The sequence below is a fragment of the Neorhizobium lilium genome (assembly GCF_004053875.1).
Classification (GTDB): Bacteria; Pseudomonadota; Alphaproteobacteria; order Rhizobiales; family Rhizobiaceae; genus Neorhizobium; species Neorhizobium lilii.
In genome coordinates this window covers 56,819-172,161 of record NZ_SBIP01000007.1, presented here as the reverse complement: position 1 = coordinate 172,161, position 115,343 = coordinate 56,819, and the positions used below count along the sequence as shown (strand labels likewise).

107 protein-coding genes, 1 tRNA gene and 2 pseudogenes (2 of these 110 running past the window's edge) are annotated in these 115,343 nt (G+C 59.0%); 61 read left to right on the top strand and 49 right to left on the bottom strand.

The window, feature by feature from the left end; all coding sequences use genetic code 11:
* From hrpB to EPK99_RS24480, 3 genes are all read left to right on the top strand, one after another.
* Nucleotides 1-1,462, top strand: partial view of an ATP-dependent helicase HrpB gene (gene hrpB / locus EPK99_RS24490; protein ID WP_128445714.1) — the 3' portion only. The gene continues 1,022 nt to the left of window position 1, outside the view; only the last 1,462 of its 2,484 coding nucleotides appear in the window; the start codon falls outside the window, past its left edge; it ends in the stop codon at nt 1,460-1,462.
* Nucleotides 1,463-1,551: 89 nt separating this feature from the next.
* Nucleotides 1,552-2,877, top strand: coding sequence for an ActS/PrrB/RegB family redox-sensitive histidine kinase (locus EPK99_RS24485; protein ID WP_164901888.1), 1,326 nt, complete (start codon nt 1,552-1,554; stop codon nt 2,875-2,877).
* Nucleotides 2,878-2,948: 71 nt separating this feature from the next.
* Entirely contained in the window at nt 2,949-3,524 is a 576-nt protein-coding gene (locus EPK99_RS24480; protein WP_128445712.1) for an ActR/PrrA/RegA family redox response regulator transcription factor, read from the top strand.
* Between the two features lies 1 nt (nt 3,525).
* On the opposite strand, the gene EPK99_RS24475 is transcribed toward EPK99_RS24480, so the two are convergent.
* Entirely contained in the window at nt 3,526-4,014 is a 489-nt protein-coding gene (locus EPK99_RS24475) for an MmcB family DNA repair protein (protein ID WP_128445711.1), read from the bottom strand.
* 176 nt (nt 4,015-4,190) lie between these two features.
* Here EPK99_RS24475 and EPK99_RS24470 point away from each other — a divergent pair, with 176 nt between their 5' ends.
* Nucleotides 4,191-4,871: a L,D-transpeptidase gene (locus EPK99_RS24470; protein WP_128445710.1), complete on the top strand. Its 681-nt coding sequence runs from the start codon at nt 4,191-4,193 to the stop codon at nt 4,869-4,871.
* Nucleotides 4,872-4,940: 69 nt separating this feature from the next.
* Here the strand turns inward: EPK99_RS24470 and EPK99_RS24465 are convergent, their stop codons facing one another.
* The 6 genes and pseudogenes from EPK99_RS24465 to hslV all read right to left on the bottom strand — a co-directional run bounded on the left by EPK99_RS24465 (nt 4,941) and on the right by hslV (nt 13,791).
* The gene (locus tag EPK99_RS24465) at nt 4,941-7,121 is read right to left on the bottom strand and encodes a malate synthase G (RefSeq protein ID WP_128445709.1); all 2,181 of its coding nucleotides are present in this window, start codon (nt 7,119-7,121) and stop codon (nt 4,941-4,943) included.
* A gap of 86 nt (nt 7,122-7,207) precedes the next feature.
* The gene (locus tag EPK99_RS24460; RefSeq protein ID WP_128445708.1) at nt 7,208-9,217 is read right to left on the bottom strand and encodes a hydantoinase/oxoprolinase N-terminal domain-containing protein; all 2,010 of its coding nucleotides are present in this window, start codon (nt 9,215-9,217) and stop codon (nt 7,208-7,210) included.
* 49 nt (nt 9,218-9,266) lie between these two features.
* Nucleotides 9,267-10,684, bottom strand: a pseudogene (locus EPK99_RS24455) (cytochrome P450).
* Between the two features lie 39 nt (nt 10,685-10,723).
* Complete coding sequence (locus EPK99_RS24450) at nt 10,724-11,668, bottom strand: DUF1402 family protein (protein WP_128445707.1); 945 nt, start codon at nt 11,666-11,668, stop codon at nt 10,724-10,726.
* Nucleotides 11,669-11,884: 216 nt separating this feature from the next.
* Nucleotides 11,885-13,195: an ATP-dependent protease ATPase subunit HslU gene (hslU, locus tag EPK99_RS24445; protein WP_128445706.1), complete on the bottom strand. Its 1,311-nt coding sequence runs from the start codon at nt 13,193-13,195 to the stop codon at nt 11,885-11,887.
* Nucleotides 13,196-13,266: 71 nt separating this feature from the next.
* Nucleotides 13,267-13,791, bottom strand: coding sequence for an ATP-dependent protease subunit HslV (gene hslV / locus EPK99_RS24440; protein WP_128445705.1), 525 nt, complete (start codon nt 13,789-13,791; stop codon nt 13,267-13,269).
* A gap of 195 nt (nt 13,792-13,986) precedes the next feature.
* Between hslV and hisB the strand changes: the two genes are divergently transcribed.
* From hisB to coaA, 7 genes are read left to right on the top strand one after another with little or no spacing between them, the layout of a single operon-like run.
* On the top strand, nt 13,987-14,592 hold the full coding sequence (gene hisB / locus EPK99_RS24435) for an imidazoleglycerol-phosphate dehydratase HisB (protein ID WP_128445704.1): 606 nt from the start codon (nt 13,987-13,989) through the stop codon (nt 14,590-14,592).
* Between the two features lie 18 nt (nt 14,593-14,610).
* On the top strand, nt 14,611-15,090 hold the full coding sequence (locus EPK99_RS24430; RefSeq protein WP_164901884.1) for a DUF2628 domain-containing protein: 480 nt from the start codon (nt 14,611-14,613) through the stop codon (nt 15,088-15,090).
* On the top strand, nt 15,090-15,740 hold the full coding sequence (hisH, locus tag EPK99_RS24425) for an imidazole glycerol phosphate synthase subunit HisH (protein ID WP_128445702.1): 651 nt from the start codon (nt 15,090-15,092) through the stop codon (nt 15,738-15,740). The genes EPK99_RS24430 and hisH overlap by 1 nt, the downstream gene beginning before the upstream one ends.
* Before the next feature lies 1 nt (nt 15,741).
* Entirely contained in the window at nt 15,742-16,485 is a 744-nt protein-coding gene (gene hisA, locus EPK99_RS24420; protein ID WP_128445701.1) for a 1-(5-phosphoribosyl)-5-[(5-phosphoribosylamino)methylideneamino]imidazole-4-carboxamide isomerase, read from the top strand.
* A complete protein-coding gene (hisF, locus tag EPK99_RS24415; RefSeq protein WP_128445700.1) occupies nt 16,482-17,258 on the top strand; it encodes an imidazole glycerol phosphate synthase subunit HisF in 777 nt (258 codons plus the stop codon). Before hisA ends, hisF begins: the two co-directional genes overlap by 4 nt.
* A 15-nt stretch (nt 17,259-17,273) precedes the next feature.
* Nucleotides 17,274-17,597 (top strand): phosphoribosyl-ATP diphosphatase, encoded by a 324-nt coding sequence (locus EPK99_RS24410; RefSeq protein WP_128445699.1) that lies wholly within the window; start codon nt 17,274-17,276, stop codon nt 17,595-17,597.
* Complete coding sequence (gene coaA, locus EPK99_RS24405; RefSeq protein WP_128445698.1) at nt 17,594-18,583, top strand: type I pantothenate kinase; 990 nt, start codon at nt 17,594-17,596, stop codon at nt 18,581-18,583. Before EPK99_RS24410 ends, coaA begins: the two co-directional genes overlap by 4 nt.
* Before the next feature lie 22 nt (nt 18,584-18,605).
* Here the strand turns inward: coaA and EPK99_RS24400 are convergent, their stop codons facing one another.
* From EPK99_RS24400 to EPK99_RS24390, 3 genes are all read right to left on the bottom strand, one after another.
* A complete protein-coding gene (locus tag EPK99_RS24400; protein ID WP_128445697.1) occupies nt 18,606-19,217 on the bottom strand; it encodes an alpha-ketoglutarate-dependent dioxygenase AlkB family protein in 612 nt (203 codons plus the stop codon).
* 6 nt (nt 19,218-19,223) lie between these two features.
* Nucleotides 19,224-19,658, bottom strand: a complete 435-nt coding sequence (gene arfB / locus EPK99_RS24395; RefSeq protein WP_128445696.1) for an alternative ribosome rescue aminoacyl-tRNA hydrolase ArfB — start codon at nt 19,656-19,658, stop codon at nt 19,224-19,226.
* A gap of 99 nt (nt 19,659-19,757) precedes the next feature.
* The gene (locus EPK99_RS24390; RefSeq protein WP_128445695.1) at nt 19,758-21,368 is read right to left on the bottom strand and encodes a phosphoenolpyruvate carboxykinase; all 1,611 of its coding nucleotides are present in this window, start codon (nt 21,366-21,368) and stop codon (nt 19,758-19,760) included.
* A gap of 320 nt (nt 21,369-21,688) precedes the next feature.
* On the opposite strand from EPK99_RS24390, the gene EPK99_RS24385 reads away from it, so the two are divergent.
* From EPK99_RS24385 to trxA, 12 genes are all read left to right on the top strand, one after another.
* Entirely contained in the window at nt 21,689-22,405 is a 717-nt protein-coding gene (locus tag EPK99_RS24385) for a response regulator transcription factor (protein WP_128445724.1), read from the top strand.
* A gap of 216 nt (nt 22,406-22,621) precedes the next feature.
* Nucleotides 22,622-24,382: a sensor histidine kinase gene (locus tag EPK99_RS24380; protein ID WP_128445723.1), complete on the top strand. Its 1,761-nt coding sequence runs from the start codon at nt 22,622-22,624 to the stop codon at nt 24,380-24,382.
* Nucleotides 24,379-24,870, top strand: coding sequence for an HPr kinase/phosphorylase (locus EPK99_RS24375; RefSeq protein ID WP_128445694.1), 492 nt, complete (start codon nt 24,379-24,381; stop codon nt 24,868-24,870). Before EPK99_RS24380 ends, EPK99_RS24375 begins: the two co-directional genes overlap by 4 nt.
* Nucleotides 24,871-24,967: 97 nt before the next feature.
* Nucleotides 24,968-25,369 carry a PTS sugar transporter subunit IIA gene (locus tag EPK99_RS24370; protein ID WP_128445693.1) on the top strand — a complete coding sequence of 134 codons (402 nt, stop codon included), beginning with the start codon at nt 24,968-24,970 and terminating at the stop codon, nt 25,367-25,369.
* 11 nt (nt 25,370-25,380) lie between these two features.
* On the top strand, nt 25,381-25,659 hold the full coding sequence (locus EPK99_RS24365; protein ID WP_128445692.1) for an HPr family phosphocarrier protein: 279 nt from the start codon (nt 25,381-25,383) through the stop codon (nt 25,657-25,659).
* Nucleotides 25,660-25,800: 141 nt separating this feature from the next.
* The gene (gene ahcY / locus EPK99_RS24360) at nt 25,801-27,201 is read left to right on the top strand and encodes an adenosylhomocysteinase (RefSeq protein WP_128445691.1); all 1,401 of its coding nucleotides are present in this window, start codon (nt 25,801-25,803) and stop codon (nt 27,199-27,201) included.
* A 251-nt stretch (nt 27,202-27,452) separates the two neighbouring features.
* Nucleotides 27,453-29,975 (top strand): PAS domain-containing sensor histidine kinase, encoded by a 2,523-nt coding sequence (locus EPK99_RS24355; protein WP_425374243.1) that lies wholly within the window; start codon nt 27,453-27,455, stop codon nt 29,973-29,975.
* Nucleotides 29,972-31,486: a tRNA (adenosine(37)-N6)-threonylcarbamoyltransferase complex ATPase subunit type 1 TsaE gene (gene tsaE, locus EPK99_RS24350; RefSeq protein WP_128445689.1), complete on the top strand. Its 1,515-nt coding sequence runs from the start codon at nt 29,972-29,974 to the stop codon at nt 31,484-31,486. Before EPK99_RS24355 ends, tsaE begins: the two co-directional genes overlap by 4 nt.
* A gap of 15 nt (nt 31,487-31,501) precedes the next feature.
* A complete protein-coding gene (locus EPK99_RS24345; RefSeq protein ID WP_128445688.1) occupies nt 31,502-32,230 on the top strand; it encodes a nucleotidyltransferase family protein in 729 nt (242 codons plus the stop codon).
* 3 nt (nt 32,231-32,233) lie between these two features.
* Entirely contained in the window at nt 32,234-35,434 is a 3,201-nt protein-coding gene (addB, locus tag EPK99_RS24340; protein WP_128445687.1) for a double-strand break repair protein AddB, read from the top strand.
* Nucleotides 35,427-38,969, top strand: coding sequence for a double-strand break repair helicase AddA (addA, locus tag EPK99_RS24335; protein WP_128445686.1), 3,543 nt, complete (start codon nt 35,427-35,429; stop codon nt 38,967-38,969). Before addB ends, addA begins: the two co-directional genes overlap by 8 nt.
* 72 nt (nt 38,970-39,041) lie before the next feature.
* A complete protein-coding gene (trxA, locus tag EPK99_RS24330; protein ID WP_128445685.1) occupies nt 39,042-39,362 on the top strand; it encodes a thioredoxin in 321 nt (106 codons plus the stop codon).
* 83 nt (nt 39,363-39,445) lie between these two features.
* Here trxA and EPK99_RS24325 read toward each other — a convergent pair whose 3' ends face one another.
* Genes EPK99_RS24325 through EPK99_RS24300 form a run of 6 tightly spaced genes read right to left on the bottom strand, consistent with a single transcriptional unit; the run spans nt 39,446 to nt 44,864 of the window.
* Nucleotides 39,446-40,789: a bifunctional folylpolyglutamate synthase/dihydrofolate synthase gene (locus EPK99_RS24325; protein WP_245582559.1), complete on the bottom strand. Its 1,344-nt coding sequence runs from the start codon at nt 40,787-40,789 to the stop codon at nt 39,446-39,448.
* A 27-nt stretch (nt 40,790-40,816) separates the two neighbouring features.
* Entirely contained in the window at nt 40,817-41,707 is an 891-nt protein-coding gene (gene accD / locus EPK99_RS24320; protein ID WP_128445683.1) for an acetyl-CoA carboxylase, carboxyltransferase subunit beta, read from the bottom strand.
* Between the two features lie 39 nt (nt 41,708-41,746).
* The gene (gene trpA / locus EPK99_RS24315; protein WP_128445682.1) at nt 41,747-42,586 is read right to left on the bottom strand and encodes a tryptophan synthase subunit alpha; all 840 of its coding nucleotides are present in this window, start codon (nt 42,584-42,586) and stop codon (nt 41,747-41,749) included.
* A gap of 1 nt (nt 42,587) precedes the next feature.
* Entirely contained in the window at nt 42,588-43,808 is a 1,221-nt protein-coding gene (trpB, locus tag EPK99_RS24310; protein ID WP_128445681.1) for a tryptophan synthase subunit beta, read from the bottom strand.
* Nucleotides 43,809-43,820: 12 nt separating this feature from the next.
* Complete coding sequence (locus EPK99_RS24305) at nt 43,821-44,477, bottom strand: phosphoribosylanthranilate isomerase (protein ID WP_128445680.1); 657 nt, start codon at nt 44,475-44,477, stop codon at nt 43,821-43,823.
* A 57-nt stretch (nt 44,478-44,534) separates the two neighbouring features.
* Complete coding sequence (locus tag EPK99_RS24300) at nt 44,535-44,864, bottom strand: hypothetical protein (protein WP_128445679.1); 330 nt, start codon at nt 44,862-44,864, stop codon at nt 44,535-44,537.
* A gap of 139 nt (nt 44,865-45,003) precedes the next feature.
* On the opposite strand from EPK99_RS24300, the gene EPK99_RS26120 reads away from it, so the two are divergent.
* The gene (locus EPK99_RS26120) at nt 45,004-45,861 is read left to right on the top strand and encodes a cell wall hydrolase (protein ID WP_425374242.1); all 858 of its coding nucleotides are present in this window, start codon (nt 45,004-45,006) and stop codon (nt 45,859-45,861) included.
* A gap of 56 nt (nt 45,862-45,917) precedes the next feature.
* On the opposite strand, the gene EPK99_RS24290 is transcribed toward EPK99_RS26120, so the two are convergent.
* The 8 genes from EPK99_RS24290 to EPK99_RS24255 all read right to left on the bottom strand — a co-directional run bounded on the left by EPK99_RS24290 (nt 45,918) and on the right by EPK99_RS24255 (nt 54,211).
* Nucleotides 45,918-46,679 (bottom strand): M48 family metallopeptidase, encoded by a 762-nt coding sequence (locus EPK99_RS24290; protein WP_128445677.1) that lies wholly within the window; start codon nt 46,677-46,679, stop codon nt 45,918-45,920.
* Between the two features lie 76 nt (nt 46,680-46,755).
* Nucleotides 46,756-47,178, bottom strand: coding sequence for a DUF2852 domain-containing protein (locus EPK99_RS24285; RefSeq protein WP_128445676.1), 423 nt, complete (start codon nt 47,176-47,178; stop codon nt 46,756-46,758).
* 139 nt (nt 47,179-47,317) lie between these two features.
* Nucleotides 47,318-48,583 (bottom strand): polyhydroxyalkanoate depolymerase, encoded by a 1,266-nt coding sequence (locus EPK99_RS24280; protein WP_128445675.1) that lies wholly within the window; start codon nt 48,581-48,583, stop codon nt 47,318-47,320.
* Nucleotides 48,584-48,897: 314 nt separating this feature from the next.
* Complete coding sequence (gene gyrB, locus EPK99_RS24275) at nt 48,898-51,333, bottom strand: DNA topoisomerase (ATP-hydrolyzing) subunit B (protein WP_128445674.1); 2,436 nt, start codon at nt 51,331-51,333, stop codon at nt 48,898-48,900.
* Between the two features lie 136 nt (nt 51,334-51,469).
* Nucleotides 51,470-51,835 carry a helix-turn-helix domain-containing protein gene (locus EPK99_RS24270; RefSeq protein WP_128445673.1) on the bottom strand — a complete coding sequence of 122 codons (366 nt, stop codon included), beginning with the start codon at nt 51,833-51,835 and terminating at the stop codon, nt 51,470-51,472.
* Nucleotides 51,832-52,401 (bottom strand): Smr/MutS family protein, encoded by a 570-nt coding sequence (locus EPK99_RS24265; protein WP_128445672.1) that lies wholly within the window; start codon nt 52,399-52,401, stop codon nt 51,832-51,834. Before EPK99_RS24265 ends, EPK99_RS24270 begins: the two co-directional genes overlap by 4 nt.
* Nucleotides 52,398-53,516 (bottom strand): murein transglycosylase A, encoded by a 1,119-nt coding sequence (gene mltA / locus EPK99_RS24260; RefSeq protein ID WP_128445671.1) that lies wholly within the window; start codon nt 53,514-53,516, stop codon nt 52,398-52,400. The genes EPK99_RS24265 and mltA overlap by 4 nt, the downstream gene beginning before the upstream one ends.
* Complete coding sequence (locus EPK99_RS24255; RefSeq protein WP_128445670.1) at nt 53,513-54,211, bottom strand: Tim44/TimA family putative adaptor protein; 699 nt, start codon at nt 54,209-54,211, stop codon at nt 53,513-53,515. Before EPK99_RS24255 ends, mltA begins: the two co-directional genes overlap by 4 nt.
* Before the next feature lie 117 nt (nt 54,212-54,328).
* Between EPK99_RS24255 and EPK99_RS24250 the strand changes: the two genes are divergently transcribed.
* Nucleotides 54,329-54,817, top strand: coding sequence for an FxsA family protein (locus EPK99_RS24250; protein ID WP_128445669.1), 489 nt, complete (start codon nt 54,329-54,331; stop codon nt 54,815-54,817).
* Between the two features lie 105 nt (nt 54,818-54,922).
* Nucleotides 54,923-55,399, top strand: coding sequence for a protein-export chaperone SecB (gene secB / locus EPK99_RS24245; RefSeq protein WP_128445668.1), 477 nt, complete (start codon nt 54,923-54,925; stop codon nt 55,397-55,399).
* Between the two features lie 55 nt (nt 55,400-55,454).
* Here secB and dnaQ read toward each other — a convergent pair whose 3' ends face one another.
* The 5 genes from dnaQ to EPK99_RS24220 form a co-directional block, all read right to left on the bottom strand.
* The gene (dnaQ, locus tag EPK99_RS24240; RefSeq protein ID WP_128445667.1) at nt 55,455-56,162 is read right to left on the bottom strand and encodes a DNA polymerase III subunit epsilon; all 708 of its coding nucleotides are present in this window, start codon (nt 56,160-56,162) and stop codon (nt 55,455-55,457) included.
* A complete protein-coding gene (gene coaE, locus EPK99_RS24235) occupies nt 56,155-56,760 on the bottom strand; it encodes a dephospho-CoA kinase (protein ID WP_128445666.1) in 606 nt (201 codons plus the stop codon). The genes dnaQ and coaE overlap by 8 nt, the downstream gene beginning before the upstream one ends.
* Entirely contained in the window at nt 56,757-57,614 is an 858-nt protein-coding gene (locus EPK99_RS24230; protein ID WP_128445722.1) for a shikimate dehydrogenase, read from the bottom strand. The genes coaE and EPK99_RS24230 overlap by 4 nt, the downstream gene beginning before the upstream one ends.
* Complete coding sequence (locus tag EPK99_RS24225; protein ID WP_128445665.1) at nt 57,607-58,200, bottom strand: Maf-like protein; 594 nt, start codon at nt 58,198-58,200, stop codon at nt 57,607-57,609. The genes EPK99_RS24230 and EPK99_RS24225 overlap by 8 nt, the downstream gene beginning before the upstream one ends.
* 294 nt (nt 58,201-58,494) lie before the next feature.
* Nucleotides 58,495-59,316 (bottom strand): pyruvate, water dikinase regulatory protein, encoded by an 822-nt coding sequence (locus EPK99_RS24220; protein WP_128445664.1) that lies wholly within the window; start codon nt 59,314-59,316, stop codon nt 58,495-58,497.
* A 401-nt stretch (nt 59,317-59,717) separates the two neighbouring features.
* Between EPK99_RS24220 and hemE the strand changes: the two genes are divergently transcribed.
* The 8 genes from hemE (at nt 59,718) to EPK99_RS24180 (ending at nt 68,352) form a co-directional block, all read left to right on the top strand.
* Nucleotides 59,718-60,752: a uroporphyrinogen decarboxylase gene (gene hemE / locus EPK99_RS24215; protein ID WP_128445663.1), complete on the top strand. Its 1,035-nt coding sequence runs from the start codon at nt 59,718-59,720 to the stop codon at nt 60,750-60,752.
* Nucleotides 60,749-61,294, top strand: coding sequence for a protoporphyrinogen oxidase HemJ (hemJ, locus tag EPK99_RS24210; RefSeq protein WP_128445662.1), 546 nt, complete (start codon nt 60,749-60,751; stop codon nt 61,292-61,294). The genes hemE and hemJ overlap by 4 nt, the downstream gene beginning before the upstream one ends.
* Nucleotides 61,295-61,470: 176 nt before the next feature.
* Nucleotides 61,471-62,736, top strand: coding sequence for a transcription termination factor Rho (gene rho, locus EPK99_RS24205; protein WP_128445661.1), 1,266 nt, complete (start codon nt 61,471-61,473; stop codon nt 62,734-62,736).
* Nucleotides 62,737-62,813: 77 nt separating this feature from the next.
* Nucleotides 62,814-64,118 carry a tRNA uridine-5-carboxymethylaminomethyl(34) synthesis GTPase MnmE gene (mnmE, locus tag EPK99_RS24200; protein ID WP_128445660.1) on the top strand — a complete coding sequence of 435 codons (1,305 nt, stop codon included), beginning with the start codon at nt 62,814-62,816 and terminating at the stop codon, nt 64,116-64,118.
* Nucleotides 64,119-64,158: 40 nt separating this feature from the next.
* A complete protein-coding gene (gene mnmG / locus EPK99_RS24195) occupies nt 64,159-66,030 on the top strand; it encodes a tRNA uridine-5-carboxymethylaminomethyl(34) synthesis enzyme MnmG (RefSeq protein ID WP_128445659.1) in 1,872 nt (623 codons plus the stop codon).
* Nucleotides 66,030-66,653, top strand: coding sequence for a 16S rRNA (guanine(527)-N(7))-methyltransferase RsmG (rsmG, locus tag EPK99_RS24190; protein ID WP_128445658.1), 624 nt, complete (start codon nt 66,030-66,032; stop codon nt 66,651-66,653). Before mnmG ends, rsmG begins: the two co-directional genes overlap by 1 nt.
* A gap of 7 nt (nt 66,654-66,660) precedes the next feature.
* Nucleotides 66,661-67,449: a ParA family protein gene (locus EPK99_RS24185; protein ID WP_128445657.1), complete on the top strand. Its 789-nt coding sequence runs from the start codon at nt 66,661-66,663 to the stop codon at nt 67,447-67,449.
* 24 nt (nt 67,450-67,473) lie between these two features.
* Entirely contained in the window at nt 67,474-68,352 is an 879-nt protein-coding gene (locus tag EPK99_RS24180) for a ParB/RepB/Spo0J family partition protein (protein WP_128445656.1), read from the top strand.
* 1 nt (nt 68,353) lies between these two features.
* On the opposite strand, the gene holA is transcribed toward EPK99_RS24180, so the two are convergent.
* The 3 genes from holA to leuS are packed head-to-tail and all read right to left on the bottom strand — an operon-like array spanning nt 68,354 to nt 72,571.
* Nucleotides 68,354-69,391, bottom strand: coding sequence for a DNA polymerase III subunit delta (gene holA / locus EPK99_RS24175; protein ID WP_128445655.1), 1,038 nt, complete (start codon nt 69,389-69,391; stop codon nt 68,354-68,356).
* A complete protein-coding gene (locus EPK99_RS24170) occupies nt 69,379-69,951 on the bottom strand; it encodes a hypothetical protein (RefSeq protein ID WP_128445654.1) in 573 nt (190 codons plus the stop codon). The genes holA and EPK99_RS24170 overlap by 13 nt, the downstream gene beginning before the upstream one ends.
* Nucleotides 69,941-72,571, bottom strand: coding sequence for a leucine--tRNA ligase (leuS, locus tag EPK99_RS24165; RefSeq protein WP_128445653.1), 2,631 nt, complete (start codon nt 72,569-72,571; stop codon nt 69,941-69,943). Before leuS ends, EPK99_RS24170 begins: the two co-directional genes overlap by 11 nt.
* Before the next feature lie 178 nt (nt 72,572-72,749).
* Between leuS and EPK99_RS24160 the strand changes: the two genes are divergently transcribed.
* Complete coding sequence (locus EPK99_RS24160) at nt 72,750-73,409, top strand: YggS family pyridoxal phosphate-dependent enzyme (RefSeq protein WP_128445721.1); 660 nt, start codon at nt 72,750-72,752, stop codon at nt 73,407-73,409.
* 37 nt (nt 73,410-73,446) lie between these two features.
* Nucleotides 73,447-73,709, top strand: a pseudogene (locus EPK99_RS25430) (AMP-binding enzyme); the annotation flags it as partial.
* Here EPK99_RS25430 and EPK99_RS24155 read toward each other — a convergent pair.
* Both EPK99_RS24155 and EPK99_RS24150 read right to left on the bottom strand, forming a co-directional pair.
* Nucleotides 73,706-73,939, bottom strand: a complete 234-nt coding sequence (locus EPK99_RS24155) for a BrnA antitoxin family protein (protein WP_128445652.1) — start codon at nt 73,937-73,939, stop codon at nt 73,706-73,708. The pseudogene EPK99_RS25430 and the gene EPK99_RS24155 sit on opposite strands and share 4 nt — an antisense overlap.
* A 37-nt stretch (nt 73,940-73,976) precedes the next feature.
* Nucleotides 73,977-74,684 carry a DUF1013 domain-containing protein gene (locus EPK99_RS24150; protein WP_128445651.1) on the bottom strand — a complete coding sequence of 236 codons (708 nt, stop codon included), beginning with the start codon at nt 74,682-74,684 and terminating at the stop codon, nt 73,977-73,979.
* Nucleotides 74,685-74,904: 220 nt separating this feature from the next.
* Here EPK99_RS24150 and acs point away from each other — a divergent pair, with 220 nt between their 5' ends.
* Nucleotides 74,905-76,857 (top strand): acetate--CoA ligase, encoded by a 1,953-nt coding sequence (gene acs / locus EPK99_RS24145; protein ID WP_128445650.1) that lies wholly within the window; start codon nt 74,905-74,907, stop codon nt 76,855-76,857.
* 31 nt (nt 76,858-76,888) lie between these two features.
* Here the strand turns inward: acs and EPK99_RS24140 are convergent, their stop codons facing one another.
* The gene (locus tag EPK99_RS24140; RefSeq protein WP_128445649.1) at nt 76,889-77,335 is read right to left on the bottom strand and encodes a thermonuclease family protein; all 447 of its coding nucleotides are present in this window, start codon (nt 77,333-77,335) and stop codon (nt 76,889-76,891) included.
* Between the two features lie 48 nt (nt 77,336-77,383).
* Nucleotides 77,384-77,602, bottom strand: coding sequence for a DUF1674 domain-containing protein (locus EPK99_RS24135; RefSeq protein WP_128445648.1), 219 nt, complete (start codon nt 77,600-77,602; stop codon nt 77,384-77,386).
* A 131-nt stretch (nt 77,603-77,733) separates the two neighbouring features.
* Here EPK99_RS24135 and htpX point away from each other — a divergent pair, with 131 nt between their 5' ends.
* The 4 genes from htpX (at nt 77,734) to purH (ending at nt 83,576) form a co-directional block, all read left to right on the top strand.
* Nucleotides 77,734-78,699, top strand: a complete 966-nt coding sequence (gene htpX, locus EPK99_RS24130) for a zinc metalloprotease HtpX (RefSeq protein WP_128445647.1) — start codon at nt 77,734-77,736, stop codon at nt 78,697-78,699.
* Nucleotides 78,690-80,093: an RsmB/NOP family class I SAM-dependent RNA methyltransferase gene (locus tag EPK99_RS24125; protein WP_425374244.1), complete on the top strand. Its 1,404-nt coding sequence runs from the start codon at nt 78,690-78,692 to the stop codon at nt 80,091-80,093. The genes htpX and EPK99_RS24125 overlap by 10 nt, the downstream gene beginning before the upstream one ends.
* Nucleotides 80,094-80,190: 97 nt before the next feature.
* Nucleotides 80,191-81,879 (top strand): heparinase II/III family protein, encoded by a 1,689-nt coding sequence (locus EPK99_RS24120; protein ID WP_425374241.1) that lies wholly within the window; start codon nt 80,191-80,193, stop codon nt 81,877-81,879.
* An 80-nt stretch (nt 81,880-81,959) separates the two neighbouring features.
* Nucleotides 81,960-83,576, top strand: coding sequence for a bifunctional phosphoribosylaminoimidazolecarboxamide formyltransferase/IMP cyclohydrolase (gene purH / locus EPK99_RS24115; protein ID WP_128445645.1), 1,617 nt, complete (start codon nt 81,960-81,962; stop codon nt 83,574-83,576).
* Here the strand turns inward: purH and EPK99_RS24110 are convergent, their stop codons facing one another.
* Nucleotides 83,577-84,953 carry an MFS transporter gene (locus EPK99_RS24110; protein WP_128445644.1) on the bottom strand — a complete coding sequence of 459 codons (1,377 nt, stop codon included), beginning with the start codon at nt 84,951-84,953 and terminating at the stop codon, nt 83,577-83,579. It lies immediately after the preceding gene.
* 34 nt (nt 84,954-84,987) lie between these two features.
* Complete coding sequence (locus tag EPK99_RS24105) at nt 84,988-89,748, bottom strand: NAD-glutamate dehydrogenase (RefSeq protein ID WP_128445643.1); 4,761 nt, start codon at nt 89,746-89,748, stop codon at nt 84,988-84,990.
* Between the two features lie 148 nt (nt 89,749-89,896).
* Here EPK99_RS24105 and pdxY point away from each other — a divergent pair, with 148 nt between their 5' ends.
* Together pdxY and EPK99_RS24095 are read left to right on the top strand one after the other, a co-directional pair.
* Nucleotides 89,897-90,769: a pyridoxal kinase PdxY gene (pdxY, locus tag EPK99_RS24100; protein ID WP_128445642.1), complete on the top strand. Its 873-nt coding sequence runs from the start codon at nt 89,897-89,899 to the stop codon at nt 90,767-90,769.
* Nucleotides 90,770-90,829: 60 nt separating this feature from the next.
* Nucleotides 90,830-91,504: a carbonic anhydrase gene (locus EPK99_RS24095; protein WP_128445641.1), complete on the top strand. Its 675-nt coding sequence runs from the start codon at nt 90,830-90,832 to the stop codon at nt 91,502-91,504.
* Between the two features lie 16 nt (nt 91,505-91,520).
* Here EPK99_RS24095 and EPK99_RS24090 read toward each other — a convergent pair whose 3' ends face one another.
* Both EPK99_RS24090 and EPK99_RS24085 read right to left on the bottom strand, forming a co-directional pair.
* Complete coding sequence (locus EPK99_RS24090; protein WP_128445640.1) at nt 91,521-92,333, bottom strand: lytic murein transglycosylase; 813 nt, start codon at nt 92,331-92,333, stop codon at nt 91,521-91,523.
* A 172-nt stretch (nt 92,334-92,505) separates the two neighbouring features.
* Nucleotides 92,506-93,540: an aspartate-semialdehyde dehydrogenase gene (locus EPK99_RS24085; RefSeq protein WP_128445639.1), complete on the bottom strand. Its 1,035-nt coding sequence runs from the start codon at nt 93,538-93,540 to the stop codon at nt 92,506-92,508.
* Nucleotides 93,541-94,016: 476 nt separating this feature from the next.
* Between EPK99_RS24085 and EPK99_RS24080 the strand changes: the two genes are divergently transcribed.
* Nucleotides 94,017-95,900 (top strand): MFS transporter, encoded by a 1,884-nt coding sequence (locus EPK99_RS24080; protein WP_128445638.1) that lies wholly within the window; start codon nt 94,017-94,019, stop codon nt 95,898-95,900.
* 53 nt (nt 95,901-95,953) lie between these two features.
* Here the strand turns inward: EPK99_RS24080 and EPK99_RS24075 are convergent, their stop codons facing one another.
* From EPK99_RS24075 to EPK99_RS24055, 5 genes are all read right to left on the bottom strand, one after another.
* A complete protein-coding gene (locus EPK99_RS24075) occupies nt 95,954-96,772 on the bottom strand; it encodes a phosphatase PAP2 family protein (RefSeq protein WP_164901881.1) in 819 nt (272 codons plus the stop codon).
* A gap of 110 nt (nt 96,773-96,882) precedes the next feature.
* Nucleotides 96,883-97,995, bottom strand: coding sequence for a 3-isopropylmalate dehydrogenase (leuB, locus tag EPK99_RS24070; protein ID WP_128445636.1), 1,113 nt, complete (start codon nt 97,993-97,995; stop codon nt 96,883-96,885).
* A 104-nt stretch (nt 97,996-98,099) separates the two neighbouring features.
* Nucleotides 98,100-98,489 carry a RidA family protein gene (locus EPK99_RS24065; protein WP_128445635.1) on the bottom strand — a complete coding sequence of 130 codons (390 nt, stop codon included), beginning with the start codon at nt 98,487-98,489 and terminating at the stop codon, nt 98,100-98,102.
* A 13-nt stretch (nt 98,490-98,502) separates the two neighbouring features.
* The gene (leuD, locus tag EPK99_RS24060; RefSeq protein ID WP_128445634.1) at nt 98,503-99,108 is read right to left on the bottom strand and encodes a 3-isopropylmalate dehydratase small subunit; all 606 of its coding nucleotides are present in this window, start codon (nt 99,106-99,108) and stop codon (nt 98,503-98,505) included.
* Between the two features lie 137 nt (nt 99,109-99,245).
* Complete coding sequence (locus tag EPK99_RS24055; RefSeq protein ID WP_128445633.1) at nt 99,246-99,473, bottom strand: hypothetical protein; 228 nt, start codon at nt 99,471-99,473, stop codon at nt 99,246-99,248.
* 109 nt (nt 99,474-99,582) lie between these two features.
* Here EPK99_RS24055 and EPK99_RS24050 point away from each other — a divergent pair, with 109 nt between their 5' ends.
* A complete protein-coding gene (locus EPK99_RS24050) occupies nt 99,583-100,488 on the top strand; it encodes an HpcH/HpaI aldolase/citrate lyase family protein (protein ID WP_128445632.1) in 906 nt (301 codons plus the stop codon).
* Nucleotides 100,485-100,691 (top strand): DUF1737 domain-containing protein, encoded by a 207-nt coding sequence (locus EPK99_RS24045; protein WP_128445631.1) that lies wholly within the window; start codon nt 100,485-100,487, stop codon nt 100,689-100,691. The genes EPK99_RS24050 and EPK99_RS24045 overlap by 4 nt, the downstream gene beginning before the upstream one ends.
* A gap of 7 nt (nt 100,692-100,698) precedes the next feature.
* Here the strand turns inward: EPK99_RS24045 and EPK99_RS24040 are convergent, their stop codons facing one another.
* Nucleotides 100,699-101,136 carry a metallopeptidase family protein gene (locus tag EPK99_RS24040; protein ID WP_128445630.1) on the bottom strand — a complete coding sequence of 146 codons (438 nt, stop codon included), beginning with the start codon at nt 101,134-101,136 and terminating at the stop codon, nt 100,699-100,701.
* A 291-nt stretch (nt 101,137-101,427) separates the two neighbouring features.
* Nucleotides 101,428-101,517, bottom strand: a tRNA-Ser gene (locus EPK99_RS24035).
* Between the two features lie 316 nt (nt 101,518-101,833).
* Between EPK99_RS24035 and rplU the strand changes: the two genes are divergently transcribed.
* The 14 genes from rplU to EPK99_RS23965 all read left to right on the top strand — a co-directional run bounded on the left by rplU (nt 101,834) and on the right by EPK99_RS23965 (nt 113,911).
* Nucleotides 101,834-102,145, top strand: coding sequence for a 50S ribosomal protein L21 (rplU, locus tag EPK99_RS24030; protein WP_128445629.1), 312 nt, complete (start codon nt 101,834-101,836; stop codon nt 102,143-102,145).
* 31 nt (nt 102,146-102,176) lie between these two features.
* On the top strand, nt 102,177-102,446 hold the full coding sequence (gene rpmA, locus EPK99_RS24025) for a 50S ribosomal protein L27 (protein ID WP_128445628.1): 270 nt from the start codon (nt 102,177-102,179) through the stop codon (nt 102,444-102,446).
* Nucleotides 102,447-102,578: 132 nt separating this feature from the next.
* Nucleotides 102,579-103,214, top strand: a complete 636-nt coding sequence (locus EPK99_RS24020; protein ID WP_128445719.1) for a GNAT family N-acetyltransferase — start codon at nt 102,579-102,581, stop codon at nt 103,212-103,214.
* Nucleotides 103,211-103,798: a GNAT family N-acetyltransferase gene (locus EPK99_RS24015; protein WP_128445627.1), complete on the top strand. Its 588-nt coding sequence runs from the start codon at nt 103,211-103,213 to the stop codon at nt 103,796-103,798. The genes EPK99_RS24020 and EPK99_RS24015 overlap by 4 nt, the downstream gene beginning before the upstream one ends.
* A 166-nt stretch (nt 103,799-103,964) precedes the next feature.
* Nucleotides 103,965-105,023 (top strand): GTPase ObgE, encoded by a 1,059-nt coding sequence (gene obgE / locus EPK99_RS24010; RefSeq protein WP_128445626.1) that lies wholly within the window; start codon nt 103,965-103,967, stop codon nt 105,021-105,023.
* On the top strand, nt 105,020-106,189 hold the full coding sequence (gene proB / locus EPK99_RS24005) for a glutamate 5-kinase (RefSeq protein WP_128445625.1): 1,170 nt from the start codon (nt 105,020-105,022) through the stop codon (nt 106,187-106,189). The genes obgE and proB overlap by 4 nt, the downstream gene beginning before the upstream one ends.
* A complete protein-coding gene (locus EPK99_RS24000; protein ID WP_128445624.1) occupies nt 106,182-107,465 on the top strand; it encodes a glutamate-5-semialdehyde dehydrogenase in 1,284 nt (427 codons plus the stop codon). The genes proB and EPK99_RS24000 overlap by 8 nt, the downstream gene beginning before the upstream one ends.
* Before the next feature lie 42 nt (nt 107,466-107,507).
* A complete protein-coding gene (locus EPK99_RS23995) occupies nt 107,508-108,101 on the top strand; it encodes a nicotinate-nucleotide adenylyltransferase (protein ID WP_128445718.1) in 594 nt (197 codons plus the stop codon).
* Nucleotides 108,102-108,210: 109 nt separating this feature from the next.
* Nucleotides 108,211-108,660 carry a ribosome silencing factor gene (gene rsfS, locus EPK99_RS23990; protein WP_128445623.1) on the top strand — a complete coding sequence of 150 codons (450 nt, stop codon included), beginning with the start codon at nt 108,211-108,213 and terminating at the stop codon, nt 108,658-108,660.
* 108 nt (nt 108,661-108,768) lie between these two features.
* Entirely contained in the window at nt 108,769-109,251 is a 483-nt protein-coding gene (gene rlmH, locus EPK99_RS23985; protein WP_128445622.1) for a 23S rRNA (pseudouridine(1915)-N(3))-methyltransferase RlmH, read from the top strand.
* A gap of 94 nt (nt 109,252-109,345) precedes the next feature.
* Nucleotides 109,346-110,755, top strand: coding sequence for a murein hydrolase activator EnvC family protein (locus tag EPK99_RS23980; RefSeq protein WP_128445621.1), 1,410 nt, complete (start codon nt 109,346-109,348; stop codon nt 110,753-110,755).
* Complete coding sequence (locus EPK99_RS23975; protein ID WP_128445620.1) at nt 110,745-112,079, top strand: S41 family peptidase; 1,335 nt, start codon at nt 110,745-110,747, stop codon at nt 112,077-112,079. Before EPK99_RS23980 ends, EPK99_RS23975 begins: the two co-directional genes overlap by 11 nt.
* Nucleotides 112,080-112,154: 75 nt before the next feature.
* Nucleotides 112,155-113,378: a divergent polysaccharide deacetylase family protein gene (locus EPK99_RS23970; RefSeq protein ID WP_128445619.1), complete on the top strand. Its 1,224-nt coding sequence runs from the start codon at nt 112,155-112,157 to the stop codon at nt 113,376-113,378.
* Nucleotides 113,375-113,911, top strand: coding sequence for an RNA pyrophosphohydrolase (locus EPK99_RS23965; protein WP_128445618.1), 537 nt, complete (start codon nt 113,375-113,377; stop codon nt 113,909-113,911). Before EPK99_RS23970 ends, EPK99_RS23965 begins: the two co-directional genes overlap by 4 nt.
* 65 nt (nt 113,912-113,976) lie before the next feature.
* Here the strand turns inward: EPK99_RS23965 and bfr are convergent, their stop codons facing one another.
* Nucleotides 113,977-114,462, bottom strand: a complete 486-nt coding sequence (bfr, locus tag EPK99_RS23960; protein ID WP_128445717.1) for a bacterioferritin — start codon at nt 114,460-114,462, stop codon at nt 113,977-113,979.
* Entirely contained in the window at nt 114,428-114,739 is a 312-nt protein-coding gene (locus tag EPK99_RS25840) for a (2Fe-2S)-binding protein (RefSeq protein WP_128445617.1), read from the bottom strand. The genes bfr and EPK99_RS25840 overlap by 35 nt, the downstream gene beginning before the upstream one ends.
* 272 nt (nt 114,740-115,011) lie before the next feature.
* On the opposite strand from EPK99_RS25840, the gene EPK99_RS23950 reads away from it, so the two are divergent.
* A protein-coding gene (locus tag EPK99_RS23950; protein ID WP_128445616.1) for an alpha/beta hydrolase crosses the window boundary here: on the top strand, nt 115,012-115,343 show its start. 589 nt of this gene lie beyond the right edge of the window; 332 of the gene's 921 nt are visible here — the first part of the coding sequence; it begins with the start codon at nt 115,012-115,014; its stop codon lies beyond the right edge, outside the window.

Below are 115,343 nucleotides of genomic sequence, written 5' to 3'. Positions count from 1 at the left end.
CGGAATCGCAGTGCGGCTGTGGCATTCGGGGCAGACCGCAGCGCTGACGCCCTTCAGCCCGCCGCAAATTCTCGCCAGCGACCTCTCCGGCCTGGTTCTGGATCTGGCGCATTGGGGCGTGCAGGATCCGTCGGCACTGACCTTTCTGGATCCGCCTCCGAAGGCTGCGTTCCTGGAGGCGAAGGCCTTGCTGACCGAGCTTGGCGCATTGGGCGTGTCAGGCAGCACGACCGAGAAGGGTAAGCTGATGCGCGAGCTTGCCCTTCCGCCGCGGCTTGCTGCCATGGCAACTTCAGCTGCAGAGGAAGGCTCGGGGCGCGATGCCTGCCTGCTGGCGGTGCTCATGACGGAACAAGGCCTGGGCGGCAGCGATGTCGATCTGGACGAGCGGCTGCGTCGGTTTCGAGGCGAAAGGGGCGAGCGCGCCGAAAGCGCCCGCAAGCTCGCGGAGCGGATTTTCTCGCAGCTGCCAAAGAAAGCCACTTCCGCCGGACCCGTTTCCTGCGGGCGCTTGCTCCTGCATGCCTATCCGGATCGGATAGCCCTGCAGCGCGGTGGCCGGGGACGTTTCGTGCTCGCCAACGGGCGCGGCGCCGAACTGGAGCAGACGGAACGGCTGGCCGGCGCCGCCATGCTCGTTGTTGCGGATCTGACGGGACGGGCGGCCCAAGCGCGCATCTTATCCGCCGCGGAAATCAGCCGGGTAGAGGTGGAGGCCGAACTCCCGCAGGCCATTGTAGAACGGGAGGAATTTTTCTTCGACCGCGCCAGCCGGCAGGTCCGCGCACGAAAAGTCACGCGGCTCGGGGCGATCGTGCTCGACGAGACGCCGCTACCCCGGCCACGAGGCGACGTGGCCGCGAGAGCATTGGCGGAAGGCGTGCGGGAGCTCGGTATTCGTGTGCTGCCGTTTTCAAAGGATGGCGCGCAGCTGCGCGAGCGCATCGGCTTTCTGCATCGCTCGATTGGCGACCCATGGCCCGACCTTGGTGACGAGACCTTGCTCGATAGGCTGGAGGAATGGTTTGTGCCTTTCCAGGGAGGCGCCTCCGGGCTCGACGCCATTCAACCGGGCAGCCTGACGGAGGGACTGCGGTCGCTTGTGCCGCAGGGCATCCTGCAGGATCTCAACCGGCTGGCGCCGACGCACTTCCAGGCGCCTACCGGCGAGCGGCATCCCATCCGCTACGATGGAGAGGAACCGGTACTGACCATTCGCGTGCAGGAGTTGTTTGGGCTGAAGTCACACCCTTCTATCGCGGGCGGGCGGCTTCCGCTGCTGCTCGAGCTGACCTCGCCGGCACATCGTCCGATCCAGACCACTCGCGATCTGCCCGGTTTCTGGGCCGGCTCCTGGAAGGATGTGCGGGCAGAGATGCGCGGGCGCTATCTGAAGCATCCGTGGCCGGAGGATCCCGCGAACGCCATGCCGACGACGCGGGCCAAACCCCGCGGCACGTGACACAATGCCGCTCCGGGGCAGGACCTCTTCTGACCGACAATGGTTGGGGTTAAGAAGAGCCTACGGCGGAAGGGATGCAGGCAGGAACAATGGTGGCAACGGAAGACAGAGGAGCTTTGCTCCGGCACGCCCAGTTCGGCAGCTCCAGTCGACATATGAGGTTGCAAACCCTGGTTCGGCTGCGCTGGCTTGCTGTCGCCGGCCAGACGGCGACAGTGGTGATCGTCGCCTTTCTCTTGCGATTTCCCCTGCCGCTGATGGAAGCCGCTATCCTCATCGCAGCACTGGCGGCGGCCAATCTCATGCTGTCTACGTGGTTTCCGACGACCCATCGGCTTGGCCCGCACTCTGCTGCGGCTCTGCTTGGCTTTGATCTTCTTCAGATGGCGTCCCTACTTTTCATCACAGGTGGGCTGGCCAATCCGTTTGCGCCGCTGATCTGCGTGCCCGTCATCATTTCCTTCGCGTCGCAGCCGATTCGCCATTCGGTGCTGCTGATCCTGTTCGCCCTGATCTGCACGACCGTGCTCGCCCTCTCTCCTTATGATGTGCCTTGGTATCCTGGTGAGATGTTGCGTATCCAGCCGGTCATGCAGCTCGGCGTGTGGTGCTCCATCGCGTCTATGATGAGTTTTGCGGCCTTCTACGCCTACAAAGTCTCTCACGAGGCGACCTTGCTCGCTGACGCGCTCGCGGCGACGGAACTGGTACTGGAGCGGGAGAAGCATCTGTCGCAGCTGGACGGACTGGCGGCAGCGGCAGCGCACGAACTGGGCACGCCGCTCGCCACGATCAGTGTTGTTGCCAAGGAAATGGAGCGGGAGCTGCGGGGTGACGACCGGTTTCGCGAGGACGTGCAACTTCTTCGCAGCCAGAGTGAACGTTGCCGGGATATTCTGCGCCGCCTCACCTCCCTTTCCACCGACAGCGAAGAGCACTTGAGCCGGCTGCCGCTCTCCTCGCTGATCGAGGAAGTGATAGCCCCGCACCGGGAGTTTGGGATCGAAATCGAGGTGGTGGAGCTTGGCGAGCGTGGATCGGAACCGATCGGCAATCGCAATGCCGGCGTGCTCTACGGGCTCGGCAACCTGATCGAGAACGCGGTAGATTATGCAAAGGACAAGGTCACGGTCACGGTGGCTCATGGTCCGGCTCGCGTTGGAATCACGATCGAGGACGACGGGCCGGGATATGCGCCCGATATTCTTTCGAGGATCGGCGAACCCTATATGACGACGAGACCCAGCGAGTCCGAGCGCGCTGGCGGCCTTGGGCTCGGGCTGTTCATCGCCAAGACATTGCTGGAGCGCTCCGGCGCAGCAATCCGCTTCGGCAATCGCGCCGGCGGTGAACCGGGGGCGCGGATCGACGTCGAATGGCCCAGATGGGCGATGGAAACGGACAAGAGGAAATGATGTCCTGCCTCCACGGACGGAGGCGGTGCAACAAGAGGCATCGGCTCGATGCCATGGAAAGAGAAGAAAAGATGGAAACGCAACAGGACCATGCGACGGTTCAGGCAGAAGCAGTGCTCGGACCTGATCCTTCGCTGCTGATCGTCGATGATGACGGACCATTCCTGCGCCGGCTCGCAAGAGCGATGGAAAGCCGCGGATTTTCCGTGGACACGGCAGAATCCGTGGCCGAGGGTATTGCGAAGTCCAAGGCGCGGCCCCCGAAATATGCCGTTTGCGACCTGCGGCTGGGTGACGGCAACGGCCTTGACGTGATCCAAGCCATCCGCGAGAGCCGCGGAGACACCAAGATCGTCGTGCTGACCGGCTACGGGAATATTGCGACGGCGGTGACAGCGGTAAAGCTCGGCGCGCTCGACTATCTCGCGAAACCTGCAGATGCCGACGACATCTTCCATGCGCTGACGCAGCAGCCGGGCGAGAAGGCGGATGTCCCGGAGAATCCCATGTCGGCGGACCGGGTTCGCTGGGAGCATATCCAGCGTGTCTACGAGATGTGCGAACGCAATGTATCCGAGACTGCGCGTCGGCTAAACATGCACCGCCGCACACTGCAGCGTGTCCTCGCCAAGCGCGCGCCGAAGTAGACTACATCTCGTCGAAGCTCCTGCCATTTGCCCATTCCGCCATCATAAGGCGGTGGGCGGCCGCGTGAGAGAAATTCAGCATCATCGCCTTGCGGGAAGCCGGCGATAGCCTGTGCTCCGGTGCATCCCGCAGGATATGCCCGCCATAGCCGTCAGACAGGAACAGGCCGCAATCCTCCGGAAAGATATCCAGGGGCACATCTTTGTGAGTGGCGAAAAACAGCCGGTCGCAAAAATCCCGATAATCCGGCCACTTCCTGTCCACTCGAAAGTCTTCGATCGACGTCTTGATCTCGACGATCCAGATCTCCCCCTTTTCCGAGACGGTTGCGATGTCGGCGCGCCGTCCATTCGACAGAACAAGTTCGGGCAGAACGGCATGACGCATGTCATGCAGCAAAATCTGCAGCCCTTTGCGGACCATCATGGCGCGAGCAGATTGGCGGCCATCGATCAAGGGATTGTTACTGACAAGATTAAGTATAGTCATGAACTCGTTCCGGCACTCCCTGAATTGTTGCAAAAACGCCATGACCTTTTCTAATCATGTCGCACTTGCCGCCTGAAGCACCGGGACGGCTTGCCAAGCCTAAGCTTATGGAAAATAACCTGAGGCGAAGGGTGCCAGAGCACCTGTTAATCGATTCATTCACCCAAGAGATATCCATGCGCATCCGCAACAGCATGCTCGCATCCGGCCTGTTGGCATCGCTCGCCCTGGCCGGCTGCTCCACAGTGTCCGACACAACTACGACGGCCCAGGCCGAATCGCCTGCTCGGGTCGAGACGGCCCAGATCTTCACCGATTCGTACGGCTCGGTCACGGATGCAGGTTACACTCTTCCGGCCATCCCGATCAACCGCGTGAAAAAGGAGTTCGTGCGCCAGATCGTCGATTACGACACGCCGGAAAAGCCGGGCACGGTGATCGTCAACACCCGCGAGCGTCACCTCTACTACATCCTGCCGGGCGGCCGGGCCGTGCGGTATGGCATCGGTGTCGGCAAGCAGGGTTTCGCCTGGTCGGGCACAGCTTACGTCGCCTGGAAGCAGGAATGGCCGACCTGGCATCCGCCGAAGGAAATGGCAGCGCGTCGTCCCGACGTCGCCCGCTACGTCGAAGACGGCATGGGACCGGGGATCAACAACCCGCTCGGCGCCCGTGCCATGTATCTCTTCAACGAAAAGGGCCAGGATACGCTGTTCCGCCTGCATGGCACGCCGGAATGGGCTTCCATCGGCACTGCTGCGTCGTCCGGCTGCATCCGCCTGATGAACCAGGACGTGATCGATCTCTACAAGCGCGTGCGCCCCGGCCACGCCACCAAGGTCGTCGTAATCCAGTAAGAGCGAACACCTGAAACCAAAGAAGGCCGCTGGTGACGAACCTGCGGCCTTCTTCGTTATTGACGATGCTCAGCGTGGGAGTTGTGCCTTCAACTCGAGACGACGACGATGGAGAACCGGCTCCGTATAGCCGTTCGGCTGCTCGCGACCTTTCAGCACCAGTTCGAGCGCCGCCTGGAAAGCAATCGAGTTCTCGAAATCAGCCGCCATGGGACTATAGAGCGGATCGCCGGCATTCTGCCCATCGACGACGGCTGCCATGCGCTTCATCGTCTCGACGATCTGCTCCTCGCTCACAAGCTTATGGTGCAGCCAGTTGGCCATATGCTGGGAGGAGATGCGCAGCGTGGCGCGGTCTTCCATCAGGGCGACGTCGTTGATATCCGGAACTTTCGAACAACCGACACCCTGATCGATCCACCGGACGACATAGCCGAGGATGCCTTGGGCATTATTGTCCAGTTCCCGCTGGACTTCCTCCGGCGTCCAGTTGGGCCGTGAGGCGACCGGTACGGACAGGATATTGGAGAGCTTTGCGCGCGGCCGGCTCTTCAATCCTGCCTGAACCGCCGCGACATCCACCTTATGATAGTGGGTCGCATGAAGCGTGGCGGCAGTCGGTGACGGGACCCAGGCGGTATTGGCGCCGGCTTTCGGATGAGCGATCTTCTGCTCCAGCATTGCCGCCATCAGGTCCGGCATGGCCCACATCCCCTTACCGATCTGTGCCCGGCCGGACAACCCGCATTCAAGCCCCACATCGACGTTCCAGTTTTCATAAGCGGAGATCCAGGCCGCCTGCTTCATGTCGCCCTTGCGGATCATCGGGCCAGCTTCCATGGACGTGTGGATCTCGTCGCCGGTGCGATCCAGGAAGCCGGTGTTGATAAAGACCACGCGCTCGCGCGCTGCACGGATCGCCTCCTTGAGGTTGATAGTCGTGCGCCGTTCCTCGTCCATGATACCCATCTTGATGCTGTTGGCGGGCAGGCCGAGAGCCTTCTCGGTTCTATCGAAGATCTCGCAGGCAAAGGCCACCTCTTCCGGCCCGTGCATCTTGGGCTTCACCACATACATGGAGCCGGTGCGGGAATTCTGGCGACGGCCGGGATTTTCCATTCGGCCGATATCGTGGATAGCGATCAGCGCCGTCACAATGGCATCCATGATGCCCTCCGGCACTTCGTGACCATTGCGATCGAGGATGGCCGGGTTCGTCATCAGGTGACCGACATTGCGGATCAGCATCAGCGAGCGCCGCTTCAGGATGCGTTCCGATCCATCCGGAGCCGTGTAGGACGTGTCGGGATTGAGGCTGCGGGTGATGGTGTTGCCGCCCTTCTCCACCTTTTCGGTCAGGTCGCCCTTCATCAGGCCGAGCCAGTTGCGGTAGACGACGACTTTGTCCTCGGCATCGACGGCGGCGACGGAATCCTCGCAGTCCATGATGGTGGTGATGGCCGATTCGACCAGGATATCGGAGATTCCGGCTGGATCGCCGCTGCCTATCTGCGTAGAGGGGTCGATCAGGATCTCGATATGGAGCCCATGGTTCTCCAGAAGAATGCGGTCCGGTCCAGCGGGTGCGCCTACATAACCTGCGAACTGCCGCGAATTGGCAAGTTCCACCGTCCGGCCTTCTTGTACTCCCGCCTTGAGCTGACCGTCGGCAATGACGAAGGAGGCGACATCCGACCAGCTTGCACCAGAAAGCGGAAATGCCTGATCGAGGAAATCGCGCGCCCAGGCGATCACCTTGGCGCCCCGAACCGGGTTGTAGCCCTTGCCCTTCTCTGCGCTGCCGGATTCTTCAATCGCGTCCGTGCCGTAAAGTGCATCGTAGAGCGATCCCCAGCGCGCATTTGCCGCGTTCAGCGCATAGCGTGCATTCATGACCGGGACAACGAGCTGCGGCCCAGCTATATGGGCGATCTCCGGATCAACATTCTGCGTCGATACGGCGAAATCCGGCCCCTCCGGCAGAAGATAGCCTATTTCGCGCAGGAAGCTCTCATACGCAGCGAGGTCAGATGGGGCGCCATTGTCACGATACCATTGGTCCAGCTTCTCTTGAAACACATCGCGCTTGGCCAGCAGATCTCGATTTTTCGGCGCGAGATCTTCAATGATCTGCGAGAATTCGGCAAAGAACTGGTCCGTATCCACGCCCGTCCCGGGCAGCGCCTCATCCACCAAGAAGTGATAGAGTTCCTCGTCGATCCGTAGACCGTTCTTCTCAATATATCCCATGCAGAGCCTCCCTATGCCCGTATCTTTCGATGTGCCAGATTGCCCGCGCAGCCGGGGCTGTCAATGCGGGCGTAACAAAAGGGGGCTTAGCTGGATATTTGTACGATGCGCGGGCGCCCAGTCGCCGTCGCAACGATGCGCGCTTCGATGAGCTTGCGAGAACCTTCCACCTCTGGAGCGTCGATCTCTTCGGAAAGCATCAGCACAACCTCATCCGCTCCCTCGATCCGTGCCCGGCCGGCAGCTTGTGATCGGGCGCGCGCCCGGGCCGCATCCAGCGCCTGCTCCTCCCCCGCCAGCATGGCGCTTTCCCCGGCACCGGCAATCATGAAGCGGCCGCCTTCGGTCGAGGTAACGGTCACCGTCACCACGGCGCGGACCTGGCCCACCACGGCGCCCACCGCATTGGCGACATCCGCATCTTCGGGAACCAGGGATTCGGCGCCCAACATGGCAGCAATCGCGGGATAATAGACCGGCGCCGAGGCGCCCAGACCGACAAGCGGCCTATCCAACGAAATAGAGAAGCGGCTGATACCGGAGGCCCTTTGCAGGGCGCGATCGACCGCCAAAGATTTGGCCGGATCGATGCCTTCCACTCCATCTTCCGCAAGGCAGGCTGCCAGGACCGCCTCGGCCGATTGGCGGGTCAGCCGATCGAGTATCTGTTGCGCTAGGTCTTCCGCCGAGGCCGCGATCGGTCGGCCGGCACCGTCTTTTTTGCGCGCTGCAAGCGTCAAGCCGAGACGCGCAGCCTCTGTATTCCATTGACCCTGCCGGCCCAGGACATGAAGGGCATCCGACGGCGTAATGCCAGCGATGTGGACGAGTCCGCGGGCGACGAGCTTATCCAAGGTCGATTTCTGCGCATTGGCTGTCAGGAGATCGTTCAGCGCGGCAGGTTGCTGGCCGATTCTTTCGTAAAGGGCCTCTTCCTGAGGCTGCAACCCCTGTGCCGCATCCTCCGCCAATCCGGTTCGGATCGCAAACCGGCCATCGTGCCGGCCGGCATGAGCCGCCCGCAAGTGCCTTTCCAGGGCGTCGAGAACTATCTCTGTGTGGACCGACCCGATCAGGCTTAAGGGAAGCAGGCGCCGGGGGCCGAGCGCGAGTTTCACAATGAGCCCTCGGTCGTCGATATGCACTTCCGAATCGCCACCCAAGCCGTAAGTGCGCAAGGCTACGGCTTCCACCATAGTGCGATAACCGCCAACGACCGCCCCCTCCTCCGCCAGCCGAGGACGGCCACCTTCCAGAACCGCCACATCCGTCGTCGTTCCACCGATATCGGACACGACAGCAGCATCGAGGCCGGTCAGGTAGCGGGCTCCGACCAGGCTTGCCGCGGGCCCAGACAAAATTGTTTCGATCGGACGAAGCCTTGCTTCCGATGCCGAGATGAGTGCGCCATCGCCTCGGACCACCATGAGAGGAGCCGCAATCTGCCGCCTGGCGAGGAAGCTCTCGCATGACCCGATCAACCGGTCGATGATCGAGACCAGCCGCGCGTTGAGAAGCGTCGTCAATGCGCGGCGCGGGCCACCCAGCTTCGAAGAAAGCTCGTGGCTACAGGTTACGGGAAGATGAGTCAGCGCTCTTATCCGGTTCCGCACCCGGATTTCGTGGTCAGGATTGCGGACGGCGAAATAGCCTGCAACAGCAAAGGAGGAGACAGTGCCGCCCAATTCCGGCATGGCTTCTTCGAGAGGGGCGAGATCCAGCGGTGTTTCATTGCCATGGACATCGTGCCCGCCGCGAAGAAAAATCACCGGATCTCCCGCAAGAGCTTCGGAAAGCCCGCCGCGAAGCAAATCCTCCGGCCCGAAGCCTATCATGACAAGTGCAGCCCTGCCGCCCTGCCCCTCCACAAGCGCATTGGTAGCCAATGTGGTGGAAAGAGAAATAAGAGCAATGTCCGAAGGTGCAACTGCCGCCCGATCAAGGACGGAATCGACAGCGCCGGCGATACCTTCTGCCAAATCATGACGGGTTGTCAGCGACTTTGCCTTTGCCACAACTCCGTCCTCTTCGCGAAAAAGGACTGCGTCCGTATAGGTGCCGCCGGTATCGATGCCGAGAAGTAGGGGTGAAGCCACGCGAGAATCCTGATCCGTCAACCGATCAATAACGCATGGCTGTGGAAGATCAATTCTCCAGTGTCGTCTTCGCCGGTCGCAAGCTGACCCTCATCGGCATTCCGTCGCGCGGCTGCGTGGTCAGCTTCTGGACCGGCCAGATGCGGGAGTTGGGCGTGGCATCGAAGCGGAAGCGCCTCATCAGCACCGCCAGCGCTATGACAGCCTCCTGCATGGCAAAAGTCGCGCCGATGCAGACGCGCGGGCCTGCGCCAAAGGGAAGGTATTGAAATCGATTAAGCCGCCCGCGATTTTCCGGCAGGAAGCGTTCAGGCACAAAAGCACGAGGGTTTTCCCAGTAGAGCTCATGACGGTGCAGGGTCCAGGGCATGATCAGGACAGTGACGCCCGCGTCGATCTTCACGGTTTCGCCCGTAGGACTTGTCCAGGCATCATCGGCTATGGCTGCCCGGTTGATGGAAGGCGCCGGCGGATAAAGCCTCAACGCCTCCTCGAAAGCTGCCCGGACCCAAGGCATCTGCTCGAGCCAATCGACCGGTTCCGCACCTGCAGCGAGCACCCGGTCAATCTCCTCCTCATCTTCTTCCGGACATGAGGGGAATGGGCAACGCAATACAGCGTCCAAGCCAGAGCGCGGGCGGTCGTCTCGTGGCCGGCACCGATGAAAGTGAGGATATTGTCCTCGATTTCGGAAAGCGTCAGTCCATCCGGACCTTCGAGCTGAAGAAGCAGCGTCAGGAAATCCTGAGGCACATCGTCAGGGTGGCTGCGCAGCCGCTCCTGCCGTTGGCGCATGGTGTCTGCAACAATCCCTCGGAACTTGTTCAGCACGCGCTGCCCGCCGATACGGGTGACGCGGGGAACCCAGGCCGGAGCCCGCAGCAGGTCCATGGGATCGACGCGTCCCATACGGTGCAGGAGTTGATCGACGTCCTCCGAAAAGTCATTACTTTCCGTGACGATCTCGCCGGAAAACAAGGTTTCGGACAGAATGGCGAAGGTCAGCTCCGTCATGTCGGCCGAGATGTCGAAAACTTTTCCTTCCGCACCGACGTCGGCATATTTCTCAACGTACTCTTCAGACTTCGCCAGCATCTGGCCGGCAAAGCCCCGCGAGTGCCGGGGCGTAAACACCGGCGCCATCGCCTTCCGGGAACGCTTCCAGACCGGACCTTCCGCCGTCAGCAGGCCATCGCGCAGAATTGGGCGCAGGATCAATTGCCGGATTTCCGCCATCTCGTAATTAGACGCATTGTCTACGAGGATATGGCGGATCAGCCCCGGATCGTTGACGATCAGGGTGCGCTCCTTGAAGAACTTGGTCTCGATCCAGGGAAGCGTGAAGGAGGGCTTCCCCCATAGTTCGAGGGGATTGCGGAAAACGGTTCGGATGATCTCGATTCGCGACGGGGGAACGGTTCTCGGTTCCGGTGCCGGCGGCACGAAGGGATCGGGCCGCATGTCCATCTGCATATCCTCCGCTGTTCGTCAGCGGGATATCAGGTGTCAGAGCAGGGATTTCAACTCATCGAGCTTATCATTGACGAGCCAGCCGTAATAATTCTCTTCCGGCAGGCCGCCACGAGCAGCAAGCGCTGCCGCGCGCTGAGCCGATCCGCCGGTGTTGTAGAGGGTCGCGGTGATGCCGGGATTACGAGAAATATCCACATGGGCGATCGATTTGTAGTCGTCGATCGAGCGTCGGATGGTCGCTGCCATGTAGGCGAGCGACTTGTCGGGGTCCATGATGGCGTCATAGACCTCTGCGGCCTTGTTCTCGTCGAGCTTCGGATAACCGGACGTCCGTGCGACCATGTCGGAGAACATCAGGGCCGTCAGCGGATTGAGCTGCCCCAGGCCGAATGTCTGGCCTGCATAGAATGGCTGGAAGAACACGGCACTGAAGCGGTTGTCCGGATAGGACGTGCCGCCGACCTTCTGTCCGCGGAAGGTTTTTTCCCAGACATTTTCACGACACGTCCAGAGACTGTAGGAATCGGAACTGCGTTCGCACCTGGAAAATTCCGGACGATCCACGAACTGGTCGATCGGTTCATCGCCGTAGCCGAAGCGGAAGCTATTGCCGGCATAGGCGGCCGCTTTTACGTAATAGGTCTGAAGACGATCATAGGCATCGACGTTATAGGTGTGCTCGCCGACGATCGCGCCCACCATGTGGATCGGGTCGATGCCATAGGCGGCCGCGGTCGACTTGATCTTGGAAATGAGCGTTCTGTCCGTCGCGAGAAGATCACGGATCTTCTCGTATTTTTCGTCGAAAGTCGTCTTGCCGGCACGAGTCCGTCGAACCGAAGCGCCAGGCACCTTTGGCTGAACGGTATTGCGATTGCCCTCGGGCACGACAGTCATGGCTGAAGCGGATACGGGGACCGAGAGTGCCCAAGCAAGGACAAGAAGCGAAGCCAGGAGAAAGCGTTTCAAATCATTCATGTCCCAGGACTATGTCCGAGGCCGGAGCACGGACCGGATACAAGATCTGCGTCGATATCCCCTGGACGCGCCGCAGCTTCTTTCGAAAGCGCGCCACCCATACGTGAATGCAGGCTGCCCTGTCGAGGCAGATCCGCCAAAAATAGCCTCACAGTCGCGCGAGCGGCAACAGGACGTTGCCTTGCTGCCACTCGCTTCGAAGGTTTATCGGCTGCGTTAGAGGATGTAGCGCGACAGATCCGTGTCAGCAGCAAGATCGCCGACATGTTTCTGCACGTAGTCAGCATCGATCATCACCGAGCCGCCGCTCTGGTCCGGTGCCGCGAACGAGATTTCGTCCAAGACCCTCTCCATCACGGTCTGCAGCCGACGGGCGCCAATGTTCTCGACAGTGGAGTTCAGGTGGACGGCGACATCAGCCAATGCGTCGATAGCATCCTCCGTGAAATCCAGCGTCAAGTCTTCCGTCGCCATCAGCGCCTTGTACTGCCGGATCAGGCTCGCCTCCGTTTCCGTCAAGATTCGGCGGAAGTCTTCCTTCGTCAGCGGCTTGAGTTCCACGCGGATCGGCAGGCGGCCCTGAAGCTCCGGCAGGAGATCCGATGGTTTGGCGACGTGGAAGGCGCCGGAAGCGATGAAAAGGATGTGATCCGTCTTCACCGGGCCGTATTTGGTCGACACCGTCGTGCCTTCGACCAGCGGCAGAAGGTCTCTCTGCACGCCTTCGCGGGAAACCCCCGCGCCGACGCCTCCATTGCGGGCCGCGATCTTGTCGATCTCGTCCAGGAAGACGATGCCATCATTCTCGACGGAGCGCACCGCCTCTCGCTGGATGACTTCGTTGTCGATCAGCTTGTCGGATTCGTCCCTGATCAGCTCGCCATAGGACTTGGCCACGGTGGTGCGCACCTTCTTCGTGCGGTTGCCCATGGCCTTGCCAAACATTTCCGACAGATTGAGCACGCCGATATTGGCACCCGGCATGCCGGGGATCTCGAATCCACCGGGCATGCCGGATCCGGTATCTGCGACCTCGATCTCGATTTCCTTGTCGTCCAGCTCGCCATTGCGCAGCTTCTTGCGGAAGCTGTCACGCGTAGCAGGCGATGCGGTCGAACCGACGAGCGCGTCCAGCACTCTTTCTTCTGCACTCATCTGTGCCTTGGCCTGCACTTCGGCGCGCTTCTTCTCGCGGACGAGGCCGATGCCGATTTCCACGAGATCGCGGATGATCTGCTCCACGTCACGGCCGACATAACCGACTTCGGTGAACTTGGTCGCTTCGACCTTGATGAAGGGCGCACCGGCAAGCTTTGCAAGGCGGCGGGAGATTTCCGTCTTGCCGACGCCGGTCGGCCCGATCATTAGGATGTTCTTGGGCATGACCTCATCGCGGAGGCTCTCGTCCAATTGTTGGCGACGCCAGCGGTTGCGCAGCGCAATCGCCACGGCGCGTTTCGCCTCATGCTGGCCGATGATGTGACGGTCCAGCTCAGAGACGGTTTCTCTTGGTGAAAATGTTGTCATTTGATCCTCTTGGCCTTCCTGCACCGGCCGGCCATGTCGGCCCGGCCCTCAGGAGCCCGGTTCTGAATGTGTTATTCGGCGTCCAGCGTTTCCACCACGAGATTGTGGTTGGTGTAGACGCAGATGTCGGCGGCGATATCGAGAGCCTGCTTGGCAACCTCTTCGGCCGACTTGTCCGTGTCCATGAGAGCCCGCGCCGCAGCATAGGCATAGTTGCCGCCCGAACCGATGGCGATGGTGCCATGCTCCGGCTCAAGCACATCGCCATTGCCGGTTACGGCGAGCGTGATGGACTTGTCGGCCACCAGCATCATGGCTTCCAGATTGCGCAGATACTTGTCGGTCCGCCAGTCCTTGGCAAGCTCCACGGCCGCGCGCATCAGCTGGCCCGGATACTGCTCCAGCTTCTTTTCAAGCCGGTCGAGCAGCGTGAACGCATCTGCCGTAGCACCGGCAAATCCTGCAATCACTTCGCCCTTGCCGATGCGGCGCACCTTGCGGGCATTGCCCTTCATGACCGTCTGGCCAAGGCTTACTTGCCCGTCGCCGGCCATCACGACCTTGCCGCCCTTTCTTACTGTAATGATTGTCGTCATAAACACACCTGTTTGCCCGTGTTTACGGGCCGGGTTGGGAGCCCCTTCGGCTCCGTTGTCTCCTATGTAAGTGGGCGCAAAGCGAATGCAAATGTCGCCCACCGCATGCTTAGGCACGCCCGGCTTTTGCTGGATAATTCATCGCGCCCCTGATATGCAGCCCCTAACAGACATGGATCAGAGAGCAGACCCGGCATGGGCGATACAGCAAGCGCACGCACCGCAAGCGTTTCCCGCAAGACCAACGAGACGTCCGTTTCCGTGTCCGTCACGATCGACGGCAGCGGATCTGCAAAGATCTCGACGGGCGTCGGCTTCTTCGACCACATGCTTGACCAGCTGGCGCGGCATTCGCTGATCGACATGGAGATCGAGGTGAAGGGCGACCTGCATATCGACGACCATCACACGGTTGAGGATACCGGGATTGCGCTCGGGCAAGCCATTTCCAAAGCGCTTGGAGAACGTAGGGGCATTACCCGTTACGCCTCCATCGATCTCGCCATGGACGAGACGATGACCAAGGCTGCGATCGACGTCTCGGGGCGGCCGTTCTTGGTGTGGAACGTGTCGTTCAGCTCGCCCAAGATCGGAACGTTCGATACCGAACTCGTTCGCGAATTCTTCCAGGCCTTTGCCCAGAACGCCGGCATCACCCTACATGTGCTGAACCACTACGGCGCAAACAACCATCATATCGCCGAAACATGCTTCAAGTCCGTTGCTCGCGCCTTGCGGGCAGCCACCGAAATCGATCCGCGGCAGGCCAACCGCGTTCCTTCGACCAAGGGAACGCTCTGACCGCTTGAGGAGATCTCTTTGAGACCCTATCTCATTCTGACGCCGCCCGGCGGCCCGGCTCCGGACCATCGCTCGACTCTCGTCATCAAGGACGGCTTTTCCTGGGCCGGATTTTTCCTCTCGTGGATCTGGCTGTTCTGGCAAAAGCTCTGGCTTGCAGGGGTCATTGTACTCGCCTTGCAGATCGTCAGCGGTGTGCTTATGCAAATGCCAGCATTAATGCCGGTCGGGGTAGCGCTTGGCCTCGCCCTCAGCCTGCTGGTCGGGCTCGAAAGCAGAAATTATTTGAGCGACGCACTGGTGCGCAGGGGCTGGACGTTGGAGGCCGTCATCTTTGCTCAGGACCGGGAGACCGCGGAGGAGATCTATTTCTCCGGGCTGCCGACCGCACCGTCGAGCCCTTTGCCGGATTCTAGCAACTGGGCGGGACGGGCCGTGGATAGCCGCGGCGGCTCACCTGGCCTCAACCTCGGCCTTTTCGATTACGGAGGACGCTGATGCGCGTCGCGATCATTGACTACGGGTCAGGCAATCTTCGCTCGGCGACCAAGGCTTTCGAGCGAGCCGCACGCGAGGCAGGCATCGACGCCGCGATCGACCTTACAGACAAGCCGGAAGCCGTTGCCTCGGCCGACCGGATCGTGCTGCCGGGCGTCGGCGCCTATGCCGACTGCAAGGCGGGGCTGGATGCCGTGCCGGGCATGCGGGATGCGCTGATCGATGCCGTCGAGAACAGGGCGCGTCCATTTCTTGGCATCTGTGTCGGCATGCAGCTCATGTCGTCCCGCGGATTGGAAAAGTCGGTGACACAAGGCTTTGGGTGGATCAAGGGCGACGTCGTGGAGATGACACCGGCAGACCCGACGCTTAAGATCCCCCAAATCGGCTGGAACACGCTGACGCTGCAGCATCCTCACCCGTTGTTTGACGGCATCCCGACGGGAACGGACGGGCTGCACGCTTATTTCGTGCATTCCTATCACCTGGCTGCGACCAACCCGGAAGATGTTATTGCGACCACCGAGTATGGCGGGCCGATGAAGGCATTCGTCGGACGCGACAATATGGTCGGCTCGCAGTTCCATCCGGAAAAGAGCCAGGCCCTCGGCCTTGCCCTAATCGCCAATTTCCTCCGCTGGAAGCCCTGACATGATCCTCTTTCCCGCAATCGACCTCAAGGACGGCCAGTGCGTGCGCCTGAAGCTGGGCGACATGGACCAGGCAACGGTCTACAATCCTGATCCCGCAGCACAGGCCAAGGCCTTTGAAGACCAGGGCTTCGAGTGGCTGCATGTGGTGGACCTCAACGGTGCCTTCGCGGGCGAGAGCATCAATGGCGCTGCCGTGGACGCGATCCTCAAGGCGACGACGAACCCGGTGCAGCTCGGTGGCGGCATCCGTACGCTCGAACACGTCGAAACCTGGCTGTCGCGCGGCCTTGCCCGTGTCATCCTTGGAACGGTCGCCGTCCGCGATCCTGCCCTGGTCATTGAGGCCTGCAAAGCCTTCCCAGGCAAGATTGCCGTCGGCATCGATGCCAAGGGCGGCAAGGTGGCGGTCGAGGGCTGGGCCGAAGCGTCCGAGCTTGGCGTCATCGAGCTTGCCCGGAAATTCGAAGGTGCCGGCGTTGCCGCCATCATCTACACGGATATCGACCGCGACGGTATTCTTGCCGGCATCAACTGGGCGTCCACGCTGGAGCTGGCGAATGCCGTTTCCATTCCCGTGATCGCCTCCGGCGGGCTCGCCTCGCTTGACGATATTCGCCGCATGCTGGAGCCGGATGCTGGCCGGCTGGCCGGCGCAATATCGGGTCGTGCACTTTACGATGGTCGGATTGACCCGCAGGAAGCGCTTGCTCTGCTGCGTGCGAGACAGGGACGTGCCGCATGACCCTCAAGGCCCGTGTTATCCCCTGTCTCGATGTGAAAGACGGCCGCGTCGTCAAGGGAGTCAACTTCGTCGATCTGATCGATGCCGGCGACCCGGTCGAGGCTGCCAAGGCCTATGACGCAGCCGGCGCCGACGAGCTCTGCTTCCTAGACATCACTGCGTCGTCGGACAATCGCGACACGATTTTCGATGTCGTGGCACGCACTGCCGAGCACTGCTTCATGCCGCTGACGGTCGGCGGCGGCGTGCGCGCCACGTCCGACATCCGCAAGCTGCTGCTGGCCGGCGCAGACAAGGTCTCGATCAATTCGGCAGCGGTCGCCAATCCCGATTTCGTCGCCGAAGCGGCGGACAAATTCGGCAACCAGTGCATCGTCGTATCGATCGATGCGAAGAAGGTGTCGGTCGCAGGCGAGATTGACCGGTGGGAGATTTTCACCCACGGCGGCCGCCAACGCACGGGCATCGATGCGGTGGAGTTTGCTGTCCGAATGGTGGAGCGAGGTGCCGGCGAACTGCTGGTCACCTCGATGGACCGCGACGGCACGAAGAGCGGCTATGACCTGGCGCTGACGCGGACGATTGCCGATCTCGTCCGGGCGCCGGTGGTGGCCTCGGGCGGGGTCGGAACTCTGGACGACCTTGTCGCCGGAATCCGGGACGGTCATGCCACCGCTGTGCTGGCTGCCTCCATCTTCCACTTCGGCACCTATTCCGTCGGCGAGGCCAAGCATTATATGGCGGACCACGGCATTGCCATGCGGCTCGACTGAGCGTCAGGACCTTTGATGAGCGAATTCTCACTGAACGATCTGGAAGCAATCGTCGCGGCCCGTGCCAAGGCGTCGCCGGACACGTCCTGGACAGCCAAACTGGTTGCTGCCGGGCAAGCAAAGGCCGCCAAGAAACTGGGCGAAGAGGCCGTGGAGACGGTGATTGCCGCGCTCTCGCAAGACCGCAAGGATCTCGTCGCGGAAAGTGCTGACCTCATCTATCATCTCTTGGTCGTATTGAATATTGCAGCCGTCCCGTTACAGGATGTGTTGAACGAGCTTCAGCGCCGAACCGGCCAGTCCGGTTTGCAGGAGAAGGCAAGCCGGCCGCAATCATGATCACCGCACCCCAGCCTGCAGACGCGCCGGACACAGGTAGCGTTACGGAGTACTACTCCCCCTATCACCACTTCACGGCCGATGAGTGGGCCAGGTTTCGTGCCGACACGCCGCTGACGCTGACCGCAGATGAGGTCGGACGGCTGCGGTCGCTTGACGACCCCATCGACCTCAACGAGGTGCGACGGATCTATCTGTCGCTGTCGCGTCTGCTGTCTGCTCATGTCGAGGCCTCGCAGCTTTTGTTCCAGCAGCGCAACCGGTTCCTCAGTTTATCGGACGTCACCAAGACGCCCTTTATTATCGGCATTGCGGGTTCGGTCGCGGTCGGCAAATCCACGACCGCACGTATCCTGAAAGAGCTTCTGAAGCGCTGGCCTTCCAGCCCCAAAGTAGACCTGATCACCACGGACGGTTTCCTTTACCCGAATGCCATCCTCCAGCGTGACGACCTGATGGAACGCAAGGGATTTCCGGAGAGCTATGACGTCGGCGCCATCTTGCGGTTCCTGTCGGCGATCAAGGCCGGCGAGCCGAACGTCAAGGCACCGCGCTATTCGCACCTGACCTATGACGTGCTTCCGCACGAGTTTACGCCGGTGGATCGGCCGGACATCCTGATCTTCGAAGGGATCAATGTGCTCCAGTCGAGGGCATTGCCTGCGGATGGCAAGATCGTGCCGATTGTGTCCGACTTCTTCGACTTCTCCATCTATATCGATGCAGACGAAGACCAGATCCACACCTGGTATGTCCAGCGCTTTATGCGGTTGCGGCAAACCGCTTTCCGCGACCCGACGTCCTATTTCAAGAAGTATGCAGCAATCGACGCGGATGCCGCTGAAGCCGTGGCCGAAGGCCTTTGGCAGAACATCAACCTCAAGAACCTTCGCCAGAACATCCTGCCCACGCGCCCACGCGCGGACATCATCCTGCGCAAGGGACGCAATCATTTCATCGAGCAGGTTTCGCTGAGGAAGCTTTAAGGCCTGCACTTCACGTTCAGGATCAATTATTGACCCGGCGCAGCGTCAGGTTGATCCGGCCACCATTCTTCAGCAGCGTCGAGGTCCCAGGATAGATCTTGTCCACACCGTGGAAGGCCAGCCGCCCCTCGCCGCCGATGACCACGATGTCGCCGCTGGCTAGCCGGAACGAACCGGTAGGGTCCTTCCGGCTGAGGCCGCCGACCCGAAAGAGGCAGGTATTGCCCAATGAAATTGACAGGACCGGAGCGGCAAAATCCGTTTCGTCCTTGTCCTGGTGAAGGCCCATCCGCGCTTCGTCGGTATAGAAGTTCACGAGACAGGCTTCGGGCGGCTTAGGATAATCGGCGAGTTCCTGCCATAGCGCCAGCAGTTCAGGCGGCATGGCCGGCCAGGGCTTCTTTGTCAGCGGATGGAATGCCTGGTAACGGTAGCCCTGTTGCTTGTCAGTCACCCAGCCCAGCGGGCCGCAATTCGTCATCCGCACCGACATGGGCTTACCGGTGCCGGGCATTTCCGGCGTAAACAACGGCGCTTCTGCGACGACGCCACGGACCACTTCCACCAGGCGTTCTTGAGCGGCACGATCCAGAAACTCCGGCACGTGTCGGATCCCGTTCTGCAGGAGTGGCATAGTCTTCTAGTCTCCCCCTGGCCGGCCACGCATTTTCTTGACCACCGAACGGCCCGATTTTTCCTTTAATCGGCGCTCTACCGAGCCTTTGGTCGGCTTGGTGGCTTTTCGCGGCGGCGGCGGCGGCTTGGCTGCCTCAAGAAGCAGCTCTTTCAAGCGTTCTCGCGCTTCCTCACGGTTGCGTTCCTGGCTACGAGAGCGGCTAGCCTCGATCATGAGAACACCCTCCTTCGACACCCGCCGTCCCGCCAGACGGAGCGCATTGGCCTTGACCCTATCGGGCAGCGATGGCGAATTGACGATATCGAAGAAGAGCTGAACCGCCGTCGAGACCTTATTGACGTTCTGCCCCCCCGGGCCACCCGCCAGGACGAACTGCTCCGCCAACTCCCATCCGGCGATGGTGATGCGGCTATTGATCTGAAGCGGGTTGCTGGCCATTGGGTCTCTCCGGCCGGCATCTTTCCCATAAAGCTGACAAAAAGAAAACCGCCGGCGAGTTCAACCTCGCCGACGGTTCCACGTGAATCATTCGTCCAGTTATTGCGCCGCGACAAGCAGCCCCGGTGCCGCATCCCTCACCTTGCTATCCACATGGTCCTCGAACTTCTCGAAGTTGCGGATGAACATGGAGACGAGTTTGCCTGCCTGATTGTCATAGGCGAGACCGTCCGTCCAGGTGGAGCGCGGATCTAGAATGGCTGTATCCACGCCCTCCACCGAGACCGGAACGGCAAAGCCGAAATTCGTATCGATGCGGAACTCGGCTTCCTTGAGGCTGCCGTTCAACGCCGAAGCAAGGAGTGCCCTCGTCGCCTTGATCGGCATGCGACGGCCGGTGCCATAAGCGCCGCCGGTCCAACCCGTGTTGACCAACCAGCAATCGACGCCGTGGCGGGCGATCAGATCCTTCAGCAGGTTGCCGTACTCCGCCGGGTGACGCGGCATGAACGGCGCGCCAAAGCAGGTCGAGAACGTGGCTTCCGGCTCCGTCACGCCCTTTTCCGTGCCGGCCACCTTGGCGGTGTAGCCAGACAGGAAGTGGTACATAGCCTGTTCCGGTGTCAGCTTGGCGATCGGTGGCATGACGCCGAAAGCATCCGCCGTCAGCATGATGATTGTCTTCGGATGTGGAGCGAGCCCTGTGGCGGAGGCGTTCGGAATGAAGTGCAGCGGATAGGCGCTGCGCGTGTTCTCGGTCAACGAGTTGTCGTCGAAATCCGGAACGCGGTTTTCGTCCAGCACCACATTTTCCAAAACGGTGCCGAAACGACGCGTCGCGGCATAGATTTCCGGCTCTGCCTCAGCCGACAGCTTGATTGCCTTTGCGTAGCAGCCGCCTTCGAAATTGAAGATGCCGTTTTCGCCCCAGCCATGCTCATCATCGCCGATCAATGTGCGGCTCGGGTCTGCCGACAGGGTCGTCTTGCCCGTTCCGGAAAGGCCGAAGAAAACGGCTGTATCTTCGTCCTTGCCGACATTGGCAGAGCAGTGCATCGGCATCACGCCCTTGGCGGGCAGGAGATAGTTCAGCACGGTGAAGACAGACTTCTTGTTCTCGCCGGCATAGGAGGTGCCGCCGATCAGCACGATGCCATTGGCAAGATCGCAAGCTATCACGGTTTCCGTCCGGCAGCCGTGACGAGCAGGATCAGCCTTGAAGCTTGGCAGGTTGATGATGGTAAGCTTCTGTTGGAACCGCTTCAGCACATCGCGATCGGGGCGGATCAGCAGGTTACGAATGAAAAGCGCGTGCCAAGCCAATTCCGTGATGACGCGGGTCGGCAGAGCATTGACCTCATCCGCACCGCCGATGAGGTCTTGCACGTAAAGGGTCTTCCCCTTTGCGTGGGCCAGCATATCCTGATGCAGACGCTCGAAATCCTCGGGCGACATGGGCTTGTTGTTATCCCACCAGATCTGGCTTTCGGTCGTCGCATCCCGCACGACGAACTTGTCCTTCGGCGAACGGCCTGTGTGCTGGCCGGTAATGGCCCGCAATGCGCCGTCAGCCGTCAGGTCGGCTTCACCCCGTCGAATCGCCTCTTCGTAAAGCTCGACTTCGGAGAGATTGTAATGGACGCGTTCCACGTCTGCGAAACCGGCTGCTGCGATACCGTTGGACGGGTTGTAGAGCCCAAGATCCTCCATAGCGCCTTCCTTCTATTGGATTGTCGTTGGAAACCAAATTAGGAGCAGAATACCCACCGAGCAAGTAGATTCTGAAATAGCTTAGTAAAATCAATAATTTAATCGATTTAAAAAAATTTATTCTCTTTTAAATCGGTTTATGGATCGTTTTCGCCTCCTATATTCAAGGGCGCCAGAGGTGGTTCAACCTGCTTATCCGTAAGCCGCCCTTTAAACTTGCCACAATTTGTTCCACCTTTATACCCAAGAAGCGCATGGCTATGCCACCTGGCTGGGGACATTCCAGGAGACGCGCGTAAATGGTAACGGAGACGGAGAGCATGCAGACAATCGCGCTCGTGGACGACGACCGCAATATTCTGACCTCGGTGTCGATAGCACTGGAGGCTGAAGGATATAAGGTCGAGACCTATACGGACGGCGCCTCCGCACTCGACGGATTGGTTGCCCGCCCACCGCACCTGGCGATCTTCGACATAAAGATGCCGCGCATGGACGGGATGGAGCTGTTGCGCCGGTTGCGCCAGAAGTCCGATATTCCAGTGATCTTCCTGACATCCAAAGATGAGGAGATCGACGAGCTCTTCGGCTTGAAGATGGGTGCCGACGACTTCATCACCAAGCCGTTTTCCCAACGCCTGCTGGTGGAGCGCGTCAAAGCCATCCTGAGGCGTGCCGGCAGCCGGGAACCTCAGCCCGGCACCAAGGCGACGACCGACCAGATCGCTGCCCGTACGCTCGAACGAGGTCAGCTCCTGATGGACCAGGAGCGCCATACCTGCACCTGGAAGGGTGAGCCAGTGACCCTGACGGTAACGGAATTTCTAATCCTGCATTCGCTGGCTCAAAGACCGGGCGTGGTCAAGAGCCGCGATGCTCTAATGGATGCTGCCTATGACGAGCAGGTCTATGTGGACGATCGTACCATCGACAGCCACATCAAGAGGCTGCGCAAGAAGTTCAAGATGGTTGACACCGACTTCGACATGATCGAAACGCTCTACGGTGTCGGCTATCGCTTCCGCGAGGCCGCCTGACCCTCCCTTGACCTTGCAAAAGGTTAACTTGTGGCTAGAAGCATGTCGCGCGAAGGTGCGTAGCGGTTTTACAGTAACGACATGCGACAAGACATAGGCCTTTAGGCGCGGCACGCGGATCCGAGAGATTGCGGCGCGCAAAGGGTTCGGAGCGGCGTCAGACTGATCCCGTGGAAGGACTGCACCGAGGTGGCAGATCAATTGCTAGACAGGGAGATGACGCGAACCGGCAGCACTGAGGGCCGCCGCGTAAGCCGTCGGTTCTGGTCGCGTCCCTTCACGCTTATCCGCCGGGTCTTCGGGCACGCCGTCTTTTCCAGCCTGACGCGCCGCATCCTGTTTTTCAACATCGCTGCAACCGTGGTGCTCGTTGCCGGCATCCTTTATCTCAACCAGTTCCGCGAAGGATTGATCGATGCTCGCGTCGAGAGCCTGTTGACGCAAGGGGAAATCATTGCCGGTGCCATTTCAGCTTCGGCATCCGTCGACACCAACTCGATCACTATCGACCCGCAAAAACTGCTGGAACTGCAGGCTGGACAAAGCATCACACCCATTCCCAATGACGAGGATCTCGATTTCCCCATCGATCCAGAGCGCGTCGCGCCTGTGCTGCGGCGGCTGATCTCGCCGACCCGTACCCGGGCCCGGCTGTTCGATGCAGATGTCAATTTATTGCTCGACTCACGGCATCTTTATTCCCGCGGCCAGGTGCTCCGATATGATCTTCCGCCGGTGGAAAACCAGTCGCAGACCTGGAGCGAATGGGTTTCGGGCATGTTCAACCGGCTGCTGCAGCCGGGTAACCTGCCAATCTACAAGGAAGCGCCCGGCGGCGACGGATCGATCTATCCCGAAGTCATGAACGCGCTGACGGGCGTGCGCGGCGCCGTGGTTCGCATTACCGAGCGGGGCGAGCTCATCGTTTCCGTCGCCGTGCCGGTGCAGCGCTCCCGGGCCGTACTCGGCGTGCTGCTGTTGTCGACGCAAGCGGGCGACATCGACAAGATCGTCCATGCGGAGCGGCTTGCGATCATGCGCGTGTTCGGTGTGGCGACGCTGGTCAATATTCTGCTGTCGCTGCTGTTGTCCTCGACCATCGCCAATCCGTTGCGCCGCCTGTCGGCCGCCGCGATCCGGGTGCGGCGCGGCGCCAAGCAGCGCGAGGAGATCCCTGACTTCGCTTATCGTCAGGACGAGATTGGCAATCTTTCCATCGCGCTGCGCGACATGACCAACGCACTTTATGACCGGATCGATGCGATCGAGAGCTTCGCGGCGGATGTGAGCCACGAACTGAAGAACCCGCTTACCTCGCTTCGCTCCGCCGTGGAAACGCTTCCACTCGCCAAGACGGAAAGCTCGAAGCAGAAGCTGACGGAGATCATTTTCCACGACGTCCGCCGCCTGGACCGGTTGATCAGCGATATTTCAGACGCTTCTCGCCTTGATGCCGAGCTTGCCCGCACGGATTCCACCCCCGTCGATATGGAAAATCTGCTGGGCAACCTCGTCGAGATTTGCCGGCAGATCCGTAGCGGCCGCAAGCCGGTGGAGATCGATCTTTCGGTAGACAGCAAAGGGGCGAACAAGGCAGCCTATATCGTCAACGGCCATGACCTGCGGCTCGGCCAGATCGTTACCAACCTGATCGAGAACGCCCGGTCCTTCGTTCCGGAAAAGGGGGGTCGCATTACAGTGCGACTTTCAAGGACCAAGGACCGCGTGATCGCCACAGTGGAGGACAACGGGCTGGGCATCCAGGCAGAAGATATAGACCGTATTTTCGAGCGCTTCTACACCGACCGACCGGAAGGAGAGAGCTTCGGCCAAAATTCCGGGCTTGGCCTGTCGATCAGCCGCCAGATCGCAGAAGCGCATGGCGGCACGCTCAGGGCGGAAAACCTCCACGATGCGAGTGGGGCAACGACCGGCGCTCGCTTCACGCTGTCGCTGCCGGCGGCGCAAACCCAATGAGCGATGCCGAGGTCAACATTCATGGAACCGCCATCGTGGCAGGGAGGCGAGGGCTTCTTTTTGTCGGGCCTTCCGGCAGCGGTAAATCGGCAATTGCCTTTGCCTGCCTTGCGCAAGCAAGGCGGAGCGGCGCCTTTGCAGCGCTTATTGCCGATGACCGTGTGCTTATATCACGGCGGGAAGACAAACTCGTTGCGCGATGCCCGGAAGCAATTACCGGGCTGATCGAGCTTCGCGGCAGCGGGATCGTAAGGGTAGAAAGTGTGCCGACGGCTACATTGCACCTTGCAATCCAGGTTATTTCCCTACCGGAGGAAGACCGCCTTCCGCCGGAGAACGAGAGCTATGCAATCGGCAGACTGGGCTCACTGCCGTTGGTCCGCCTTTGGAACGGGGTGCGGGATCCGCTGGCCTATTTAGGGGCATTATACCCCCTTCTGCAGCAGGAAAGGCCATTCAGCATGCTTGATCCGCAGATTTTGACTTGAACTTGGCATCTACTTGGCGAAGATGGCACCCCACCGCTAGACGGCTTTATTGCGATGCGATATGGGCCGCGAGTTTCCATAGCAGGGGGCAGTATTTATGATCGGACTGGTGCTTGTCACCCATGGCAAGCTGGCGGAGGAGTTTCGACACGCGGTGGAGCATGTTGTCGGGCCTCAGAAATTCATAGAGACCATATCGATCGGTCCGGAAGACGACATGGATCAACGACGTCAGGACATCGTTGACGCCGTTGAACATGCCGACGACGGACATGGCGTGATAATTCTCACCGACATGTTCGGCGGCACACCTTCCAATCTCTCCATTTCCGTGATGGAAAGCGGAAAGACCGAAGTCATTGCCGGCATGAACCTGCCCATGCTCATCAAACTCGCCGGCGTGCGCAGCGACAACAACATGGAACGTGCTCTGATCGAAGCGTCTGAAGCCGGTCGTAAATACATCAACGTCGCGAGCCGTGTCCTGAGCGGCAAGTAAAAAGAAGGCGCATGTCTCCTCCCTCCTCCCGCGAATTCCTGATCGTCAACAAGCGCGGACTCCACGCCAGGGCTTCGGCCAAGTTCGTCCAGATGGTCGAAAGCTTCGATGCTTCGGTGACCGTTTCGAAAGACGGCACGACGGTCGGTGGCACCTCGATCATGGGCCTGATGATGCTTGCGGCCAGTACCGGCAGCTCGATCGAGGTCACCGCGACCGGCTCTCAGGCAGAAGAGGTCCTGCTTGCGCTTGAACAGCTGATTGCCAACAAATTCGGTGAGGAAGCCTGAAGCTTTTCGTTAATATAAAGATATAAAGACTTCTTTATATGTCAGTTGATAGTTTGACCCAAGCCTGCTACATCGCTTGCGGAACCTGCCTCGCGGACCAGCACTATCCGTCGTCGCATCAACTATCAGCTGGAGAGCTTCATGAGCATTGAAAAGGATTACCTGGTCGCGGATATCAACCTTGCTGACTACGGCCGCAAGGAACTGGATATTGCCGAGACCGAAATGCCGGGCTTGATGGCCTGCCGCGCAGAGTTCGGAGACAGCAAGCCGCTCAAGGGCGCCCGTATTTCCGGCTCGCTGCACATGACGATCCAGACCGCAGTCCTGATCGAGACCCTCAAGGAGCTTGGCGCGGATATCCGCTGGGCCTCCTGCAACATTTTCTCCACACAGGATCACGCTGCCGCAGCGATTGCGGCATCCGGCATTCCGGTATTTGCGGTCAAAGGCGAGTCGCTCACCGAATATTGGGAGTACACGGACAAGATTTTCCAGTGGACCGATGGTGGCTTCTCCAACATGATCCTGGACGATGGCGGCGACGCCACCATGTACATCCTTCTCGGTGCCCGCGCCGAAAACGGCGAGGATGTGCTGTCCAATCCGGGTTCGGAAGAAGAAGAGATCCTGTTCGCGCAGATCAAGAAGCGCCTGCAGGCCTCCCCCGGCTGGTTCACCAAGCAGCGTGACGCCATCAAGGGGGTCACCGAAGAAACCACGACCGGCGTACACCGCCTTTACGAGCTGGCCAAGAAAGGGCTTCTGCCTTTCCCCGCCATCAACGTCAACGACTCGGTCACGAAGTCGAAATTCGATAACAAATACGGCTGCAAGGAATCGCTGGTCGACGGCATTCGTCGCGGCACGGACGTGATGATGGCCGGCAAGGTCGCAGTCGTTTGCGGCTATGGCGATGTGGGCAAGGGCTCGGCAGCCTCGCTTGCCGGCGCGGGCGCCCGCGTGAAGGTCACGGAAGTCGATCCGATCTGCGCGCTGCAGGCCGCCATGGACGGTTTCGAAGTCGTCGTCCTGGAAGATGTGGTGGCAAATGCCGACATCTTCATCAGCACCACCGGCAATCGCGACGTTATCCGCATCGAGCATATGCGGGCGATGAAGGACATGGCTATCGTCGGCAATATCGGCCACTTCGACAATGAGATCCAGGTTTCCGCCCTGCGGAACCTCAAATGGACCAATGTAAAGCCGCAGGTCGATATGATCGAGTTCCCCAAGGGCAACCGGATCATCCTTCTGTCCGAAGGTCGCCTGCTCAATTTGGGCAATGCGACCGGCCATCCTTCTTTCGTGATGTCGGCTTCGTTCACCAATCAGACGCTGGCCCAGATCGAGCTCTTCACCAAGCAGGGTGAGTACAAGAACGACGTCTACATCCTCCCCAAGGAGCTTGACGAGAAGGTGGCCCGCCTGCACCTGGCCAAGCTGGGCGTGAAGCTGACCGAACTTTCTGAAGAGCAGGCAAGCTATATCGGCGTGCCGCAGCAAGGACCGTTCAAAGCTGAACACTATCGCTACTGATCAGTAGCCGGTTAATCCACAAGATATGGTAGCCGCAGCCTTGACAGAGGCTGCGGCTTCTTTTTTGGCCGCCGCTCTTTCCGCTGATTCCTCAAACAAGTATCTTGGTAGGGCTCGATTCGCACCGGCTCGGGGCAAGGTGCGGTATGGTATGTCTTGTCGAAATGCGGCAACTGGACGGAGACAGACCGGTGATGTCGGTAACAAAAAGGAGCCTGCCAAAGCAGGCCGCTACGAGCCGGGAAAGAACAATGGTCCCGGTTTTCAAGCTTTTTGAAAGTGCCTCAAGCGAAGCGCCGGCCGGAGGTCTGCGCCGATTCGGCAGGTTCTGCAGCGTCTTCCTGGGCGGGACGGCGCTTTCCAGTGCGGCCACCGTAGCCCTGGCCCAGGGAAGCGGTGGGGCTGCGGTCAAATTGTTCTCTTCCACCGAAGTCGTCGTTTCATCGCTGGTCGTGGGTGCGCTGGGCGCTGCTCTGTTGTCTGCCGTCTGGCTGGTCCGCCAGCGGGGCAATATGCAGGCCGAGACGCAAGAAATGCGAAGCGCCTTGTCGGATGCTCAGCAGCGGATTTCAAAATACGAAGCCCTGATCGCGGAAAAGAACCGGCGGATCGTGGTCTGGGAGAGTGGTCCTTCCAAGCCTGAATTCCTGGGTCAGTTACCGCCAGAGACCGGCGCTCCGCAACAGGACCGGGATTTCCTCGCTTTCGGCCGATGGCTCCGTCCAACTTCGGCAAGCGATCTCGAAAGGGCCATCGACCTGCTTCGCGGGCAGGCGCGCAGCTTCGACATGGTGGTGGAAACCACACGCGACGAGATCCTCGAGGTTCAGGGCCGCGTTTCCGGAGGCAAAGCCTTCGTCCGCTTCATTGCGCTCAACAATCTGCGTGCCGAGCTGGCAGAGCTGAAGATCGAGCGCGAGCGGCTGACACATTCCATCTCGCTCTTCCATTCGCTTCTGGATGCGATCGAACAGCCGGTCTGGCGCCGCGATGCGGGCGGTAAGCTCGCATGGGTCAACCACGCCTATTCCGAAGCCGTAGAGGCTCCGACGCCAGAGAAGGTGGTCGAGGAAGGGCGTGAATTCCTGGGCACGATCGCGCGTCAGAAGATCAAGGTCATGGCGACGCCCGCTTCGCCCTTCCACGACCGGGTTTCGACCGTTATCCGCGGCAACCGCACCGTTTTCGATGTCGTCGATGTCGTCGTTCCGGCAGGTTCGGCTGGCATGGCCATCGATGTTTCGGAAGCGGAAGCGGTTCGCGAGGAGTTGAAGCGAACGCTGAAAAGCCACGCCGAAACGCTCGACCATCTGGCGACACCAGTGGCAATCTTCGACGGCGAGCGGCGGCTGCAATTCTATAACCAGGCTTTCGTGCAGCTCTGGGACCTTTCCCATCCCTTCTTGGAATCGCGGCCGGACAATAGCGAACTGCTGGACAAGCTGCGCAGCGACGGCAAGCTGCCGGAAGAGCTTAGCTGGCGCAGCTGGAAGGATACGGCACTCTCGGTCTACCAGGCGCTGGACACGAAGACGGACACTTGGCACCTGCCAAACGGCCAGACGCTGCGAGTAATCGCGACAGCGCATCCGCAGGGAGGCGCAACCTGGGTCTTTGAAAACCTGACGGAACAGGTGGACCTTGAGACCAGATACAATACCCTGGTCCGGGTGCAAGGCGAGACCATCGATCACCTGTCCGAGGGCGTAGCCGTGTTCGGGCCTGACGGTCGCATTCGCCTATCCAACCCCGCCTTCCGGGCCCTGTGGGGCATTACGGCCGATCAGGCCAAACCCGGAACCCATATCAAGGCCATCGAAGCGGCCTGCGCACCCTCGTATGACAGCCAGGACGGCTGGCGCCGCTTCGGCCAGATGCTGACCAATTTCGACGATGAGCGCGCGTCTCTGCAGGGAACGTTCGAGCTTTATTCGGGCCTTATCCTCGACTACGCCGCGACGCCGCTGCCGAATGCGCAAACCATGTTCACCTTCGTGGACATGACGGCAAGCGCAAGAGCCGAACGGGCGCTGAAGGAAAAGAACGACGCGCTGCAGAAAGCCGACGAGATCAAGAACGACTTCGTCCAGCATGTGTCCTACGAGCTGCGTTCGCCGTTGACCAACATCATCGGCTTCACGGATCTCCTGAAGACGCCTGGGGTAGGCACGCTGACAGAGCGGCAAGCCGAATATATCGACCATATTTCCACCTCGTCTTCGGTGCTGCTTACCATCGTCAACGACATTCTGGATCTTGCGACCGTCGATGCCGGCATCATGCAGCTGAACTATTCGGAAATGTCGGTGGACGACCTTCTCGACGATGTTGCGATGCAGATCGCCGACCGGCTGCACGAAAGCAACGTGACGCTGGAGATCACGGCACCGCATGGACTTGGCAATATCATTGCCGACCAGCAGCGGGTGAAGCAGATTCTCCTGAAGCTCTTGACCAATGCCACCAATTTCGCGCCGGAAGGCTCGTCCATTACCCTGACCTGCCGACGCGACAAGACGGATATCTTCTTCTCCGTCAGCGACCGCGGTCCCGGCATTCCGCAGGACATGCTGAAGACCGTTTTCGACCGCTTCTCCTCCAATTCCAAGGGCGGCAAGCGCAGCGGGGCCGGGCTCGGCCTTTCCATCGTCGAGAGCTTCGTGACCCTCCATCATGGTCAGGTCACCATCGACAGTCGTACCGGATCTGGCACCACAGTCACTTGCCGCATTCCCAGCGGCGCACCTGCCGCCTCCATCGCCGCGGCAGAATGAGCGGCGACCCCATCCTCCGTTTCGGCCTGCCGAACGAAGCAGCCAGCCTGCAGCTTGGCGAAGATCTCGCCTTGGCGCTCCGGCCAGGAGATTGCCTGGCACTGTCAGGCGATCTGGGCGCGGGCAAGTCCACATTGGCGCGGGCGCTGATTCGGGCATTGGCGGACGACCCCGAACTGGAAGTGCCGAGCCCCACCTTCACCCTGGTCCAAAACTATGAGCTTCGCATACCGGTCGCCCATTTCGATCTTTACCGACTGGGAGATGCGTCCGAACTCGACGAGCTTGGCTTCGACGAGGCGCTGTCCTTTGGCATCTGTCTGGTCGAATGGCCGGAAATGGCAGCGGATCTTCTTCCTGCCGAGCGCATAAACCTTCAACTGACACAGGACGGCGCCGGTCGCGTCGTCACGATTTCCGGCCCGGAACCGCAGATGAGGCGCATACGGCGGGCACGCTCCATCCGGGCCTTTCTCGACCGGCATGGTTATGAGCATGCCGAACGGCGCTTCCTGACCGGTGATGCCTCGGTACGGGCTTATGAACGGGTGAGGCCACAAGCGGGGCCAACGCTGATCCTCATGGACTGGCCGAAAATGCCGGAAGGTCCGCCGGTGCTTGACGGCAAGCCCTATCCAAAAGTGGCGCATCTCGCCGAAGACGCCTATCCGTTCGTTGCAGTTGCCGGCTATCTGCGCGAAATCGGGCTTTGCGCGCCTGACGTTCTGCATGTGGACTACGATCAGGGAATCCTGCTGATCGAAGACCTGGGCAGCGACGGCGTTCTGGACGAGGCTGAGCGTCCCATCCTCGAGCGCTATCGAGAAACAGTCGCATGCCTCGCCCATCTGCACAGCCACCGGGTTCGCCAGGACATCGAGACCGACAATGGTCACATCCACCACGTCCCGGATTTCGATCCGATCGCGATGAAGATGGAAGCGCGGCTGCTGCTCGACTGGCATCTGCCCTGGCGACGCGGAAATCCTGCGACAGAGGAGGAGCGGCAGGAGTACCTGTCCATCTGGGACGCGCTGATCGGCGACCATCTTTCCGGTGCCGAGAAGAACCTGCTTCTTCGCGACCTGCATTCGCCCAATATCATCTGGCAACCCCAGGAAACCGGCGTGAGGCGCGTTGGTCTCATCGATTTCCAGGACTCAATGATTGGCCCGACGGCTTACGATCTCGCATCGCTTATCCAGGATGCGCGTATCGATGTACCGGACGAGCTGGCAAAGCAGATGATGGCGGACTATCTGCAGCTTCGGCACGCGTCGGGCGCCTTCGATGAACGGAATTTTCTCAAGGTCTGGGCAATCATGGCGGCGCAACGCAACTGCAAGCTTGCCGGTCTTTGGGTTCGGCTGAAGCAGAGGGATGGTAAGCCGGGTTACATGAAGCACATGCCCCGGACACTGCGCTATCTTTCCACAGCTCTGCAGCATCCGGCCCTCCTCCCCTTGCGCGAATGGTGTCATAGGTCTGGTATAGAGCTCCCCGAATCATAGACACACGGGTTTGCAATGACCATCACACAGGCCATGGTGCTCGCCGCAGGGCTTGGCACGCGCCTGCGGCCCATCACAGACACAATTCCGAAACCGCTGGTGCCCATTTGCGGCAAGGCAATGATCGACTATGGCCTTGATGCGCTTGCCGATGCCGGCGTGACGCGTGCTGTCGTCAACGTGCACCATTTCTCGGATCAAATGGAGGTGCATCTTCAAGCCTATCCACGCATGGAAATCCTCGTTTCCGACGAGCGGTCGGCATTGATGAATTCCGGCGGTGGTCTTGCCAAGGGGCTTAAGCTGCTTCAGCCAGGTCCGACCCTGGTGATGAATGCCGACCTCTTCTGGATAGGCGAGACGCCGGGGCGGAAGAGTAATCTCGAACGGCTCGCGGATTTCTTCGACCCGGACCGGATGGACATGGCGCTGCTGTGCGTTTCCCTGGACCGTACCACGGGGCATAACGGCAAGAAGGATTTCAACCTGGCGCCCGACGGCAGGCTCACCCGATACAAGGATGAGGACAACAATCCGGTCGTTTATGCGGGCGCCCTCGTCCTTCATTCAGCACTTCTCGATGATGCTCCCACTGAACCCTTCAACCTCAACATCTATTTCGACAGGGCGATTGCCGCCGGCCGGCTGTTCGGCATCATGATGGACGGTCAGTGGATCACAGTCGGCACACCGGAAGCTCTACCGGCAGCCGAGGACGTCATCCGCCAGATCAGTGGGACTTGATGGATGGCGCAGCAAGCGAAGCATGTCTTCACCATCCCGCCGGCCGCGCCCTTTCTGCAAACGGTCGCTGCCGCGCTCTGTAATGGGGAGCTGAACGAAGGGTTTCGCTACGACCCGAGCGACCCGCTTTCGCTCGCCGATGTCACGATCTTCGTGCCGACCCGGCGCTCCGCGCGTGTACTTCGCTCGGAATTCGTCGATCTTTTGGGAGGACGAGCCGCAATTCTTCCGACAATCCGTCCCCTCGGCGAGACGGATGACGATAGCGGCTTTTTCGATCTGGTGGTGCCTGAGGAGGCCGACCTTGCACTGCCGATCGGCGGAACGGCGCGGCTGCTGGAGTTGGGCAAGCTGATCCTAGCCTGGCGCAACCAGCTGCCGAAAATCGTTCTCGATATCCATTCCGAGTCGCCGTTAATTGCGCCTGCAAGTCCAGCCGACGCCATCTGGCTGGCCCGGGCTCTTGCCGAACTGATCGACTCCGTCGAAACCGAAGAGCGTGATTGGGCCGATCTCGGTAAACTGGACGCAGGACAACATGCCCTTTGGTGGCAGCTTACCGCAGAATTTCTGTCGATCGCCAGCGCGTTCTGGCCAGCCCGACTTGAAGAACTACATCGATCTTCGCCGGCTAAGCATCAGGCCACCATTTTGCGTGGCGAGGCGAAACGCATCTCTTTTCGGCATCATCGCGGGCCCATGATCGTGGCCGGATCGACGGGTTCGGTCCCCGCCGCCGCTGACCTTATCGCAGCGATCGCGGACCTTCCCAACGGTGCTGTCGTGCTTCCCGGCCTCGACCTTTCCATGGCCGCCGACCAGTGGGAGATGATCGGCGAAGAGCGCTTCGACGGCAGCGTCGAATCCTCCAGTCGCAGCCATCCGCAGTTCGGACTTTACCGGTTGTTGAAGAAACTGGGTGTCAGTCGGGACGAAGTGAAGACCCTGGGCGAGGCGCCGCCAGACCTCCTTTACCGTTCCGAAGTCCTGTCGCAAGCGCTGTTGCCGGCGAAAGCCACCGATAGCTGGAACCACTGGCGGGAAGAGACAGACCCGTCTCGGCTCTCTATAGCCTTCTCGGATGTCGCCTTGCTGGAGACGGCCAATGAGCGGGAAGAAGCGGTTGCCATCGCCATTGCTCTTCGGCTTGCGCTCGAAACGCCTGGGCGAAACGGCGGCGAGAGCCAAGCTGCGCTCATCACGCCGGATCGGGGGCTTGCAAGGCGAGTAGCTGCGGAACTTTCGCGTTTCGGCATCGTCGCAGACGATTCGGCAGGAGCACCTCTTTCGGCAACGCCGCAAGGAACGCTCGTGCAGCTTCTTCTGGAAGCGACGCTGCGGCCCGGCGACCCTGTCGCCATTGTCGGGCTTCTGAAACACCCGCTGTTGCGGCTAGGGCTTCAAGCGCCCGATGTGCGGCCTGCCGTCGAAGCCCTGGAATTGCTCGGGCTCCGCGGCGGCCTGGGCGACATGGACATCTCGGCCTTGGCCCCCTTGCTGGAAATCCGGCTTACGCAACAGCAAGAAGATCGCCATCCGCCGCCATGGCGCCTTGCGATTGCAAAGGGGGCCGAGGATCAGGCGAGGGATCTTGCCGCCCGGCTTGAAAAGGCGGTCGAACCTCTTGCCTCGGCGATCGTCAGCCGGCGTCCCGACGGCCGCGGACTGACCGCGAAGCTGTCGCTCGCCGACTGGGCAGAACGCACCGCCCGGGCGCTGGAAGCGCTCTGCATCGATGAACGGGGCAGCCTTGCCGGCCTGTGGGCAGGGGAAGCTGGCGAGAAGCTTGCAAACCTTCTGTCCGAGGTGATTGCCACTGAGGGTCAGATGGAGGCTGACGGTCCACAGTGGATCGATATTGTCATGGCGCTGACAACCAGCGAGGCGGTGAAGCCGCGGTCGCTCAGTCATCCGCGTGTGTTCATCTTCGGCACGCTTGAAGCGCGGCTGCAAAGCGTCGATACCATGATCCTCGGCGGCCTTAACGAGGGTTCCTGGCCGGGCCAAACCGTCAACAACCCATTCCTCTCCCGCACGATGAAGACGGAGATGGGGCTTGAACCGCCGGAACGTCGGATCGGACAATTGGCCCACGACTTTGAAATGGCCTGCGGTACGCGTCATCTCATCCTGTCGCGGTCCACGCGACAAGGCTCGACTCCGACCGTCGCGTCACGCTGGCTACAGCGCCTGCTGGCATTGGGTGGTATGGCCCTCGGGGATGAGTTGCGCTTGCGTGGCGAGCAATATCGCCACTGGGCGACGGCGATCGATATAGGCAAAAACCAGCCCCCGGCCAAACGTCCAGCACCAAAGCCGCCAGCCGAACTACAGCCGAAGACCTATTCCTTCAGCGAAGTCGGACGGTTGCGCCGTGATCCCTATTCCATCTATGCGCACCGCATTCTCAAGCTGCAGCCAGTCGATCCTTTCAACCAGGATCCGGGCGCGGCGCAGCGTGGAACGCTCTACCATGCGATCATCGAGCGCTATACGTCAGAGGGTCACATGCCTGGATCGGCAGCGGCGGCAACAGCCATGAAGGTGGTCGCCAACGATCTGTTCGACCAGGAGCGTCTTCCGCCCCATATCGACCGCGTCTGGCGACCACGCTTCCTGGAAGTCGGCCGCGCCTTCTTGGATTGGGAGGCGGAGCGTGCGCCCGATATTCGCCAGACGTTGACGGAGGTGGGTGCAGGTTTCGAGGTGGAGGGTGCCGGCATCCGGGTAACCGGCATTGCCGATCGCATCGACATCAAGGGTTCCGGACGGGCTGATATCATCGATTACAAGACAGGCCTCAACCCGTCCGTGTCACAGGCGCGATCTCTTCTCGATCCACAGCTTGCACTGGAAGCGGCGGCCCTCAAGGCAGGGGCCTTTCGAAAGCTCGGCGCGCTGACGCCGGAGGATCTTCTTTACGTGCGTCTGCGGCCGGGCGACCGTTTCAAGGAGGATAAGGTCAACAACGAAAATGCCGGCGCCACTGCCAAGCGACAGCCGAAATCAGCGCTCGATCTGGCGCAGGAATCGATCGACCAGTTAACCCGCTTCGTGGTGGCTCTTCGTGAAAACCAGGCAGGCTTCGCCTCCCGGCTGGTGCCGATGATGCAGAGCAATTTCGGCGGCGAATATGATCATCTGGCGCGTGTGGCCGAGTGGTCCACAGCAGATGATGAAGGGGAGGCCGAAACGGATGAGTGAACTCCTTCCCGACAGTGACGACCCAATTCAATGGATCGACTGGACCACCGTCCAGCAATCGCGCGCCTCCGATCCAGAGAGTTCCGCATGGGTTTCCGCCAATGCCGGATCCGGCAAGACGCATGTGCTGACGCAACGGGTGATCCGCCTGCTGCTTGCAGGCTGCCGCCCTTCCGCCATTCTGTGCCTCACCTACACGAAGGCCGCTGCCTCCGAGATGTCAAACCGCGTGTTTCAGCGGCTGTCGGAATGGGCGGTGCTGAGCGACAAGGATCTGCGGCAGCGCATTGCCGACATAGAAGGTCGTGAGCCGGATTCTTACAAGCTGGCGGAAGCCCGGCGGCTTTTTGCCAAGGCGCTGGAAACGCCCGGTGGCCTGAAGATCCAGACAATTCATGCCTTCTGCGAAGCACTGCTTCATCAGTTTCCCTTGGAAGCCAATGTCGCCGGACATTTCTCCGTTCTAGACGACCGCGCCGCCTCTGCACTGCTTGCAGAAGCCCGCCGCTCCCTTCTCACAGCAACGTCCGCAGAGGAGGATCCGGAGCTGGCCGAGGCATTTGCGCATGTTCTCGACCTCGGCGACGAATTCGGTCTTGAAACGCTTCTATCCGATATCATCGCCAGACGGACCGCTATCCGGCGTTTCATCGCGCGGGCAGAACGTCATGGCGGAGTGGGCATCGAACTGAAACGGGCTTTTGGCCTTCAGCCTGCCGATACAGAAGACAGTATTGCGGGCGACTATTGGCCGCTACCGGCGTTATCGGGGCTGGCGCTCGACCTTTATCTTGCGCTGGCCGACCAGAAGGGCGGGTCCAAGGTGGCGGACGTTGCCTACGGCCTAAGGCTCGTCATGAAGGAGCCTGACGTCTTCAAGCGAGCCCAGCATCTCGATGCCATCTTCCTGACGCGGGAGGGAAAGCCGAAGGCTGATTCGTCGCTCGTGGCAAAGGCCATGTTGACGGCAGCGCCCGATCTTGCCGATATGATTGCATCGGCCCGCAGCCATATTGCCGCACAGCGCGACCGCCTGCGTCTGGTGCGGATGTTCAAGGCGACCAAGGCGGCGTTGACGCTGGCTCGGCGGCTTCACGAAGACTACGAGGACCTGAAGAAACAGCGCAGCCTGCTCGACTTCGAAGATCTCATTGCCCGCACGGCCGATCTGCTCACCCGCGAAGGCGTCGGCGCCTGGGTCCATTACAAGCTCGACCAGGGAATTGACCACATATTGGTGGACGAAGCGCAGGACACCAGCCCTATCCAGTGGACGGTGATCAAGTCGCTGGCGGAGGATTTCTTTTCCGGCAGCGGCGCCCGCGAGACACGCCGTACGATCTTCGCCGTCGGAGATGAAAAGCAGTCGATCTATTCCTTCCAGGGTGCGCGGCCGGAACGGTTTGCCGAAGAGCGGGCGGAAACCGAAAGACGGGTTAAGGCCAGCGGCCAGGGCTTTCAGCCGGTGCGGCTCCCGCTGTCCTTCCGCTCCACGGCGGACGTGCTGGCGGCTGTCGACCAAGTGTTTTCGTTGGAAGACAATGCACGGGGATTGAGCGCTCAAGGGGAGCCGGTGCAGCACCGATCCAACCGGCTAGGGCATCCGGGGGAAGTCGATTTCTGGGAGGTCATCGTGCCCGAGGCGTCCGATCAGGAGGAAGATTGGACGGCACCTTTCGATGCGACGCCGGATAAGGCACCCTCGGCCATTCTCGCATCCCGGATCGCAAACCGCGTCTTCGACATGATCGGCAAGGAAACAATCATCGATAAGGGCGTGGAGCGGTCGATCGAAGCCGGCGACATCCTGGTACTCGTGCGCAAGCGCGACGCTTTCGTCAATGCGCTGACGAGAGCGCTCAAGCGGCGCAACAACATTCCCGTGGCCGGCGCGGATCGGCTTCGCCTGACGAGCCATATTGCCGTGCAGGATCTTCTGGCGCTTGGGCGGTTCCTGCTTTTGCCGCAAGACGATCTATCGCTGGCTGCCGTTCTCAAGAGCCCGCTGTTCAACCTCTCGGAAGAGGATGTGTTCGAGGTCACGGCGCTACGCCCTGAGCAAACAAGCGCCTGGGCCTACCTCAATCAGTTGGCCGCGGACCAACCATTGCGGTTAAGAGAGATTGCCGACCGGCTCCACCAGCTGCTTGCGCTCTCCCGGCAGATCAGCCCCCACGACCTGTTTGCCCGGATTCTCGGCCAGCAGGGTGGGCGGCGGAAGTTCCTCGGCCGGCTCGGTACGGAAGCTGGCGATATTCTCGACGAGTTTCTGACCTTCGCGCTCGATCACGAAACACATGGCCTGCCGGGGCTTCAGGCCTTTATTTCGACGCTGGAGATCGAGTCGCCTGAGGTGAAACGTGAGCAGGATTCCGGGCGGAACGAGGTGCGGATCATGACCGTGCATGCGTCCAAGGGCCTGGAGGCTCCGGTTGTCTTCCTCGTCGATAGCGGCTCCAAGGCCTTCATATCTTCACACGTTCCGAAACTGCGGCTTCTGCAGGTCGCCGGTGAAGAGGTTCCGGCCTGGGTGCCGGGCAAGGCGCTGAGCAATGCCCTTACTGCGGAGGATGATCAGCGGCTCAAGGGGCAGACGGAGGAGGAGTACAGACGGCTTCTCTATGTCGGCATGACGCGCGCCGCCGACCGCCTGACCATTTGCGGCTACCGCGGCAAAGTCGAGAATATCGGCACCTGGCAGGCCATGATTTCCTCGGCGCTTTCGGCCAATGCCTATCACTGCCAACCCGCAGAATTCGAAGGTCCTGAGGGTACATGGCCGGGCTTCAAATGGCGGCTGCCATCGGCGCCTGGGCAAACCGTCCGCAGGGGAAAGGCGGCAGAGGTCCTTGGCAAGCACGCTCCTCTGCCAGCCGCGCTTTCCCGTCCTTTGCCGTTTCACAAACTGCTGCCCCGGCCCCTCAGCCCTTCAGGCGCCGGCGTGATGATTGACGACGAGGCTGACGACCTGATCGTCAGCTCCCCTCTGTTTGGTCAGAAGGACAAAGGTGGGCTCGGCCTGCAGAAGGGCCGGCTCGTTCACCGCATGCTGCAGATGCTGCCTGATTTTCCCGAGCCCGAACGACCCGCTGCAGCACAGCGTTATGCCGAGCGGGCAGCGCGCTTCTGGCCGGCTGCGGAGCGGGAAAAGCTGGTTGCCGGCGTTCTTTCCGTTCTTTCCCAACCGGAGCTCGCGGAGGTATTCTCCACGCAGTCTCAAGCAGAAGTGTCGATCATGGGGACGCTGGCGCTAGAGGGTCAAGATTATGCCATATCCGGCCGCATCGACCGGCTGGCGGTCACCAAGGACCGCGTCATCATCCTCGACTACAAGACGAACCGAGAACCTCCACGCAGTCCGGATAGTGTTCCCCTAGCTCACCGGGCTCAGCTCGCCATCTACCGTGAAATCCTCAATCCGCTTTACCCGAACAAGACCATCGACTGCGTGCTCGTCTATACCGAGACGGCGGATGTCGTTATCCTGCCGCACGACCTGCTGGCTCGCTCGCTTGCGGAACTCAAAACAAAGTGAGATAGCGGCCATTGAAAATTTAGAGCGTCACGCTCACATTCAGGACAACACGAAATCGCGAAGGAGAGCCTCATGGCTACCGTGAAAGTCGATATCAATAATTTCCAAGACGAGGTTCTGAACTCCGCTCAGCCGGTGGTTGTGGACTTCTGGGCGGAATGGTGCGGCCCCTGCAAGATGATCGCGCCGAGCCTTGAGGAAATCGCTACCGAATTGGCCGGCAAGGTTAAGGTCGCCAAGCTCAATATCGACGAGAATCCGGAGCTCGCTGCGCAGTTTGGCGTTCGCTCCATTCCAACGCTTGCCATCTTCAAGGGCGGCGAAGTGGCAGATATCTCGGTCGGCGCCAAGCCGAAGACAGCTCTTTCGGCCTGGATTTCCAGCGCTGCCTGATCAGGCGCTACCGCATTTACTCTTCAAGGAAAAGGCCCGGCCGCTCATGCAGCCGGGCCTTTTCCTTTGTAAGGGGTTTGCAATCAGGTCGGTGGAGTACCGTTGTCAGCCAGAACATTGCCGGAGAAGTACAGCGATCCGCCGATCAGGATGCGCGGAGGCGGAACCCCAGGCAGCTGCCTGCGCGTGATCTCCGCCAGCGCCTCGGCCGTGGAGCCCGCCGGCTCCGCGACCAGTCCCGCGTCGAACGCCGCATGAGCCAGGACCACCGGATCCAGCCCGGCCTCCGAATCGCGAATGCGAACTGTGAAAACGTGTTCGGCCAGATCTGCGAAGGCGCGGAAATAGCCGATAGGATCCTTGGTGTTGATCATTCCAATGATCAAATAAAGCGGCCTCGGCTGGCGCTCCTCGAAAGCGGCCATGGCCTCGGCGACCACTTCCCCACCAGCCGGATTATGCCCGCCATCCAGCCAGATTTCTGCGCCTGGAGGGGCGAAGCCCAATAGCTTTCCCTCACTGAGTCTTTGCAGGCGCGCAGGCCATTCCACCGTTGTCATGGCCTGCTCCATCATCGCGTCGGTGACGCCGAAGCCGGCCGCCTTGACGGCACGAATGGCCGCGGCAGCGTTCGCGTACTGATGGCGCCCCGGCAAACGCGGCAGAGGCAGGTCAGCCAAGCCAAACTCGTCCTGATAGATCAGGCGGCCAAACTCCTCATGCGCAGTGAAATCCTGACCATAGATAGCGGCGGGACAGCCGAGCCGCTCCGCAGTCGAGACGAGCACGTCGCGCGCCGATTCGAAGGATTGCTGGCCAATGACCACGGGCCGGCCGCGCTTCATGATGCCGGCTTTTTCTGCAGCGATAAGTTCAACCCGATCACCAAGATAGGCCTGATGATCGAGCGAGATTGGCATGATCACCGAGACTGCGGGATCGGCAATGACATTTGTGGCATCGAAGCGCCCGCCGAGCCCAACTTCGAGCACGACGGCATCGGCCGGCTGTTCAGAAAACAGCACGAAGGCAACGGCCGTAAGGATTTCGAATACGGTGATGGTTTGCCCGTCATTGGCGGCAGCGACACGGCGGATCGCATCTGCAAAAAGTCCATCCTCTACATGCCTGCTACGCCCGCCTTTGACGCCGATGCGGTAACGCTCATGCCAATGGACCAAATGCGGCGAAGTATGAACATGCACTGCATAACCGCCAGCTTCCAGCAGCGCCCGGCAAAAGGCGCTTGTCGAGCCTTTTCCGTTCGTTCCCGCGATGTGGATGACGGGCGGGAGCTTCCTGTGCGGGTTGCCGAGACGCTCCAGCAGCTGGCTGATCCTGTCGAGCGACAGGTCAAATCCCTTCGGATGAAGAGACATCAGCCTTTCGATCTCTCGCTCGGCCTCGCTTGCAACGGGCTCATTCATGATCGGCATTCCCGCATTCAACCGCTGTCAGGCCGGCACGGCGACGGGAGCGGCAAGAGCCTGCTGAACGGGCTGTTTCGTAAGGATCTTCAGGAGCTTGGCCAGCATGGTCGGAATGTCATGTCGCTTGACGACCATGTCCACCACGCCGTGCTCGAGCAGGTATTCCGCTGTCTGGAAGCCTTCCGGCAGTTTTTCGCGCAGGGTCTGTTCAATGACGCGCTTGCCGGCAAAACCGATCTCTGCACCGGGCTCTGCGATGTGGATGTCACCCAGCATGGCATAGGACGCGGTCACCCCACCTGTCGTTGGGTTGGTCAGCACCACGATATAGGGGAGGCCCGCTTCCTTCAGCATGTTCACAGCCACCGTCGTACGCGGCAACTGCATCAAGGACAGGATACCTTCCTGCATGCGGGCGCCGCCCGAGGCCGGGAATATTACCAGCGGGCACTTCTCCGCCAATGCGCGCTCGCAGGCTTTAACGATCGCCTCTCCGGCAGCCATTCCAAGCGACCCGCCGATGAAATTGAATTCATGAACGACGGCCACGAGCTTCAGCCCCTGGACCTGGCCGACACCAGCCAGGATCGTGTCTTCCTGCTCAGTTTTCAGCCGACTGTCCTTGAGGCGGTCTGCGTACCGCTTGGAATCGCGGAATTTCAGTGGATCCTGAGCAACTTTCGGCTGCGGCAGGGACTCGAAATTTCCGCCGTCGAACAGGTCCTTCAGGCGCGCCTTGGCCGGCATCTTCATGTGAAAGCCAGAGGCGGGAATGACCCACTTGTTTTCTTCCAGATCCTTATGGAATACCATCTCGCCCGTTTCGGGGCACTTGATCCAGAGATTTTCCGGGACTTCCCGACGGCCGAGCATGGAGTTGATCCGCGGGCGGACGTAATTGGTAAGCCAATTCACTTGCTGTACTCCCGATTTACTTAATCCCAATGTGGGAAACTATTCAGCCGCAACAAGACGTGCGCCGTGTACGCCGGTCGCAAGGCCTTTTACGAAGGTTGCAACGGCTGACACCGTATCCGGACCGGCGGCGCCTTCCTCGGTGAGACTGCTGGCGATCTCGCTTACGATGGCTGAGCCAACGACGACGCCATCGGCAGCCGCGCCGATGGCCCTGGCATGATCGGCCGTCTTGACGCCGAAGCCGACGCAGATCGGCAGGTCCGTATGGCTCTTGATGCGGGCAACCGCGCCGGCCACAAGCGAAGGATCCGGCAAGGCAGAACCTGTAATGCCGTTCATCGACACGTAGTAAACGAAGCCGGATGTATTCTTGAGAACGGTGACGAGGCGCTTTTCGTCGGTTGTCGGCGTCGCAAGGCGGATGAAATTGATACCCTTGGCAAGGGCCGGAATGCAGAGTTCGTCATCCATTTCCGGCGGGAGGTCCACGACGATCAAGCCATCGATGCCAAACGCGAGCGCATCGTCAAGGAACCGGTCCACGCCGTAGATATAGATCGGATTGTAGTAGCCCATCATGACGATGGGCGTCTCCTGGTCCTCTTCGCGGAAACGCTTCGCGAGATCCAGGGTTTTCGCCAAGGTCTGCCCACCCTTCAGCGCCCGCTGTCCAGCCAGCTGGATTGCAGGACCATCAGCCATCGGGTCAGAAAAAGGCATACCCAGTTCGATGATGTCGGCGCCCGCTGAGGGCAATGCCTTCATGATGCTGAGCGAGGTCTCGAAATCCGGGTCGCCGCCCATGAAATAAGTGATGAATGCCGGGCGCCCCTCCTGCTTGAGGGCCACGAATTTCTGATCCATGCGCGCAGTCATGTCACATCTCCATTCCGAGAATCTTGCCGACGGTGAAGATGTCCTTGTCGCCGCGTCCGGAGAGATTCATCAGAATAATCTCTTCCTTGCCCATCTGGGGGGCGCGCTTGATGACTTCCGCGATTGCATGGCTCGGCTCCAGCGCCGGAATAATGCCTTCGAGGCGCGTCAGCAACTGGAATGCGTCCAACGCTTCCTGATCCATGATCGGCACATATTCCACGCGGCCGATGTCGTGCAGCCAGCTATGCTCCGGCCCAATGCCCGGATAATCGAGACCGGCTGAAATGGAGTGCCCTTCGAGGATCTGACCGTCAGGGTTTTGCAGCAGGTAGGTTCGATTGCCATGCAGCACGCCCGGCGTACCCGCTGTAATGGAGGCGCAATGCTCTTCGCCTTGCAGTCCGCGGCCTCCTGCCTCTACCCCAACAATTTTAACGCTTTCGTCATCAAGGAAGGGATGAAAGATGCCAATGGCATTGGAGCCACCGCCCACAGCCGCAATGACGAGATCGGGAAGCCGCCCCTCAGCCTCCAGAAGCTGAGCACGCGCCTCGATACCGATGACGGACTGGAAGTCGCGGACCATTTCCGGGTAGGGATGCGGACCTGCGGCGGTGCCGATTAGATAATATGTCGAATCGACATTGGTGACCCAGTCACGCAAGGCCTCGTTCATAGCGTCCTTGAGCGTGCCATTGCCGGAGGTGACAGGTATAACCTCGGCGCCCAGGAGCTTCATGCGGAATACGTTGGGCGCCTGACGCTCCACATCGGTCGCGCCCATATAGATGACGCAGGGAAAGCCGAAACGCGCCGCGACAGTGGCAGATGCCACGCCATGCTGGCCAGCGCCCGTTTCCGCGATGATCCGCGTCTTGCCCATTCGCTTGGCGAGAAGGATTTGCCCGATGCAGTTGTTGATCTTGTGCGAGCCGGTATGATTAAGCTCTTCACGCTTGAAGTAGATCTTCGCGCCGCCCAGATGGTTCGTCAGGCGTTCCGCGAAATAAAGGGGGCTCGGTCGGCCTATATAATGCGTACCAAGATCGGAGAGTTCCTTCTGGAATTCCGGATCCGTCTTCGCCTTCTCCCACTCGCCTTGCAGATCGAGGATCAGCGGCATCAAGGTTTCCGCAACGAAGCGACCACCGAAAATGCCGAAACGACCGTCCTCGTCGGGGCCGGAGCGGAAAGAATTGAGCTTGGGCGTCTGGTTCAACTGTCTACTCCCTCATGCGCCATGGCGGTTCGCTTGAGCGACCGCATCGAAGAACGCATCGATCATTTCAAGATCCTTGACGCCCGGGGCGCTCTCCACGCCGGACGAGATATCGATTCCCCGCGCCCGCGTCGACGCAAGGGCCATACCCACATTATTCTTGTTCAGGCCTCCGGAAAGCATGTAATCCAAGCCTTCGTCAATCCCAGCCATCAGGCTCCAGTCAAAGGAAACGCCGTTACCGCCAGGTAGTTCGGAGCTTGCAGGCGCCTTTGCATCGAAAAGAAAGCTATCTGCTACCCCGATATAAGGATCGATGCGCTCGATATCGGAAGCATCCTTTACGGAAAAGACCTTCATCACCGGCAATCCATAGATAGCCTTGACGTGTAGAATGCGTTCCGGGCTTTCGTGTCCGTGCATCTGAAGGATATCGGGCCTCAAGATATGCACGATATCGTCAAGTTCTTCGTCGTCGGCATCGACCGTCACAGCGACGATCTTAGCCTTGCCCCTTGCACGATCCGCCAGCTCACCCGCGAGGTCTGGGGCAATGTTACGGGGACTTTTCGGAAAGAAGATGAAGCCGATATGAGTCGCTCCTCGCGCCACCGCGCGATCGACTGCCTCGGCGGTCCTCAGGCCGCAGATCTTGATGTCCGGTCTCATGCCCGCGGAAGTGCCACGAAAACGGCTTTGAGTCGAGCCCTGTACGATAAGAGAGCCTCAGCCATCACGACCTTCAGCTATTTCAGGTTGGAACCGCACCTGCATACCAGAGCCTTGGGCGCTGTGACATCGGAGGCGGCGTTCATTCACCGGCTCCCGCATCCGCGCTTTCTTGACTATGGCTTCACCCGGATTGATAACTTCTGCGCTGGCTAAAAGAGCCGCAAAAAACAAGTCTCGGCACGGTCTCTGCATTCGATTTCGTTGGATTTGCACCGCCTTTTTTCCGGCGTTTGATTTCGCATCCATTTTAAGGTAGATCATTCCCAGTTGATCGCGAATCTGAAATTTTTTGGCGGAGATTTCCATGCGGACGGGCGGCGTCAAGGCGGTTTTTCATGCCACTCTCTTTCTTCTTGCGGGCACGACCTTATCTGCCTGCACAACTGCGCAGAAAAGTGCATCGTTGGATCCTAAGTCTTCGGCAACGAAGACCGCAAAGGTTCAGGCCGGACCTGCCAAGCAGGTGTATACCTATACAGCCAAGGATCGCGATTGCCTGAAGCGGGCTATGTATTTCGAATCGCAGCGCAGCGATGCAAGCGGCTTTATGGCAGTCGGCAGCGTGATCATGAACCGTCTTACGTCCGGCATGTATGCTCAAACTATCTGTGGCGTGGTTACTCAAAAGAACCAGTTTGCACCGGGCCTCATGGCGCGCAAAGTGGATGAATCGACGGCGCCCGATCTCGACAAGGCTGCCGAAGCCGTGTTGAAGGGCGCCCGCCATCCGGATGTGAAGGAAGCGATGTTCTTCCACCGCAAGGGTCTACGCTTCGGCTACGACAACATGCACTATGTTGCCGTCGCGGGCGGCAACGAGTTCTACGAGAAGCGAGGCCAGGACGGCCAATTGCAGACGGCCGAGCCTAAGCCGGTCGATCAATATGTTCTGGCTTATGCCGCGGACGGGATGCAACAGCAGGCTATCGATTCGGTCATGATGGGTTCGGCCGCTCCACAACAATCTCTGACGGCGGCTCCGGTTATTGCAGCGAACCTGCCGGCCGCAAGCGGGCCGATCCTGTCCAATCCTCCACCTTCCACTTCGACAATCGCTCCTGTCATCACCGCGGCGGTATCCCGGGCGGGCATGCCGTCAGACTTCGTCACGGCCTACGCCGTTCCGCAGAATTCGCAGTTGCCGGAAGCGCGGCCCTACCAGGCGAGCTTGACGGCGACCGTGCCTATTCCTCTGGCGCGGCCAGGTGAACCGACTATCTCCACCCAGAAGCGTCCGGGTGCCGGCATTGCGATGGCCAGCCAGCCGAACCGATCAGGCATGAGCTACCAGGATTGGAACATGCGTACAGGCAACTGGTAGTCGTTTTAGGCGGCAACTCGCATGCGTTATCCGGTGCCGGCTCCAAAAATGAATTTTCAGTCGAAGTCTATGGCGTGTAACTGGGACCCATTCTGCTTCAGCCATTTGCGGGCGTCTTCCATCTGAGGGCAGAGTTGCTTGCACAGAGCCCAGAACTTCGGCCCGTGATTCATCTCCTGAAGATGGGCAACCTCATGCGCTGCCAGGTAATCGATGACCGAAGGTGGCGCCATCACAATACGCCACGAAAAACTCAGGCGGCCGTCCCAGGAGCATGAACCCCAGCGGCTGCGGGTGTCTTTCAGAGATATAGAGATTACAGGCTTGCGGATGATCCCCGCATGACGCGCTACCAAGAGTTCCAGATCCTTGCGCGCTTCCTTTTTAAGGAAGGCCACCAGGCGCCGTCCCATATGATCTTCCAACCCACTAATCCGCAGTAAAGGTTCGTGATTTACTTCAGCCGCTTCGGTAATCCCACGAAGGCTTCCGGTATGTTCTATCCGATGGCTGACACCTCGAATTGGGATCGCACCGCCGTCACGCACCGGATTTTCTTCCGTGAATTTGGAGAGCCGGTTAGCAAGCCAGCCCTGATGCCTGTCAAGAAACCCCTCGATCTCTCCCTTTCGCAGGCCAAGAGGCACGGTCAGGTTCAGCGCCCGTCCACCCGGCTCAATGCGCAAGGTGATCCGCGTGGCCCGGCTGTTTTCCTTGATGGTCAAAGGAAGGGCTCGCTCGCCGACCCAGTGTGCGCGCTTGATCGTTTCTGGCGATCTTGGCTTCATACGAAGAGGTTTTTTCAGAAGCGCGAACATGCAGCAGTTTTACGTGATTCGGAGACATAAGAAAGCCGGCGCCTGAGGAGCGCCGGCTAAAGATTTGCCCGAAGCCTTAAAGATCTACTACACCGTTACCTGAGGTGCGGTTGCTGTTCCGCTCCCGCATGAAGCGATCGAATTCGTCCTGATCCTTGGCACGACGCAGCTCGCGGACGTAAGAATCGAATTCTTCACGCATCTGGTCGAGCTTGCGGCGCTCTTCGTCAAGACGATCGAGTTCCGTCCTGCGCCAATCGTCGAAGGCAACGTTGCCGGTTGCGAAGTGAGTTTCATAGCGAGTCTTCGCGCGTCGGAAGCCCGAAAAGATTCCGTCGGCGCGCAGATTGGCGTCACGCTTGAAGCCTCGCAGCTTTTCCCCGAACAGGATAAAGGCGAGCATGGCTAGGCCCAAAGGCCAGAAGACCACAAAACCGAGCACCATGAGGGCTATGGTGGCCGGCGTCCATTCAGGACGAATCAATGCTGACTGGTTCATAGGTCACACCCTGGTTTAAGCGAGTGGCCGTCTGCCACCCGTGAATCCGATTTGGTGAGACCGTGATGCGTCTTCAAGACGAGCGCCACGCGAATTAAAGAAGATGCTGAAATAACTGAAATAAATCCGCAATCGCAGCTTACGCTTTGCGCTTCTTAGACGCTGGGCGCTTGACGTCCTTTGCCTGGCTGCGAACGAATTCCACGATACGTGGAGCAATTTCCTGGCGGAACCTGGAACCGTTAAACACGCCGTAATGTCCGACATCCGGCTGGACATAGTGCAACCGCATCTCTTCAGGGATATTGAGACAGATCGTTTGCGCCGCCTTGGTCTGGCCAAGCCCTGAAATATCGTCGTTTTCTCCTTCGATGGTCAGAAGCGCAACATTATTGATAGCGTTTGTATCGACGTGAACCGAACGGTGCATCATCTCGCCCTTGGGGAGCGAATGCCTCATGAACACGACATCGACCGTCTGCAAATAGAATTCCTCGGTCAAATCCATGACGGCCAGATACTCGTCGTAAAATTCGCGATGCTTCTCTGCAGACTCGCCGTCGTTCTTTACCAAGTGCTCAAAGAAATCCTGATGCGCGGTCACGTGGCGATCAAGATTCATCGACATGAATCCAGAAAGCTGAAGGAAACCCGGATATACCCGGCGCATGAAGCCGGGCTGCGGCCAAGGAACTGTCATGATGACGTTTTCCTGGAACCACTCGAGCGGGTGCTCCTTTGCAAGCTGATTGACGGCGGTCGGGTTGATGCGAGTGTCGATCGGCCCACCCATCAGCACCATCGATGCCGGCAGAGCCGGGTCCCTGCGAACCTCCATCACTGCGATCGCTGCCAGAACAGGCACAGAAGGCTGGCAGACGCCGATCACATGAGCGCCGGGCCCAACAATGGCGAGCATGTCGATGACGTAGTCGATGTAATCGTTCAGATCGAAATGGCCCTGATCCACCGGAACCATGCGGGCGTCGATCCAGTCCGCGATGTAGACGTCCGCGTGAGGGAGAAGCGCTTCGACCGTGCCCCGCAGCAGCGTTGCGTAATGACCGGACATGGGCGCGACAATCAGGATCTTTTGGTCCGGCGCCCGATCTTCCGGCAGATCTCTGGCGAAATGCAGGAGATTGCAGAAGGGCTTTGCCCAAACTACTTCTTCCGTCACCAGAACGGGCTTCCCGTCCACCTCGGTCTGTGGCAGGTCAAACGAGGGCTTACCGTAGCGGCGCGTCATACGCTCGAACACTTCGAGGCTCGCCGCCATTGTGCGCCCAAGCTCGGTATCAGCAAATGGATTAAGGGGATTTGCAAAGAAGAGGCGAGCAGCATCTGCCGCGGCCCGCACAGGCATCATGGCAGCGTGGTTCATCTCGTAGAGTTGGTAGAACATGGCCTTACCTCTTCTTGTCCGACAAAGGCGCCGACATAAAAAGCGAGAAGCATAACCACCGCCCTTCACTGCAACAGGGCGATAATATCATGCTTTACCTCCTCCCATGAGGCTTACCTGCTAAATTAGGCAACTTTGGCGAATAGCAATAGTAGCTGTTTAAAGGCGGTTCATTCCCCATCCAAGCTCGGATTTGCTTGGAGGCTTCGCGTCTGGGGAGACGGCTGACTGAGCTCGCTTTCACGCGCCTTGGCAGCACAGCTTAAGAAACTGTTTCACGTGAATCATTCTCCACAGACGATTCACGTGAAACCTCAGATATCCAGGTTTGCAACGCTTAGGGCATTGTCCTGAATAAACTCGCGTCGGGGTTCGACTTCATCGCCCATCAATCGGGAGAACAATCCGTCGGCGTCCGTGGCATCAGGCACTTTTACCTGCAGGAGCGAGCGGACGTTGGGATCGAGCGTCGTTTCCCAGAGCTGTTCAGCGTTCATTTCTCCCAAGCCCTTATAACGCTGCATGGAAAGACCTTTACGGCCGGCAGCGAAAATAGCGTCAAGAAGGGCGCGTGGGCCAGCAATCTCCTGTTCCCCGTCCTTGCGGGCGAGGACGGGAGGGGTCCCGTAGATATCGTGCAAGCGTGTCGTCATCTGATCGATATGGCGAGCATCGGCGGAGCCAATCAAGGCGACGTCGAGAAAGGCTGCTTCCTTGACACCGCGCACCATGCGTTCAAATCGGATTCCGCCTTCCGGCGTGACATGGCCGGACCATCCCCGTTCCGTTTCTTCTGCGATCCGATCCAGGCGCCGTGCTACTTCATCGGCCGTCTGCTGTGCACGTTCAGGATTATCGGTCAGGTCCGGGTTCAGAGCGCCGGCGATAGCCGCCTGTTCGACAATCGATCGGCTGTAGCGCGAATGCAGACCTTCGACGAGCGAACGGAGGCGTAGCGCGTCCTGAATGACTTCGCGCAGATCCTGTCCCACCCGCACCTCACCGGAACCGAGTGTCAGCTTTGCCTCTTCCAGACCCATGTTAATCAGGTATTCCTCGAAGGCCTTCTCGTCCTTCAAATACTGAACCGACTTGCCGCGCGTGACCTTATAGAGCGGCGGCTGGGCGATATAGATGTGGCCGCGCTCGATCAATTCAGGCATCTGGCGGAAGAAGAAGGTCAGAAGCAGCGTGCGAATATGGGCGCCATCGACGTCTGCGTCCGTCATGATGATGATCTTGTGGTAGCGCAGCTTATCGGCGTTGAACTCGTCCTTGCCGATCGAGGTGCCGAGTGCCGTGATCAGCGTGCCGATCTCCTGGCTGCCCAGCATCTTGTCGAAGCGGGCACGCTCGACGTTTAAGATCTTGCCGCGCAATGGCAGGATCGCCTGGGTTTCCCGCGAACGGCCCTGCTTGGCGGAGCCGCCGGCGGAATCACCCTCGACGAGGAATACTTCGGACTTGGCCGGATCGCGCTCGGAGCAGTCGGCAAGCTTGCCTGGCAGTGAAGCGATATCAAGCACGCCCTTGCGACGGGTCAGTTCACGCGCTTTGCGAGCGGCTTCGCGGGCTACGGCCGCTTCCACCACCTTGCCGACGAGGATCTTTGCCTCGGTTGGATGTTCTTCAAACCAGGTGCTCAATGCCTCGTTGACGAGGCTTTCGACGACCGGCCGCACCTCCGACGAAACCAGCTTGTCCTTCGTCTGCGAAGAGAACTTCGGATCAGGTACCTTCACCGACAAGACAGCCGTCAGGCCTTCGCGGCAGTCTTCGCCCTGCAGCGTCACCTTTTCCCTTTTCGTGATGCCGGAGCTATCCGCATAGGAGGTGACCTGGCGTGTCAGGGCGCCGCGGAAGCCAGCCATATGCGTACCGCCGTCGCGCTGCGGAATGTTGTTGGTGAAGCACAGGACATTCTCGTGATAGCTGTCGTTCCACCACATGGCGACTTCGACGGTAATGCCATCCTTTTCGCCACGAATGGCGACCGGCTTGTCAACCAGAGGCTTCTTGGAACGGTCGAGATATCGGACGAAGGCTTCCAGGCCACCGTCATAGAGCATTTCCTCTTCCCTGACATCGGGCTTACGCTTGTCCGTTAGCCGGATTCGAACGCCGGAGTTCAGGAAGGCGAGTTCGCGCAGGCGATGTTCAAGCGTGTTGTAGTCATACTCGGTCATGGTGAAGGTGTCAGTGCTGGCGAGGAAAGTCACTTCCGTACCAGACCGCCCTTCGTAGTCTCCCACCACCTTGAGAGGAGCGTCGGCAACACCGTGCGTAAATGAGATTTCATGGATCTTGCCGCTGCGCCGCACCCGCAGCTTGAGCCAAACCGAGAGCGCGTTCACGACCGAGACGCCCACGCCGTGCAAACCGCCAGACACCTTATAGGAGTTCTGGTCGAACTTACCGCCGGCGTGCAACTGGGTCATGATGACTTCGGCTGCCGATACGCCTTCGCCTGTGTGAATATCGGTAGGGATGCCTCGGCCGTTGTCCGTGACGCTTACGGAGCCATCCGCGTTGAGCGTCACCGTAACAAGGTCAGCATGTCCGGCCAGAGCTTCGTCGATCGCGTTATCGACGACTTCGTAGACCATATGATGCAGGCCGGAGCCATCATCCGTGTCACCGATATACATGCCAGGGCGCTTACGGACGGCGTCGAGGCCCTTCAGGACCTTGATCGAATCCGCACCATATTCAGCACTTGCGTCGTTTCCGCTGACAGGTGTATCGGTCATCAAATATCTTCCAGTTCTTCAGGGCAGCGGTGAGCGAATCACCGGCTGTATGGACCTCGGAATATAGGCAAACCAAGGCTTTTTCTAAAGGTTGAGCCTTCTAGAAGGCTGAGAAAGCCGTGGAAATGCGAAAGGTTCAGCGCTTTTGGCTGGCCTTTTCCAAAGCTTCGCTCATCTCGTCTATCACGTCGGTCGGCAGAGTGCGAATCTGCTCCGCGAGACGATTGGCAAAGGCCGTATAAGCAGCGGGAAGCCCGGCCGTGTCCAGCGTCACCTTGGGATGCGAAGCTTCCGCAAGACGGAAGAGTTCCTCTGCCTCGTCCCAGATGATGTTGAAATAGCCGATAATTCGCTGCAGAAGTTCAAAGCTGGGCTTTCCCCGCTGTCCATGCTCCAGCGCCGACAGATAGGCTGGTGTGACGCCGATCGCGTCAGCTAAGGCCTTCTGCGTGATCCCGCGCTTGCCGCGTAAATCTCTCAATGCGTTGCCGAAGGGGGTCATGCCCGATCTCCGCGGCTCCTTGATAGACGTACGTAAAGGGCTCCCTCTCCGCCATGATGACGGGCCGCCCATTCGTAGGAGGAAATCAGGAAACGGTATTCGATTTTGGAGAACCAGAGCGGCACCGCTCGGCGCAGAGCACCTTCGCTGCCCATGGAACTCCCCTTACCCGTGATCACCAGCACGTGCCGCATCCCCCGGTCATGGGCGCGCTGCAGAAAGTTCAGCAGCAGATCATGCGCTTCGTCCTGATACATTCCATGCAGGTCTAGCCGTGCTTCGATGGCTAGACGACCCTTGGCAAGCTTCCGCTTGGTCGGTTTTTCAAGAGGGTGATGAAATCCGGCAGGCTGTTTACCCTTTAGGGGGGCGGGTTCCGCAAGTTGGGACATGGAGATTTTGGGGGCAACCGCTACCTGCCTTGCATCCTCCGCAGCCTGCTGCTTGGCCTCTTCCTCCTCAAACTCGAGGATATCCTTCATGCGCCCGGGAAGAGCGCGAGCGGATTTAGCCACCTTACCCCACAGGATCCGTTCCTCGGGATCGAGTTTGCGCCCGCCGCTCATCCGCCATACCTGGCAGCGGCCGCCTTGGGGATAAGGATAAAGAAGTCGGCATCGTTGCGAACCGTGCCGGCAAGCTCCCCTGCCTCAAAACCCGAGCCCGTAAAGATGTCACCACGTGCAGGCCCGACGATCGCCGTTCCTGTATCGAGCGCAAGCATCAGACGCGCGAACGGCTTTCCGCTATCGAGATGCGTCAGCGTTTCCGAGTGGATGAAAAACGGATAACCAAACGTGTGTATCTGCCGATCCACCGCCAACGACCGGCCGGGAATGAGAGGCACTTTTGCGGCAGCCACCGGCCCAATTGCTGGATTGGAGACTTCGGCCTCACGGAAGAAAATATAGGACCGATTGTGCCAGAGGATCTCATCGACCTGATCTGGATGGTCTGCCAGCCACTGCCGTATCGTCTGCATCGAAATCGCCGATGGCGCGATCTCACTCCGATCTACCAAGAGCTTTCCGATGGGAGAGAAAGGATGGCCCGCCTTGGCAGCATAGGTCACTCGCCTCACCGAGCCATCCGAGTATTTCAGGCGCGCAGCACCCTGGACATGGGCGAAGAAGACATCGACCTTGGACCTGGCCCAGGCGATCTCTAATCCACGACCCTCAAGGTAGCCCCGGTCGATTTCGCCTCGATCCGCGTAGGCTGCAACGCCTCCAGCAGTCTGACGCCCGAACATGTAGGAGGCATCCAGATCGGCTGGCCGGTTCGCGTCTCTGAGATCGATCAGGTCATCGGGACGGCGGTAGAATGGATAGCGCCACTCTCCTCCCGGATCAGCGGAGACTTCAACTTCCGGCTCGTAAAATGCCGTGACGAATCCGTTCCGACTGTCGGCGCGCCGAATCTCGAAAGGCACAGTGTGGTTTTCGAAAAAACCTCGCGCATCTTTAGCAGAACCCCAATATTTGGGAGCCGCACTTAAAAGCGGGACCAGATCGTCTACCGTCAGACCAAGTGTCCCCGTTCTGTATGGCTTAACATCCTGGACATAGGAGAGGCAGGCCGCCATAGCCGACAACAGAGGACGCGGATCGTCGATCCTCCAGCCAGGGAGCTGGCTGAAGTCCCTGTACTGCAGGCTATAATCCGGCGAAAGATCAGTCATTGCTCGGATTCGGTTGCAATCAGTTTCCAGTTCGGGTCGCGAGAATGAATGTCGCGCGAGAAAGTCCAGATGTCCGTGACCTCGGCAACAGCTTCCTGGTCACCGTCAATCAGCGCACCGGCTTTGTCGAAGGTGGCTGAGATCAGCTGGCTGACGATCCTGACCGTCACCTGCGCTTCGCTGTCCTTCATGACGATCTGTGTAAGGTCAGCTTTGTCGATGCCGACGAAGGTCGATTTTACCACCTCCCCGCGCTTTTCCCGCTCGGCGATGGCGGCCTCGAAGCCGTCATAAACTTCTTTGGACAGAAGATTTTTGAGCGTCTTACGATCACCATCGGCAAAGGCCATGACGATCATCTCGTACGCCATTCGAACGCCGTTAAGGAATTCGCGCGGCCGGAATGTCGGATCGGACTTCACAAGGCCGCGAAGCGCTCCGTTCAGTGGCGTAGCGGGTTTAGCGAAGCTGTCGATATCCGCGAGGCGTTGGTCGTCATCGGCTCCGTCACGCCTTGGAAGCGTTACCACCTTGCTCTCGTCTGGACTCGGAACCTTCGCAGTATCTCGTGTACTGAGGGTATCCGCGGGCGGTTTTTCGTTTCCGGTACGGCGACCCAAAACACTCCTGAGCTGAAAGAAGATCAGGACTGCGGCGACAAGAAAAAACAGTGTTATGAAGTCGTTCGAACCCATCTTACCCGCAATTGTCCTTTAACTGTGTCTGATCATGCTCATATAGTCTTCTCTACGCCATCTTCAAATAGCGGGGTCTGGACGATCCGGCGACAGACAAACCGCCAGGACCATAGCATGCGCCTTCTGCTTTTTCCCATCCTTCTCTTGGCCTGGCCGCTCGCAGAGATCGCCGGCTTCGTTCTCGTGGGGCGCGCAGTCGGCTTGTGGGGAACGCTTGGCCTCGTGGTCGGGACCGCGATCCTCGGGGGCCTCCTGCTCAGGATGCAAGGCACGCACCTGCTGCGGCAGCTTTCCGCAATGGGCCGTCAAGGCCAGATGCCCGGGCGAACTCTGGTTGATGGGGCGATGATCGTCATCGCCGGCATTCTCCTTCTTCTGCCAGGCTTCCTGACCGATATTGTTGGCCTGTTGCTGTTCGTTCCCTTTGTCCGCGACGCAATCTGGTCTCTTGCAAGGAAGCGGGTCGTCGTCGTGAGGACAGGACAGGACGATGTCGTGCGCACGGCGGGACGAGAGCCAAGGGCGACGCAGCCTACATCGTCCCCGGCACCCGTGATCGACCTTGGCGATGAGGATTATCGCCGGGATCCTCCTTCGCCCTAGAAACCGCGCGACAGCAACGACACCTGAACCCATCTGACGGCCAGGGTTGTAAGGCTGGAGGCGAAATGTTAGAGGCCTCCATCCTTTTAGCCTCGAGGACTACCCATGGCAGATGACACAAATCAGGCCGCAACGCCTTCACTCAGCATTCTCGCGCAGTACACGAAGGACCTTTCCTTCGAGAACCCGGGTGCGCCTCGTTCGCTTCAGGCCCGCGACAAGGCTCCCGGCATTAATATCAGCGTGAATGTCAACGCCAATCCATTGTCGGAAACCGACTTCGATGTGGTTCTTTCGTTAAGCGCTGAAGCCACAGACGAAGGCAAGGTCGTGTTTGCGGCTGAGTTGGTCTATGGCGGCGTATTCCGCATCACTGATTTCCCGCAGGAACATATGCTGCCCCTGCTCTTCATCGAATGCCCGCGACTGCTTTTCCCCTTCGCGCGCCAGATCGTCGCGGACGTCACCCGCAATGGCGGCTTCCCGCCGCTGATGATCGACCCGATCGATTTTGCCCAGATGTTCTCGCAGCGCATGGCGGAAGAGCAGGCGAAGTCGAAAGTTCAAGTCCTCAATAGCTAATCAAGCTCACCATCAGCGGCAGCCGGGAAAACTCGGCAGCCGCATTGTCCATTCCTCACGAAGCCGATCCGTATTTCAGCCAGATCGCCTTGTCCTTTAGCGCAGCGACCATTGAAGCATGTGCTTCCAGATCGGCTGCGCTCAAACGGCTAGGAAGTGGATGCGGCCGGCCAACCGGACCTGACAACACCACGTCTTCCACTTCGATGACCGTCGTGCCTTGTTCTGACGCAACCAAGCCAAAGGCAGCCTGTCGGCCACCCGTCATCTCAATGTAAACCTCAGCCAGAAGTTCGGAGTCGAGAAGCGCGCCATGCTTGGTGCGGTGAGCATTGTCGATGCCATAACGTCGGCAGAGCGCATCCAGGGAGTTCGGCCCCATAGGATGCTTTCGGCGCGCCATGGATAGCGTATCGATAACCTGATCGGTAGGGACCGGAGGAATTCCGAGCCTTCCAAACTCCGCGTTGATGAAGCCCATGTCGAAGGTGGCATTATGGGCAATCCACTTTGCGCCGTCGAAAAACTCTATGATCTCATGAACCACATCGCCGAAGCTTGGCTTATCCTTCAAGAAGTCGTCGGTGATGCCATGAACGGCGAGCGCGTCTGGATGCACCTTGCGATCACCGGGGTTGATGTAGAGGTGGAGTGTGCGGCCTGTCGGGAAATTGTTGATCAGTTCGATGCCGCCGATTTCGATAATACGGTCAAAGCGGCTTTCGAGCCCTGTGGTTTCCGTATCGAAAATAATCTCACGCATGTTTTTCGGTCATCCTTCCGGCTTTCAGGGCAGCGATGATCTGCTTCACCCTTTGCCTTGCCGCGTTCATCCCTGCTCCAGTGTGGATCAGGAAATCGGCCCTTTTCCGCTTTTCCGCGTCCGGCATTTGGCGCGACAGAATCATGTCCAGTTTTTCGGCGGTCATGCCCGGACGCGCAAGCACCCTCTCACGCTGAATCTGTGGATCACAGGTGACCACGACGACAGTATCGACCCGATCTTCCGCCTTGACCTCGAACAGGAGAGGAATATCCAGCAAGGCCAAATCTGCCCCGGCCTGTCTCTGTCGCGCGAGAAACTCCTTCTCCCTCTGCCGAACAAGAGGATGAATGATGGATTCCAGAAGCCGCAGCTTTTCCGGCGCGGCTGTGAGTTCACGCGACAATTGCTGTCGATCGACAATCCCGGACCTTATGGATCCGGGAAAAGCATCGCGCAAGGCGGCCACGTCTTCGTTACGATAAATGTCATGCACCACGGCATCGGCATCGTTGACCGCCACGCCTTCCTCCGCAAACATCTTCGCGGTTGTCGATTTGCCCATTCCGATGGAGCCTGTGAGCCCAATGACGATCATGCGTGTTGGTCCATTTCCTCGATGACGAGGCTTCGAAGTTCCTCATCGACCGAGGGCCTGATGCCAAACCATTTCTCAAATCCTGGAACTGCCTGATGCAGAAGCATGCCGAGCCCATCAACGGTCTGGCGCCCCTGCCTCTCGGCCTGGATCAGAAAGGGGGTCTTCAGCGGCACATAAACGATGTCCGTAATAAGGGCGCGCTCTGCGAGTGTAGAAAAGTCGAGCTCAAGGGTTTCACCCCCATTCATGCCAAGCGAGGTGGTGTTGACGAAAAGACCGGCCTCCTTCATCACCTCTCCAAGCGCACCCAATGCGTGCGCATGAACCTTCGGCCCGAAGCGATCTGCCAGATCTTCGGCCCGCCCTCTTGTTCGATTGACGACATGGATTTCGGCTACTCCCTGGTCACGAACCGCCTGGATAACCGCGCGGCTAGCGCCGCCTGCTCCGAGAATGACTGCTCGGTTGATCTTTGCCCAACCTGGATGTCGTTCATCCAGGTTTGCGGCAAAGCCAAATGAGTCGGTGTTCGTCGCATGAAGCAGCCCGTCTGCCATCCAGAGCGTATTGGCGGCACCCAGCTCTTTCGCGATCTCGTCCGGACGATCCGCCAGCTGGAATGCTGTTTCTTTGTGCGGAATGGTGACATTGCCGCCGCGATAGCGTCCTCCGCTTTTCAAAGCCGAAATAAAGGCGGGGAACTCTTCTACCGCAACGGACTCAGCCGTATATGAGCCGGATAAGGCATATCGTTTCAGCCAGTGATTGTGGATCAGTGGGGAACGGGAATGCTTTACAGGCCAGCCGGTCACGAAGGCATCGCACCGCTTTGTTTCACGTGAATCAGGCATCGATCGCTCCCAGTTCACGCAATTTCTCCAGAAGCGGCAGCATGGGGAGCCCAAGAATGGTGAAATAGTCACCTTCTATTCGGGAGAAGAGCTGTATCCCCTCTCCTTCCAATTGATAGGCGCCGACACTGCCAAAGACCTTTTCTCCCACACGAGCCAGATAGCGATCAACGAACTCAGCATTCAGTCGCCGCACCGTCAGGTCCGCATGAGAGATGTGCCTCCAGATAATCCCACCATCGACAGCAAAGACAATGGCGCTATTCAACCGGTGCGTCGCATCGGAAAGCGCGAGCAGGTTTTCCCTGGCCTCCTCCAGAGAGCGCGGCTTATGAAAAACGCGGTCACTGAGCGACATGGTCTGGTCGGAACCAATAACGAGAGCACCAGGCTTGCCTGCGCTCACATCCACGGCTTTGGCTTGCGCAAGCGCAAGCGCCACCTCATCAGGCATTGCACCATCGAGGGATTGTTCAATCTTCCGTTCGTCGACCCCTGCCGGGAAGCTCTCGAAGACCAGGCCCGCATTTTCCATCAGCATGCGGCGGAATGGACTGGAAGAGGCAAGAACAAGCGGTTGTTTCACGATCATCTCCTAGGACCAATCGACATTCAGGTTCGGGCGTGGCGCGAGCGGATTTTGCTTCTGAACAGGAGGGAAGGCTGCAGTGGAGCCTTCCCTCCACAAGGCGTTTCCGACGTTTTCAGAGGCGAAATCCGCCGAGTCCCGCAGGGATATGGTGAAAATCGCCCATTTCTGCGTCGCGAACCCCCGATGGATATAGGATCCACCATCGGGCTCGCTCCTCGAACTGAACGATTTTCCCTCATGCCACGCTCCAAATCCTGAATGTCGATTGGTCCTAGGACTCCTCGCCGACTATCGCAGCTTCGGGCGAAGAGCAACAATGGCTGCGGCAGTCTCTTCGATCGATCGCCGGGTGACGTCGATGATTGGCCAATTGTGCCGGGAGCAGAGCGTGCGGGCATATTTCAGTTCTTCATTGATTGCTGCCCGGTCCGTATAGTGATTGCGATCGTATCCTCCAGTCGCGCCGAGCTCCCGATGTTCTCGCACCTGGCTGATCCGGTCCGTCGTCGCCACCAATCCCACGATCAAAGGCCGTGTCGTGCGGTAGAGGCTTTCCGGGAGATCATGTCCCGGAACAATGGGGATGTTCGCAGTCTTGATGCCCCTGTTGGCGAGGTAGATACTGGTCGGCGTCTTGGAGGTCCGGCTTATACCGATCAGCACGATGTCCGCCTCGTCATAATCCTCGGGCATTTGTCCATCGTCATGATCCATAGCGAAATTGAGTGCTTCTATTCGCCTGAAATAATCGGCGTTGAGCGCGTGTTGCGCCCCAACCCTCCCTCGTGACGGCGCGCCCAGATAAGCCTGAAACGTCGCAAGAACGGGCTTCAAGACGTTTACACAGGGAACCCCCATGGTTCGGCAGCGTTCATCGATCAGCGCCGCCAGTTCTTCGTCTACGATCGTGTAAAGCACAATGCCTGGTTCATAATCAATGGATTCCAGCACCGCCAAAATCTGCTTACGGTGGCGAATCAATGGGTAGACATGCTCGATTGCACTGGATGACTTGAACTGGGCTGCAGCAGCCCGTCCCGCTGCAATCAACGTCTCGCCCGTGGAGTCAGAAATCAGGTGCAGATGAAAGAAGTTTTTTTTGTTCTCCACGCTGTTTTTAACCCTTTGTTGACAAGTAGGGATAGACCATGGCCGTTCGCCACGAGCTTTGCCGGCGTCGGGATAAGGTCGCTTTTGTCCACAAATCCCGCAACGGTGCGATCTGCCAGACGCCGTTTGTGCACTCTGGGGAAAAGTGCAGCAAGCCGATTTCTTTTCCACAGCCTATCCACAAGCTAAGTCTCTTTCACGAGTACCGTAACCACTTGATTTGAATAAGCATTAGTCGCATCTCCACAGAAGGCGCTTGGTAAGCTTGCCATTTATCCACTCCAAGCCTCCTGAACAGCTTATGGTCACGCTCTGTGTGGACTGCGTTTAATCCTTGCTACTCACAGACTCTAAGAAATAGAAATCTCTAAGATTCATTTCTTTATTATTGGAGACGACCATTGACCGGGTCTAACCGGAAAATCCTGGAGGTGCTGAACGGGAAGACTGTTGCTCCTCCACCAATTTGGCTTATGAGACAGGCAGGTCGTTATCTCCCGGAATATCGCAAGGTTCGTGCCGAGGCAGGAAGTTTCCTCGATCTCTGTTACACCCCAGACTTTGCCGTAGAAGTGACGCTTCAACCGATCCGTCGATACGGATTCGATGCGGCTATTCTTTTTTCGGATATTCTCGTCATTCCCGATGCTTTGAAGAGGAATGTGCGGTTCGTACAGGGCGAAGGCCCGCGGATGGATCCGATCGACCCGGCGGGGATACTTGGACTTCAAACGGAAGGTGCGCTCGATCATCTTGCACCGGTGATCGAAACTGTCCGGCGATTGAGAGCGGAATTGCCGAGTGAGACCACGCTGCTTGGTTTTTGTGGTGCGCCCTGGACAGTGGCGACCTACATGATTGCCGGGCATGGAACCCCGGACCAGGCTCCGGCCAGGCTTTTCGCCTACAGGCACTCTGAAGCCTTCCAGAGGCTGCTCGATGTGCTGGCCGAAATGTCTGCTGAGTATCTTATACGGCAGATCGATGCCGGAGCTGACGCCGTGCAGATTTTTGATTCCTGGGCTGGTGTGTTGGGCGAGGAAGAGTTCGAATCCTATGCTGCAAAGCCTGTGGCCCGCATGATCGAGATCGTTCGGGCTCAACGGCCTCAGGCTCGCATCATCGCCTTTGCAAAGGGAGCGGGCCTTCAACTCAAGACCTATCGCCAAAAGACGAAGGCGGATGCCATCGGTCTTGACTGGTCCGTGCCGCTTCACGTTGCCGCGGACCTGCAGAAGGAGGGACCGATTCAGGGAAATTTGGATCCGATGCGGGTGGTTGCCGGTGGCAGATCGCTCGATAACGGGATAGACGCCATTCTCGATCGGCTGGGCAATGGCCCATTGATCTTTAATCTCGGGCATGGGATCACACCGGAAGCCGATCCGGATCACGTCACCCGACTGGTTGAGCGAGTCCGTGGGAAGACCCAATGAAAGTACCCGAGCGGGCATCAGAACAAGGCGGGGGAGCGAAGGCTGCAGTACGAGCCGGAATAGCGTTGGCTGTTTTCGTCGGGATCGTCATGACGGTCTATTGGCTCCAGCCGGATAATTTCCTGCTCTACGTCAAGGCCTTCCACGTGATTGCCGTCATCGCGTGGATGGCCGGCCTGCTCTACCTGCCGAGGCTTTTCATCTACCATTCCGAGGCGGAGCCAGGCTCGGAACAGTCGGAGACCTTCAAGCTCATGGAGCGGCGCCTTCTCAAGATCATCATGAACCCTGCCATGATGATCACCTGGGTGCTCGGGCTCTATCTTGCCTGGCGGGCATTCCAGTTCGAAGGAGGATGGCTGCATGCGAAAATTACGCTTGTTGTTCTGCTGACGGTCGTGCATATGGGCTTCAGCCGAGCGGTCAAATCCTTTGCAGCAGACGGTCCACGGAAATCTGCGCGCTACTGGCGCATGATGAATGAGTTGCCGACTGTTCTGATGATTCTGATCGTTATATTGGTCGTGGTGAAGCCTTTCTGATTTTTCTTCGTCCACTTGACGATGCCCCCTTGCGGGGTTGCACGTGAACGGCTATTTTTCGCGCCATCTCATCTCGTGGCATGCGTGTAGTTTCTCATCGTTCCGGATCATCTTCCGCGGTAGCGAATTCACCGACACGCCTCTTTCTCCCCAAATTCCAGTGTGGTCCTCCCTTCATGGCTGAAATGAAGCTTCAAGAACTTAAGAGCAAGTCGCCGACCGACCTGCTGACCTTTGCCGAATCGCTCGAGGTCGAGAACGCCAGCACCATGCGCAAGCAGGAGCTGATGTTCGCGATCCTCAAGGTTCTGGCCAGCCAGGATGTCGAAATCATCGGCGAAGGCGTTGTGGAGGTGCTGCAGGACGGGTTCGGGTTCTTGCGTTCGGCCAATGCCAACTATCTTCCCGGCCCGGACGATATCTATATTTCACCGTCGCAGATCCGCCGATTCTCGCTGAAGACGGGCGACACCGTCGAGGGTCCGATCCGTGGCCCTAAGGAAGGAGAGCGCTACTTCGCACTTCTCAAGGTGAACACGATCAATTTTGACGATCCCGAAAAGATCCGTCACAAGGTGCATTTCGACAACCTGACACCGCTCTATCCGAACGAGCGGTTCAAGATGGAGCTGGATATCCCCACCTCCAAAGATCTGTCGGCTCGTGTGATCGATCTCGTCGCGCCGCTTGGCAAGGGCCAGCGTGGTCTGATTGTTGCTCCGCCACGTACGGGTAAAACGGTTCTGCTTCAGAACATCGCCCATTCCATTACAGCCAATCATCCGGAATGCTATCTGATCGTTCTTCTGATCGATGAGCGTCCAGAAGAAGTCACGGATATGCAGCGTTCCGTGAAGGGAGAGGTTGTCTCTTCGACCTTCGATGAACCGGCTGTCCGGCACGTTCAAGTGGCCGAGATGGTAATTGAGAAAGCCAAGCGTCTTGTCGAGCACGGCCGCGACGTTGTCATCCTGCTCGATTCGATCACGCGCCTCGGTCGCGCCTATAACACCGTCGTCCCCTCGTCAGGCAAGGTCCTGACGGGCGGTGTGGACGCCAATGCGCTCCAGAGACCCAAGCGCTTCTTTGGTGCTGCGCGTAACATCGAGGAAGGCGGCTCGCTGACGATCATTGCAACTGCATTGATCGATACTGGCAGCCGTATGGACGAGGTGATTTTCGAAGAGTTCAAGGGCACGGGCAACTCCGAAATCGTGTTGGATCGCAAGGTTGCCGACAAGCGCATCTTCCCGTCCATGGATATTCTCAAGTCCGGTACTCGTAAGGAAGATCTGCTCGTTCCGCGGCAGGATCTGCAGAAGATCTTCGTTCTTCGTCGTATCCTCGCGCCTATGGGCACGACCGACGCTATAGAATTCCTGATTGATAAACTGAAGCAGACGAAGAACAACGGCGATTTCTTCGACTCGATGAATACCTAGTCATTAGCCGGATTCATGATTTGGAAAGCGCCTGGGAGACTGGGCGCTTTCTCGTTTGTGCTATATGGACTCTAGCTATGGCTGCTGAAACTGACACGATTTTTGCCCTGTCCAGCGGCACCCTTCCCGCCGGCATTGCCGTTATACGATTAAGCGGCCCCAAGGCGTTTGAGGCAGCTGAACTTCTGGCCGGTCAAATTTTTTCGGGAGCCAAAGCGTCACTGAGGACGCTTCGGAGAAGCGACGGCTCGGTTCTGGATAAGGGACTTGTATTAGGCTTTCGCGCCCCAAAATCGTTTACGGGTGAGGATTGCGTCGAATTCCATCTTCACGGTAGCAAGGCGGTCGTTTCGGCGGTCTTTAATGAGCTTGCCACCTTAACCAGCCTTCGGTTGGCGGAAGCCGGTGAATTCTCGCGACGCGCGTTCGATAATGGCAAAATCGATCTCGTGGAAGTCGAGGGTCTTGCCGACTTGATTGCTGCAGAGACCGAGATGCAGCGGCGTCTGGCGGTGGAACATAGCTTTGGAGGTCAATCTGCGCTTTACATGGCATGGGCAGAACGTCTGACCCGAGCACGGGCGCTCATCGAAGCAGAGCTGGATTTTTCAGATGAAGAGGACGTGCCTGGCTCGGTTTCCGATCGGGTGTGGATGGATGTCGGCGCAGTTTATGCCGAGCTTCTACAGCACATTCAGGGAGCACAGGGAGGCGAGATTATTCGTGATGGATTCAAGGTCGTCATCTCCGGTCCTCCCAACGCGGGAAAATCAAGCTTGTTGAACGCACTGGCAAAACGGGATGTGGCCATTGTCACTGAGCTTGCCGGCACCACTCGCGACGTTATTCATGTCGATCTGGATCTCGATGGTTATCTTGTCCGGTTCTTTGACACGGCTGGGATCCGGGAAAGCGACGACTTGGTGGAGCAGGAAGGGATAAGGCGGGCGAAGCGTGCCGCGTTTGAAGCCGACCTTGTTCTTCTTCTGGAGGAAATAGATTCGGACCCGAAATATACGCCCGAGCAGCCTCAAGGGACGATGCTTTTCATTGGAACCAAGCTCGACCGGCACACGGTTTCGAATAGATATGATGTCTGCTTGTCGATTAAGACGGGAGAGGGACTGGATGCTCTTCGGACCGCTATCTTAAAACAGGTAACTTCGACTTGGAGTGGTTCGCTCGTACCAAATCGGGCCAGACAGTTGCAGTATCTGAAAGAGGCTTCCAATTTTGTTGCTGAGGCGCTAGATGGCGGGCAACTGGATCTGCGGGCGGAAAGCTTGCGCATTGCTGCCACTTCCCTCGGACGTATTACGGGCCGAGTGGATGTAGAGCAGCTACTGGATATCATCTTCTCGCAGTTCTGCATTGGAAAATGATTCACGTGAAACAGTTGAATGCCCAATGTGAGGGAGTGCAATGACATTTGATGTGATCGTAATCGGCGGAGGACATGCGGGGTGCGAAGCCGCGAGTGCCGCTGCGCGGATGGGCGCCAAGACCGCTCTTGTTACGCACAAGATCGACACGATCGGTGTCATGTCCTGCAACCCGGCCATAGGCGGCTTGGGCAAGGGGCACTTGGTTCGCGAAGTTGATGCACTTGATGGCTTGATGGGTCGTGCGGCTGACTTGGCGGGTATTCAATTTCGGCTTTTAAACAGAAAGAAGGGTCCTGCCGTTAGAGGACCACGGACCCAGGCAGATCGCAAGCTCTATAAGGCGGCAATGCAGCGCTTCATCCTGGAGCACGAGAATCTAACCGTTATCGAAGGCGAAGCGCACGATCTGGAGATTATTGAACGACGCATTGCTGCCGCCGTGATGAGAGATGGACGTCGATTCGGAGCCGGAACGGCCGTGTTGACGACTGGAACGTTTCTCCGCGGCGTTATTCATATCGGCAGCGAAAAGATTCCTGCCGGCCGCATAGGTGAACAGCCCTCTCTGGGTTTGTCAGAAACCTTAAAGCGCTTTAACCTTCAACTGGGACGGCTCAAGACCGGAACGCCAGCTCGCCTGGACGGACGCACCATCAATTGGTCGGCTGTAGCGCTTCAGGAAGCGGATGAGAATCCAGTGCCCTTCTCGTTTATGACGGACAGGATTTCAACGCCCCAGATTGCCTGCGGCGTCACTCGAACGACGAGTGCCACCCACAAAGTGATTGCGGATAACATTCATCTGTCTGCCATGTATTCTGGTCAAATCGAAGGTGTAGGACCGCGATATTGTCCGTCTATTGAAGATAAGATTGTTCGTTTCGGCGAACGCGATGGTCACCAGGTATTTCTTGAGCCCGAAGGACTGGATGACCCGACCGTCTATCCCAATGGGATATCGACTTCGCTTCCTGCAGCTGTTCAGGCAGCGTTTATTCGTACAATCCCAGGTTTGGAAGACGTCAAGATTCTCGAACCAGGCTATGCTATCGAGTATGACTATGTCGATCCGCGCGAAATGCGTGGCTCCCTGGAAGTAAAGAAGATCAACGGTCTCTTCCTCGCCGGCCAGATTAATGGAACGACAGGTTATGAAGAGGCTGCAGCTCAAGGTCTGGTTGCTGGAATGAATGCCGCACGGTTCGCCTCTGGCAGCGCTCCTAGGATCTTTAGCAGAGCTGAATCATACATCGGCGTGATGATCGACGATTTGACGTCCAAAGGCGTTTCCGAGCCATATCGCATGTTCACTTCTCGCGCAGAGTATCGCCTCTCCTTAAGAGCGGACAATGCTGACCTTCGGCTCACCCCCTTTGGGGAGGAATTCGGGCTAATTGGCCGAGATCGCCATTCTCGGTTTCGACAGTATAAGGAGGATATCGATGCCGGACGCAGTTTGCTCAAAAACTTGACCATCACACCAAATCAAGCGGCTCAAGAGGGCCTAAAGCTCAATCAGGATGGACAGCGCCGAAGTGCCTATGAGCTGTTGGCATATCCAGAACAGTCGATCTCAAACCTATCTCGTCTATGGCCTGATCTGTTAAATCTTCCTGCAAAAGTTACTGAAGCTCTGGAGATTGAAGCTACATATTCGGTTTACATGGAGCGTCAACAGGCAGACGTTCTTTCGACTCAACGCGATGAAGCTGTCATGATTCCGATAGATTTCGAATTCGGCGCCCTGCCGGGCCTTTCAAATGAACTAAAAGTTAAGCTGACTAAAAGTCGACCGGCTAATTTGGCGCAAGCTGGCCGCGTTGATGGAATGACGCCGGCAGCATTGGCCTTGATTCTCGCATTGGTTCGGAAAGAGAACCTTTCGAATCGCGCGCGGCGAGTCTCCTGATGCTTGTGAACGGGAAAAGTGTTTCACGTGAAACGCAGCAGCGCCTTGAGCACTTTGCAGGCTTGTTTCAAAAGTGGGCCGCATCTATCAACTTGGTGGCTTCATCGACCCGGGATGAGTTATGGCAGCGACATATAGCCGATAGTGCGCAGATTTTTCAGTTAAACCCGCGGCCCTTTCGGTGGCTGGACATCGGCTCGGGTGGAGGATTTCCCGGCGTGGTGACGGCAATATTCCTGGCTGAGCTTCAGGATGGGTGGGTCCATCTCGTGGAAAGCAACCTGAAGAAAGCTGCATTTCTTCGCGTGGTGTTGAGCGAAACGGGGGCTCGAGGTTCTGTTCATCCAATACGCATCGAGAAAGCGGTTGAAGCTTTACCTGATTGTGATTGCATATCTGCGCGGGCTTTAGCCGATCTTGATCTATTAATGGATTATATATTTCCTTGGATGGATGGAAGACAAACGCGTGCATTCCTTCATAAAGGTCGGGATTATGTGAAGGAGCTCGAGAAAGCGCATGGTCGGTGGGACTTCGATCTGATAAAGCATCGGAGTGTCGTTGAGCCGGACTCGGTGATCCTCGAGATCAGCCAGCTGAGACACCGTCGCGATCAGAATTAGGTGTGGTATGGACAAGAACCGGATTATTACCATTGCCAATCAAAAGGGCGGCGTTGGGAAAACCACAACCGCCATTAATTTAGCGACGGCGCTTGCTGCTATCGGCGAGCGCGTTCTTATTGTTGATCTTGATCCGCAAGGAAATGCCAGTACCGGCCTTGGCATTGACCGGAAGTCCCGAAAGCTGTCTTCCTACGACGTGCTGATGGGCTATAACACGATCAATGAGGTTGCCATGGAAACGGCTGTGCCCAATCTATCGATCGTGCCTTCGACAATGGATTTGCTTGGCTTCGAGATGGAGATTTCACAGTCCAGCGACCGTGCTTTTCGTCTTCGGCGCGCTTTATCTACCCCTGAGGCAACGGGCTATAGCTATATCCTGCTCGATTGCCCACCTTCATTCAATCTCCTGACCATGAATGCAATGGCCGGCGCCCACTCTGTCTTGGTGCCGCTGCAGTGTGAGTTCTTCGCGCTAGAAGGGTTGAGCCAGCTCCTGGATACGGTCGACCAGGTTCGGCGAACCGTTAACCCTCTTCTCGATATACAGGGTATTGTGCTAACCATGTTCGATGCGCGAAATAATCTAGCGCAACAGGTTGTGTCCGATGTGCGGACCTACCTCGGCGAGAAGGTCTATCATACTTTAATTCCAAGAAATGTTCGCGTTTCCGAGGCGCCATCTTATGGTAAGCCGGCTATATTGTACGATCTCAAATGCGCGGGGAGCCAGGCTTATCTTCAACTTGCGTCGGAAGTGATCCAGCGTGAGCGCCGACGCAAGGCGGCTTGAGTTTATTTTTATAGGTAGGTCGTAATGGTTGATGATCCTTCGAAACGTCGCCTCGGTCGCGGTCTTGCCGCGCTTATTGGTGAAATGGATCAGCCGCTTCCGGCTGATGGTGCTCCCAAGAGCGTCAATCCAGATCGAATGGCGCCTATCGAACAGGTCTCGCGAAATCCCAAAAATCCCCGCCGTCACTTCGACGAAGGCGATCTTCAGGATCTTTCAAGTTCCATCCGTCAGCACGGTATCGTGCAGCCGGTTGTGGTTCGTTCAAGGGGAGACAGATACGAAATCATCGCTGGGGAGCGTCGCTGGAGAGCTGCCCAGCTGGCGGGCCTGGTCGAGATCCCCATTATCGTCCGAGATGTGGATGATCGCACCGCGCTCGAAATTGCAATCGTCGAAAACGTACAGCGTGCCGATCTCAATCCTTTGGAAGAGGCTCTCGGTTACGACCAGCTCATTGCAGAACATGGTTATACACAGAACGACCTGGGCGAGATTATCGGAAAGAGTCGTAGCCATGTCGCAAACAGTTTGCGGCTGTTAAAGCTGCCGGATCCCGTCAGGGATATGCTCGCAACTGGAAGCTTGTCTGCCGGTCACGCGCGCGCTCTCATCACAACGTCAGATCCAGCGGCCCTTGCTCGTACGATCGTGGCGAAAGGAATGTCGGTGCGGGACGCAGAGCGTTTGGCGCAAAATGACATCAAAGGGCAAAGCCAAGCGGCGGCCCCCCCCAAATCTGCTGAGAAAGATTCAGATACTCTTGCATTGGAACGCACGCTTGCGGATGTACTGGGACTTGAGGTCAAGATCAGCCACAAGGGCGGTAGCGGCCAGATCCGTATCAATTATCGGACACTGGAGCAGCTCGAAGATATCTGCCGCCTCCTGGAACGGAAATAGTTCAGCCTCGCCTGTGAGATTGTGCGGCGGTCGCTATTAAAGCCTGGAGAGCAATACTGGGTTCTAGGCTTTGCCGCTGGCGCGTTTGCAATATGGCAGCTTGAAGTCTTTCAGTTTCGCGCAAAATGGAAGCCGCGCTCCAGTCCCTAAGCGCCTTTTCAATGATAGGTTTACGTTTAAAGTGAACATGGCGCCCCAGCGTCATCATGACCTGGCTCGTCTGTAAACGTTTCTCGTCCATCTCGGAACGCATTAGGTCCAGCATCTGCAGCTGTTTCAGGCAGGCCTGCAGGACAAGAAAGACAGGGGTTTTTGACGCCAAGACCTTGTGAAGTGCTCGATGAAGCGCCGGCATATCGCCGTTCAGCACGGCATCGACCGCCTCGTCGGCCGAAACGCTGCTCGCGTCCCCAATGATATCCTCTACATGGCGCTCATCGATGACATTCGTTCCGCGGCAATACAGAGCCAGTTTGCGGATTTCGTTTCTGGAAGCAATGCGGTCACCGCCTAGAAGCTCCAACAGCCTTGCACGCGCGGCGGGACTTATCTTGAGGTTCTCACCCTCCAGCTCTGCATCAATCAAGGCTTGCAGGGCACGAGCATCGTCTGCGTAGCAAGGAATAACCGCTATATTTTTAGCCGGCTCAACGATTTTGCGGAGCCCGCTCCCTTTCTTAAGGTCGCCGGCTTCAACGACGAGCATATTGGCAGGAGGCGGGCCATTGGCCAGCACCTGTATGGCGTCCAAAAGAGGCTTTTCGTTCGCAGCGCCACGGAGCCAGACCAGCTTGGTTCCACCGAATAAGCCAAGCGCGTTGACCTCGTCCATAAGCCGTCCAGGGTCTCCCGAAAGGTCTCCACTGTCCAGCTTCAACATGGCGAAAGGATCGTCGGGCGCGGCGCCCGATGTCTTTGCTATGGCGGTGGCCCGTTCGGAAACCAAGCCGCGGTCGGGTCCATAGATCACGAAAATCTTGTAGAGCTCGACCCCCCGCTTAATGAAGCGATCGAACTCGTGAGATTTTATTTCTGCCATACGGTCTGCGGCTGAGGTTCATGTGACAGGGCTATAGCGATCTCGCTGCGGACAAACTCTGCCGCTTCCCTCGCTGCCCGGTTTTCCGCATCCCGGATCGACCTGAGCTTGGCAAAACTCTGGCCTGACACATCGATCTGCGAAACCACTTCCCGGGTCGCGTTTTTCAGCACCTGGCCATCGCGAATGCGCGTCAGCGTATAGGTTATGGATAGCTCGACACGACCGGCTACCGGCACGTTTCTCACCGAAACAGTGTCGGTATTGTCATCATTGGTGAGATCGAGAATGTTCGATGCAGAACTCTTGGCAGAGAACTTCACTTCATATTCGGGATGAGTGGGCTCCCCTGCCCCGCCAGCGGCGAGGAAGACAAGATTGTTGCGTACAACCTGCTCGATGCGATTATGCGGATCCGCAAACCCCACCGTTGTCAGCCGCTGGCCAACGCCGCCGCTTTCCGAATAGAGGGGGCGTACCTGGCAGCCAGCCAGAAGAACGAGGGCGGCGGCTGCACAGGCGGTGGAAAATCGGCGGGCTGGGCGATGGTCAGGCGACAATGTTCACGATCCTCTGTGGGACGACAATGATCTTCTTCGGTGAGCGGCCATCCAGAACGGCCTTCACCGCGTCCAATTCAAGTACCGCGGCCTCGATTGTAGTTTGATCCGCGTCACGCGCGATTGTCAATTCTCCGCGCTTTTTGCCGTTGATCTGGACCGGCAGCGTGACCTCATTCTCAACGACCAGTGTCTCGTCATAGACAGGCCATCCAGCCTCGGCCAGCAGACCACCATTGCCCAATATCTGCCAGCACTCCTCCGATAGATGCGGCGTCATCGGGGCCACGATCTGGACCAGTATTTCGGCAGCGTTGCGGACGGCAGCACGATAAGGCTGGTCGCCCTTGCCGCCTGCAACATCGGCCAAGGGAGCAGCAAGAGCGTTGACCAACTCATAGATCCGCGCCACGGCCTTGTTGAAGGACAGCTTGTCATAATCGGCCTGGACGGCTTTCAAGGTCCGGTGAGCCAGCTGAGATATTGCCAAGGCGTCCCCAGTTGTAGCTGGGGCCGGAGTAACCAATGACAGCGCATCTGCCGCTTCGGAAATCAGGCGCCACAGGCGCTGGGTGAATCGATGGGCTCCTTCTACCCCAGCTTCCGACCAGATGACGTCCCTGTCCGGCGGCGAATCCGACAGCACGAAGAAGCGGGCGGTATCAGCGCCATAGGAGGCGATAATGTCGTCCGGATCGACTACGTTCTTCTTCGACTTCGACATCTTTTCGATGGAGCCGATCGTCACCTCTTCGCCGTTCTTCAGCAAGGTGGCGCGGCGTTTGCCGTCGTTCTCCTCGATGCGAATATCGGCGGGCGACACCCATTCACCATTCTGGCCGGAGCCTGAACGATAGGTCTCGTGCACGACCATCCCCTGGGTGAAGAGACCCTTGAAGGGCTCCTTCACATCCACATGGCCGGTCTCCCGCATCGCCCGCGTGAAGAAGCGGGAGTAAAGCAGGTGCAGGATCGCGTGCTCGATGCCGCCAATATACTGGTCCACCGGCAGCCAGTGATTGGCAATAGCCGGATCTGTGGGGGTGTCCTCGTGCGGTGCCGTGAAGCGGGTAAAATACCAGCTGGAATCGACAAACGTGTCCATGGTATCCGTCTCGCGGCGGGCATCCTTGCCGCAATGCGGGCAAGCTACATGGCGCCAGGTCGGGTGGCGGTCCAGCGGGTTGCCGGGCTGGTCGAAGGTGACGTCGTCCGGCAAGCGGACGGGCAGGTCCTTCTTCGGCACGGGCACGACACCACAGTCATCGCAGTGAATCACCGGGATCGGGCAGCCCCAATAGCGCTGACGGGAAATGCCCCAATCGCGCAGGCGAAAGTTTACCTTGCGCTCTCCCTGCGGAGCATCGTTCAACAATTGAGAAGAGAGCTTTTCTACCAGCATCTGGAAGGCTTCGTCGGTCGTCTTTCCGTCCAGGAAGCGCGAATTGATCATGACACCGTCATCGACATAGGCGGTGTCGCCCACGGCAAAGGTGGCGGCGTCGCCGTCCTTCGGCATGACGACCGGAACAACCGGCAGCCCATATTTGCGAGCGAAGTCCAAGTCGCGCTGATCGCCGGAGGGGCAACCGAAGATGGCGCCCGTCCCATATTCCATCAACACGAAGTTCGCGACATAGACCGGCAGTTCCCAGGTAGGATCCAGCGGATGCCTGACCCGGATGCCGGTGTCGATGCCCTTCTTTTCCGCCGTCTCAAGTGCAGCCAGTGACGTACCCTGCCGACGGCATTCCTCGGCAAAGGTTTCGATAGCCGGATTCGCAGCAGCAGCGGCCTTGGCCAATGGGTGGTCCGCAGCGATTGCCAGGAATGAAGCGCCGAACAGCGTGTCTGGCCGCGTCGTGTAGACCGTGACCTCGCGTTCGCCGGCAGGTGCCGTCGATCCAACGATCTCCCAGCGGATCGTCAATCCCTCGGAGCGGCCGATCCAGTTCTTCTGCATCAGCCGGACCTTTTCCGGCCAGTGATCCAGGGTATCCAGGGCGTCCAGCAGATCCTGGCTGAAATCAGTGATCTTGAAGAACCATTGCACCAGCTCGCGCTGTTCGACCAGTGCGCCAGATCGCCAGCCGCGACCGTCGATCACCTGCTCGTTGGCCAGAACCGTCTGGTCGACCGGATCCCAGTTGACCTTGGACTGCTTGCGGTACACCAGGCCCTTTTCCATCATATCCAGGAAGAGGTATTGCTGGCGCTGGTAGTACTCCACGTCGCAAGTTGCGAATTCTCGCGACCAGTCCAGCGAAAGACCCATGGCCTTCAGCTGCTTCTTCATTGACTCGATGTTCTGGTAGGTCCAGGTTTTCGGGTGGACCTTGTTGTCGCGTGCAGCGTTTTCCGCCGGCATGCCGAACGCATCCCAACCCATGGGGTGCAGCACATTGAAACCGCGAGCCCGTTTGTAGCGCGCAACGACGTCGCCCATGGCATAGTTGCGCACATGGCCCATGTGGATGCGGCCCGACGGGTAGGGAAACATCTCGAGGACGTAATACTTCTCGCGCGGATCGCTGTTATCGGTTTCGAAAACCTTGGCCTCGGCCCACTTCTCCTGCCAACGGGGCTCGGCATCGCGCGGATTGTAACGTTCAGTCGCCATGGGGATGATTTTCCGGGAAACAGTTCAAAGAGTCGGGCAGACCTTCACCATGAAAGGCCGCAAGCGTCAAGTTTTGCGGGCTTTGGCAGTGTGCCAAACTTTCGGATGATTGCCCTTGGCAGTCCGTAATATGGGCTTTAATCCGGTAGCCTACAAGAATGTGGAAGGGTGGCACAGGATGAGCGTCGAAGCACGGCTGGAAGAGGTCAAGGCAAGGATCGCCAAGACGGAGGCGGCAGCAGGGCGACCGGTGGGTGCGGTTACCCTTGTCGCCGTGTCCAAGACCTTTGAAGCAGATCAGATTCGCCCTGTGATAGAAGCCGGTCAGCGGGTCTTCGGCGAGAACCGGGTGCAGGAAAGTCAAGGAAAGTGGCCTGCGCTCAAGGCCGAAACCCCCGGCATCGAGCTTCATCTGATCGGACCGCTGCAATCCAACAAGGCAGCCGACGCCGTGGCGCTGTTCGACATTATCGAGACGGTGGACCGGGAGAAGATCGCTCACGCCCTGTCTGAGGAGATCAAGGGCCAAGGTCGATTGGTTCGGCTGTATGTGCAGGTCAATACCGGGCTCGAGCCGCAAAAGGCGGGAATCGAGCCGAAGGAGACGGTCGCTTTCGTGGACTTCTGCCGCAAGGAACTCGATCTGCGGATCGAGGGACTGATGTGTATTCCCCCTGCTGACGAAAATCCGGGACCGCATTTTGCGCTTCTCGCCAAACTGGCGAGTGAGTGCGGATTAGATCGGCTTTCCATGGGTATGTCCGGCGATTTTGAAACGGCGGTGGAGTTTGGTGCCACCAGTGTGCGCGTCGGTTCTGCCATTTTCGGCGCACGCTAGATCTCGTCCTAGCTCTTCGTCGGGCTTTCCGCAGAAACATGTTTCACGGGAAACGGCAGATATTACGCAGGAGGTGGCGCAGCTGGTGCGAAGCGAGATCGTCCGGTCGCGGCGTTCAGATCCGTGCTGGTCGCTCCTAAGCTTCCAAAGACCCGTTCCGGCAAGATCCTGCGCGGGACGGTGCAGAAGATCGCTGATGACCTGCCGTGGAAAATGCCGGCCACGATCGAGTATCCCGCAGCGCTCGATGTAATCACGTTATTGCTGATGAAGAACGGTTATGGGCCGATTGATCGCTAATCTTTACCGACCATGGCGGCGCGAAGTGCGTCGTTGATTCGGTCCTGCCAGCCTGGGCCATCATTCTGGAACCAAGCCAGAACATCGCTGTCCATCCGGATCGACACGGTTTCCCTGCCATGCGGAACGGGAGGTCTTTCGATAACCGGCGCCGCCTTCTTGGGCGCCGGTTTGAACAGGGCTTCGGCCGCATCCATGGGATTGATCGGTCTGCGAGGCGTGGATGCCATGATCTAGCTCTCCCGAGTTCGGTTAAGGCCAGAAAGCTTAGAAGCGTTCGTCTTCTTCCTCGTCGCTGCGGGTAGACTTGAGCGAGGAAAGCTTTGCGAATACGGCATTCGCATCGATTTCCTTCTCTTCTTCACGTTCAGTGCGATAGCTGAAGCCGAGGTTTTCGGTTTCCGATGCCGGCTGCAGAGAAGCTCCAAGTTCGGCCGCGGTCGGCAGGGGCCGGCCCTTGGAAGCCTTTTCCACTTCCAGATCGAGATCGATCTGGCTGCAGAGGCCAAGCGTTACCGGATCCATCGGGGCCAAGTTTGCGGCATTCCAGTGGGTACGTTCGCGGATCTGCTCGATGGTGGACTTGGTGGTGCCGACCAGGCGGGAAATCTGTGCGTCCTTCAGTTCCGGATGGTTACGAACCAGCCAGAGAATGGCATTGGGACGATCCTGGCGCTTGGATACCGGCGTATAGCGCGGGCCACGACGCTTGGATTCGGGAACGCGTACCTTAGGGTCGGAAAGCTTGAGCCTGTAGTTGACGTCTGCTTCGCCGCGCTGGATTTCGTCACGCGACAACTGGCCGGTCGAGATCGGGTCCAGACCCTTGATGCCCTGCGCTGCTTCACCATCGGCAATGGCTTTGACTTCGAGTGGATGCAGCTTGCAGAATTGAGCGATCTGATCGAAGGAAAGGGCAGTATTATCGACCAACCATACGGCGGTCGCCTTCGGCATGAGCAGCTGTTGAGCCATGGATATAGTTCCTCTGTCCGTCCGCGCCGGTGTCGCGGGCCGTGGGTATCAACCACAAATTTCCGGGAATTCACCGGTCCTATAATCGAAAAACCGCCCGATTGCAATTCTTCATCAAAGGTGACCGTTTGTCTAATTGCCGAGGCTGAGCCACCTGCTATGAATCCAACGCATAACGTCCTGATCCGCTGCGTCGTTCAGGGCAAGCTGGGAGGAATATATGTCCGAAAAAGTCTATCCGGTTCTTAAATCTGTCCGAACAAAAGCCCTGATCGACCGCGAAAAATACGAAAAGTGGTACGAGGAGAGCGTGGAGGATCCAGACAAGTTCTGGGGAAAGCATGGCAAGCGGATCGACTGGTTCAAGCCTTACACCAAGGTGAAGAACACCTCCTTCAAGGGCAAGGTGTCCATCAAATGGTTCGAGGATGGGCTGACCAATGTCTCCTACAATTGCATCGACCGGCACCTGAAGACGCATGGCGAGCGCACTGCGATCATCTGGGAAGGCGACAATCCCTATATCGACAAGAAGATCACCTATAACCAGCTCTATGATCAGGTCTGCCGGCTCGCCAATGTTCTGAAGAAGCACGGCGTCAAGAAAGGCGACCGCGTCACCATCTACATGCCGATGATCCCCGAAGCGGCCTATGCCATGCTTGCCTGCGCCCGCATCGGCGCCGTGCACTCCATCGTCTTTGGCGGCTTTTCGCCGGAAGCGCTGGCCGGCCGCATCGTTGACTGCCAGTCCACCTTCGTCATCACCTGCGACGAGGGGGTGCGCGGCGGCAAGCCTGTGCCGCTGAAGGAAAACACCGACCAGGCCATCCGCATTGCGGCGCGCCAATACGTGACGGTCGACAAGGTCCTGGTCGTGCGCCGCACCGGCGGCAAGACGAACTGGGCACCGGGCCGGGACCTTTGGTACCACCAGGAAATTGCCAGCGTGAAGGGGCATTGCGAGCCAGTGAAGATGAAGGCGGAAGACCCGCTGTTCATCCTTTACACGTCAGGATCGACTGGCAAGCCGAAGGGCGTACTCCACACCACCGGCGGATATCTCGTCTATGCGGCCATGACCCATGAATATACGTTCGATTATCATGACGGAGACATTTACTGGTGCACGGCCGATGTCGGCTGGGTGACCGGGCATTCCTACCTCGTCTATGGACCGCTGGCCAATTGTGCCACAACCCTGATGTTCGAGGGTGTTCCGAACTTCCCGGATCAGGGCCGGTTCTGGGAGATCGTGGACAAGCACAAGGTCAACATCTTCTATACGGCACCGACCGCGATCCGCTCCCTGATGGGTGCGGGCAACGAGTTCGTGAAGCGGTCTTCCCGAGAAAGCCTGAGGCTGCTCGGCACGGTGGGGGAACCGATCAATCCGGAGGCCTGGGAATGGTATTATGACGTTGTTGGCGACAAGCGTTGCCCGATCGTCGATACTTGGTGGCAGACCGAAACCGGCGGCCATATGATCACGCCGTTGCCGGGTGCGACCGACCTTAAACCGGGTTCGGCAACCAAACCCTTCTTCGGCGTAAAGCCGCAATTGGTCGATAATGAAGGCAATGTGCTCGAGGGCGCAGCAGATGGCAATCTGTGCATCACCGACAGTTGGCCGGGCCAGATGCGAACCGTCTATGGCGACCACGAGCGCTTCATCCAGACCTATTTCTCGACCTACAAGGGAAAATATTTCACGGGCGATGGCTGCCGCCGCGACGAGGACGGCTACTACTGGATCACCGGTCGCGTCGATGATGTTCTCAATGTTTCAGGTCACCGGCTGGGCACTGCGGAAGTCGAATCGGCACTTGTTTCGCACCATCTCGTCTCGGAAGCCGCAGTCGTAGGCTACCCTCACAGCATCAAGGGCCAAGGCATCTACTGCTACGTCACGCTGATGGCCGGCAACGAAGGCACGGACGAGCTTCGCCAGGAATTGGTCAAGCATGTCCGAAACGAGATCGGCCCGATTGCCGCGCCCGACAAGGTTCAGTTCGCGCCCGGCCTGCCAAAGACCCGTTCCGGCAAGATCATGCGCCGTATCCTGCGCAAGATCGCCGAGGATGATTTTGGTGCGCTCGGTGACATCTCGACCCTTGCGGATCCGGCTGTGGTCGATGATCTCATTGCCAACCGACAGAACAAGACCGACTAGGTCCTCACCATAGGTCCCTAGCCCTTATCTGTTACTCGGCGTCGCAGATTTCGCGTGGTTTGCGGCCGCCGTCATAGGGCCTTGCGAGCCCCGAAAGCAGGAGGTCATTGCCGATACTGCGGCCGTCCGAGAGCGTTACATCGGCAACGATACGGCCGAAATATTTGTCGCCTGAGATGCGGGTGAGCTGCACCTTCGGCGATGCGGTGATCATATCTTCCAGGGCGTGCTGCGCCTCCTCTCCCCCTGCCCGGATGCTGCTGCATCGGGAGTGGATCTCCGGCGCGTCAATGCCGCGAATACGGACATAGACTTCCATCGTCTGCTGCGGCCATGGCCGGGCTTGGACAAGGATAGTGTCTCCATCAACGACCCGAAGAATCTCTGCCGTCACTGGACCAGCAATCTCGTCCCGCGCCTGGGCGCCGCAGGGAAGGGTGGCTGTAATAGCACAGAGGGTCAACAGCATCTTGAACATGAGAGGAATAAATTCCGTATCATGTCAGAAGTCAATAGGAATATTTACTTAGAAATCGATGGCGCGACCGTTGATTTCCCAGTCTCCGAACCGCGCGGGATCGGCACCGCCTCGGCCGCCGAATTCTTCCGGCATGTCGGCCTGAGCTAAAGCAAGCCGACGCTCTTCCGCCTCCTGCAAAGCGCGTTGCGCTGCAGGCGAAAGGACCTTTTTAGAGGCATCCTCGCTACCAAGATCTTCGGCGTTGTCGTTATCTGCAGCCTGCATGGCCAGTCACCAGACCGTTCATTGAAATCGCGGGTTGAACGGACCACATTATAGGCAGTTCGAATGCCAGGTGGAACCCCTTCTATCGCAATGAGGCGTTCGAGGTTTGACGCGGCAGAGGAGAGATGACGATGAACATGATGCGCACCGCCATGCTTCTGGCCTTCATGACAGCCCTGTTCATGGGCGTCGGCTTCCTGATCGGTGGCCGAAGCGGGATGATGATCGCGCTGCTGCTGGCGGCTGGCATGAACCTGTTTTCCTACTGGAACTCGGACAAGATGGTGCTGTCGGCCTATCGCGCCCAGGAAGTCGACGAGCGCAGTGCGCCGGAATTCTACCAGATTATCCGGCAACTGGCTGCCAACGCCGGATTGCCGATGCCGAAGGTCTATGTCTACGACAATCCACAGCCGAATGCCTTTGCGACGGGCCGCAACCCGCAGAACGCAGCCGTTGCAGCATCCACGGGCCTTCTCCAGATGCTGAGTCATGAGGAGGTCGCAGGCGTCATGGCGCATGAACTGGCGCATGTGCAGAACCGCGACACGCTGACAATGACGATTACCGCGACCCTTGCCGGGGCGATCTCCATGCTCGGCAATTTCGCCTTCTTCTTCGGCGGCAATCGTGAAAACAACAGCAATCCGCTTGGTTTCATCGGTGTCATTGCCGCCATGATCGTTGCGCCGCTTGCCGCCATGCTGGTGCAAATGGCGATCAGCCGCACACGAGAATATTCGGCCGACCGCCGCGGGGCAGAAATCTGCCGCAACCCGCTCGCTCTTGCTTCCGCCCTTGCCAAGATTGCGGGCAGTGCACACCAGATTCCAAACTACGATGCCGAACGGAATCCAGCCACTGCGCACATGTTCATCATCAACCCCCTTTCAGGCGAGCGGATGGACAATCTGTTTTCGACCCATCCCGATACGGGCAACCGGATCGCCGCATTGCAGCAGATGGCAGCCGAGTTTGGCGGCAGTGCCTCGACGTCAACGACTTGGGCTGATAGACCCCGGCGCACCGCGCGCACCGTTCCGACGACCGGCTTCGGGCGCGGCCCCGATGAACCGCGCAAGGGTCCCTGGTCCTGATGGACAAGAGCAACAAGAAGAACGTCAAGGCACAGCCACAAAACCGTAGGGCATTTGCCCCCTCTGCTGCAACCCAATCCAGAAAGCCCGGCCTCGAAGTTCGGGTTACCGCGGCCAAGTTGCTGGCTGCTGCCATCGACCGCAAGATTTCCCTCGACGGGATGCTCGATCCCATCAATGGCAATCCCGCCTATCGCGCCCTCAGCGATGCCGACCGCGGTCTGGCGCGCGCCATGGTGACGACGGCGCTTCGGCATCTGCCGAGACTGGAGGCGGCGATTGCTTCTCTTCTCGACACCCCGCTGCCGGAAGGCGCCCGAACGCTTCAGCACGTTTTCATTATTGCGGCGGCGCAAATCCTGCATCTTGACGTACCCGTCCATGCCGCAGTGGATCTGGCCGTGGAACAGGCAGACCGGGATCCGCGGACACGGCGGTTTGCCAAGCTCGTCAATGCCGTCCTGAGGCGGTTGGTGCGCGAGAAGGACGAGGTTCTGGCACAGACTGCCACGGTCTCCCCTGTGCCCGACTGGTTCAAGCAACGCCTCGTTTCTGCTTATGGCGAAGCCGAGGCGGAGCGCATTGCCGAAGCTCAGCTGGTGCAGCCGGCCATCGATCTGACTGTAAAATCCGATCCGGAGCTCTGGGCGAAGCGGCTCGGTGCCTCTATTCTGCCGACGGGCAGTCTGCGCCTGCCGTCCTTTCAGGGCAGTATCACGGAACTTGAAGGCTATGATGAGGGCGCTTGGTGGGTGCAGGATGCTGCTTCCAGCATTCCGCCCAAGCTCTTTGGCGACCTGAAAGGCAAAAGGATAGCCGATCTGTGCGCTGCGCCTGGCGGCAAGACAGCACAGTTGATCGCGGCCGGGGCTATCGTAACGGCAGTCGAGCAATCGGCCAACCGGGTGGTGCGACTGAAGCAGAATCTGCAGCGGCTCCAGCTTGAAGCGGACGTCGTGACAGGAGATCTGTTCGAATTCCAGCCTGCCGAACCACTGGATGGCATCCTGCTGGATGCGCCCTGCTCCTCGACGGGAACGACGCGCCGGCATCCGGACGTTTTATGGACAAAGGGCCCGGAAGATATCGCCAAGCTCTCCGCGCTTCAGGAAAAAATGCTGCGTCACGCCCTGACTCTTGTGAAGCCGGGCGGTGTTGTCGTGTTCTCCAATTGCTCGCTGGACCCTTCAGAGGGAGAGGAACTGGTTGCGCGCGTTCTGGCAGATTTGCCTGACGTCGAGCGCGTTCCGGTGGATCCAAAAGAGTGGCCGGGGCTGGAAGCGGCTATCTCGCCACTCGGTGACGTCCGTACCACGCCTGCCACATTGCAGGCCACCGATGTGGTCGCCGGTGGCATGGACGGCTTCTTTGCGTCAGTGCTACGCGTACGGTAAGACAATATTCACCATAACAGCCGATTATTTGCATAATCTAAAAAACTGATTCCGCCCCTCCGGTCGGAACTGATGAAGCCCTGTGGGAGTATCCAGGTTGACGACGACGCTCGCGGATCGCAGGAGGATCGTGTCCTTCGGCTTGCGGGACATCTGGCGACGTCTCGGCCGGCGCATTGCACCCTTGCGACTGGCTTTGACCCCGTTAGCCTTGCGCGCTCCCGAACGGCTGATCGTCGCGCCGACGGATTTGAGAGCGCTTGATCCCTTCGTTGCGGAAGAGATCCTGCAGGGACGCTTCCCCTTGGCAGGACGTACGCTTGAAACTTTCGGCGACTCCCCGTTCGCGGTAGAACTCCCCTCTCGCGTTTTCGCGGAACGGCTTCATTCGTTCGCCTGGCTGAGGCATATTCGGAGCAGAAAGACTGACGAGTCCTGCGAGCACGCACGGGATATCGTGGACGATTGGATCGTCCGCTATGGTCGGCGCCGGCGTGGCATCGCCTGGGAGCCAAGCGTTGTCGCCGAGCGGGTGATAGCCTGGCTTTCGCATTCAACCGTCGTTCTCCACGGCGCCGAAGCCGGCTTCTATCGCCGCTTCATGAAGAGCCTTGCCTACCAGGTGCGCTATCTTCGAAAGATTGCCGGCTATACGCCGGAAGGCGAGACGCGGCTTCGGCAGCGGATTGCGCTTGCCATGGCCTCTATCTCCATGCCGACCCGTGCCGGATATATCCGCCGTGAGGGAGTGCGGCTGGACCGGGAACTGGAAGAGCAGATCCTGGCGGATGGCGGGCATGTATCGCGAAATCCCCGAGCGCTGCTCGATCTCCTGCTCGATCTCCTGCCGCTGCGCCAGACCTATATCAATCTCGGGCACGACCTGCCCTCGAAGCTCATTCCGACGATCGACCGCATGTATCCAGCCCTTCGGTTCTTCCGGCATCAGGACGGAGATCTGGCGCTTTTCAACGGGGCGAGTGCTACGCCGGCCAGTGAGCTCATGTCCGTCCTTCGCTACGACGAATCTGCCGGGAAGCCGTCCAAGACTCTTCCCCACATGAACTACCAGCGGCTATCCGTGGCGGGCACGACGCTGATCGTCGATACCGGTCAGCCTCATTCACCCGATTTATCCTGCACGGCGCATGCCGGCAGCCTGTCCTTTGAAATGTCATCCGGGAGGCATCGCTTCATCGTCAATTGCGGATTGCCCAAATGGGCTGGTCGCAGCTATCGCACCATTGCCCGCTCCACGGCGGCGCATTCCACCGTCATCCTCGACGAAGCCTCATCAAGCCGTATCGTGAAATCGAAGCTGGCCGGCGCGATCCTGCTTCCCGGTGTTTCGACCGTGGACGTGGAGCGGTGGGACGATCCGCACGGCAATGACTGGCTGCGGGCGATCCATGACGGCTACGTCCGGGATTACGGATACCTTCACCAGCGGGAAATCGGCATCAGTTCCAAAGGCGACAAGATCAAGGGTCATGACCGGCTTGTCCTTGCGGAAGGCCTGGAAACGCCAAATGCTCCGCTTCCGGCTGTTGCCCGCTTCCACATCCATCCCTCCATCACGCTGAAGCGACGCGACGAGGAAAGCGTGGCCATGCGCGCGCCGGATGGCGAAACCTGGATCTTCGCCGCGCCGGGGCTCGACGTGCTGATCGATGAGGACATTTTCTTTGCCGATGCCTCCGGCATCCGCCCGAGCCAGCAGTTGGTGATCGAATTCTCACCACCCCAGACCTGTGAGATCCGCTGGATGCTGCGGCGCGGCGATTAGCCGTTCCTTCTCTCGCCAAGCTGTGCTAACCGGCGCTCATATGAGCTGGGGCCGTCCCCGGCGCGTTTGAGGACAAACAGATGGCCGTCGCTTCCAAGAAAATTCCTGCACCCGACCGCGTCCGGATTCACACCGCTCTTTTGTCCGTATCGGACAAGACGGGTATCGTTGAACTCGCACAGGCGCTTGTAAGCCAAGGGGTGACGCTTTTTTCCACCGGTGGCACCCATAAGGCAATCGCGACGGCCGGGCTTCCGGTTACCGACGTATCGGATGTGACTGGTTTTCCGGAAATCATGGACGGGCGTGTAAAAACGCTGCACCCCAATGTGCACGGTGGGCTGCTGGCCATCCGTGACGATGCCGAACACAAGGCGGCCATGGAAGAGCACGGCATCCAGGGGATCGATTTGGCCGTCATCAACCTCTATCCGTTCGAGGAAGTGCGGGCTGCCGGCGGCGACTATCCGACCACGGTCGAGAACATCGATATCGGCGGCCCGGCGATGATCCGCGCTTCGGCGAAAAACCATGCCTATGTGACTGTTGTCACCGATCCATCCGACTATGGGGCACTGGTTGAGGCCCTGAAGGAGCAGAACGGCGAAACGACCTATGCCTTTCGGCAGAAGCTTGCTGCCAAGGCCTACGCGCGCACGGCAGCCTATGACACCGCCATCTCCAACTGGTTCGCCGAAGCGCTCGACATCGCTACGCCGCAGTACAGGACGATCGGCGGCGTGCTGAAGGAGGAGATGCGCTACGGCGAGAACCCGCATCAGAGCGCCGGCTTCTACGTGACCGGCGACGATCGCCCGGGCGTCGCCACCGCAAAGCTCCTGCAGGGCAAGCAGCTTTCTTACAACAATATCAATGACACGGACGGCGCCTTCGAGCTGATCGGCGAATTCTCGCCGGAGAAGGCTCCAGCCTGCGCCATCATCAAGCACGCCAACCCGTGTGGCGTCGCCACCGCTCCGTCGCTGAAGGAAGCGTATCTGCGGGCGCTGGCCTGCGATTCCACCTCAGCCTTTGGCGGTATCATCGCGCTCAACCAGCTGCTGGACGGCGAAACTGCCGAAGAGATCGTCAAGCTCTTCACGGAAGTCATCATCGCACCGGAAGTTTCCGACGAGGCGAGGGCGGTGATCGCCAGGAAGCCGAACCTTCGCCTGCTCGTTACAGGCGGTCTGCCCGATCCGCGCTCGCGCGGCATTACGGCCAAGACGGTTGCCGGCGGGCTCTTGGTCCAGAGCCGCGACAATGGCATGATTGAAGATCTCGATCTTCGGGTCGTCACCAAGCGCCAGCCGACGGCGGTCGAGCTTGAGGACATGAAATTCGCCTACAGGGTCGCCAAGCACGTCAAGTCCAACGCCATCGTCTATGCAAAGGACGGCCAGACGGCGGGCATCGGTGCCGGCCAGATGAGCCGGATCGACTCCGCCCGGATCGCGGCGCTGAAGGCCGAGGATGCCGCCAAGGCCATGGGCTGGGCAGAGCCGCTCACCAAGGGCTCCGCGGTCGCTTCCGAGGCCTTTTTCCCCTTTGCGGATGGTTTGCTATCGGCTATCGGCGCAGGTGCCACGGCCGTCATCCAACCGGGCGGGTCGATGCGCGATGCGGAGGTCATTGCTGCGGCCGACGAACATGACGTCGCCATGGTCTTTACCGGCATGCGCCATTTCCGGCACTGATTACTCGCGGTTGGCAGGGAAGGGCGTTGCGACAAGCAGTGCCAGCCCGCCAATCAGGAAGATCATCAGCGTTGCCATGCCGAGATGAGCCGAACCGCTGGCATAGGTGACCAGCGAAAATGCGAGCGTCGCCATGAAGCTGGTGGCGCGACCGGATAAGGCATAAATGCCGAAATAGCGTCCTGCCTCCGACAGGCTCACACTGCGGGCTAGATAAGACCGCGAGGATGCCTGTACCGGCCCGAACGCGATCCCGATCAGAAGTCCGAACAGGATGTAGGCCTTTTCTGCCGCAGTTCCGAACAAGCCTCCGCTATCGGCGGTCGAGAGGCGCATCAGCCCGAAGAAGACATAGCCGGGGCCTGTGGAGACAATGCCGGCTGTGGCAGCGATCAAAAGCAAGAGGCTGCCGATTACGACGGTTTTGGAGCCGGCTATGCGATCGATCCAGCCTGCCGCCACGCAGCCGAAGATCGCAATCACATTGAGAATGATCCCATAGATGCCAAGTTCGATTGTTGCCCAGCCGAACATGCCGGCCGCAAACGTGCCGCCGAGGATGAGCAGGCCGTTGACGCCGTCCTGGTAAAGCATGCGCGCGATTAGAAAACGGGTGATGCCTTTGCGCTCTCTCAGTTCGCGAAGCGTCGCCTTCAGCTCCACCAGACCGGACCTGACGGCTGCCTGAAAAGGAAGTCCCTTGGCTGCGTCCGGTGTGAACAGAAACATGGGCAGGATGAAGATGAGGTACCACATGGCCGAGATAGGCCCAGTAATGCGGGCATCCTCGCCCTGCTGCGGATCGAGACCGAAGAGCGGCGGGATGCCGATCAGTGTCCGGCCCGTGTCGGGGCTGGCGGCAAGCAGCGTCACGACGGCAATCAGAACCAGCATGCCGCCGAGATAACCAAGGCCCCAGGCAAGGTTCGAGATACGACCCACATCCCGTTGCGGCACAAGGCGCGACATCATCGAATCATTGAACACGATCGAGAATTCCGCAGCGATGGAAGCGCCGATCATGGCCAGCGCCGGCCACATCAGCGGTGAGCCTGGCACGGCCAGCCAGAGCGTGCAGAGACAGGTGACCTTGACCGCGGCAAAGACTCCGATCCAGGGCTTTCTAGCGCCGGATTGGTCGGCTATCGAACCGAGCACGGGAGACAGGAGCGCGATGACGAGCGACGATACGGTCGCCATATTGCTCCAGGCAGCCTGTGCCGAGACTGGATCACTGCTCATCCGCGACACAAAATAGGGCCCGAAGACGAAGGTCGTGACGACGGTGAAAAATGGCTGTGCCGCCCAGTCGAAGAGCATCCAGCCCCAGATGCCGCGCCGGCCGGCTTTCGCCGGCACTTCTCCCGTTTCACTCATCACGACCGTCCTTGGCTGAAGCCGAAGCTCTAATCTAAGCCGGCATGCTACGGGCGAGGTCACCCAGCAGACCAGCTGCCACCGTGATTTTTGGCAGCGTCAGGTCACCGCTTTCGCTTAGTCCCACCAGTTCAGTCCCAATGCGGTTGATTCTGACAAGATCGCTGCTGTGCCAGGCCTCGACGGGATTCTTCACCTTGGGGTGGGCAGCCAGTGCGGCGATAACGATGTCCCGACGCGCCGAGGCGATCTGCTGCAGGCTGCGCGATAGCGCAAGGCTTTCATAGTGGTCGTTGGTGGTGATCCGTTCACCGTTCGCGATGAGGCGGTTGATCCGGAAGCGCTCCGTTATAGCGAAGTAGCTTTCGGCGGCCCGTGCCATGTTTTCCCTGGTACGATCTGCGATCTGCATGATCTCCGGTACAAGCACGAGAGTGGGGAGAAGCATGATTTCCCGTGCCAATGCCGCGGGAACACCCTGGTCTTCCAGCGCAGAAGCACGGGAGGCAGTATCGATCGTGGCGGCGCTGTCAATCGTGCCGCGTAGTCCTTTGATCCCGGCCCTCAGGCGGTCCATGGCCGTATTCATTTCTCCGTTGCCGGCCTGGGTTTGCAGCATCAGGCGCGTGGCTTCGGCAAAGATGTCGCTGGTGCGGGCATAGAGATCGTTTTGAACGTCCCCGGGGATCTGACCATCGAGCGCATCTATGCCTGCCCAGAGCCTGGGCAGGTCGAAGCCCTCGCGGGCCAGTAAGGCGGCCTTCACCACGTTGGCGGCTGGGGCTCCAGTCATGTCGCTCATCTGCTGTGTAAAGCCAGGCCCGCCGCGATTGATGACCTCGTTGGCAAGGGCGGTGGCAATGATCTCACGATGCAGCCGATGATGCTCGATGTCGCTCGCGTAGAGCTTCTGCATCCTGGCAGGGAAGTAATCTCGCAATACAGCAAGGAAATACGGGTCGTCCGGAAGCTGGCTGTCAATCAGCGCATCGAAGAGCACGATCTTGGCGTAGGAGAGGAGCACGCCGATCTCCGGGCGGGTGAGGGGCCGGCCGGACAGGTAGCGTTCGGTCAGTTCCACGTCATCGGGCAAAGTTTCAACCTTGCGGTTGAGACGACCTTGGGTTTCGAGCACGGACATGAGGCGCGAAAGCTCTTCCCGGTTAGCCGTGCCCCTGCGCTCCGTGAGCGAGATCGCCAGTGGCTGCAGGTAGTTATTGCGCAGGACTAGGTGGCCCACCTCTTCCGTCATGGAGGCAAGCAAGAGGTTACGCTTCTCGCGGCTCAGGCGCCCGTCCTGCATAGCCGGATTCAGCGCAATCTTGATGTTGACCTCCACGTCGGAGGAATTGACGCCCGCCGAATTGTCGATCGCATCCGAATTGCAACGCCCGCCGGCAAGAGAATAGGCGATACGTCCCTTCTGCGTGACGCCAAGATTGGCGCCCTCGCCGATCACGCTGGCACGGACGTCTGCAGCATTGATGCGGATGGGGTCATTGGCACGATCGCCGACTTCGAGGTCGGTTTCGGAGGCAGCCTTGATGTAGGTGCCGATGCCGCCGAACCACAGCAGATCGACCTGGCTCTTCAGGATAGCGGTCAGGATCTCGAATGGAGTTGCCGTCGTCTTGTCGAGCCCGATCGCAGCGGTTGCCTGTGGCGTCAGCTTCACCGATTTCACCGAGCGCGAAATGATCATGGCACCTTCCGACAGCGTCTCCCGGTTGTAGTCCTGCCAGCTCGATCTGGGCAGAGTGAACATGCGCTGGCGCTCTTCGAAGGACTTCTCCATGTCGGGATCGGGGTCGATGAAGATATCGCGATGGTCGAAAGCCGCGATCAGCCGTATTTTGGGCGACAGCAGCATTCCGTTGCCGAAGACGTCGCCCGACATGTCACCGACACCCGCCACCGTGAAGGGCGTGGTCTGGATGTCGATGTCCTTTTCGCGGAAATGCCGCTTGACCGCTTCCCAGGCGCCACGGGCCGTGATGCCCATCTTCTTGTGGTCGTAACCGGCGGAGCCACCCGAGGCGAAGGCATCGTCCAGCCAGAAGCCGGCTTCCTGGGCAAGACCGTTGGCTGTGTCGGAAAAGGTCGCCGTGCCCTTATCGGCTGCTACCACGAAGTAAGGGTCGTCGCCATCGATGCGGATCGTGTCCGGTGGACCGAGGATGTCGGCGCCGACAATGTTGTCAGTGATGGATAGCAATGTCCGAATGAAGGTCTTGTAAGCCTCCTTGCCGGCATTGAACATTTCCTCGCGTGACCCGGTGACGGGAAGAGCCTTAGGAAAGAAGCCACCCTTGGCGCCTACCGGCACGATCACAGCGTTCTTGACCTGCTGCGCCTTCACGAGCCCCAGCACTTCCGTGCGATAATCCTCGCCCCGGTCCGACCAGCGAATTCCGCCGCGCGCCACCTTGCCGAAACGCAGGTGCACACCCTCGACTTCCGTGCCGTAGACGAAGATCTCGCGGAAGGGGCGCGGCTCAGGCAAGCCGTCCAGCAGTTTCGGGTCGAGCTTGAAGGCCAGCATGCGCTTCGGCGTGCCGTTTTCGTCCAGCTGAAAATAATTGGTCCGAAGCGTCGCATCCACGGCATTGACCAGGCGGCGAAGCATCCGGTCTTCATCGAGGATCGGCACATTGCCGAGTGCGGCTTCGATTTCGGCATGGCGCTCAGTGAGCTTCTTCGTACGGAGTTTGTCGCCGAGCTTCGGGTCGAAGCCCTCGTGGAAAAGGCGGAAGATGGAGGCGGAGATAGCCGGGTACTTGTTGAGCGTATCGGCAATATAGGTTTGCGAATAAAGAATCCCGGTCTGACGCAGATATCGCGCATAGGCGCGCAGGACCATCACCTCGCGGGCGGTAAGCCCGGCAAGAAGGACAAGCCGATTGAAGGCGTCGTTGTCGATCAGACCGTCAAAGGCTGCCAGGAAGGCATCCTTCAGCAGCGGGGCTTCCTTAGTGAGATCGATCTGCCGGCCATCGGCCAGCTGCAGTTCCATGTCGTGCAAAACCACCAGCCTGCCTTCGCCCCCGACATGAATGTCGAAGGTTCGTTCGCTCACCACATGAAAGCCGAGGTTTTCGAGAAGCGGTACGCGTCGGGAAAGCGAAAGATGGCGCCCGGCGTGGAAGATCTTCAATGAAATGATATCATTTGCATCCGTCGATCCGCGGTAGAAAGCGATGCGGATCGTCTCGCCTTCGGCACAGGCTGCAATATCAGCCAGGTGGAGGACGGTATCCTCCGGTGAAAAGGCTTCTTGGAAGGCATTCGTGACCGAAAGCCGCGGGCCACCAGCCGCTAGAGATGCGAAGCGCTCTTCCCATGGTGTCGCGAGAAGGCGGATGGCATCTTCCAGTTTGGGCTGGGCCAGTTCTGGCGTCTTGCCGCTGCGTCTGCCGATAATGAAATGGACGCGCGCGACATTGCCTTCCGGGAAGGCGGGGTAATAGGCGGAGACATGGCCTTCGAAAGTCTGGGCGAGATAGTCTCCGACTTTTTCCCGGACCAGCGAATTGTAGTCCTCGCGCGGCACGTAGACGATGACCGAGACAAATCGGTCGAAGCGATCGATGCGTGGCAGGACGCGCACGCGGGGTCTCTCGCTGAGCTCCATGATCTGCTCGCAGAAGCGGGCAAGCAGTTCCGGGTCTATCTGGAAGAGATCGTCGCGCGGATAGGATTCGAGCGTGTTTTCCAGCATGCGGCCGGAATGGCCATTGGGGTCGAAGCCGAAGTGTCTGTCGATCTCAGCGGATTTCGCGCGAAGAAGGGGCACGTCGCGGACGGACTGGGCATAGGCGGCGGCGGTAAACAGACCTACGATCCGAAGCTCCCCGACCACCTGTCCGTTTTCATCGAAGCGCTTGACCCCGACATAATCCATATAGGCCCGGCGGTGGACGACGGATTTCACATTGGCCTTGGTAACGATGAGGAAATCCGGCCCATTGAGGAATTCCAGGATTTCTGGGGTGGTCGTCACCGCATCCTTGCCCTGCCTCAGGACGCGAACCTCCGGATCGGAGAGAATACCGAGGCCGCGGCCCTTGCCGCGCTCGACAGTGGCCTCGGCGCCTTTTCCCGAATAAACATATTCGCGCATGCCGAGAAAGGTGAAGTTGTCGTCCCTCAGCCACTCCAGGAAGGCAATGGCTTCTTCTCGATCGGTCTTGTGGCGACCGACTGAATTGTTGAGTTGCTTGGAAGCGCCATCGAGCACGTCCAGCATGGCGCTCCAATCGGTGATGGCAAGATGAACCTGATCGAGAACATGCTGGATGCGCCCGATCAGCGCTTCGGCTTGTTCCTCGCTCAGAGGCGGTAGGTGGACCTGGATCAAGCTGACATGATGGGAGGGATTGCCAGGCTGCTCGTTGGAACGCAGGACCGGATCCTTGCCTGGTTCCAGAAGCAGGATTGGGTGCACCGCCAGCAGGAGGTCTCGGTGAGTGGCCGCCACTTCGCCCATCACCGAGTCAAACAAGAAGGGCATGTTGCGGTCGATCACGGTCAACACGGAGACGGGAATGCCTTGCGGCTCCACACCCGTTACGGTGTCGATCGTGATGTCGGCGCGGATCCTCGTCCAAGCTTTCAAACGACCGCCAGCATGCCGAGCCGCTCGCGCCAGCATATCGGGCGTGTAGTTTTCCAGATCGTCGCCACTTGCCCAGCCGAAGAGGATGAACGGGTCGAGAGGCGGACCATCCAGGCCAGCCGCGAGCTTGCGTGCTTTATCGATCTGCTTTTCACGCTTCGGATGCTGCCTCGCCGCCATGCTCTCTCCCTTTCATGCCCGATTTAGGTGGTTGCTGTCATGTTTCGGTAATGTGGCCGGTCCATGTCGATCATTGTTTAATCAAGTCTTGTTGACATGCGTCTGACAAGGAAGGATCAAAAACGCGTTGCAGCAGGAAACGGAAGCCATGCAGGACACCAGCAGTGCCGTCATCGTCATCTCCAGCCACGTCGTGCGTGGGTCGGTCGGCAATCGCGCGGCTGTGTTTGCTCTGGAGACATTGGGATATCCTGTCTGGGCGCTTCCGACCATCGTGCTTCCCTGGCATCCCGGACATGGGCCCTCCACCCGCCTCACATTCCCCGAATCAGACTTCGACAAGGCTATAGACGATCTGATCCGTGCGCCATGGCTGGGCGAGGTGAAGGCGGTGCTTACAGGCTATTTCGGCAATGCCGGCCAGCCACGCTCGGTTGCCCGGCTCATCAAAGCGCTGAAACAGGAAAACCCCGATCTTCTTTATGTCTGCGACCCTGTCATGGGCGACAGCGGCGGACTGTATGTGCCTGTGGCGACGGCGGAAGCGATCCGGGACGAACTCATTCCTCTGGCAACCGTGGCGACACCCAACCGTTTCGAACTGGCCTGGCTGTCGGGCGCGCCGCTCACGAGCAATGCCGAGATCATGGATGCGGCGATCGCCCTTGGCCCATCACGGCTGCTGGTGACTTCCGCCTTTTCCATGATCGCTGGTGGAACGGGCAATCTGTACCTCACGGGAAATCATGCCTTACTTGCCGAGCACCGATTGATCGACAACGCTCCGAACGGTCTTGGCGATCTTCTTTCGGCTGTCTTCCTGGCAAGGATCATGAGCGGCATGGATGACGAAAGAGCGCTTCAGCTTGCGACGGCAAGCGTCTATGAAGTCCTGGCAAGGACTGCCAAACGCGGCGGCGACGAATTGACCTTGGAAACGGATGCCTCCAGCCTGTCCTCGCCCATGGCCATGGTGCAGATGCGGCGACTGGTGCATCCTCTCCAGAAGATCAAACGCTGATCACATTCCGGGTGTTCAAGAGCGTTGATCTTCGGTCGACGGCGCGATAATCCTTTCCGCATGAGCAATTTTCCTGCCAAACTCCTTGCCGGTTACCGTAACTTCATGAGCGGTCGCTACACTGACGAGCGCGAGCGCTATCGTGTTCTTGCGGATACGGGACAGAAACCTCACACCCTCCTCATCGCCTGCTGCGATTCCCGGGCTGCACCGGAAACCATTTTCGACTGTGGGCCGGGCGAGTTGTTCGTGGTTCGCAACGTCGCCAACATGGTGCCGCCCTATCAGCCGGATAGTCAGTTCCACGCCACATCGGCGGCGCTGGAATATGCGGTTCAGGTTCTCCAGATCCGCGACATCGTGGTCATGGGGCATGGACGATGCGGCGGCATTCAGGCCGCACTCGATCCGTCTATGGAGCCTCTATCTCCCGGTGACTTCATTGGTCGATGGATGTCGCTGGTGCGTCCAGCCGCAGAGCAGATTCAGAGCAACGATCTGATGACGCAGACCGAGCGCCAGACAGCGCTCGAACGAGTCTCGATCCGTAATTCGATCGCAAACCTACAGACCTTCCCCTTCGTGGAGGACCGCGGAGACGAAGAACGGATCAGCATCCACGGCGCCTGGTTCGATATTTCGACCGGCGAGCTCTGGGTGATGAACGAGAAGGGCGATTTTGTCCGGCCCGATATCGAGGAGCAGACGCTTCAGGCGGAGATTGCCTCCGCCTGAAGGCGTTCTCGGCCGATCAGCGACCGTCGATCTGGGCGCCGATATAGGCGATGGCCTGCTGATAGACGCTTGCCGCGTTCCAACCCTGGATAGCTACAAAACTCGGCTCGCCCGGCTGATAGCCGGCGCCTGTCCTCCAGCCATGACCCTTGAGGAAGTTGGCAGTCGATGCGAGAGCATCGGCGCGGGATCGAACAAGATCGATATGCCCATCGCCATCGCCATCGGCGCCATAGCGGATAACGTTCAGCGGAAGGAACTGAGTCTGGCCGATTTCGCCATGGGCTGCGCCCCGCGCGGAAGTGCTGAGGTCGCCACGGGCGACGAGCTGAAGAGCGGCATAAAGCTGTTCGGTAAAGTAGGCCGAGCGGCGGCAGTCATAGGCAAGGGTCGAGACGGCAGAGAGGGTGTGCTCATTGCCCATGAAGCTTCCAAAGCCCGTTTCCATGCCCCAGATCGCAATGATTGGGCCGGCAGGTACGCCGAAGCGACGCTCAATGTTCGCAAAAAGAGCCGCATTCGACGATTTCATGCTCTTGCCGCGAGAGATGATGGCAGCGCCGCCGCGCTTCTTCATGAATTCGTCGAAGGAAAGCTTGAAGCTTTTCTGGCCGCGGTCTGCGCGAATCGTGTTGCGGTTGTACGAAACGGTGGAGAAGGCCTGCTCCAGTGTCGAGGGGCTGATGCCATTCGAAGGTGCAGTCCGCTTGAAATCCTGGACCCACTGGTTGAAGCCCGATGCGTCGTTGCCGCATTGAAGGGCGGCAAGAGCCGGCGTTGAGGCCAGTGCACCGGTTGCAATCAATCCTGCCAGCAAAATCTTCTTCATGCGCTCGACCTGTCGTCTGTTCGGGTTTTGCGGACGCAACCCTGATGTCCGTGCCTATGGCGGTGACCAATCAATCGCAACTCACACGTTCATGAACAGTCCGTGATGAGATGCAATGCCAAGTAGACCCCGCCGCTCAAGCGGGATCTACAACAATATACTTAACAAGCACTTATGCAGCAGCCTTGCGCGGCTTGATGAGCCCACGATTGACGAGAAGCTCGGCGATCTGGATCGCGTTCAGCGCAGCGCCCTTGCGCAGGTTGTCCGATACGACCCAGATATTGAGGCCGTTCTCGACCGTGGCGTCTTCGCGAATGCGCGAAATATACGTCGCATCTTCGCCGGCACATTCGTAGGGTGTGATGTAGCCGCCGTTTTCGTGCTTATCGATGACGAGGCAGCCTGGCGCATCGCGCAGGATGTCGCGCGCCTGATCGGCGGTGATCTCGTTCTCGAACTCGATGTTGACTGACTCCGAGTGGCCGATGAAGACGGGAACGCGCACCGCGGTGCAGGTCACCTTGATCTTGGGATCAAGCATCTTCTTCGTTTCGGCGAGAACCTTCCACTCTTCCTTCGTGTAACCGTCTTCCATGAAAGAGTCGATGTGAGGAATGACGTTGAAGGCGATGCGCTTGGTAAACTTCTTCGACACGACCGGATCTGCGACGAAGACGGCGCGTGTCTGGGTGAAGAGCTCGTCCATGCCTTCCTTGCCGGCGCCGGACACCGACTGGTAGGTGGAAACGACCACGCGCTTGATCTTGGCGAAATCGTGGAGCGGCTTCAGGGCCACGACCAGCTGGGCCGTGGAGCAGTTGGGGTTTGCAATGATGTTTCTTCTGGAAAACTGGGTGATCGCGTCCGGATTGACTTCTGGAACGATCAGCGGCACGTCAGAATCGTAGCGCCAAGCGGAAGAATTGTCGATCACGACGCAGCCCTGTGCGCCGATCTTGGGCGACCACTTCTTGGAGACATCGCCGCCGGCCGACATGAGGCAGATATCGGTGTCGGAGAAGTCGTAGTTTTCGAGATTGGACACTTTCAGCGTCCTGTCGCCGAAGGAGACTTCGGTTCCCTGCGAGCGGGCGGACGCGAGCGCCACGACCTCATCGGCCGGGAAACCGCGTTCTACGAGAATGTTCAGCATTTCCCTGCCGACATTGCCGGTTGCTCCGGCGACTGCGATCTTGAAACCCATTTCAGTGCTCTCTTTCTGTCTCTCCTCGATCTTGTGAGGGGGAAAACCGCGGTATGGTCGCAGTATTCCTGATCCCCAGCCAAGCCGGGGAGAGAGCGGCAGGCCAGAGACGTCAGACGGTTTTCGTCGTCGTTTTGGCCTTGGTTTTTGAAAAGGCGGAATCGCATACCCACTGCGCAGCCCGAAGAGGCGGCAGTTCAAAGACAGCACTGGAAGAATCGCAGGCGTGCATCTGGGCGTTTTCCCGTTTGCTGGTCTGTTTAGAAGATTTTCGCAGTGAGTCAAGGCAATGCAGCATCGGCGCTACAGGCGCGACCGAGGGATGATACTGGCCGGTATTAGACGAAAGTCATAATCCCAAAGCATCTCTCTTCCTTTGTCTCGAATCCTGCCATCCTGTGAAATGCTCCAAAGTCAGGTTCAGGAGGGAACATGCTGGCTCTGGAGTAAGGTTTCATCTTCGCGGGAGGACGCAAATGGCAAATGTCGCAACGGCGGCCGGCACCAAAGCCGCTCCAATGACGCGGGAGGAGAAGAAGGTCATCTTCGCTTCGTCCCTCGGCACGGTTTTCGAATGGTACGATTTCTATCTCTATGGTTCGCTGGCAACCTATATCGGGGCGACCTTCTTTACCCAGTACCCTGAAGCAACGCGCAACATCTTTACGCTTCTGGCATTTGCGGCAGGCTTTCTTGTTCGCCCGTTCGGCGCCCTCGTATTCGGTCGTCTCGGCGATCTTGTCGGGCGCAAATATACCTTCCTCGTCACCATCCTGATCATGGGTGCCTCCACCTTCCTGGTCGGCGTTCTTCCAGGCGCCGCAACGATTGGCATTGCAGCTCCTATCATCCTCATCGTGCTTCGCCTTCTGCAGGGTCTTGCGCTGGGTGGTGAGTACGGCGGTGCGGCCACTTATGTAGCCGAACATGCGCCGCACGGCCGGCGCGGATATTTCACCTCCTGGATCCAGACAACGGCGACGCTCGGCCTCTTCCTGTCGCTGGTCGTCATCATCGTGGTCCAGACACTGATGGGCAACGCGGCCTTCGCGGCCTGGGGATGGCGCATTCCGTTCCTGGTTTCGGTCGTCCTGCTCGGCGTATCGGTGTGGATCCGGCTCAAGATGAACGAGTCGCCCGCTTTCCAGAAGATGAAGGCGGAAGGCAAAGGCTCCAAGGCGCCGCTGACGGAAGCTTTCGGCCAATGGAGCAATGCCAAGATCGCAATCATCGCTCTCTTGGGTGCGACAATGGGCCAAGCGGTCGTATGGTATGGGGGCCAGTTCTATGCGCTGTTCTTCCTGCAGAATATCCTGAAGGTCGATCTTCAGTCCGCAAACATCATGGTCGCGATCGCCCTGGCGCTGGCCGCGCCCTTCTTCGTGGTCTTCGGTGGTCTCTCGGACCGCATCGGCCGCAAGCCGATCATCATGGCCGGACTTCTGATCGCGGCGGTTACCTACATGCCGCTCTTCAAAGCCCTGACCTCGATGGCGAACCCGGCCCTTGCCGAAGCCCAGGCGACCATTCGCGCCACGGTGACGGCCGATCCGGCAGACTGCAAGTTCCAGTTCAACCCGACTGGCACCTCGAAGTTCACCAGTTCATGCGATATCGCAACTTCCTTTCTGACCAGGAACTCCGTGCCTTATGACGTGGTGCCGGGGCCGGCGGGTCAACCCGCCGTGGTCAAGATCGCCGATAAGACCATCGCCAGCTATGATGCGATCGCTGCCGGCGCCGACGCCAAGGCCAAGCAGTCGGCTCTCGAGAAGAATGTGAACGTTGCCCTGCACGATGCCGGCTACCCGCTGAAGCGAGGAGCCATCAAAGTGCCGGACGCGAAGCTCGATGCGTTTATTGCAGCCAACCCGGAACTGGGTCTCGATGCGGCCGCTATTCGTGGTGGCGAAAAGGCGACCGTCCCTGCGGCCGACCTCGTTTCCCAGAAGCTCCTGACGGCCGACGAGGGCAAGGGCGTTACTGACATGCCGGTCTACACGATCGCCAATGGCGGTGCGTTCAGCATGACGGCCGATCCGGCGCAGGTAAACTGGATCGGAACGATCGCGGTCCTGTTCGTGCTGGTCCTCTACGTGACCATGGTCTACGGCCCGATTGCCGCCTTGCTGGTCGAACTCTTTCCGACCCGCATCCGCTACACCGGCATGTCGCTGCCTTATCATATCGGCAATGGCTGGTTCGGCGGGCTACTGCCGGCAACAGCCTTCGCGATGAGTGCGGCCGCCGGCAATATCTACTACGGCCTCTGGTATCCGATCGTTTTTGCAGCCATCACCCTTGTGATCGGGATGATCTTCCTGCCGGAAACGAAGGACCGCGACATCAACGCTGAATAAATGCCAGACTGATGCGACAACCCCGGCCGCCTTTTCAAGTGGCCGGGGTTTTTCTATGTCCGGATGGAAGCGGAAGAGGAGCCATACAAGCGGAAGGCCGGCTTGGGATAGGTAATCGACGGCGGCAGAAGCGACAAGGGAACCGGCCGGCGCAAAAGGGGCCAACCTTCGCCGGTCTGGCGAAACAGAAGCCTGTGGCGCGAAAAGAGGATCGCGATAACCAGTGAAAACCAGGCTCCCAGGGCAAGGCCTGCAATGACATCGCTGGGATAATGCGCTCCGACGATAACCCGGGAAAAGCCAAGCCATAGGCCCATGACAAGAAAGACCAGCCGGAAAGGCGGGGCGAGCAGCGCCATCGCCATCATGAAAGCGCCGATCGTGGTGGCGTGGCCGGATGGGAAGCTCTCGAACCGGGAGGAGCCCGCAAAGAAATTCAGGCTCAGCATGCCGAGCTGGTCGTAAAGGACCGGGCGTGCCCGGCCGATCACACGTTTCAGCAGGTTTGCGGTGACACCAGACAAAGCCACGCAAAGGAAGACATAAAGCGCCATATGGCCGACAAAGGCTGCCTGAAAACGTCTACGGCATGATGGCGAAAGGCGGTAGGCAAGGTAGGCTTCCGCGCAAATGAGGAGGCTGGCAGCGAGGATCCAGCCTGACTGTCCGAAATCGGTGATCACGCTGCCGACAGGCCTTACCTCCAGGCGGTGGACCCTAATATAGGCGGCGACTGGCCCGTCCAGCAGGAATAGAGCCAGAAGCACAAGGTTGAAGACCACGAAGGCCCAGGACCGGGAGCAGCAGGCCGAAAAGCTAGCCGCCTTGCACCGCCTTCGCCGACGGGCAAGACCGTCCATTACCCTCGCCATGGATATCTGCATTGCGAACAGGCTCGTCTTTCCGGATGCCACTGCGGCCAGTTTAGCGGCCTTGGATGACAAGAGAAAAACAGCCTGTTTGCGATGACGGTTAACGCTGCTTACCGAGACTGAAGCCCGGCGAAGGTCTTTAGAATGGTATCGCCCATCTCGACCGTGCCCACCTGACGAGCGCCCTCCGCCATGATGTCGCTGGTGCGGATGCCCTGGTCGAGTACGTCGGCGATCGCCTTTTCAAGGCTGTCCGCCTCCTTCACCATGTCGAAGGAGTAGCGCAGGCACATGGCGAAGGACGCAATCATGGCGATCGGGTTCGCGATGCCTTTGCCGGCGATATCAGGAGCCGAACCATGCACGGGCTCGTATAGCGCCTTGCGCTTGCCCGTCCTGGCATCGGGAGCGCCGAGCGACGCCGAGGGCAGCATGCCCAAGGAGCCCGTCAGCATGGCCGCGACGTCGGACAGCATGTCGCCGAACAGGTTGTCGGTCACGATCACGTCGAATTGCTTTGGCTGCCGAACCAGCTGCATCCCGCCGGCATCGGCCAGCATATGCTCGAGCTTCACATCCGAATAGGAACGCTTGTGCGTTTCGGTCACGACCTGGTTCCAGAGGACGCCCGACTTCATGACGTTGCGTTTTTCCATGGAGCAGACGGTATTCTTGCGGGTGCGCGCCAGTTCGAAGGCAACGCCGGCAATACGCTCGATCTCGTAGGTATCATAGATCTGGGTATCGATGCCGCGCTTCTGGCCGTTGCCGAGATCGATGATTTCCTTGGGTTCGCCGAAATAGACGCCGCCGGTCAGCTCGCGGACGATCAGGATATCAAGGCCCTCCACCAGTTCCGGTTTCAGAGAGGAGGCCGAGGCAAGCGCCGGGTAGCAGATGGCCGGGCGCAGGTTGGCGAAGAGCTGCATGTCCTTGCGCAGCCGCAGAAGGCCGGCTTCCGGGCGAACATCGTAGGGCACGGCATCCCACTTCGGCCCGCCGACGGCGCCGAACAGGACTGCATCCGCCTGCATGGCCTTGGCCATATCTTCCTCAGAAATCGCAGCGCCATGGGCATCATAGGCTGCACCGCCAACAAGACCCTCGTCCAGAACGAAATCCGCTGCCAGTTCTTCGTTCATATAGGCGATGATCTTGCGGACTTCGCCCATTGCTTCGGGGCCGATGCCGTCGCCGGGCAAAAGGAAGAGAGTTTTGGCCATGTTGTGTGCAATCCTTGCGGTTCGACAGGCTCTGTTCGTCCACGCAACGGTTAGTTGCTTATGGCAGAAGCCTCGCCGGAGCCTGAAGCGACGAGGTCATGATCTCAGCGGGCGCCGGCACCGATGCGGGCGGTTGCCTCTATCTCGATTTTCATTTCCGGCGCCGTCAGCCCGCAAACGACCATGGTGGCAGCAGGGCGAACTTCCGCGAAGGCAGCACCCAGCACCTCCACCACGGCATCGTAATGCGCCATGTCGGTCAGATAATAGCGGACGCGCAGAATATCGTTCAGGCCACTGCCGGCCTCACGAAGCGCTTTTTCGATAGTACCGAGTGCATTGCGGGTCTGGGCCGCGACATCGTCCGGCATTTCCAAATTAGCATAGTCATAGCCGGTAGTGCCGGAGACATAGACCATGTCTCCATCCACCACGGCTCGCGAGTAGCCGATCCTGGATTCGAACGGCGAGCCGGAGGAAATGCGCTGAACCATGAGGCGCGTCCCCTTAGAGCCAGGGGCGCTCGGCCTGGTTCTTGTTTTCGAAGCTGCTGATGACCGCATCGCTCTTCATGGTGGAGGCGATGTCGTCCAGTCCTTCGAGCAGGATGTGGCGACGGCCGGGATCGATGTCGAAGCGGATGGAGCCGCCGTCTGGACCAGTGATCTCTTGAGCTTCGAGATCGATAGCAAGGATGGCGTTGGAACCGCGCGAGGCGTCGTCCATCAGCTTGTCGAGGTCTTCATGGCTAACCACGATCGGCAGTATGCCGTTTTTGAAGCAGTTATTGTAGAAGATGTCGGCAAAGCTCGTCGAAATGACGCAGCGGATGCCGTAGTCGAGAAGGGCCCATGGAGCGTGCTCACGAGAGGAGCCGCAACCGAAATTATCGCCTGCCACGAGGATCTTGGCAGTACGATAAGCCGGCTTGTTGAGCACAAAATCCGGGTTTTCCGAACCGTCTTCCCGGTAACGGGCTTCCGCAAAAAGCCCCTTGCCCAAGCCGGTTCGCTTGATGGTCTTAAGATAATCCTTGGGGATGATCATGTCCGTGTCGATATTGACAACCGGAAGCGGCGCAGCAACGCCGGTAAGTTTGGTGAATTTTTCCATGACCCGTCTCCGCAAAATGTCTCTGCGGATGCTCCAATAAAGCAAAACCGGCCAAATTTGAAGGGCAGTTTGCCCTCAACCGGTACTCTGCTACGCGAAGCGGAGACTGTCTGCTTCTTACAGGCCGATCCTACTCTCTAAAGATCGATGATGGTGCCGCGACCGTCGTTCCAGACGCGCATTTCGCGCTGGTTTGCCTTCACCTTGACAGGCACAGGTTTAAGCTGCGCGGAAACAGCCCTGCCGATCGACAGGATTGCCAGTATTCCTGCGAAGGCGACTGTCAGCGATGCCGTAAGGAAAGCGGCGGCGGCAAGCACGGCAATGGCCGAAACGATAACGAATAATGCGCGAATGTTTTGCATGTTCAAAACCTCTCTTCACCAGGAAATGTGGCCCTTGAGACCTTCTCTTGCAAGAGGGCTTTTCCTATGTCGTAGTACCGACGGCTAAAAAGATTGTCACAAATCCGCGATGAAAGCTTTGACTGTTATCAATTCTGCTCCGGCTTCTCTCCGCCGTTCGGTTCTCAGTGTACCATCCGTTAATATCCGAGCATTGAGAAAGGTCCAGGCATTGGATTGCGACGCGGTGATATTCGATTTGGAGGATTCGGTCGCACCGCAAAAGAAGGCGGAAGCACGGGACAATCTTCGTCTGTTCTTTAAGGAAACGGCTTCATCCGGTGTCGAGAGGATCATCCGGATCAATCCAATGGATTCCGACTTTGGAAGCGCGGACATGGAACTGGTGATCGAGACACAGCCGGATGCGGTTCTGATTCCGAAAGTGGAGCATGTCTCCGATATCCAGGCGGTGGCGGATATCCTTTCGGATGCTGGATCGACACAGGAGATCGCCATATGGGCGATGATCGAGACGCCGAAGGGCATCCTGAATGCGCCGACGATTGCGCTTGCGGATGAAAGACTGCAGTGCCTGGTGGTGGGGCTCAACGATCTGCGCAAGGAAAGCGGTGTTCTTCCGGGGTCTGGGCGGGCTTATCTCGTGCCCTGGCTGATGCAGATCCTGCTTGCAGGACGCGCCCATGGCCTGGATATTATCGACAGCGTCTTCAACGATTTTCAGGACATGGAAGCCCTGGAGGCAGAATGCGCTCAGGGTCGCGCCATGGGATTTTGCGGCAAGATGCTGATCCATCCGAGTCAGATCGAGCCGGCCAACCGCCATTTCGGGCCTGATCCGCTGGCCGTGCGAGAGGCGGAGAGCATTGTCGCCGCTTTTGCCAAGGCAGGGACCGAACATCTCAACGTGATCAACCTGAACGGCAAGATGGTTGAAAGATTGCATCTGGTGGAGGCTGAACGGCTTCTCGCCACAGCCAAGCATATTGCCGCTAGAACAAGGAAAACCTCATGAAAGTCTACCGCTTCCTGACCGGCCCCGACGATGCGAGCTTCTGCCACCGGGTGACGGCCGCGTTGAACAAAGGCTGGGAGCTGCACGGCGCCCCCAGTCTTTCTTTCAACCATTCAGAAAACAAATTGTATTGCGGTCAGGCCGTTACCAAGACGGTAGAGGGTAAGGATTACGATCCGGAGATGAAGCTGGGAGAGCAGTGAGCGGAGTTCAACGCTGGGCTGCTTCTTCCGCGCTTGCTTCGATGCGCTCCATGTCGTCATCGCTCAGACCGAAATGGTGGCCGATTTCGTGGATAAGCACATGGGTAATGATATCGCCCAGCGTTTCCTCATTCTCGGCCCAATAATCCAGGATCGGCCGGCGATACAGCCTGATACGGTTCGGCAATTCCCCCGTTTCCACCGTGAAGCGCTCGGAAATGCCTCGTCCCTCGAAAAGTCCCAGCAGATCGAAGGGAGTTTCCAATGCCATGTCCTCAAAGACATCGTCATCCGGAAATTCTTCGATCTCGATGATCAGGTTTTTTGTAAGGGACCGGAATTCCTCAGGAAGGTGACCATAGGCATCGATCGCCAACGATTCGAACGTGCTGATCGTCGGCGCATGGCGATCCTGCCAATCATCTGTCTGGTCAATGCGAGCCATAGGGCCTCCTTACGATCAGGCCCATATAGTACCAGTTCGCGATTTTTTCGAGAGAAGAATCATTTGCTAACAGGGTGAGTAAAACGATTGCTCGGGAGGGTTGTCGGCTTTTTCAAGGGACCTCTAAAAAAATTCATCCCCGCGCCCTTCCCTTCCTCCTGGCAACCGCTGGCGCCTGCGTTCGCGATCCTGCCACTTGCTGGACGTCGCGCTTGGCGCTTGCTCGCACATCTTGCAATGCAATTCGATCTGGTGCGCGGAGCCTTTGGAAGCACAGAGAAGAAAAAGGTATGGCGGAGAGGGTGGGATTCGAACCCACGATACGGTTGCCCGTATGCCGCATTTCGAGTGCGGTGCTTTCGACCACTCAGCCACCTCTCCGCTTAGACGTGATGACGCGTTGGTCAGCGCGGGCGTTCTCATAGCGATGAAATGAGGGGCTGGCAAGGGGCGATTGGCATGACGGATGGAGCTTTTATCTTGACAGATTAAAGGCCCTCGCGTATCTCCGCACGCGATTAGGCACGGATACCGATTCCGTTGTCTTATTGTTTGCGTCAAGCCTTAAGGCTGTAGAGGCAGATTTCACCGGCAGCCTGTTCAATCGATCCTATCTTTCGAACATTCGGCCAATCCGACTGATAAAAAGACGGCCATCCTTCAGGATAGAGCCGGAACGAACATGAAAGGATAAAAAATGTTCGCAGTCATCAAGACCGGCGGTAAGCAGTACCGCGTGGCCGCCAACGACGTGCTTACCATCGAAAAGCTGGAAGCCGAAGCTGGTTCGGTTGTAGAATTCAACGAAATCCTGATTATCGGCGAAGGCGCCGATGCAACGATCGGCGCGCCGTTCGTTTCGGGTGCAACGGTCAAGGCCGAAGTGGTCGAGCATAATCGCGGCAAGAAGGTTCTGTCCTTCAAGAAGCGTCGCCGCCAGAATTCCAAGCGAATTCGCGGTCATCGGCAGCATCACACGGTCGTCCGCATCACGGACATCTTGGCTTAACTCAGGGTTTCGAAGGTAAAGGAGAACTCCAATGGCACATAAAAAAGCTGGCGGTTCGTCGCGCAACGGTCGCGATTCCGAATCCAAGCGCCTTGGCGTGAAGAAGTTCGGCGGCGAGAACGTCATTCCAGGCAACATTATCGTGCGCCAGCGCGGTACGCAGTGGCATCCAGGCCAGAATGTCGGCCTCGGCAAGGACCACACCATTTTTGCGCTTACGGCCGGTAATGTGAACTACCGTACGAAGGCCAATGGCCGCGTCTACGTGTCTGTAATGCCGAAAGCCGAAGCAGCAGAATAAAACCGGTCAAGCGTTTCAAGCAGCCGGTGTCACATCGACCCGGCTGAGCGCCCAAAAGGTTCAGTCAAGAAAAAGGGGAAGATGGGACACCACCATCTTCCCCTTTTTTCTTTCCCAACAGGAGGACTGACCATGCAAGGCGAGTTATTGAGGGCGAGCCAATCCCGGCCGCCAGAGGAACGGTTGAGACCCGACCGGTCGAGAAGCGATTGCCCCGTCTTATTGTCGCGGAGTCTCGTGCTCCGCGCCCCCCACGAAGAAGACATCGACGCACTTGCTCATCTCGCCAACAATGCGAACATTGCGACCATGGTGTCGCGCATGCCGCATCCGTACACGGCTAAAGACGCAGCCGATTTCGTGCGACGCACGAAGGCCGGCGAGATTGGCAAATGCGTCTATGCCATCACGCGAGGTGACAACGGCGCCTTCCTCGGTTGCTGCGCGCTTGAGCCCCAGGAAGACGACCGCACGCTCGAGATCGGCTATTGGCTAGGCGAACCCCATTGGAATAAGGGGTTCGCGACCGAGGCTGCGCATGTTTTGATCGACATGGCTTTCCGGACCCGCAACAACATCGACCATATCGATGCTCGATGCCGGGTTACCAATGTCGGATCGAAGCGGGTCATTCAGAAGTGTGGGTTTCAATTCCAGGGCACGGGCATGATCCAGTGCCTGGCAGTGGGCGGGATGGTTGCGGTCGAATGGTTCCGGCTCGACCGCAAGACCTGGATGTCGCTGCGAAGCTGGGGAGAACTGAGATGAACGCCGCAGTTCTTCACAAGACGAGCGAGCTTAGACACCGCCCCGGCCCGTGCCCCGTCATCACAACGGATCGGCTGGTCCTGCGGCCGCACAAGCTCGGCGATGCCGAGGCCATCGCCCAGTCGCTGGGCGATTTCAAGGTCAGCCGCATGCTGGCCCGAGTACCTCAGCCCTATGACAGGCAGGATGCTCTGGATTGGCTGGTGTTGCAGGCGTCCGGTCTGCTGCCCGGCTGGACGTTGGCGATCACGACTGGCGACGACGTGCATCTGGGTGTCGTTGGGCTGGAACCGCGGGGCGGGCAGTGGCATCTTGGCTACTGGCTGAACCGCTTCTACTGGGACCGCGGCTACATGACAGAAGCCGTGGCGGCCGTATTAGAGCGCTTCTTCCGCCGGATGCCGGATACGGACGTCCGTGCTGGCGCCTTTGCCGACAATCTTGCGTCGCTTAACGTCCAGCGGAAGCTGGGTTTCCGGATCGCCGGTGCTGGAGATCTCTTCAGCATCGCGCGCAACCGAATGGCGCCGCATATCGAGACTGTGTTGCGGCCGGAGGATTTTCGGATACCGGTTCGACCATGACGCAAATCAAGCCGGCGGGCAGGTCCCGCCGGCTTCTCAATCGGATGTTATAGCTGACCAACTTCATGATAATCTTTGACCTTCGCTCCCACCGGCGATATCGAAACTATACATTGCTCCTCGGACTACCAGGAGCAGCGACGACCTCAGGACATACGGCTGAAGCATGAAATTTCTCGACGAGGCAAAGGTCTACATACGCTCCGGCGATGGCGGTGCGGGCGCGGTCTCGTTTCGGCGGGAGAAATCCATTGAGTTCGGCGGTCCGGATGGCGGCGATGGCGGTCGCGGAGGCGACGTCTGGGTAGAAGCCGTCAACGGGCTCAACACGCTGATCGATTTTCGCTTCCAGCAGCATTTCAAAGGGCAGACCGGAACGCATGGCATGGGGCGGAACCGCACCGGTGCCAATGGCGGCGATGCCACACTGAAGGTTCCCGTCGGCACGCAGATTTTCGAAGAAGACAACGAGACCCTGATTATCGACATGATTCGGGAGGGCCAGACCTTCCGGCTGGCCAAAGGCGGCAATGGCGGCTTCGGCAATACGCATTTCAAAAGCTCCACGAACCAGGCGCCCAACTGGGCCAACCCCGGCCAGGAAGGCCAGGAGAAGACCGTCTGGTTGCGGCTGAAGCTAATCGCAGACGCGGGGCTCGTCGGTCTGCCCAATGCGGGCAAGTCCACATTCCTTGCAAGCGTCACCCGGGCGCGCCCGAAGATCGCCAACTATCCTTTCACAACACTCCATCCGAACCTCGGCGTGGCGACCATCGATGGCCGCGAATTCGTGCTCGCCGATATTCCAGGCCTGATCGAGGGCGCTCATGAGGGCATCGGCATCGGCGATCGCTTCCTTGGCCATGTGGAGCGGACGCGCGTTCTTCTGCATCTCGTATCGGCCGTCGAGGAAAAGGTCGGCAAGGCCTATAAGACGGTAAAGACAGAACTCGAAGCCTATGGCGGCGGGCTGATCGACAAGCCGGTGGTCGTGGCGCTGTCGCAGATCGACGTGCTGGACGAAAAGGAACTTAAGAAGAAGGCGAAAGAGCTCGAAAAAGCGAGCGGCCAGACGCCCTTCCTGATTTCAGCCGTGACCGGCAAGGGTATGACGGAAGTGCTGCGCGCCCTTCGCGACGTGATCGTCGAGGCAAGCGGCGTCAACGAAACGGCGCTCCCTGATCGCTCCATGCCCGTCGATGATGGCCAAGAGAGTGACGAATGACATCGCTGCGCAAAACCGTTGCAAGTCACCGCCGCGTCGTCATCAAGATCGGCTCGGCTCTGCTTGTCGATCGCGGGACGGGGCTGAAATCGGGCTGGCTTGAAGCGATCTGCGCGGATATTGCCGCCTTGAGGAAACAAGGGACCGACGTGCTGGTTGTCTCTTCCGGCGCGATTGCGCTGGGCCGCACCGTTCTCGACCTGCCCGCAGGCGCGTTGAAGCTGGAGGAGAGCCAAGCCGCTGCCGCCGTGGGCCAGATTGCCTTGGCCCGTGCATGGTCCGAAAGCTTGTCGCGCCAGGAGATTGTCGCCGGGCAGATTCTGTTGACGCTCGGAGACACCGAAGAGCGGCGGCGCTATCTCAACGCCCGCGCCACGATCAATCAGCTTCTCAGAATAGGCGCGGTGCCTATTATCAATGAGAACGATACGGTCGCGACCTCGGAAATCCGCTATGGCGACAATGACCGCCTGGCTGCGCGCGTGGCGACGATGACCGGAGCGGATCTTCTCATCCTGCTGTCGGACATCGACGGGCTTTACACCGCACCACCTCACCTCGACCCGCAGGCACAGTTCCTGGACACCATTCCGACGATCACACCGGAGATCGAAGCCATGGCCGGTGGCGCGGCGTCCGAGCTATCCCGCGGCGGCATGAGAACCAAGATCGATGCCGGCAAGATCGCAACAGCTGCCGGCTGCGCCATGATCATCGCATCGGGCAAGGTCGATCACCCGCTTCGTGCGATCGAGGAGGGCTCGCGCTTTTCCTGGTTTGCGCCCTCTGGTACGCCGGTTACGGCGCGCAAGACCTGGATTGCCGGGCAATTGCAGCCGGCCGGCCAACTGCATGTGGATGCGGGGGCGCAAAAGGCGCTTGGCATAGGCAAGAGCCTTTTGCCGGCCGGCGTGCGGCGTGTCGAAGGACATTTCCACCGTGGCGATACGGTGGCTATCTTGGACATTGATGGGCGTGAAATCGGCCGTGGGCTTGCAAGCTACGATGCCGATGAGGCACGCCAGATCGCCGGACGGAAGTCCGCGGACATCGAGGCACTGCTGGGATATGCCGGTCGCGCTGCCATGGTTCACCGTGACGACATGGTGATCACGCGAGCCGGTCGCGCTGCCTTGGAACAGGAAGAGGATGTCGCCCATGCTTGACAAGCTTTCGGCAGGCGATGACGTTGCGACAATCATGAGCCTGATCGGTCGTAATGCGAAGGCGGCAGCGCAAGAGCTTGCGACCGCTTCGGCGGACGCCAAGGCAATGGCGCTACGGGCGATGGCGGATGCAATGGTGGCACAAAAGAGCGAGATCCTCGCGGCGAATGCCGAGGATCTACGCAATGTGGCAGGCAAAGATCTTCTGCTTTCCTTTATCGACCGCCTGACCCTGACGGAAAAGAGCATTGACGACATGGCGTCGGCCCTGCGGGAGATCGCCGCGCTCAAGGATCCGGTCGGCGAAGTCATAGCCGCCTGGGAACGCCCGAACGGTTTGAAGATCGAGCGAGTGCGTACACCGCTCGGGGTCATCGGGGTGATCTATGAGAGCCGCCCCAATGTCACTGCGGACGCGGGCGCACTGTGCCTGAAGGCCGGAAATGCCGTCATCCTGCGCGGCGGGTCGGATTCACTGCATTCATCGCAGGCGATCGGCCGGTGCCTGAGCGAAGGCCTGAAGGCTGCCGGCCTTCCAGAGCATGCTATCCAGATCGTACCGACACCGGATCGTGCTGCCGTGGGTGCCATGCTTTCGGGGCTGGACGGCGCAATCGACGTTATCGTGCCACGCGGCGGCAAGAGCCTGGTCGCTCGGGTCCAAAACGAGGCGCGCGTGCCGGTTTTTGCGCATCTGGAAGGCCTGTGCCACATTTATGTGGATGCCTCGGCCGATCTCGACATGGCGAAAGCGATCGTCGTCAACGCGAAGATGCGCCGAACCGGTGTCTGCGGCGCGGCGGAAACGCTGCTGATCGACAGCGCTGCGATCGGCAAACACCTGATGCCGATCCTGGAAGCCTTGACCGAAGCCGGCTGCGAAATTCGAGCCTCGGCCGCTGTGCTCAAGGTGTTTCCTGGTTTCAAGCCTGCGACCGAAGCGGATTGGCGGACGGAATATCTGGATGCCGTCATTTCGGTCGCAATCGTGGACGGAATTTCCGGCGCCATCCGCCACATTAACACCTACTCTTCCAACCACACGGAAGCGGTGATCGCGGAAGACCCGGAAGTTGTCACCCGCTTCTTCAATGGGATCGACTCGGCAATCCTGCTCCATAACGCCTCGACGCAGTTTGCCGATGGAGGCGAGTTCGGCATGGGCGGTGAGATTGGCATCTCCACCGGCAAAATGCACGCACGCGGACCTGTGGGCGTCGAGCAACTGACCTCTTTCAAATACCGTGTGCATGGCACCGGCCAGACGCGATCCTGATCTCGCGTGGCCGAGGAGGAGATCGATCGCCGATACCAGTCCATGCCCCATGCCGAGCGGGGCATGGCCGTCGGGCTGTTTGGCGGGTCCTTCAATCCGCCCCATGAAGGCCATGTTCTGGTGTCCGAAATCGCCATACGACGACTGCGCCTAGATCAGCTCTGGTGGATGGTGACGCCGGGAAACCCATTGAAAAGCCGCAGAGAGCTTGCATCGCTTCCGGACCGCCTCGCGCAAAGCGAGCGGCTTGTCCACGATCCGCGCATCAAGATCACCGCCTTCGAGCAAACGCTGGGCACATCCTACACAGCCGAGACGCTTGCCTTCGTGAAAGCTCGTAATCCCCACGTCCATTTCATCTGGATCATGGGCGCCGATAGCCTCAAGACCTTTCACCTGTGGCAGAAATGGCGGGAGATCGCAGCAACCTTCCCGATCGCGGTCATAGACCGACCCGGCGCGACGCTCTCCTTCCTGTCGTCGCAGATGGCGCGAGCCTTGGCCAATGCACGAATAGACGAGGACGATGCAGGTGTCTTGTGGAAGCGTCAGGCGCCTGCCTGGACCTTCATCCACGGCCCACGCTCGACCTTGAGCTCAACGGCCCTGCGCGCGAAAGGGACGGAGGAAGGCTGATCCTGCGGCAGCGAGCATTGAGCCCACGTCATCAACACATATCTTGAAAAATGAACGATTCGGTGCCACCTTCGTTAGGCGGCCGCGCCAGAAGCGGATTCGCCTTTGAGTGCATGTTGCTGTTACCTTGAAAGGGAAAACTCTGACAACAGTACACGCCAAGGGAAAGACGGTTTCCGTCATCCCGCAGAGCATGGAACGTGGCGCCGATGCCGCCGCCCGCGCTCTCGACCTGATCCTCGCAAGCCTTGAGGATTCCAAAGCCGAAGATATCGTCACCATCAACATCGCGGGAAAATCGGCGCTGGGCGACTATATGGTCGTTGTAACCGGACGATCTAACCGTCATGTCATGGCCATCAGCGAACACCTGGTTACCGACATGAAGGACGACGGTCTGGGCAATGCCCGGGTCGAAGGTCTCGAAAACGGCGACTGGGTGCTGATCGATGCGGGCGATATCATCGTCCACGTCTTCCGTCCGGAAATCCGCGAGATCTACAACATCGAGAAGATGTGGGCCGCTCCGGATATCGAAGACGGGACCGTCTTGCATTAACGGGCTGTCAGGCTTGTCCTGACGCCGACAACATGGTTGATCCTGAAGCGGCGGCGGTGTGATATCCGCCGTAAGAAGTCTTGATCGCCAAATGACGGACGTGGGGACATGCGAATAAGCCTTTTCGCCGTGGGACGGCTCAAAACCGGACCGGAGAAGGAACTTGCCTCCCGATACCTGGATCGCTTTGCAAAAACTGGGCCTGCGGTTGGTTTGGAATTTTCGCGGTCTATCGAAATCCCCGAAAGCCGCGCATCGAATGCCGAGACGCGTAAGAAAGAGGAAGGCTCCGCTCTGGAAAAAGCGCTTCTGGAGGGATCAATCCTTGTTCTTCTCGATGAGCGTGGCAAGACGCTCGACAGCGAAGCCTTTGCCAGTTTGCTTGGTCGCCATCGCGATAGCGGCAAGCGGGACCTGATGATTGCCATCGGCGGCGCGGATGGCCTGGACCCCGAATTGCGCGCACGCGCCGATTTGGTCCTGAACCTTGGCTCCATGACATGGCCGCATCAACTTGTTCGTATCCTTATCGCCGAACAGCTCTATCGGGCCGTGACGATCCTCTCCGGCCACCCCTATCATCGTGCCTGAAACCGTTCGTTAACCATTGAACACGATGTTGTTCCTGGCCTTGCCGGCCAAATCAGCTTAATTTTATCTTTATCCGGCAAGTATCGGGGCGTGGATGAACACCAGAGGAGCAAGTTTGGCCGGAAAGGCGCTGCTATGTTTGGCAGTGACGGCTGGCTATGCGCTCTACCCTCCCGGCAGTGTCCCACGTGCCCTCGCACAAGAGAACACACCTTCGCTGCAACCCGCGCCGCCTATAGCAGTCGATCCGACGGCGGATCTTCAAGGCAAGCGTAACGAGACCCGTGGCGAGCTGGAGGTTCTGGCCAAGACCATGCAACTGTCGGCCGGCAAGATCTCGTCTATCGAGCAGAACATTGCGTCCATCAAGAAGAACTCTGCGGATGTGAGGCAGGCGCTGATCGAGTCGGCCGCCCGTCGCAAGGATCTGCAGAACAAGATCATGAAGAGCGAGGAGACGCTTGCGAACCTCAAGGTCCGCGAAGATGCGATCCGCACCTCTTTACGGGGCCGGCGCGCCGTGCTTTCCGAAGTTTTGGCCGCGCTTGAGCGCATGGGGCGCAATCCACCTCCTGCCTTGCTGGTGACGCCGGAAGATGCGCTGGCATCCGTGCGTAGTGCGATCCTGCTCGGCGCCGTCGTACCCGGCATGCGCTCGGAAGCCGACAAGCTGGTGGGCGATCTGCAGTCCCTTTCCTCGCTTCAGGCGGCTGCGCTCCAGGAAAAGGAAAACGTCACCCAGACGATCGCGTCGAGCATCGAGGAGGAGCGGCGCATGAACCTCCTTCTTGCTGAAAACGACAAGCTGAACAACCAGAAGATCCAGGACCTGCAGGCGGAACAGGCTCGGTCTGCGGAACTTGCGGGTCGCGCAACCTCGCTCCAGGATCTGATCCAGACGCTGGAGGGGCAGATCGCGTCCGTTCGCGAGGGGATAGACCGCACCCGCGCCGAGGAGGAAAGGCAGAAGCTTCTTTCCGAAGCAGAGCGCGAAAAAGCCCGCCAACTGGCTGAAAGCGGTGTGCCTGACAAAAACCGCATTGCGCCCGCATACGCGTTTTCAAGCCTCAAGCAAAAGCTGGAGCTCCCCATTGCCGGCGATGTCGTACGTTGGTTTGGCGATGCCGACGGGACCGGCCATCCTGCGAGGGGGATTACCATTGCGTCCAATCCTGGGGCGGTCGTGACGGCACCGGCGGATGGACTTGTCGTTTTCGCCGGCGCTTTCAGGAGCTATGGCCAGATGATCATCCTCAATACCGGCGACGGATATCATCTCGTCTTGACCGGGATGGACAAGGTTAATGCGCGGCAGGGCAAGTTTGTGTTTGCAGGCGAGCCGATTGCTGTAATGGGTGAGAAAAGAGTAGCAAGCGCGACTGCGTTGGCGCTGGAAACTGATCGTCCGACGCTTTACATTGAATTCCGAAAAGACGGCACCCCGGTTGATTCCAAGCCATGGTGGACCGCGAAAGAAACTGGAAGGGCACGAAATGATTCGTAGGGCTTCTCTCGTCATCGTGGGTGCACTCATGGGCGCCACGGCGATGAGCGTGATTTATTCTGCCGGCGTACCCGCCCAGGCAGCAGGGGCATCGACCTACAAGGAGCTGTCGATCTTCGGCGATGTATTCGAGCGGGTTCGCGCCCAGTACGTGACGCCGCCGGACGAAGAGAAGCTGGTCGAGAATGCCATCAACGGCATGCTGACCTCGCTGGATCCCCATTCCAGCTTCATGAATGCCAAGGATGCCGAAGACATGCGCACGCAGACGCGTGGCGAATTCGGCGGTCTCGGTATCGAAGTGACCATGGAAAACGAGCTGGTCAAGGTCATCACGCCGATCGACGATACACCCGCAGCCAAGGCTGGCGTTCTTGCCGGTGACTTCATCTCGGAAATCGATGGCCAGGCCGTGCGCGGCCTCAAGCTTGAGGACGCCGTCGAGAAGATGCGCGGGCCGGTCAACACGCCTATTAAGCTGACAGTGATTCGCCAGGGCGCCGACAAGCCGATCGAAATCACGGTCGTGCGTGATATCATCGCCGTTCGGGCCGTGAAGTCACGCGTCGAAGCGGGTGATGTCGGTTACGTGCGCGTCATCTCGTTTACCGAGAAGACCTACGACGACCTGGAAAAGGCCATCAAGAAGATCAAGGCCGATGTACCGGCCGACAAGCTCAAGGGCTATGTTCTCGACCTGCGCCTGAACCCTGGCGGTCTTCTGGATCAGGCAATCAACGTATCCGATGCCTTCCTGGAACGTGGCGAGGTCGTATCGACCCGCGGCCGCAACCCGGAAGAAACGCGACGCTTCAATGCAGGCCCCGGCGATCTGACCGATGGCAAGCCGGTGATCGTGCTCGTGAACGGCGGCTCGGCTTCGGCCTCCGAAATCGTTGCCGGCGCATTGCAGGATCTGAAGAGGGCAACCGTGGTCGGTACGCGCTCCTTCGGCAAGGGTTCCGTGCAGACGATTATCCCGCTGGGCGACGCAGGTGCGCTGCGTCTGACGACCGCGCTGTACTACACGCCGTCGGGCAAGTCGATCCAGGGCACGGGCATCAACCCGGACATCAAGGTCGAACAGCCACTGCCGCCGGAGCTTCAGGGCAAGGTGAAGGCAGAGGGCGAATCCAGCCTGAAGGGCCATATCCAGGGCGCTGCGGAAACGGACGAAGGTTCGGGCTCAACGGCCTATGTGCCGCCGGAAGCCAAAGACGACCTTCAGCTCAACTACGCGCTGGACCTCTTCCATGGCGCCAAGACGGACCCGTCCTTCCCGCCCAGCCCCGACAAGGCCGCAGCGGCCGTCAAGAAGAACTGATCGATCGCGTATCGGAGGCGGCAGACATCGCCTCCGATACCAAACTCCCTCCTGAATATTTGAACCGGGTATATCTTGGGCACCGATCTCCGCGCACCTCTCGGACGAGACCGGCCGGCGGCGCGAAGACGCCCAAGACTCTGGCGCCCATCCTTCCTGATCGGGATCTTAGGCGTCTTAGTCGTCTCCGGACTTTCGATCTATGCGATGCGGCCCGACAAGGCGCTGCAGCAGGCGGCGGCAATTCCCCTGCCCGCCCCATCCCTGGCTGGAGATCAGCCTCCGCCATCGATTTCCCAATCAGCAGCGACGTCCAATACTCCCGACGCGGGCATGGCACGCTCCAATCCCAATTCGGGAGCACATGTGGAGCGCACCCTTACCGACGACGGCTCCGTCGTCACCAAATATACGCCGCGCCAGCGCGATGCTGGCGGGCCGGTCCTGATCGATGCGCAACGCATCGGCCAGGATCCTCGACTGGCCGCTCAGCCCAACGAGGCTTTGCTGGAGGATACACCACAAGGGCGGCTGCCGATTCTCGGCGCAGACGGAACGCGTCCGATGGACCAGTATGGGCGCCCATGGTCCGGCGCACGTGGCACCCGAATCGCGATCGTTGTCGGCGGCCTGGGGCTTAGCCAGACGGGCACGCAAAACGCAATCCGGCAATTGCCCCCATCCGTGACTTTGGCCTTCGCTTCGAGTGGCAACAGCCTGCAACGCTGGATGCAGGAAGCGCGCCGAAACGGGCATGAAATTCTGCTGCAGGTTCCGTTCGAGCCTTACGATCTGCAAGAAAATGACGCGGGTTCTGGGACGCTGCTGACTAAAGCCTCGACCAAAGACAATTTGGTCCGTCTCCATGAAGCCATGGGACAGATCACCAACTATACGGGCATCATGAACTATCAGGGTGGCCGCTATCTGTCCGACATCAAGGCGCTGGAGCCGGTACTGCGTGACGTGAGCCGGCGTGGGCTGCTTTTCCTGGATGACGGCACCGCGGCCCAGTCGAAAACCGAAACCATATCCAAGGCTCTGAACCTGCCGCATGCCTTCGCGGATTTGACCCTGGACGGCCAGTTGCAGGCGGATGCCATCCTGAAAAAGATGGACGAGCTCGAGCGAATCGCGAATCGCAAGGGGGTTGCAATCGGAGTGGCGTCGGCTTTTGACGAGAGCATTACGGCCATCAGGCAGTGGAGCGAGGAAGCGAGCCAGAGAGGGATCGAGATCGTCGGGGTTTCCGCACTCGCCCGGGAAAGCGTTCCAGCCCAAAATGGAGATCTCAGGTGAGCAAGAAGAACGACAAGCCGCTCAAGGCGGAAGATCTGCCCTACCGGCCATGCGTCGGCATCATGGTGCTGAACAGCCAAGGATTGGTCTGGGCGGGGCGCCGCATCGCCGAAGGGAACAGCGAGTATGACGGCTCGCCCCAGCTCTGGCAGATGCCGCAGGGCGGCATCGACAAGGGCGAAGATGCTCTGCCGGCCGCCTACCGAGAACTCTATGAAGAGACCGGCATGCGCTCGGTGACATTGCTGGCGCAGTCGCGCGACTGGATCAACTACGATCTGCCGCCGCATCTGATTGGAATCGGGTTAAAAGGAAAATATAGGGGCCAGACCCAGCGCTGGTTCGCCTTCCGCTTCGAAGGGGATGAAAGCGAAATCGCCATCAACCCGCCGCCGGGAGGACACCAGGCGGAATTCGATGTCTGGGAATGGAAGCCGATGGCCGAACTGCCGCAACGGATCGTACCGTTCAAACGCGCAGTGTATGATCAGGTCGTAGCCGAGTTTGCGCATCTCGCACAAGCTGCGGCCTGACCACAGCCGCGCCATCAGCTTTCAAAGCAAAGCCCGGAACGGTCGCTCCGGGCTTTGGCTGAAAGTTATTCAGCGGCGTCGGCGGACTCGGCATTGAGAAGGCCGTAGCGCTCCTCGCCGATTTTGCCCAGCAACTCGAGCTGGGTTTCCAGGAAGTCGATATGGCCTTCCTCGTCTGCCAGCAACTGCTCGAACAGCTTCATCGAGACATAGTCGCCGGCGTCATGACAGACGTCACGGGAGGCCTTATAGGCCGTGCGGGCGTCGTATTCACCGGCGAGATCGGCTTCCAGCACTTCCTTCACGGTCTGGCCGATTCGAAGCGGCGCAAGCGTCTGGAGGTTGGGGTGGCCCTCAAGGAAGATGATGCGATCGATCAGCCGGTCGGCGTGCTGCATCTCTTCGATGGATTCGGCGCGTTCCTTCTTGGCCAACTTGGCATAGCCCCAGTCGGAAAGCAGCCGATAATGCAGCCAATATTGATTGACCGCGCCAAGCTCGAGAAACAAAGCCTCGTTAAGCCGCTCGATGACCCTTAAGTCGCCTTTCAATGTCCACTCTCCTGTTTTCTTCATGGAATTGCTTCAGGCGGGACATATAAACGACAAGCTCGGCTTCCGTCGAGTGCCGGTGAGCATGATACTCTTCCGTGGTGCGAATAATCAATTCGACCACATTAGGAAAGCAACCGCAGCAGCGCCCACGTTTCGCCATGGCATGATAGACTTTGGACGGAACGATCAACTGCCAACAGTCCTCATCGAGAAGCTCGATGATCGTGTTGCGGATGTCCTTGTCGGTGATGTAATTGCAGCTACAGACCAGCATTTTCGATCAACCTGGAAAGGTGAGCGTTAGTATCTTCTTTTTGAGAAAGGAGACCCGCTGTGTCAAGAAAAATTTCCCACCTTTCGATTCAAAGATCGTTGAAGGCAGGATGCGTCGGGCGACTGCGCCATAGCGTTCACACTCACGCCCGTTTGCCAAGTCCACCTGCGCTGCGGGATGGGTTTTCGACCGAGGTCGCGTCGGCGCAGACCGTTGCATGCATCAGTTTCCCATCTTAGGCTGAATGAAATCGATTCCATGCGGAAGCCGGTATGACCGAAAAAGCTGCGACAAGGCCGTTTCCTCAGGAAGCAGGTATCCTCGAATTTCTGAGGATTTGCGATAGTTTCTATCCACCCGATGCCGTCGATGCGTCTATCGGACAGCAACGTGCCTGGTATGATGCGTTGTGTGCCCGCTTCGACCAGCCGCTACCGGAGGGTATGACGTTCCAGGACGAGATGCTGGTCGTGCCGGTCCGCCGCTACCTCCCCGCCCAGGTGGAGACGGACACCGTCCTCCTTTACCTCCACGGCGGCGGTTTCGTCGTCGGGTCTCTCGATAGCCACCATGCGATCTGCGCGGAAATCGCCGCTTACGCCGG

Bases quoted from the DNA above. Each gene is read 5' to 3' on its own strand.
- EPK99_RS24325 (WP_245582559.1), bottom strand. From the start codon at position 40,789: ATGAATGAGCCCGTTGCAAGCGAGGCCGAGCGAGAGATCGAAAGGCTG.
- gyrB (WP_128445674.1), bottom strand. From the start codon at position 51,333: ATGACCGATACACCTGTCAGCGGAAACGACGCAAGTGCTGAATATGGT.
- hisF (WP_128445700.1), top strand. From the start codon at position 16,482: ATGACCCTCAAGGCCCGTGTTATCCCCTGTCTCGATGTGAAAGACGGC.
- EPK99_RS24160 (WP_128445721.1), top strand. From the start codon at position 72,750: ATGAGCGTCGAAGCACGGCTGGAAGAGGTCAAGGCAAGGATCGCCAAG.
- EPK99_RS24450 (WP_128445707.1), bottom strand. From the start codon at position 11,668: ATGAATGATTTGAAACGCTTTCTCCTGGCTTCGCTTCTTGTCCTTGCT.
- EPK99_RS24270 (WP_128445673.1), bottom strand. From the start codon at position 51,835: ATGACCCCCTTCGGCAACGCATTGAGAGATTTACGCGGCAAGCGCGGG.
- EPK99_RS24230 (WP_128445722.1), bottom strand. From the start codon at position 57,614: ATGCCTGATTCACGTGAAACAAAGCGGTGCGATGCCTTCGTGACCGGC.
- EPK99_RS24050 (WP_128445632.1), top strand. From the start codon at position 99,583: ATGAAAGCTTTGACTGTTATCAATTCTGCTCCGGCTTCTCTCCGCCGT.
- pdxY (WP_128445642.1), top strand. From the start codon at position 89,897: ATGCAGGACACCAGCAGTGCCGTCATCGTCATCTCCAGCCACGTCGTG.
- acs (WP_128445650.1), top strand. From the start codon at position 74,905: ATGTCCGAAAAAGTCTATCCGGTTCTTAAATCTGTCCGAACAAAAGCC.
- EPK99_RS24390 (WP_128445695.1), bottom strand. From the start codon at position 21,368: ATGGAGGATCTTGGGCTCTACAACCCGTCCAACGGTATCGCAGCAGCC.
- EPK99_RS24095 (WP_128445641.1), top strand. From the start codon at position 90,830: ATGAGCAATTTTCCTGCCAAACTCCTTGCCGGTTACCGTAACTTCATG.
- EPK99_RS24380 (WP_128445723.1), top strand. From the start codon at position 22,622: ATGACGCGAACCGGCAGCACTGAGGGCCGCCGCGTAAGCCGTCGGTTC.
- EPK99_RS24355 (WP_425374243.1), top strand. From the start codon at position 27,453: ATGGTCCCGGTTTTCAAGCTTTTTGAAAGTGCCTCAAGCGAAGCGCCG.
- EPK99_RS25840 (WP_128445617.1), bottom strand. From the start codon at position 114,739: ATGCTGGTCTGTAGCTGCAATTACATCACCGACAAGGACATCCGCAAC.
- leuS (WP_128445653.1), bottom strand. From the start codon at position 72,571: ATGGCGACTGAACGTTACAATCCGCGCGATGCCGAGCCCCGTTGGCAG.
- EPK99_RS24370 (WP_128445693.1), top strand. From the start codon at position 24,968: ATGATCGGACTGGTGCTTGTCACCCATGGCAAGCTGGCGGAGGAGTTT.
- EPK99_RS24000 (WP_128445624.1), top strand. From the start codon at position 106,182: ATGCTTGACAAGCTTTCGGCAGGCGATGACGTTGCGACAATCATGAGC.
- arfB (WP_128445696.1), bottom strand. From the start codon at position 19,658: ATGGCCAGCAACCCGCTTCAGATCAATAGCCGCATCACCATCGCCGGA.
- EPK99_RS24285 (WP_128445676.1), bottom strand. From the start codon at position 47,178: ATGAACCAGTCAGCATTGATTCGTCCTGAATGGACGCCGGCCACCATA.
- trxA (WP_128445685.1), top strand. From the start codon at position 39,042: ATGGCTACCGTGAAAGTCGATATCAATAATTTCCAAGACGAGGTTCTG.
- EPK99_RS23995 (WP_128445718.1), top strand. From the start codon at position 107,508: ATGCCCCATGCCGAGCGGGGCATGGCCGTCGGGCTGTTTGGCGGGTCC.
- rsmG (WP_128445658.1), top strand. From the start codon at position 66,030: ATGCTTGTGAACGGGAAAAGTGTTTCACGTGAAACGCAGCAGCGCCTT.
- rplU (WP_128445629.1), top strand. From the start codon at position 101,834: ATGTTCGCAGTCATCAAGACCGGCGGTAAGCAGTACCGCGTGGCCGCC.
- dnaQ (WP_128445667.1), bottom strand. From the start codon at position 56,162: ATGCGTGAGATTATTTTCGATACGGAAACCACAGGGCTCGAAAGCCGC.
- EPK99_RS24090 (WP_128445640.1), bottom strand. From the start codon at position 92,333: ATGAAGAAGATTTTGCTGGCAGGATTGATTGCAACCGGTGCACTGGCC.
- EPK99_RS24065 (WP_128445635.1), bottom strand. From the start codon at position 98,489: ATGGTTCAGCGCATTTCCTCCGGCTCGCCGTTCGAATCCAGGATCGGC.
- EPK99_RS24385 (WP_128445724.1), top strand. From the start codon at position 21,689: ATGCAGACAATCGCGCTCGTGGACGACGACCGCAATATTCTGACCTCG.
- tsaE (WP_128445689.1), top strand. From the start codon at position 29,972: ATGAGCGGCGACCCCATCCTCCGTTTCGGCCTGCCGAACGAAGCAGCC.
- EPK99_RS24280 (WP_128445675.1), bottom strand. From the start codon at position 48,583: ATGTTCTACCAACTCTACGAGATGAACCACGCTGCCATGATGCCTGTG.
- EPK99_RS24290 (WP_128445677.1), bottom strand. From the start codon at position 46,679: ATGTTCGCGCTTCTGAAAAAACCTCTTCGTATGAAGCCAAGATCGCCA.
- EPK99_RS24250 (WP_128445669.1), top strand. From the start codon at position 54,329: ATGCGCCTTCTGCTTTTTCCCATCCTTCTCTTGGCCTGGCCGCTCGCA.
- EPK99_RS24045 (WP_128445631.1), top strand. From the start codon at position 100,485: ATGAAAGTCTACCGCTTCCTGACCGGCCCCGACGATGCGAGCTTCTGC.
- EPK99_RS24080 (WP_128445638.1), top strand. From the start codon at position 94,017: ATGGCAAATGTCGCAACGGCGGCCGGCACCAAAGCCGCTCCAATGACG.
- proB (WP_128445625.1), top strand. From the start codon at position 105,020: ATGACATCGCTGCGCAAAACCGTTGCAAGTCACCGCCGCGTCGTCATC.
- EPK99_RS24470 (WP_128445710.1), top strand. From the start codon at position 4,191: ATGCGCATCCGCAACAGCATGCTCGCATCCGGCCTGTTGGCATCGCTC.
- hisH (WP_128445702.1), top strand. From the start codon at position 15,090: ATGCGCGTCGCGATCATTGACTACGGGTCAGGCAATCTTCGCTCGGCG.
- leuB (WP_128445636.1), bottom strand. From the start codon at position 97,995: ATGGCCAAAACTCTCTTCCTTTTGCCCGGCGACGGCATCGGCCCCGAA.
- EPK99_RS24155 (WP_128445652.1), bottom strand. From the start codon at position 73,939: ATGGCATCCACGCCTCGCAGACCGATCAATCCCATGGATGCGGCCGAA.
- EPK99_RS24110 (WP_128445644.1), bottom strand. From the start codon at position 84,953: ATGAGTGAAACGGGAGAAGTGCCGGCGAAAGCCGGCCGGCGCGGCATC.
- coaA (WP_128445698.1), top strand. From the start codon at position 17,594: ATGATCACCGCACCCCAGCCTGCAGACGCGCCGGACACAGGTAGCGTT.
- EPK99_RS24150 (WP_128445651.1), bottom strand. From the start codon at position 74,684: ATGGCTCAACAGCTGCTCATGCCGAAGGCGACCGCCGTATGGTTGGTC.
- EPK99_RS24265 (WP_128445672.1), bottom strand. From the start codon at position 52,401: ATGAGCGGCGGGCGCAAACTCGATCCCGAGGAACGGATCCTGTGGGGT.
- EPK99_RS24075 (WP_164901881.1), bottom strand. From the start codon at position 96,772: ATGGCGAGGGTAATGGACGGTCTTGCCCGTCGGCGAAGGCGGTGCAAG.
- coaE (WP_128445666.1), bottom strand. From the start codon at position 56,760: ATGATCGTCATTGGGCTCACAGGCTCCATCGGAATGGGCAAATCGACA.
- rho (WP_128445661.1), top strand. From the start codon at position 61,471: ATGGCTGAAATGAAGCTTCAAGAACTTAAGAGCAAGTCGCCGACCGAC.
- EPK99_RS24185 (WP_128445657.1), top strand. From the start codon at position 66,661: ATGGACAAGAACCGGATTATTACCATTGCCAATCAAAAGGGCGGCGTT.
- hslV (WP_128445705.1), bottom strand. From the start codon at position 13,791: ATGACGACAATCATTACAGTAAGAAAGGGCGGCAAGGTCGTGATGGCC.
- EPK99_RS24140 (WP_128445649.1), bottom strand. From the start codon at position 77,335: ATGTTCAAGATGCTGTTGACCCTCTGTGCTATTACAGCCACCCTTCCC.
- EPK99_RS24365 (WP_128445692.1), top strand. From the start codon at position 25,381: ATGTCTCCTCCCTCCTCCCGCGAATTCCTGATCGTCAACAAGCGCGGA.
- hisA (WP_128445701.1), top strand. From the start codon at position 15,742: ATGATCCTCTTTCCCGCAATCGACCTCAAGGACGGCCAGTGCGTGCGC.
- EPK99_RS24085 (WP_128445639.1), bottom strand. From the start codon at position 93,540: ATGGGTTTCAAGATCGCAGTCGCCGGAGCAACCGGCAATGTCGGCAGG.
- EPK99_RS24410 (WP_128445699.1), top strand. From the start codon at position 17,274: ATGAGCGAATTCTCACTGAACGATCTGGAAGCAATCGTCGCGGCCCGT.
- EPK99_RS23980 (WP_128445621.1), top strand. From the start codon at position 109,346: ATGAACACCAGAGGAGCAAGTTTGGCCGGAAAGGCGCTGCTATGTTTG.
- hisB (WP_128445704.1), top strand. From the start codon at position 13,987: ATGGGCGATACAGCAAGCGCACGCACCGCAAGCGTTTCCCGCAAGACC.
- purH (WP_128445645.1), top strand. From the start codon at position 81,960: ATGGCCGTCGCTTCCAAGAAAATTCCTGCACCCGACCGCGTCCGGATT.
- EPK99_RS24345 (WP_128445688.1), top strand. From the start codon at position 31,502: ATGACCATCACACAGGCCATGGTGCTCGCCGCAGGGCTTGGCACGCGC.
- trpA (WP_128445682.1), bottom strand. From the start codon at position 42,586: ATGACTGCGCGCATGGATCAGAAATTCGTGGCCCTCAAGCAGGAGGGG.
- EPK99_RS24305 (WP_128445680.1), bottom strand. From the start codon at position 44,477: ATGAGACCGGACATCAAGATCTGCGGCCTGAGGACCGCCGAGGCAGTC.
- EPK99_RS24180 (WP_128445656.1), top strand. From the start codon at position 67,474: ATGGTTGATGATCCTTCGAAACGTCGCCTCGGTCGCGGTCTTGCCGCG.
- EPK99_RS24135 (WP_128445648.1), bottom strand. From the start codon at position 77,602: ATGCAGGCTGCAGATAACGACAACGCCGAAGATCTTGGTAGCGAGGAT.
- EPK99_RS24480 (WP_128445712.1), top strand. From the start codon at position 2,949: ATGGAAACGCAACAGGACCATGCGACGGTTCAGGCAGAAGCAGTGCTC.
- EPK99_RS24020 (WP_128445719.1), top strand. From the start codon at position 102,579: ATGCAAGGCGAGTTATTGAGGGCGAGCCAATCCCGGCCGCCAGAGGAA.
- mltA (WP_128445671.1), bottom strand. From the start codon at position 53,516: ATGACTGATCTTTCGCCGGATTATAGCCTGCAGTACAGGGACTTCAGC.
- rlmH (WP_128445622.1), top strand. From the start codon at position 108,769: ATGCGAATAAGCCTTTTCGCCGTGGGACGGCTCAAAACCGGACCGGAG.
- htpX (WP_128445647.1), top strand. From the start codon at position 77,734: ATGAACATGATGCGCACCGCCATGCTTCTGGCCTTCATGACAGCCCTG.
- mnmE (WP_128445660.1), top strand. From the start codon at position 62,814: ATGGCTGCTGAAACTGACACGATTTTTGCCCTGTCCAGCGGCACCCTT.
- EPK99_RS24375 (WP_128445694.1), top strand. From the start codon at position 24,379: ATGAGCGATGCCGAGGTCAACATTCATGGAACCGCCATCGTGGCAGGG.
- EPK99_RS24055 (WP_128445633.1), bottom strand. From the start codon at position 99,473: ATGCAAAACATTCGCGCATTATTCGTTATCGTTTCGGCCATTGCCGTG.
- EPK99_RS23975 (WP_128445620.1), top strand. From the start codon at position 110,745: ATGATTCGTAGGGCTTCTCTCGTCATCGTGGGTGCACTCATGGGCGCC.
- ahcY (WP_128445691.1), top strand. From the start codon at position 25,801: ATGAGCATTGAAAAGGATTACCTGGTCGCGGATATCAACCTTGCTGAC.
- EPK99_RS24485 (WP_164901888.1), top strand. From the start codon at position 1,552: ATGGTGGCAACGGAAGACAGAGGAGCTTTGCTCCGGCACGCCCAGTTC.
- mnmG (WP_128445659.1), top strand. From the start codon at position 64,159: ATGACATTTGATGTGATCGTAATCGGCGGAGGACATGCGGGGTGCGAA.
- EPK99_RS24400 (WP_128445697.1), bottom strand. From the start codon at position 19,217: ATGCCACTCCTGCAGAACGGGATCCGACACGTGCCGGAGTTTCTGGAT.
- obgE (WP_128445626.1), top strand. From the start codon at position 103,965: ATGAAATTTCTCGACGAGGCAAAGGTCTACATACGCTCCGGCGATGGC.
- EPK99_RS24105 (WP_128445643.1), bottom strand. From the start codon at position 89,748: ATGGCGGCGAGGCAGCATCCGAAGCGTGAAAAGCAGATCGATAAAGCA.
- EPK99_RS24015 (WP_128445627.1), top strand. From the start codon at position 103,211: ATGAACGCCGCAGTTCTTCACAAGACGAGCGAGCTTAGACACCGCCCC.
- addB (WP_128445687.1), top strand. From the start codon at position 32,234: ATGGCGCAGCAAGCGAAGCATGTCTTCACCATCCCGCCGGCCGCGCCC.
- EPK99_RS24040 (WP_128445630.1), bottom strand. From the start codon at position 101,136: ATGGCTCGCATTGACCAGACAGATGATTGGCAGGATCGCCATGCGCCG.
- secB (WP_128445668.1), top strand. From the start codon at position 54,923: ATGGCAGATGACACAAATCAGGCCGCAACGCCTTCACTCAGCATTCTC.
- EPK99_RS24255 (WP_128445670.1), bottom strand. From the start codon at position 54,211: ATGGGTTCGAACGACTTCATAACACTGTTTTTTCTTGTCGCCGCAGTC.
- holA (WP_128445655.1), bottom strand. From the start codon at position 69,391: ATGGCAGAAATAAAATCTCACGAGTTCGATCGCTTCATTAAGCGGGGG.
- leuD (WP_128445634.1), bottom strand. From the start codon at position 99,108: ATGGAAAAATTCACCAAACTTACCGGCGTTGCTGCGCCGCTTCCGGTT.
- EPK99_RS24475 (WP_128445711.1), bottom strand. From the start codon at position 4,014: ATGACTATACTTAATCTTGTCAGTAACAATCCCTTGATCGATGGCCGC.
- addA (WP_128445686.1), top strand. From the start codon at position 35,427: ATGAGTGAACTCCTTCCCGACAGTGACGACCCAATTCAATGGATCGAC.
- EPK99_RS24465 (WP_128445709.1), bottom strand. From the start codon at position 7,121: ATGGGATATATTGAGAAGAACGGTCTACGGATCGACGAGGAACTCTAT.
- hemJ (WP_128445662.1), top strand. From the start codon at position 60,749: ATGAAAGTACCCGAGCGGGCATCAGAACAAGGCGGGGGAGCGAAGGCT.
- rpmA (WP_128445628.1), top strand. From the start codon at position 102,177: ATGGCACATAAAAAAGCTGGCGGTTCGTCGCGCAACGGTCGCGATTCC.
- hslU (WP_128445706.1), bottom strand. From the start codon at position 13,195: ATGACAACATTTTCACCAAGAGAAACCGTCTCTGAGCTGGACCGTCAC.